Raw genomic sequence first — 112,299 nt, 5'->3', positions numbered from 1 at the left:
GCCTGCGGCGTGACGAACGAGGTGCGGGCGAGGTCGGCCGTCGTGAGGCCGTCGCGGCGCTCGAGCACGGTGAGCGCGGTGTAGGTCGACGTCGTCAGCCCGTGCGGGCGCAGCAGCTCGTCGAGGTGGGAGCGGACGGCGAGCTCCACCTGCTTGACGACGTAGAGCAGGGACGGCGGCACCGCTCGACAATAACAGGTTTCCTGTTATCGTCACCGGCGTGCACCCCCCTGACGGACTCGGCAGCTGGCCCGCGCGGCGGGCCCGGATCGACGCCTCCCGCACGGCGCTCGTGCGCCCCGACGGCACCGGCGTGGGCTACGGCGAGCTGGCCGCCCGCGTCGACCGGCTCGCCGGGGCGCTGGCCGCCGCGGGCGTCGGGCCGGGCGACCGCGTCGCGCAGCTCGGCGTCAACGCCGTCGAGGTGCTGGAGACGTTCTTCGCGGTGTGGCGCCTGGGCGCGGTCGCCGTGCCGCTCAACCACCGGCTCGCCGGGCCCGAGATCGCCTACATGCTCGACGACGTGGGCGCCTCGTTCCTCGTGTCCAGCCCCGACGCCGCGGCGCTCGCCGCCGAGTTCACCGGGCCCCGGCTGGAGGTCGGGCCCCAGTACGAGGAGGCCGTCGCGGGCGGGGAGGGGGCGGCGCACCCCGTCGGGCTCGACGACGCCGCGCTCGTCCTCTACACCTCCGGCACCACCGGGCGTCCCAAGGGCGCGGTGCTCACCCACGGCAACCTGACCTGGAACACGGTCAACCAGCTCGCGCACGTCGACGTCGCGAGCACCGACCGCGTGCTGTGCATCGCCCCGCTGTTCCACTGCGTGGGGATCGGGCAGATCACGCTGCCGACGCTGTTCAAGGGCGGGTCGGTGGAGCCGGTCGCGAAGGTCGACCCGGGGGCGATCCTGGCCCGGATCGGCGCCGCGGGGATCACCGGCTTCTCCGCCGTGCCGACGATGCTGCAGATGATGTGCGACCACCCCGGCTTCGCCGCCGCCGACCTCTCCTCGCTGCGCGTCGTGCAGTACGGCGGGTCGCCGGTGCCCGAGCGGGTGGCGCGCGCGTGGCTCGACCGCGGCGTCACGCTGCAGCAGGGCTACGGCATGACCGAGGCGTCGCCGGGGGTGCTGATGGCCACCCGCGAGGGCTCGCCCGCGCACCCGGTCGCGGTGGGCGTGCCGCACTTCTTCACCGACGTGGCGATGGTGCGCGACGGGGAGGTGGCGCCGCTGCACGCCGGTCCGGCCGAGCTCCTGGTGCGCGGGCCGCACGTGTTCGCGGGCTACCACGGCCGTCCCGCCGACACCGCCGACGCGATGCTGGACGGCTGGTTCCGCACCGGCGACGTCCTGACCGTCGCCGAGGACGGGTGGGCCACGGTCGTCGACCGGGTGAAGGACGTGATCATCTCCGGCGGCGAGAACGTGTACCCGGCCGAGGTCGAGGCCGTGCTGCTCGGCGTCGACGGGGTGGTGGGCGCGGCCGTCGTCGGGGTGCCCGACGAGCGGTGGGGCGAGACGGGCGTCGGGTTCGTGCAGGCGGCGCCGGGCGCGGTGCTCGACGTCGACGCCCTGCGCGCGCACCTCGCGGCGCACCTGGCGAGGTACAAGGTGCCCAAGCGGCTGGTCGTCGTCGACGAGCTGCCGCGCAACGCCACCGGCAAGATCCGCCGCACCGAGCTGCGGGCGCGAGCGGAGGAGATGCCATGACCCTGCCCGACTCGGTGCAGGTCGAGGACCACGGCGAGGTCGCGGTGGTGCGGCTCGCCCGCGCGGCCAAGCGCAACGCCCTCGACGACGCCACGGTGCTCGGCCTGGAGGCGGTGTTCGCCGACCCGCCCGCGGGCGTGCGCGCCGTCGTCCTCGATGCGGAGGGCGACCACTTCTCCGCGGGGCTCGACCTCGGCGAGCTCGCCGAGCGCGACGCCTTCGAGGGGCTGCAGCACTCCCGCATGTGGCACCGCGTGTTCGACCGGATCGAGCGCGGCACCGTCCCGGTCGTGGCCGTGCTCAAGGGCGCGGTCGTCGGCGGCGGGCTGGAGCTGGCGTGCGCCGCGCACATCCGCGTGGCCGAGCCGAGCGCGTTCTACGCCCTGCCGGAGGGACAGCGCGGGCTGTTCGTCGGGGGCGGGGCGTCGGTGCGGGTGCCGAAGCTGGTGGGGGTGCACCGGATGGCCGACATGATGCTCACCGGCCGCGTCCTGGACGCCGACGAGGGCCAGGCGCTGGGGCTGTCGCAGTACCGGGTCGACGCCGGGCAGGGCCTGCCGCACGCGCTGGAGCTGGCGAAGAAGATCGCGGGCAACTCGCCCGTCACGAACTTCGCGGTGCTGCAGGCCCTGCCGCGGATCGCGGAGGCCGACCCCGACCAGGGGTACCTGATGGAGTCGCTGATGGCGGCGGTGGCGTCGAGCAGCGGGGAGGCGCAGGAGCGGATGAGGGAGTTCCTGGCGGGGCGCGGGCCGAAGGTGCAGCGGTGAGCGCCTCCGACGCCCGTGAGTGGATACGAGTGCCCCAGCACTCGTATCCACTCACGGGTGGCGTCAGCCGCATCGGGGCGTTCGCCGACTGGGTCCGTGAGCACCGCGGCGTCCCCGCCGACGACTACGCCGCCCTGCACCGCTGGTCGGTCACCGACCTGGAGGGGTTCTGGAGCGCCGTCGTCGAGTTCTTCGACGTCGACCTCACCACGCCGCCGCGGGCCGTGCTCGGGCGCCGCGAGATGCCGGGCGCGGAGTGGTTCCCGGGCGCCGAGCTCAACTACGCCGCGCACGCGCTGCGCGGGGCCGGCACGGCCGACGGGGACGTCGCCGTCGTCGCGCACTCGCAGACCCGCGACGTCGTCGAGCTGACGTGGGCGCAGCTGCGCGACCAGGTCGCGCGGGCCCGCGCGGGGCTGCTCCGCCTGGGCGTCGGCCGCGGCGACACCGTCGTCGCCTACCTCCCCAACATCCCCGAGACCCTCGTCGCGTTCCTCGCCGCCGCGAGCCTCGGCGCGGTCTGGGCGAGCTGCGCGCCGGAGTTCGGGGCGCGCAGCGTGGTCGACCGGTTCGCGCAGGTCGAGCCGTCGGTGCTGCTCGCCGCGCCCGGCTACACCTACGGCGACAAGCCCGTCGACCGCCGCGACGAGGTGGCCGCACTGCGCGCCGGACTGCCGACGCTGCGCCACGTCGTCGCCGTGCCCTACGGCGCCGGGGAGCTGCCGGACGCCGTCGCCTGGGACGAGCTGCTCGCGGAGCCCGCTGAGCCCGCCTACGACCCGGTGCCCTTCGACCACCCCCTCTACGTCCTGTTCTCCTCGGGCACCACGGGGAAGCCGAAGGCGATCGTGCACGGGCACGGCGGCATCACCGTCGAGCACCTGAAGAACCACGCACTGAGCTGGGACCTCGGCCCCGGCGACCGCATCCTCTGGTTCTCCACGACCGCCTGGATGATGTGGAACGCACTGGTCTCGGGCCTGCTCTGCGGGGCGTCGGTGGTGCTGGTCGACGGCAACCCGGTGCACCCCGACGTCGGCTGGCAGTGGCGCCTGGCCCGCGACACCGGCGCCACGCTGATGGGCGCGTCGCCCGGGTTCCTCATGGCCTGCCGCGCGCAGGGCTACGCGCCGCCCCCGCTGCCGCGGCTGCGCCAGCTCGGCGCGGCCGGCAGCCCGCTGCCCCCGGAGGGGTACGCGTGGGTGGCCGAGCACCTGGGCGACGGTGTGCTGCTCAACGTGGGCAGCGGCGGCACCGACGTGTGCACCGGGATCGTGCAGGGCAGCCCCTGGCAACCGGTCGTGACGGGCGAGATCGCGGGGCCGGCTCTGGGCGTCGCGGCCGCGGCGTTCGACGCCGACGGGAAGCCCGTCGTCGGGGAGCTGGGGGAGCTGGTGATCACCGAGCCGATGCCGTCGATGCCGGTGGGGTTCTGGGGCGACCTCCCGCCGACCGAGCCGGACTCGCGCTACCGGGCGTCGTACTTCGACGTCTACCCCGGCGTCTGGCGCCACGGCGACTGGGTGCGGTTCTCCGACTCCGGGAGCTGCGTCATCGCCGGGCGCTCCGACGCCACCCTCAACCGCGGCGGCGTGCGGCTGGGCACCGCGGAGTTCTACGCCGTGGTGGAGGAGCTCCCCGAGGTCGCCGACAGCCTCGTCGTGCACCTGGAGGACCCGGCGGGCGGCAACGGGGAGCTGCTGCTGTTCGTCCAGCTCGTCGACGGAGCCGGGCTCGACGACGCCCTGCGCGCCCGGATCGCCCGCGAGCTGCGCACGGCGCTGAGCCCGCGGCACGTGCCCGACCGGGTCGCCGCCGTGCCGGTGGTGCCGCGCAACCGCACGGGCAAGAAGCTGGAGCTGCCGGTGAAGCGGATCCTGCTCGGCGCGCCCGTCGACGACACCGCGCGCGGGGTCCTCGCCGACCCGACGGCGCTCGACGGGTTCGAGGCCCTGCGATGAGGGTCGCGGTCGTCGGCACGGGCGCGATCGGCGTCAGCTGGGCGGCGCACTTCCTCGCGCACGGCCTCGACGTCGTCGCCACGGACCCGGCGCCGGGGGCGGAGGAGCGGCTGCGGGCGGGCGTGGCCGAGATCGGTGCGGACGCGGCCCGGCTGTCCTTCACGACCGACGCCGGGGAGGCCGCCGCGGCCGCCGACTTCGTGCAGGAGAACGCGCCCGAGCGCGAGGACGTCAAGCACGCGCTGTTCGCCGTCCTCGACGCCGCCGCCCGTCCGGACGTCGTGCTGGCCAGCAGCTCGTCGGGCATGCTGCCGACGGCGATCGCGACGGCCTGCACGGCGCACCCGGAGCGCGTCGTCGTCGGGCACCCGTTCCACCCGCCGCACCTCGTGCCGCTGGTGGAGGTCGTGCCGGGGGAGCGGACGTCGGAGGCCGCCGTCGACGCGGCGATGGCGTTCTACACCGGCGTCGGCAAGAAGCCGATCCGGCTGCGCCAGGAGCTGCCCGGCCACATCGCCAACCGGTTGCAGGCGGCGCTGTGGCGCGAGGCGTACTCGCTGGTCGACCGCGGCGTGGCCTCGGTCGCCGACATCGACGCCGCGATCTCGCACGGGCCGGGGCTGCGCTGGGCGGTGCTCGGGCCGTTCGCCAACCAGCACCTCTCCGGCGGTCCGGGTGGCATCGCGCACGTGCTGGAGCACCTCGGTCCGCCGACCGAGGCGTGGTGGCGCGACCTCGGCCACCCCACGATGACCCCCGAGCTCGAACGGAAGATCGTCGAGGGGGTGGACGAGGAGCTGGCCGGCGTCGACCCCGCCGCGCTCGCCCGCTACCGCGACACCGTCGTCCGCGCGGTGCTCGCGGCCAAGGAGAGGACCCCGTGATGGACCTGTCGACGATCGACGCCATCGACGTGCACGTCCACGTCGAGCAGGACGGCCACGGCTGCCTGTCGCTCGACCAGGAGCTGATCGACGCGTCGGCCGCCTACTTCCGCGCCGACGCCGACCGCACGCCGACCGTGGAGACGATCGCCGCGCACTACCGCGAGCGCCGCATGGCCGCCGTCGTGTTCACCGTCGACGCGACCTCGGCCACCGGGCACCCGGCGCTGTCGAGCGAGGAGATCGCCGACGCCGCCGCCGCGCACCCCGACGTGCTGATCCCGTTCGGCTCGGTCGACCCGCACGGCGGGAAGGCGGCGGTGCGCCGGATCCGCTCGCTGGTGGAGCAGCACGCGGTCCGCGGGTTCAAGTTCCACCCGAGCCTGCAGGGCTTCGCGCCCAACGACCCGGCGTTCTACCCGCTCTACGAGGCGATCACCGAGGCCGGCGTGCCCGCGCTGTTCCACACCGGCCAGACGGGCATCGGCGCCGGGCTGCCGGGCGGGCGCGGCATCAAGCTGCGGCTGTCGGACCCGATGCTGATCGACGACGTGGCCGCCGACTTCCCCGAGCTCACCGTCGTCCTCGCGCACCCCTCGGTGCCGTGGCAGGACTCCGCGATCTCGATGGCCACGCACAAGGCCAACGTCTTCATCGACCTCTCCGGCTGGTCGCCGAAGTACTTCCCGCCCCAGCTCGTGCGGGCGGCGAACTCGATGCTGCGGCACAAGGTGCTGTTCGGCTCCGACTTCCCCGTCCTGACCCCGGACCGCTGGATCGCCGACTTCGCCAAGCTGGAGATCAAGGAGGAGGTCCGGCCGCTGATCATGAAGGAGAACGCGGTGCGGGTGCTGGGGCTCGGGACTCCGTCGCCGCCGTAACGCAGAGCGTCCGGTCGGCGACTCCGCGGTGACGGCGCGGTCCCCACCGCTCCGCGGGCGGACGGCGGTGGACCGTGGTCGACGACGATCTCCGCGGGTTCCGGGATGCCCCGCCCCACCTGTCCGAGGCCCTGACCCTCGTCCTGGCCGTCCTCGCCACCGCGACGTTCATCGCCCTGGGGGAGATCGAGCGCCTGGTCCGGGACTGGGTGACGGTCGACGGGCGCAGCGCGGCGGTGTCCGACGTCCTCGGACCCCTGGCACTGGCCGACGCGGCGCAGGAGAGGTCGGCGTGGACGGTGTGGGCGGCCGAGCCGGCGGGGGACATCGGCATCACCCGGTTCCTGGTCGGGCACACCGCCGTCGACACCGTGTTCGTCATCGCCTCCGCGCTGCTGCTCCTCAGGCTCCTGTGCCGCGTGGGAGCGGCCGGCCGGACGTGGCGAGTGCTGCTGCTGCTCCTGGTGCTCGCCGAGGGGCTGGAAGCGGTGGGACTCCTGACGGCAGCGTTCCGGCTGGATCCGGACGTCCGGGGCACGGTGCTCCTCGCCGGGGTGTCGACGGCGAAGTGGGCACTCGCCGGTGCCCTCGCGGTCGTCGTGTGGCGACAGGCCCCGGTGCGCGAGCGGATCGTGCAGGGCGTCCGTCGCGCAGGTTCCGCCGTCTGGGTGCAGCGCCTGTCCGCGGTCTCCGTGCTGCTGATCGGCGCGCTGAGCCTGGCACCGGTGGGGGAGATCCTCGATCAGATGCCGGACGCGCAGCGCGCCTGGCTCGACCAGGACGGCCCGGCCGGTGCGGCCCGGGCGGGCGGGTGGCACCTCGGGGCCGCGGTCGTGATGGTGGCCCTCTTCGCCGTCGTCCTGTTCTTCCAGGGCCGCTGGCGCGCGCGGAAGGCGTGGACCGTCGAGATGGCGTGGACGGCGGGGCTCGGGCCGTTCGCGCCGGAGGCGGACCCGCTCCGGAAGGGCAGGTACTTCTGGTGGCTCCTCGCGCCCGTCGGGGTCGCGACCGCTGCGGCGCTGGTGTGGTGGCGCAGCGGCGCGGTGGCCCCCGTCGACGGGCAGGCCCTGGCGGTGTTCCTCGCCGTGCCCGCCTCGGTGGTGCTGGCGTCCGTCGTACTGGGGGTCCGGGACCGCGATCGGAACGGGCGGTCGGAGCGCCGCGACGCGCTCGGGTCCGGGCTCGTGGCGCTGGCGCTCCTCGGAGCCGCGTGGGCGCTCGGTCACGGCGCAGGCACGGACTCCGTGGGCTGGGCGGTCGCCGTCGGGGGAGGCGTCCTCGTCCTCGTCGCGGTGGGCATCGCCGTGCTGATGGCCCGTGGCGGGAAGGACCTCTGGTCCTGGCCCGGACGTGGACACCCCACCGAGGCGGTCGAGCGGGACGTGCGGCTGCAACGAGCCGGGGACGTACGGGTAGCGGGCGACCTCCTGTCGTTCGGGATGCTGGTGGTCGCGGGGCTGGGCCTCGTGCGGTCGTTCGTCGCGCCCCTGTTCGTGCCGGCGGGCACCCCGCCGTCGCGCTACGCGTGGCAGCTCGTGCTGGTGGCGTTCGGGCTGCTCCTGGCCCTGGGAGCGCCGTACGCGCGGCTCGTCCTGATCACCTGGATCGACCGGGACCCGCTCACCACGGGCAGCGCGACGTCCCGGGACCTGCGCCGGCTGCTGCGTCCGGACTCCGGCGACCCGCTGGTCCGGGACCCCCGCCCGGCCCGGGCGCTGGCCACGGCGCTGCCCGTCGCGTTCGGGGTCCTCTCCGTCCTGGTGCTGGTGGCGCTCGTGACCCGTACCGAGGCGGTGACCGCGCGCGTCGGTGTGGTGGGTACGGCCGTGCTCGCGCTCGGCAGCTGGGCCGTGCTGCTCGGCTTCTTCATCGTCTCGCTGCAGGACCGCCAGCCGCTCGAGGTCTTCCGCTTCCTCCGGCTGACGGCGAACCCCGTGCTCAGCCTCGTCGTCGCGGTGCTGCTCCTCGTCAGCCTCTCCGGAGGGGACCCCGATCTCCACGAGGTGCGGACCACCGCAGGCGACGCCGGGTTCGCCGGACGCCCGGCGCTGCGGGAGGTGTTCGTCGCGTGGGTGCGGGACGGGGAGGCGGCCTGCCCCGAGGCGACCGTCCGGCCGCTGGTCCTCGTGGCGGCGAGCGGCGGCGGGGTCCGGGCCGCCGTGTGGACGGCCGGGGTGATGGACGCCCTGCGGGAGCTGCCGTGCGGGCCCGGCGTCCTGTTCTCCAGCGGGGTCAGCGGCGGATCCGTCGGTCTCGCCCTCTCCCGCGCGCCGGACGCCCTGGACGCCGCGACGCGACTGTCCGGGCCCGATGCGCTGGCCTCCGGCATCGCCGGCGCGCTCGTGGGGGACGTCGCCGCGGCCGTCACGGGTGTCCGCCTCTCCAGCGGTGGTGCCGCGGAGTGGCGGGATCGGGCGGGCCTGATGGAGTCGTCCTGGGAGGGCGCGGCCGACGTGCTCGACGAGCCGTTCGGCGGCGACGTGCGCGGACCCGGCGGTGCGCTGATCCTCAACTCGACCGCGGCCGGACCGGGGTGCCGGGTCCTCGTCAGCCAGATCGACCTGACCGCCGGGCCCGACCTGCCCGGTTGTCAGGGCTCCCTCGACGGGCTTCCGGCCGCGACACTGGATCTCGGCGCCTACGAGCGCTGCCTCGGCCGGATGACGTGGGCCACGGCGGCCATGCTCTCGGCCCGGTTCCCGTTCGTCACGCCGGCCGGCCGGGTCGACTGCGAGGTGCTGAGGCCGGACGGCGCGAGGGCCCCGACCGACCTCCAGCTCGTGGACGGCGGCTACGCGGAGGGGACGGGGATCGCCACCGTCGCCGACCTCGCCCCGGCCGTGGCGGACCTGGTCCGCGAGCACAACGCGACGGTTCCGGCCGACGGCGCGATCGTCGTACCGCTCGTGCTCTACCTGGAGGACGAGACCCGCAGCGACGTCATCGCCGATCCGCCCGACCTGGCACCGGAGCTGCTCGTGCCCGTGGTGGGCGGAGACGCCGCAGGGCAGTTGGTCCGGACGGACGCGTGGCTGCAGAGGAGCGCGGACGCCCTCGCCGACCCCTGCCCGGCGGTCGCCGGGAGCCGGTGCGAGGACGCGGTTCGTGTCGTGCGCCAGGGCGTCCCGGGCGGCGTGGTGCTCGCCGCTCCCGCCACCGTTCCGGGGGTCAGCTCTCCTCTGGGCTGGACGTTGTCCGACGACAGCCGGAGGCAGCTCGCGGAGGGTCTGCGGTTCCAGATCAGCGGGTGCGCGGCCCGCACCGCGCACTACGCCTGCCTGGAGGACCTCCTCCGGGTACTCGGGAGGGCATGACCTGGTTCACCGCCGAGCGGGGTTTGGGCCGCGCACCGCCAGGTCAGATCGCCGGGTGCGATTCGTCACGGCACGTCCGGGTTGACCCGACCGGGGACCCCCCACCTAGCGTCGGCGACCGCCCGGCCCGACCGGTCGGGCGTGCTCGGAACCACCGGTGCCGCCGCGCCAGCACACCCCCCGTCCCGCGGCCCCGGTCCGTCGATCCAGAGGCGGGACGGGGGCCGGGTGACCCGGGTGGCGCGGGATTCGGAACAAGGTCAGAACCACATGTCTCGTCGAACCACGTCCCTCACCGCCCGGGCGGCCGCCGTGGGCGTCGCCGTCCTCGGCGCTCCCCTCCTGATGGCCGGCACCGCGAACGCGGCATCGGGATCCACCTGGGACGCCCTCGCCGAGTGCGAGAGCAGCGGGAACTGGAGCGCGAACACCGGCAACGGCTACTCCGGTGGCCTGCAGTTCAGTCCGTCCACGTGGCGCGCGTACGGCGGCGAGGGCCGCGCGCACAACGCCAGCCGCTCCGAGCAGATCGCCGTGGCCGAGCGGGTGCTCGACGGCCAGGGCTGGGGTGCCTGGCCCGCCTGCTCGCGCGAGCTCGGTCTGCGGTGAACCGCCCGTGAGCGGGAACCGTGGCCCTGACCACGGTTCCCGCTCACGAGTAGGTTGATCACATGGGAGACGACGGGATCCCCCAGCGCGGGATGGCGCGGTCGGCGCGGCTCGCGATGCTCCCGCTCGGTTTCGCCGGGCGGGCCGTGGCCGGCTGGGGCCGGTCGCTCGCCGGGGCCGACGCCGACGAGGTGGCCGCCGGCACCGCCGCGCGCAACGCGGAGCAGCTGTTCGCGGTGCTGGGCAAGCTCAAGGGCGGGGCGATGAAGCTCGGCCAGGCGCTCAGCGTCTACGACGCGATGGTGCCGCCGGAGTTCGCCGACGCCTACCACGAGGCGCTGGGCCGGCTGCAGACCGCGGGCCCGCCGATGCCGGCCCGCGAGGCGCACCGCGTGCTCGCCGAGCAGCTCGGCTCCGGCTGGCGCGGGCGCTTCTCCTCCTTCGACGACGAGCCGGTCGCGTCGGCGAGCCTGGGGCAGGTGCACCGGGCGGTCTGGCACGACGGGCGGGCCGTCGCCGTGAAGGTGCAGTACCCGGGCGCCGACGTCGCGCTCGACGCCGACCTGCGCCAGCTCCAGCGCTTCGCCGGGCTCTTCGGCACCCTGCTCCCCGGCCTCGACGCCCGCGCGCTGATCCACGAGCTGCGCGAGCGGATGCTGGAGGAGGTCGACTACCGCGCCGAGGCCGACCACCAGCGCGCCTTCGCCGCGGCGTTCGCCGACGGGCCCGACCTGCACGTGCCGTCGGTCGTGGCGTCGGCGCCGAAGGTGCTCGTGTCGGAGTGGCTCGACGGCGTGCCGCTGGGCCGGGTCATCGGCACCCCGGCCGTCGACGACGACGAGCAGGCCGTCCGCGACGCCCACGCCGCCACGATCGTCGACACGATGTTCGCCTCGCCCGCGGAGATCGGCCTGCTGCACGCCGACCCGCACCCCGGCAACTTCCTCGTCCTCGACGACGGACGCCTCGGGATGATCGACTTCGGGGCGGTCGCGCGGCTGCCGGACGGCATCCCGCCCGTGCTGGTGCGGATCCTGCGGCTCGCCGCGGACGGGGAGTCGCTCAACGACCTCCTCGTGGAGGAGGGCTTCCTCGCCCCGGACGCCCCCGACGCCGACGTCCTGCGCTGGGTGGGGGCGCTCGCCGACCCGTTGCGGGAGCCGGAGTTCCACTTCACGCGGGCGTGGATGTCGCGGCAGGGGGCGCGGGTGGCGAACCCGACGAACCGCGCGTTCCAGGGGACGGGGCGGGCGCTGAACCTGCCTCCGGAGCACGTGCTCGTGCTCCGCGTGCTGTCGGGGTGGATGGCGGTACTCGCGCAGTGGGACTGCACCGTGGGGGTGCGGGGGATCGTGGAGCGGCGGGTGCCCGGGTTCTGCTGATGCCGCGTCGGCGGGCTGCTCGCGGGCTACCGGCGGGGACGGTCGCCGCACTGTGCGTGGCGGCTCTCTCCTCGCGTCGGCCCCGCCCGTCCGGTGATCAAGGGGAGATGGTCGTGGTGGGTGATCCACTAGCGACCATCCGCCCTTGATCGCCGGGTCAGGGGTGGGGTGAGGGCGGGTCCGAGGCGCGTGGGGGCGGATTCGGGCGCGCGGGGCGTCATGATCGCCACGAGTGGTGCCAGGCGGTCACCGATGACCGCCTCGCACCATTCTTGGCGATCTTGAAGGCTTCAGGCCGCTGCGAGGTGGGCGATGACTTCCCGGCGCGGTGTCTGGTGCGGGTCGATCCACGTGGGGTGGAAGGAACTCGGGGGAGTTCGTCGCGCATGCGGACCTGCCGGTCGGTGTGGCCGCCCGCATCACGGAGCGAGCAGGATCAGACCCGCTGCTCACTCCGCTGCTCCGGCACCGCGGGCGCTCCGGTGAAGGAGGTGGAGAGGCTCCGCTGCACCGGCACGACGGGAATGGGGCCCGTGTCGAGGTAGCCCTGCCAGTCGTGGGTCGGGAAGCCGGCGTACTTCTCGGCCATCCAGTCGTAGCGGTTGCCCCGCCCCCCGCACCGCTCGCACATCTTCTCCCGCCCGTGCCACGTGCGCAGGCAGCGGCAGCACTGCAGGTGGGCGGCGCGCCAGCGCTCGTCGACGCGGGTCATCGCGAGCGAGCCGATCACGATCGTGGCGGTGCCGATGGCCAGCGTCACCCAGATGAGCATGGAGGGACGGTACCGATCGGGTGACGGAACGACTACGGAGAGCACGCCGACACGGCCCCGCGCGTCGCCGAACGGCACTTGCGAGGATGGCGCGGTGACCGCACCCGACCCGACGCTGACGCTGGCCGGAGCGCCCGTGCCACTGACCGTGCCCGCCCGCCTCTACGTCTGCGGCATCACCCCGTACGACGTCACGCACCTCGGGCACGCGTCCACGTTCGTCTGGGCCGACACGGTGGCGCGGGTCGTGCGGATGACCGGGACCGACACGGTCGTCGCCCGCAACGTCACCGACGTCGACGACGAGCTGACGCGCGCCGCCGCCGCGCGCGGCAAGCCCTACGACGAGTTCGGGCTCTCGCAGGAGTTCACCGTCGAGCACGACCTCGCGGCGCTGCACGTCCGGCGCCCCGACCACGAGCCGCACGCGCGCCACCACGTCCGCCACGTCGTGGCCCTGGCCGCCGCGCTGCTCGGCGCGGGCGCGGCCTACGAGCGCGGGGGCGGCGTCTGGTTCCGCGGTGCGGCGGTGCCCACTGCGGCCGGCCTCGACCGCGACACCGCGCTCGCTCTGGCCCGCGCCAACGGCGACGACCCCGACGACCCCCGCCGCGACGACCCCTTCGACGTGCCGGTCTGGTGGCCCGCCGACGGCCACGGCCCGTCGTGGCCGAGCCCGTGGGGCCCGGGGCGGCCGGGCTGGCACGCCACCTGCGCGGCGATGGCGCTGGCCACGCTCGGCGGCACCGTCGACGTCCTGGTCGGCGGCGCCGACCTCGCCTTCCCGCACCACGCCTACCAGGTGGCCCTGGCCGCGGCGGCCACCGGCGCGGCGCCGTACGCGCGGCGGCGGATGCCGGTCGGCACCGTGCACGTCGACGGCGCCAAGATGGCGAAGTCGACGGGCAACCTCGTGCTGGTCGGCGACCTCGTCGACCGGTACCCGGGCGCGGCCCTGCGCCTCCTGCTGCTGGAGCGCCCGTGGGCCGCGGACTGGGAGTACCGGCCCGGGGACCTCGACGCCGCCGCCGCCCGGCTCGACCGCCTCTACCGCGCCGCGGCCACCGGTGGCGGCTCCGACGCCGACGTCGCCGCCGTCCGCGCCGCCCTGCTCGACGACCTCGACGTTCCCGCGGCGATGGAGGTCGCCCTGCAGGCGGGCGGCGCCGCCGCGCGCCAGGTCGTGCGCACCCTGGCCCTGCAGTAAGGGGTCAGGGCTCCTGCGCCCGCCGCCGCGCGGTCATCCCGGAGCGGTACTGCACCGGCGGGGTGAAGCCGCGGTAGCCCTGGTCGATCGCCGCGTTGAGCGTCCAGTACGGGTCGACGAGGTGCGGCCGCGCGAGGCAGCAGAGGTCGGCCCGGCCCGCGGCGACGATCGTGTTGGCGTCCTCGACCGACGCGATCGCGCCGACGGTCATGGTCGGCACCCCGGTCTCCTGGCGGATCCGGTCCGCGAACGGCGTCTGGTAGAGCCGCCCGTACGCCGGCTCCGCCTCGGTGCTGGTCTGGCCGGTGGAGACGTCGACGATGTCGGCGCCGTGCTCGGCCAGCATCCGGGCCAGCTCCACCGCGTCGTCGCCGTCGAACCCGCCGTCGACCCAGTCGGTGGCGCTGATCCGCACGCTGATCGGGCGGTCCTGCGGCCACGCGGCGCGCACGGCGTCGAGCAGTTCCAGGCCGAAGCGGGCGCGGCCGCGCAGGTCGCCGCCGTAGCCGTCCGTGCGGTGGTTCGACAGCGGCGACAGGAAGCTCGACACCAGGTAGCCGTGCGCGTAGTGCAGCTCCAGCAGGTCGAAGCCGGCGTCGGCGGCCCGGCGAGCGGCCGCCACGTGGTCGTCGATCACCTGCGCGATGTCGGCGTGCGTCATCTCCCGCGGCACGGCGCTGTCGGACCGGTACGGCACCGGCGACGGCCCGACGATCTCCCAGCCGCCGTGCTCCAGGGGGTCGTCGATGCCCTCCCACATGACCTTCGTGGAGCCCTTGCGGCCCGCGTGCCCGAGCTGCATCCCGATCTTCGCGCCGCTGTGGGCGTGCACGAAGTCGACGACCCGCCCCCACGCCGCGGCCTGCTCGTCGTCCCAGATCCCGGGGCAGCCCGGGGTGATACGCGCGTCCGGGGACGTGCACGTCATCTCCGTCATGACGAGCCCGGCCCCGCCGACGGCGCGCCCGCCCAGGTGCACGAGGTGCCAGTCGGTGGGCATCCCGTCGACGGCGGAGTACTGCGCCATCGGCGAGACGACAATCCGGTTGGCCAGCTCCATCCCGCGAAGCCGGTAGGGGTGGAACATCGGCGGCGTGCCGTCGGCGACGTCGAGGCCGGTGGCGCGGGTGCGGTCGGCGAGCCAGCGGTCCAGCCGGGCGACGTAGTCGGCGTCGCGCAGCTTCAGGTTGTCGTAGGTGACGCGCTGGCTGCGGGTCAGCAGCTGGAACACGAACTGCTCCGGCGGCAGGTGCCGGTAGCGCGCCGCGCCCTCGAACCACTCCAGGCTGGTCTGCGCCGAGCGCTGCAGCGACGCGACGACGGGCTGGCGGTCCTGCTCGTACGCCTTGAGCGCGGCCTCGATGCTCGGCTCGCGGTCGACGCTGACGGCCAGGCTGATCGCGTCCTCCAGCGCCAGCTTGGTGCCCGAGCCGATCGAGAAGTGTGCGGTGTGCGCGGCGTCGCCGACGAGCGCGACGCCCTCGGCCGACCAGCTGCGGTTGCGGATCACGGCGAACGAGAGCCAGCCGGAGTTGTTGCCGATCAGCGGGTGCCCGTCGAGGTGCCCGGCGAAGATCCGCTCGCAGAACGCGATCGTCGCCTCGTCGTTCTCGCCCGGCCGGCGCGGGACGGCGGCGAAGGCGTCGAGCCCGGCGCGGCGCCAGGTCTCCTCGTCGGTCTCGACGATGAACGTCGAGCGCTCCTGGTCGAACGGGTAGACGTGCGCCCAGAACAGCCCGAACTCGGTCTCCACGAACAGGAACGTGAAGCAGTCGAACGGGCGCGTCGTGCCGAACCAGACGTACTTGGCGGAGCGGTGCTCGACGCGGGGGTCGAGGTGGTCGGCCAGCTGCGCGCGGATCGGGGAGTTGACGCCGTCGGAGGCGATGACGAGGTCGTGCCCGCCCTGCAGCGTCGCCAGGTCCGGGGCCTCGGTGCGGTAGCGGACGTCGACGCCGAGCTCCCGCGCCCGCTCGCCGAGGATCGCGAGCAGCCGCTTGCGCTCCAGCGCGGCGAACGCGTGGCCGTCGGAGCGCTCGCGGGCGCCGAGGAAGTCGGTGTCGATCGCGCTCCAGTGCCGGAACTCGGCCTCGATGCGGCCGAACGACTCCGGGTCGGCCGCAGCGATGTTGTCCAGCGTCTCCTGCGAGAACACGACGCCGAAGCCGAACGTGTCGTCGGCGGCGTTGCGCTCGTAGACGGTGATCTCGCGGGTGGGGTCGGCCTTCTTCAGCAGGATCGAGCTGAACAGGCCGCCCGGCCCGCCGCCGACGGAGGCGATCCGCACGTCAGACCCCCTCGTCCAGCAGGTGCTCGAACCGCAGCCCCAGGTCGGTGACCACGACGGCGACGCTGGCGAGCGCGGTCCGCAGCCCGGCGGCGGCGCACGGCGGCAGGTCGGCGGCGAGCAGCGCGCGGAGCTGGTCGTGGACGGCCAGCAGGGCGTCCTCGTCGGCGGTGGTCGTGCGGTGCAGCAGGTCGGTGGCCATCACACGCTCCTCGTCGTCGGGGCGGGCCGCAGGTCGGTCAGCCGCTTGGCCTTGAGCTCGAAGCGGGGCAGGGTCTCGGTGGCGGCCCGCTCGACGTGGAAGCGCAGGCCCTCGTGGGCGTCGGCGAGCTCGCGGCCGAGGTCGTCGGCCAGGCGTCCCCACGGCTCGTCGCCCATCGTCGGCACCGGCTCGACGCACAGGACGATCTCGTCGCGGTCGCCGCGGCGCTCGATGCGGACCTGGAACTCCTCGATGCCGTCGAAGCCGCGGACGACGGCCTCGATCGCGCTCGGGTAGACGTTGGTGCCGCGCACGAGCTTCATGTCGTCGACGCGGCCGAGGATGCCGCCCTCGTAGAGGTCGAACGTGCGGGCGCTGCGGCTGGGCACCTTCACCACCACGTCGGCGGTGCGGTAGCGCAGCAGCGGGGTGGTGCTGCGGCCGAAGGAGGTGCAGACGCGCTCGCCGCGCTCCCCGTAGCCGACCTCGCGGCCCGTCTCCGGGTCGATCACCTGCTCGATGAAGTGGTCCTCGATGATGTGGCTGCCGCCGGGCCGGCCGGTCGGCTCGAACATGAAGACCGTCGAGATCTCGGTCATCCCCGCGGTGTCGTGGGCCCGGGCGCCCCAGCGCTCCTCGATGATCGCCTTCGTCTCCGCGACGACGGGCTCACCGGAGAGGATCACGGTGCGCACCGGCCCGCCGCGCAGGTCGACGCCCGTCGCCTCGGCCTCGGCGGCCAGGCGCAGCGCGTAGGTGGGCGTCGAGGCGACGACGGTGGCCCCGAAGTCGACGATCTGCTTCACGCGGTTCGGCGTGGTCTGCGCCCCGCCGGGGACGGTCAGCGCGCCGATCCGCTCCAACCCGTTGTGCAGGCCCCAGAACCCGATGAACGAGCCGTAGCCGAAGGCGACGTAGCCGACGTCGTGCGCCCGCACGCCCGCCGCCCACAGCGCGTAGCACCACATCTCCGCGGCCCAGGCCCAGTCCTTGCGGCTGTCCAGCGCGCGCAGCGGCGTGCGGCCGGACGTGCCGCTGGTGGTGTGGACGCGGATCGCCGCGTCCGGGCCGACGACCGGGAGCTCGCCGTAGGGCGGGTGCTCCTCCTGGCTGCGCATCCACTCCTCGCGGGTGAGGAACGGGATGCGGTCGATGTCGGCCCACGTCCGGAGCTGCTCGGGGCGGATCCCCGCGAGCGTGCGCCGGTAGTGCGGGCTGCGCGCCTGCGCCCACTCGACGAGCAGGCGCAGCTTGGCGAGCTGCAGCGCGCGGAGGTCCTCGCGCGGCAGCAGCTCGGTCTTGGGGTTCCAGTACTCGCTCACAGGTGCACCAGCCCCTCCTGCGTCACGCTCGCCAGCAGCGCGCCGTCGCGCGAGTAGAGGCGGGCCGAGCCGAGGCCGAGGCCGCGCAGTGCCACCGGCGACTCCTGCACGAGCGCGACCCAGTCGTCCATCCGGCCGTCGTGGTGCCACCACATCGCGTGGTCGAGGCTCGCGGTGACGACGCCGTCGTCGGACCAGGCGGCCCCGTGCTGCCGCAGGATCGGCTCGAGCAGCGTGTAGTCGCAGACGTAGGCGAGCGCGCTGCGGTGCACGGCCGGGTCGTCGGGCAGGGTCTCCCAGGCGCGCAGCCACACCGTCTGGCGGCGGACGGGCTCGCCGTCGGACGTGGTGTAGATCGCGGCGGGGGAGTGGCGGATGTCGAAGCTGCGGTCGTGCGACCAGTACTCGGCGTCGCGGACGGTCGACCCGGCCAGCGCCTGCTCGGACGTCGGCAGGCCCTCGGGGTCCGGGAGGTCGGGCATCGGCTCCTGGTGCTCGACGCCCTGGCCCGGCACCTGGAACGAGGCCATCGCGTGGAACAGGACGCGGTCGCCCTGCATCCCCTGCACCGTGCGGACGGAGAAGTTGCGGCCGTCGCGCAGCCGCTGCACGGCCCAGCGGGTGGGCGTGCGGACGTCGCCGGCGCGGAGGAAGTAGCCGTGCAGCGAGTGGATGCGGCGGTCGTCGCCGACGGTGTGCGACATCGCCACCTGCGCCTGCGCCACGAGCTCGCCGCCGTAGACCCGGCCGGACGGGATGACCTGCGGGTGGCCGACGAACGCGTCGTCACCGTCGGGCGTGAGGGACAGGACGTCGAGGAGGTGCTTGCTGGTGCTCATGCCCGTCGGAACCCCTCGAGCACGGAGTCGTCGACCTCGTCGAGGTTGACGACGATGTTGTCCGGCGTGCGACAGGTCAGCCAGACGAGCTCCTCGGTGGTGCTCATGTTGGCCTCGACGTGCGGCATGTGCGGCGGGACGAACACGAAGTCGCCCTCGGTCATGTCGAGGAACTCGGCGTAGCCCTCGCCGAAGTAGATGCGCGCGGTGCCGGTCAGCACGTAGCCGCCGGTCTCGGCCTCGCCGTGGTGGTGGGGCAGCGACCGGTAGCCGGGCTCGTTGCTGACCTTGCCGAACCAGATGCGCGTGGCCGGCGTGTGCTGCGGCGAGACGCCGGAGACCCGCAGCGCGCCGCCGGACTGGCCGGTGGCGCCGTGCTCCTGGCCCTTGCGGGTGACGACCGGCACGAGCTTCAGGTCGGTGGACATGGCCCCTCGCTTCTGTATCGCGTCATCGTTACGATAGTCATGGAAGCACACCATGTGCGATGCGTCGAGGAGCAGCGATGGAATTCGTCAACCCGCCCGAGCTGGCCAGGCCGTCCGGCTTCACCTACGCGGTCCGGCACGGCGACACCGTCCACCTCGCCGGGCAGACGGCCATGGACGCGGACGGGAAGATCGTCGAGGGCGGGATCGTCGAGCAGTTCCGGCAGGCGTTCGGCAACCTGCTGACGGCGCTGCGCGCGGCGGGCGGCCAGCCGTCGGACCTGCTCAGCGTCACGATCTACCTGACCGACATCCCCGACTACCAGGCGAACGGGCGCGAGATCGGCCGGATCTGGCGGGAGATGGCGGGCAGCGACTACCCGGCGATGGCCGGCATCGGCGTCACCGCCCTCTGGCAGCCCGAGGCGCTGATCGAGATCCAGGGCGTGGCGGCGGCGCGGGCGGCCTAACCGGCGAGCAGCGTGCGGGCGTGGGCGGCGGCGGGGCCGGCGAGGCGCTCGCGCAGGGCGGCGAACAGCTCCTCCGCCGTCACCCCGACCCAGCCGACCGGCAGCACCTCCAGGGGCAGGCCGGGGTCGAGGTAGGGCAGCCGGCGCCAGGCCGTGACGACCTCGACGAAGTCGGTGAACGCCCGGGCGGCCGGCCCGTCGGGGTCGGCGGCCCAGCGGGCGCGGACGGGCTCGAAGCGCAGCACGAACTCGGCGTGGACGGCGTCGAGGGCGTCGAGGTCCCACCAGGTGCGCACGGTCTCGCGCGCCGGCCGCGACGAGACGTGGTGGCTGCGGAACAGATCGGTGAACCCGCGCAGGCCCGCGCGCTCCAGCGCCGCGGCGACCTCGGTCTCGCGGTGCGCGGGGGCGATCCACAGGCCGGGCGCGACCGTGCCGAGCCCGAGGCGGGCGAGCTGGGTGCGCAGCAGGTGGCGCTTCTCCCGCTCGGCCTCCGGCACCGAGAACGTCACGAGCAGCCACCCCTCGTCGAGGGTGCCGCGGCGGCGGGTGAAGATCCGGGAGTCGCCCTCGGCGAGGATGGCCTGGCCGACGTCGGAGAGCCGGTACCCGGCCGCGCGCCCGACCTTCTCCGCGATCAGCAGGCCGCGGCGCTTGAGCCGGAACACCGACGAGCGCACCGCCTGCCCGTCGACGCCGAACTCGGCCATCATCCGCACGACCGACGCCACCGACAGCCACCCGTCCTGCTGGCGGGCGTAGAGGCCGTACAGGGAGACGATCAGGGCCCGCGGTGCGGCGACGACCCCGACCTCTGCTGCGTCCTCGGCCACGGTCACCGACGCACCATATCCGGTGCGTCCGACGGGCTCAGTGCCCGCGGAACGCCTCCACCAGCCACCAGGACGCCTCGTCGCTGCGCACCTTCGCGTCGACGAGCACCGGCCGTTCCCGCGGCCCGTCCAGCCACTGCGCCACCGGGGCCAGGTCGTCGACCGACCGGACGGTGACGGCGTCGCAGCCGTACCCGGTCGCGATGGCGGCCAGGTCGGCGTCGGGGAAGCGGACGGTGGCGTGGTCGGCGCCGTCGAAGTGGTGGAACTCGGCGCCGTAGCCGGCGTCGTCGTAGACCACGACGAGCATCCCGATCCCGAGCCGCACCAGCGTCTCCAGCTCGGAGATCCCCATGAGGAACCCGCCGTCGCCGAGCGCGGCCACGGGCAGCCGGTCCGGGCGGGCCAGCGCGGCGCCGATCGCCGTCGCGAGGCCGAGCCCGATCGACTGGAACCCCTGCGTGAAGCAGAACCCGGCGGCGTCCGGCACGGCCAGGTAGGCGCTCGGGTAGCCCATGAAGTTCCCGGAGTCGACGGCGAGCGTGCGCTCGGCGGGGAGCAGGGCGTCGAGCGCCGTCGAGAGGGTGCGGGGGTCGATGCGGTCCGAGTCGGGCGCCTGCTCCGGCACCGGGACCTGCGTCCAGCGGCCCTCCGCGGCGATCCGGGCGCGCACGTCGTCGGTCCGGTAGCCGGGCCCGCCCCGGACGTGCGCGGCCACGTCGAGCGCGGTCGCGCGGACGTCGCCGAGCACGGCCAGGTCGACGGGTCGCTGCGCGCCGAGTGCCTCGGGGGTGTCGTCGACCTGCACGACGGTGGTGTCCTCGCCGAGCAGCGCACCGTGCCGGGTGGTCCACATCGTCAGCGACGCGCCCCAGGCCACGACCAGGTCGGCGCCGGTGATCAGCTCCGCGGCGAGGTCGGTGGCGAACCCGCCGGAGATGCCGAGGTTCCACCCCCGACCGGTGAAGAGCCCGTTCGCCACCGCGGAGGTGGCGAGCAGGGCGCCGCAGGAGTCGGCGAGCGCGGCGAGCTCGGGGCCGGCTCCGCGCGCACCGCGACCCGCGATGAACACCGGCCGCCGCGCGTCGTCGAGGAGACGGGCGAGCTCGGCAGCCACGTCGGCGTCCGGGCGGGTCGGGGGCAGCGGCGTGAAGGCGACCGCGGCGGGTGCGCAGGGCTGGTCCTGCACGTCCAGGGGCAGGCTGAGCACCACCGTGCGGCGCAGGCCGCGGCAGGTCGCGTAGGCCCGCCGGACGTCGGCGGCGGCGGACGCGGCCGAGTGCACCCGCTCCGCGACGGCGCCGACGGAGGCGACCAGTGCGTCCTGGTCGATGCGGAAGTTCGACCGCACCGCGGCCCCGGCGGTGTCGGCGGCGAGCACCAGCAGCGGGGTGCGGCTCTTCGCGGCCTCGGTGATGCCGGTCAGGGCGTTGGTGAGGCCGCAGCCCTGGTGCAGCGTGAGCACCGCGACGCCGCCCGCGGTGCGGGCGTAGGCGTCGGCCATGGTCGCGGCGCCGCCCTCGTGGCGGGCCGCGGTGAACGGCACCCCGTGCGCGCGCAGGGCGTTGGTGACGTGGAAGTTGCCGCTGCCGACGACGCCGAACGCGTGCCCGACGCCGAGCTCCGCCAGCAGCGCGCCGACGACCTGCGCGACGGTCGTCGGTGGGGCCGGTGCGGCGGAGCCGTTCACCCCTCCACCAGCGCCAGGACGCGGGCCGGGCTCCCCGACCCGCCGACGATCGGCAGCGGGCACACGATGAGCACCGCGCCGGTCGGCGGGAGCGCGTCGAGGTTGCGCAGGCTGGTCAGGCCCCACTTGTCGGCGCCCATGAGGAAGTCGTGGCACGCGAAGGGCGGGTCGAACCCGGCCGCGGCGCCCGCGTCGGTGCCGACGGTCTCCACCCCGAACCCGCTGATCGGCGACTCCTGCGCGAGCCAGCGCGCGCACTCGACCGAGACGCCCGGCGTGTGCGGGCCGTTCTCGTCGGCGTTGGCGAACGCGGCCGCGTCGTCGCCGCGCGCCGACCAGCCGGTGCGGTAGAGCAGCCAGCCGCCCTCGGGCAGCGGGCCGTGCTCGGCCTCCCACGCCCGCACGTGCTCGACCTCCAGCAGGAAGTCGGCGTCCGCCTCCACCTGCGCGGTCATGTCGATCACCGCGGCCGCCCCGACGAGCGTGCTCAGCGGCGCCTGCGACACGTCGAGGCCGTCCTTGCCCGACACCCAGTGCACCGGCGCGTCGAGGTGCGTGCCGGTGTGCTCGCCGGTGTGGATGTCGTTCCAGTACCAGGCGGGGCCGCGGTCGTCGTAGCGGGAGAGCTCCTCGAGCCGGAACCGCGAGGTGTTCGCGAACGGCGGCGGCAGCTCCAGGATCGGCGTCGTCTCCCGCAGCGGCGTGGTGAGGTCGACGATCCGGACCGCGCCGGAGCGCGCGGCGTCGAGGACGGCGGACAGGACGGACATGGCGGCTCCTCGGGACGGGTTGCCGCCACGATGCTCGGTCCGGCCCGCCCGCACCATCCGGCGTGCGGGAGACCGGGTCGGCTACAGCGCCCGGGTCGTCGAGATCCCGCCGTCCACGGCCAGCGTCACGCCGTGCACCAGCGCCGCGTCGGACGAGGCGAGCCAGGCGACGGCGTGCGCGACGTCCTCGGGGCGGACGGTCCGCCCGGCCGGGGTGCCGGCGGCGAGCCGGTCCAGGACGTCGCCGTCGGACTCGTTGATCGGCGTGCGCGTGACGCCCGGCGCCACGGTGTTGCACCGCACCCCCGACGGCCCGAACTCCGCCGCCCAGCTGCGGGTGAGCTGCTGCTCGGCGGCCTTCGTCGCCGCGTAGAGGCCGACGGCCGGGCTGCCGGTGCTCGCCATCCAGGAGCCGATGGTGACGACGGCGCCGTCGCCGCGCTCCACCATCCCGGGCACGAGCGCGGCGACGAGGACGTGCGGGGCGCGGACGTTCACGGCGAGCGACTCGTCGAGCTGGGCGTCGCTCAGGCCCGTGGTCGTGGTCGGGTGGCAGACGGCGGCGTTGTTGACGAGGACGTCGACGCGGCCGCCGAGGGCGTCACGGGCGGCGGCGGCGAACGCGCGGACCTCGTCGGGGGTGCCCGCGAGGTCGGACGGCACGAAGAACGCGGTGCCGCCGTCGCCGGTGATCTCCTTCACGACGGCCTCGCCGCGGGCGCGGTCGCGGCCGGTGACGACGACCGCGGCGCCCTCGGCGGCGAGGACGCGGGCGGTGGCGGCGCCGATGCCGCTGGTGGATCCGGTGACGATCGCGTGGCGGCCGGTGAGGCGGGTGCTGGTCATGAGCCCTGTCTACGCACGGTCGCCCGCCGGCCCCAGGGCGAGCGGGACCGGGGCACGGCGTGACCGGGCAGGATCGCCGCGCCGCGACCTACGCTCGACGGCGTGCCCCCCGACCGCACGGCCTTCGGCGACTTCCTGCGCTCCCGGCGCGACCGCCTCACTCCGGCCCAGGCGGGCATGGCGCCCTTCCCCGGCCCCCGCCGCGTGCCCGGCCTGCGCAAGGAGGAGCTCGCGGTGCTCGCCGGGCTCAGCCCCGACCACTACAGCCGGCTCGAGCAGGGGCGCCAGGCCACCGTCACCGACTCGGTCGTCGACGCCCTGGCCCGCGCGCTGCGCCTCGACGACGTCGAGCACGCGCACCTGCGTGACCTCGCCGCCCCCACCTCGCGGCGTCGGCGCGGCGGGGGAGCGGAGGCGCCGCAGCAGCCCGACCCCGGCCTGCTGCGGCTGATGACCGCGCTCGACCACGTCCCGGTCCTGCTGCTCGGCCGCCGCGCCCAGGTCCTCGCCCGCAACGCCCTCCTGCCCGCCGTGCTCGGGCGCCCGCTCGAACCCGGCTCGTCGTTCGCGCGGTACCTGTTCCTCGACCCGTCGGCCCGCGAGCGGATCGTCAACTGGGCCCACTTCGCGGCGGCGGCCGTCGGCGCGCTCCGGTTCGAGGCCGGACGCCGCCCCGACGACCGCCGGCTCGCGGCGCTGGTGGCCGAGCTGCGCGCCGCCGACCCCGACGTGGCCCGGTGGTGGGACGACCACGGAGTCCGCGACCACACCTCCGTCGCCAAGCGCATCGCCCACCCCACCGCCGGCCCGCTGGCCTTCGGGATCGAGGCGGTGTCGACCCCGCACGACCCGGAGCAGCGCCTGGTCGTCTACACCGTCGAGCCCGACTCGCCGACCGCGCACGTCCTCCCCCTGCTGGCGGGGTGGGGGGTGGAGGCAGTGGCGCTGACGCCCGGAGCGGGCAACTGAGGTTCGCTCCGCGGCGCCGACGCAGAGCCGGATCGGGTGGGCGTCGGGCTGCTGGGCGGCGACATTCGACGCTCGGAGATCCGTGCGGTGTGCGCTCCTGCCGTAGGGGAGCACTCCGGGCAGTGGTGCGAGCGGCAGTGGTGCGAGCGGCGGGCGGGCGCGGCGCACCTCTGACGCGCCTCTCGGCTGATCGACGCGGCAAAGCGCCGTCCTCGTGCTTGTTTCGGCGAGCCGAGGAAGTTCACGCCGCGCCGGGACTACTCTTCTCGCCGATACCGGAACTGTTTTCGGCGCGCAGCTCGGAATGGTAGTGCGCACCCGTCGGCGTCGTCGTCCTGACCGTTCCGGAGGTGACCTCGGCCCGCCACCCGGCTGTTTCCCGGACGTGGTTGTGGAATGCGCACAGTCCGCGGCCGTTGTCGAACTCGGTGCGGCCGAGTTCGGACCAGCGGTGGATGTGGTCGATGTGGCGGATCGGGGCGTCGCAGTAGGGCTCGCGGCAGCGGTGGCCGTCCCTGGCGCGGATGAGTGCGGCCAGTTGTCCGGTGAAGCGGCGGCTGCGGGAGTCGCCGCCGATGATGATGCCGTCGCGGGTGACCAGTCGTCGCCAGATCGTGCGGCCGGTGCTGTTGGTGAGGAGGTCGACGGGGACGGGGCCGTGGCCGGGGATCTGCGCGGGGAGCGGGCTGCGTGGGTCGACGAGCGCCTCCACGGGCACGAGGACCTGGATCTCGACGGCGACGTCGCGGGCGGTGGCTTGTCCGGTGAGTCGTTCGACGAGGGTGTCGGCCATGATCTGGCCGCGGCCGCGGGTGACCGGTTCGGGTTGGACCGCGATCTCGTTGACCGCGGCTGCGAGGGCGGCGTAGCAGGCCACGGCCTCTTCGACCGGCAGGTGGGCGGTGAGGTCGGCCATGCCGTCGGCCGAGGGACGGACCGACACCCGCCGGCCCGACCGGGCGGCCCGGCACCGGGCCGTGAACTTTTCCGGCGCCACCTGTGCGGCGAGCGTCCGGGTCAGGTCGTGGATCCGGCGGACGCCGAGGGTCTCCACCCGCTGCTCGGCCAGCTCGCGGTCGACCTGCGCGCGTTCGCCGGGGGAGAGGTGGGCGGTGGCGGCGGCGATGACGCTGGTCTTGTACTCGCTCAGCTGTCCGGCGGCGAACAGTGCACGGATGCGGGTGTGTCCGGCGTGCAGGTCCCGGGCGGTGCGGACGCGCCGGCGGCCCTCGGTGGGTGACACCCGGCAGGCGAGACCGACCTGGGCGGCGATGCTGCGTTCGAGCGCTTCGGGGTCGACGGTGCCGCCGGCGGTCTGCGATTTCGCGTGTGCTCGTGCGAATGCGAGGATCGCTTCCGATTGTTCGGCCGCGATCGCCGCTTTTCGTTGCTCGAGTCGCGCGATCCGTTCGACGAGCAGCGCCTCGGACGGCGTGCAGGAACGGTTGGCTGACATGTCCGAAGAATACCAGGAACTGCGTCCAGAGTCGAACATGTGTTCGAGTGATATGCAAGAGTGGCCCCCTGGCGGATGCGGTCCGCCGGTTATGACCGCGTGCCCCGCTCGCACACACCTCCCGGTGCTCGCACACAGGTCTGGCCCTATGTGCCAACCCCGCGGCCTGTGTGCGAGCCCCTGCCTCCGCCTCGGAGGGCGATCGAGCACGCACGACCCGCCGTCACGTCCGTCGGCCGCAGGAGAGAGGCCCGCCGCGCCGCTCGCGCCCGGCTCGCACACACCTCCCGGTGCTCGCACACAGGTCCGGCCCTGTGTGCGACCCCGCGGCCTGTGTGCGACCCCGCGGCCTGTGTGCGACCCCGCGGCCTGTGTGCGACCCCGCGGCCTGTGTGCGAGCCCCCGCCCCGCCCCCGCCTCAGCGGGCGTTCCAGCACGCACGCGCTGCCGCCCCGTCGGCCGCAGGAGAGTGGCCCGCCGCGCCACTCCCGCCCGGCTCGCACACACCTTCCGGTGCTCGCACACGGGTCCGGCCCTGTGTGCGACCCCCGCGCCCTGTGTGCCACCCCCGCACCCTGTATGCGAGCCCGGGCCGGAGCCGCCTCAGCCCCGGTGCGGCAGCAGGGTGGCCGCCGCGGCGGGGATGCCGCGGCGCAGGATCCCGCGCCAGTCCGAGTCCCCGCGGATCACCGACATCGCGGTCTTCACGGCCTGGTCGCGGGTGAACTGCGGCGGGATCATCAGCTCGGCGGGGTCGACGACGGCGTCGATGACCATCGGCCGGTCGGCGGCCAGCGCGGCGTCCCAGGCCGGCCCGACCTGCGACGGGTCGTCGACGCGGACGCCGTGCAGGCCCAGGCTGCGGGCCCACGCGGCGTAGTCGACGTCCGGCACGTCCTGGCTGGCGTCGAACTTCGGCGTGCCCTCCGCGCTGCGCTGCTCCCAGCTCACGAAGGCGAGGTCGCGGTTGTTGAGCACGAGCACCGCGAACCGCGGGTCGGCCCACTCCTTCCAGTACTTGGCCACCGTGATGAGCTCGTTGACGCCGTTCATCTGCATGGCGCCGTCGCCGAGCAGCGCGAACAGCGGGCGGTCGGGGTGGGCGAACTTCGCGGCGATCCCGTAGGGCATCGCGCCGCCCATCGACAGCAGCGTGCCCGACAGCGAGGCGAGCATCCCGGGGCGCACGTGCAGGTGCCGGGCGTACCAGGCCGTCACGGTGCCGCAGTCGACGGCGACCATCGCGTCGTCGGGCAGCCGCGCGTCGAGCTCGGTGAGCGTGAGCTGCGGGTTCACCGGCTCGGCGGCCTGCTGCGCCACCTCGAGCTGCCCGGTCCGCCACGACGCCGTGCGCCCGGCGATGTCCTCGCGCCACGCGGTCGGCGCGACGTGGTCGGCGAGCAGCGCGTCCAGCGCCCGCAGCGTCGGCCCGGCGTCTCCGGTGAGGTTGACCTGCGTCGGGTAGCGCAGCCCCATCTGCGAGCCCTGGATGTCGATCTGCACGGCCGGGCGGCCCTCCGGCGGGTAGAACTCGCTGTAGGGCGTGTTCGACCCGACGATGAGCAGCCGGTCGCAGTGCTGCATCAGGTAGGAGCTCGGGGTCGTGCCGAGCAGGCCCAGCGGCCCGGTGACCCAGGGCTCGCGCTGGTCGACGGCGGCGAGCCCGAGCAGCCCCGTCGCCACGCAGGCGCCCAGCCGCGCGGCGATCGCCGCCACCTCGGCCTCCGCGCCGAGCGCGCCCTGCCCGACGAGCATCGCCACCTTCTCCCCGCCGCGCAGCACGTCGGCGGCGGCGCGCAGGTCGTCCTCGGCGGGCACCGTCGGGCGGGTGCTCGGGGCGTTGGAGGTGGCGTAGTAGCCGTGCGCGTGCGGCGGGTCGAGGACCGCCTTCTCGTCCTGGACGTCGTTGGGCAGCACGAGCACGGCGACGGTGCGGTCCGAGAGCGCGGTGCGGCAGGCGCGGTCGACGAGGTGGCGGACCTGGCTCGGGTCGTCGAGCTGGGCGAGGAACCCGGCGACGTCCTTGTAGAGCGAGAGGAGGTCGACCTCCTGGTAGTAGCCGCCGCCCTGCGCCGTCAGCCCGGTCTGCCCGACGAGCGCGACGACGGGCTGGTGGTCGAGCTTCGCGTCGTACAGGCCGTTGAGCAGGTGCACCGCGCCCGGGCCCGATGTCACGAGCGCCGCCCCGATGGGCCCGCCGCCGTACTTGACGTGGGCCGACGCGGCGAAGCCCGCGGTCTCCTCGTGGCGCACCTGCACGAACCGGGTGTCCTCGCGGCGCTGCAGCGCCGCGGTCATGCCGTTGATGCCGTCGCCGGGGTAGCCGTAGTAGTGCCGGACGCCCCAGGACGCCAGCCGGTCGACGATGTGGTCGGCGACGGTGGGACGGCGGGGCTCGTCACCCGTGGTGGGCTGCTGCGGCTGGGCGATCGACATGTGATCGGTTTCCCGGACGCCCGGGGGCTCAACCTCCGGCGACGGTGCCCCCGGGGAGTCCCCGGTCACCGGTGCCCTCCAGCGCGGCGAGCAGGTCGGCCAGACCCCCGGGCGCCCGGCCGACGGTCCGCGCGCTGGTCCGCACCCGCCCGTCGAGCGCGGTGACGACGCGGAACCCGGCGGCGCGCAGCCGCCCGACCAGCGCGTGGTCCTCGCCGTGGACCACGGCCGGGAAGCCGCCGGCCGCGAGGTAGGCGTCGGCGCGCACGCCGAGGTTGGCGCCGTAGACGTGGCCGTGACCGTCCGGACGCAGGCCCGAGCCGACGATGCGGGTGTACTCGGGCCCCGGGTCCGGCGCACCGTCCAGCGCCGGGTCGAGGTCGACGAGCCCGGCGACGGCGTGCGCCCCCGCCGCGGCGTGGCGCAGGTGGTCGTGCGCCCAGCCCGGTCCGACGATGGAGTCGGCGTCGGTGCTGAGCAGCCACGTCGTGGCCGGGTCGGCGCGGTCGGCGAGCCGGGCCAGCAGGTGGCGCAGGCCGCGGTCGCGCAGCTCGCCGACGGTGAGCGGCGCGTCGTTGACCAGCACGTCGACGCCCGGCGGCACGCGCGACGCCGTGGCGTCGGTGCAGCGGTCCAGCACCGCCACCACGGCTGCGTCGACGCCCGGGGGCAGCGCGGCGAGCACGCTGTCCAGGCAGGCGGCGATGCGCTGCTCCTCGTCGCGCGCGGGCACGACGACCCCGACCGCGGTGATCACGCGCGCCGCAGCACGTGCAGCAGGAACTCCTCGTCGACGTGGGTCACCAGCGCCGTGAACCGGGGGTCGTCGAGCAGCACCCGGTGGGTCGCCGCGGCGTCGCGCGGGGCCTCGGCCGGCCAGCCCCGCCAGTGCGCGATCACGACGTCGCCGCCGGGCTCCACGGCCTCGGCGATCCGGTCGACGGTGGCGGCCAGGACGTCGTCGGCGAGGTAGTAGAGGACCTCGGAGACGACGGCGAGGTCGAGCCCGGCGGGCAGCGCGGCGGCGTCGGGCAGGGCGGCGCGCTCCACGGTCGCACCGGTCCCCTCGACGGCGGTGCGCGCGAGGTCGACGGCCGCCGCGGCGGCGTCGGAGGCGTCGAGCCGGTCGCAGCGCGCGGCCAGCTCCCGGGTCAGCGCGCCGGTCCCGCAGGCGGGCTCGGCGGCGTGCCGGTAGTGCTCGCGGGGCAGGCAGGCGAGCAGCACCGCGCGCTTGCGCCGCTCGTAGAAGCTCGTGCGGGTGTCCCAGGGGTCGCCGCCGTCGGTGGCGTAGAGGTCGTCGAAGCGCCCGGCCGGCGCGCCCTCCGCGACCGGATCGCGGAACACGACCTCGGTGCCGGTGTCGAAGTGCGCGAGCACCTCCGGACCGACGACCGGCGCCGCGCCGTCCGGTCCCGGCCCGGTCTGCGACGCGAAGCACGCCACGGCCCGCCGCTTGGCGTCCCGCGCGTCGGCGTCCAGGTGGTGGGCGCGGGCGAACGGCCAGGGGACGTCCGGGTCGTCCGCGCGCAGCCACGGCCACATCCAGATCGGGTAGTTCCAGCGGGTCGTGGTCACGGGGGCGGCGGCCGCGACGGCCCGCCCGGCCGCGGCGTGGTCGGGGTGCGGGTCGCCGCTCCACGGGGCGAGGACGGCCTCGGCGCCCAGGAGCAGCGGCGCCAGCGCGGCGGCGAGGACGTCGGCGTCGAGGGCGGAGTCGGGCATCCCGAGGCGGTGCACCGGCACACCGGCCATCCCGTGGGCGTCGAGCGCGGCGTCGAGCTCGTCACGCCGGGTGGCGGCGAGCGCGGCGCGGGCGGTCCCGTCGAGCGCGGGGAACGCGGCCTCGCCGTCGGTGGCCACCACGAGCTCCACGCACGCGCCCGCCCGGTGCAGCGCCCGCATCAGCCCGCCGGCGCCGAGCGTCTCGTCGTCGGGGTGCGCGGCCACGACGACCACCCGCTCCCCGGCGAGCGCGGCGACGTCGAAGGCCCCGAGCCCGGTGAGCAGCGGGCGCCAGTCCGCGGGCGGGGTCAGCGGCCGGGTCATGCGGGCTCCTCGGTGAGGCGGGCGCCGAGCGCGGCCAGGTCGCGCTCGGCGTGGTGCTGGCGGACGTAGACGCCCAGGTCGGAGAGCCGCAGGCCGGGGCCGGGCTCGCGGGTCAGCCCGGTGGTGCCCGCGATGCGCGGCGCCCGGTCCAGGACCGTGCGGACGAGCTGCTCGGCGGCCGCGCGGGCCGTCCACACCGCCGTGGTGTGGTCGGCGGCCGGGTCGGCGTCGATGTCGTGCGCGGTGCGCTCGAGCAGGGCGTCGGTCACGGCGAGGGCGGTGTGCAGGGCGCCGAGGTGGCCGAGGCGGTGCGGGTCGTCGCCGGTGAGCCCGCGCACGTCGTCGACGGCACCGGCGGCGCCGCCGAGCCACACCGCCGCGACCCCGCCGCCGCCGAACCAGAACCCCGGGCGGGCGGTGTAGAACGCGGGCGGGCCGACGCGGCGGTCCGCGGGCACACCCTGGAACTCCACGTCGACGCTGTCGCTGGCGACCATCCCCGCCGGGTTCCAGGTGCCCTTCACGGGCCGCACGCGCGGGTCGCGCACGTCGACGTCGACGAGCACGTCCCCGGCGACGACGAGCGCGCGGTCGAGCCGGTGCGCGCCGGAGCAGAAGCGGACGACGCCGTGCAGGGCGCCGTCGCGCAGGACCGCGCCGGTGCCGGCCGACCGCGCGGCCCAGACTCCGTAGAGCGCTCTCCCGACGGGGTCGCAGCCGGCCTCGGCGAGGATCGCGAGCGCGTCGGCGTGGCCCTCGGCCAGGCGGGCGAGGACGAGGTCGGTGCGGCCCCAGCGGGCGAGCGTCCGCCAGCGGCCCGCGGTGTCGCCGTGGCCGGGGCGGGGCAGCGCGCCGCGGACGGCGTCGGCGAGGGCGGGGCCCAGCGCCGCGCCCGGGTCGGGGACGGCGGCGGGGGGACGGGCGTCGAGCAGGGTCACGGGGTTCCTTCCGCAGACAGGTGCAGCGCGTCGCGCGCCGGGTCGAAGACCACGACCCCGCGCGCGTGGAGCTCGTGCAGCCAGCCGGTCATCGGCCACCACCCCCGGCGGCGGCGGAACAGCCGGGCGTTGCGGACGATCTCCGCGATCCGCTCCGGGGTCTCCCGCGCGGGCGGGTGGTGCTGGTGGAACGCGCTCGCGCCGCCCACCCAGAACAGGCCGGCACCGGCGTCGCGGGCGGCGCAGGCGAAGTCGGTGTCCTCGCCGCCGTAGCCGGTGTAGTCCTCGCAGAACCCGCCGAGCGCGTCCCACGTGGCGGGCGTGACGGCGAAGGACAGCGACCAGAACAGCTCCCACCGCGACTCCGCGACGATCTCCCCGTCGGACGGGGCGGGGCGGGCGGGGTGCGGGGGTGCGAGCGCCGCCAGCCGGTCGGCGGCCGGGTAGCCGCCGTGCGGGGCGGGCGGCAGGTGGTGCACCGGCCCGCACAGCAGCGCCGGCCCGTCGACGCGGCGCGCGGCGTCGGCGTAGCGGCGCAGCATCCCGGGTGCGGGGACGCAGTCGACGTCGAGGAACACGAGCAGGTCGGCGCCCGCGGCGGCGGCCGCGCCGGCGTTGCGGGCGGCCGAGAGCGGCAGCCCGGTGGCCGGCACCGGCACCCGGACGACCGTGACGGGCGGTGCACCGGGCACGTCGGCGAGCTCGGGCTCGGCCCCCATCGCCACGACGACGTGCACGTCCGGCGGGTCGGCCGCCAGCCCGGCGCGCTGGCGGTGCAGGTGCGCGGCGCGCCCGCGGACGGGCGTGATCACGGCGGTGCGGGTCACGCGGCCAGCCCGTCGAGCAGCGCCGCCGCGCGGGCGGCTCCCGTGCCGGTGGACCAGGCGTCCCAGCCGGTGCCGCCCCGCTGCGCCGCGCGGGCCAGCAGCGCGGGCCAGGCGGCGGGCTCGGGCCAGCTCCCGGTCGGCTCGGCGATCCCGGCGCGGGCGAGCGCCGCGGCCGTCGCGTCCTGCTCGCCGAACGGGCGACGCTGCGGCACCACGACGGCCGGCCGCCGGGCCGCGGCCACCTCGGCCAGCGCGTTCTGCCCGGCGTGGGTCACGACGACGCCGGCCGCGGACAGCTCGGCCCACACGTCGTCGACCCAGCCGAGCCAGGTCAGGTTCGCCGGCCACGCGCCGGGGCCGGGGTGCGGCCCGGCCACGACCCAGCGGTGCCCGGGGGTGGCGGCCGCCGCGGCGGCGATCCGGTCCGGGCCGACGTCGATGCCGCCGCGGCCCCACAGGACCAGCACGCGGCACGGGTCGCCCGCGGCCGGCGCCGGGTGCGCGTCGAACCGGGACAGCGCGCCGAGGTGCACGGTCTTGGCGGTCCACCCGTCGGGCCAGCCGCCGGCGGGGCGCACGGGCCAGGGCGCGAGGATGCGCTCGGCCAGGTCGTAGGCGGTGCGGTGCGGGCGGTCGGTGCGCTCACCCGGCTGCGCCACGACGACGACCGGCACGCCGTGCAGCCGCGCGAGCAGCGCCACCTCCACCGACACGTCGACGACGACGAGCGACGCCCGCGCGACGGTCTCCGACACCCGCCGCATCCGCTCGGCCAGGCCCGCGTGCCGCCGCGGCACCCAGTGCAGGGTGCCGCCCGCGGTGACGTCCCGCGAGGAAGCGTCGACGCCGTCGCTGTCGTCGGGCAGGTCGACCCAGTCACCGGTCCAGCCCGCGGGCCGGGGCCGGCCGGACAGCCCGACGACCGGCGTCCGCGCCTGCGCGGCGATGGAGGAGGCGCGGTGGACGTGCCCGCTGCCCTGGTGGTGCACGTAGTAGGCGATCACGCGACGAGCTCGTCGTAGAGGTCCTCGTAGCCGCGCACCATCGCCTCGACGGAGCACACGTCTTCCGCGCGGCGGCGCACGGCGGCTCGGTCCAGCCGCGCGGCCGCCGGGATCGCGGCGGCGAGGCCGTCGACGTCACCGGGATCGGCGAGCACGCCGCACGTCGCGTCGAGCAGCTCGGGCAGCGCGCCCCGGGCGAACCCCGCGATCGGCGTGCCGCAGGCCAGCGCCTCGGCGACGACGAGCCCGTACGGCTCGTCCCAGCACGGCGACACCACGGCCACCGATGCCGAGCCGACGAGCCGGGCGAGCGCGGTGTGGTCGAGGTGCCCGACGTACTCGATGCCGTCGCCCAGCAGCGGCGCGACCTCGGCCTCGAACCAGCGGCGGTCGGGCCGCGGCCCGGCCAGGCGCAGCCCGCTCCCGGCGGCGCGGGCCGCACGGATCGCCTCGACCGGCCCCTTCTCGGGCACGATCCGCCCCGACCAGACGGGCGTGCCGCCGCCGGGGCCGGGCGTCCACGCGGCGGTGTCGACGCCGTTGCGCACCACCCGGACGTCGGGGACGAGGCCGCGCCACTGGCCCGCGGTGGTGTGGCTGACCGCGGCGAACCGGGGCCGGCCCCCGCTGCGGGGCAGCCGGATCGCCGACTCCAGCCACGGCGTCGGCGGGGTGTGCAGCGTCGTCACGACCGGGCGCCGCACGGCCGGGCCCATCGCGACGGGCAGGTAGTGCAGCGAGTTGTTGTGCACGACGTCGTAGGGGGCGTCGGGGGACGACAGCTCGAGCATGAGGCCCAGGTACGCGTGGTGCTCGGCCAGGAACCACTCGGCGGGCATGCTCACGTCGCTGCGGGCGTGCCCGGTCAGCGGGGGGAGGGGCGCCATCTCGCGGACGCCGAGCGCGGGGTCGGAGCCGGCCCCGCCGAACACGGTGACCTCGTGGCCCCGCGCGCGCAGCCGCGACGCGAGCTGCCAGGTGTGGGCCTCCAGGCCGCCGGCGAACGGTTCGCGGATGGGGTAGCGGGCGGAGGCGACGAGCGCGATGCGGTGTCTGCTCAACGGGAACGACGGGTCGGCGACACGGCGGGCTCCTGGTTCTGGACAGCGGGGTGATGGCGACCCCGGATACCCGCGCCCATGCGTGGATCACGCTGTGACCTGCGTCATAGCGAGGATCTCCCGTCGCGGCGCGTGGCGCTCGAGCCCGGCCGCGACCCACTCGGGGTGGGCGGAGTACCAGTCCCGCTGGGCCGCCCGCACCTGCCCGTCGTCGACCGGGACGCCGTCGACGAGCCAGTGGGCGCGGGGCTCGGCGTCCAGCCCCAGCGCGTCGAGGACGTCGGGGTCCAGCGGCGCGCGCACCCCGCCGAGCAGCGCCCGGCCCGGGTCGTCGGCGTCGGGCGGGAGCCCGACCGCGGCCTGCACGCGGCGGGCCAGCGCGATGAGCACGGGGTTGCCGGGGTGGTTGAGGGTGTGCGCGGCGTCGGTGCCGAACCCGGCGAGCAGGTCGGCCACGCCGACGTCGGTGGCCTCCTCGCGCGCCGCCAGCTCGGCGACCGACAGCGCCGCGGCGGCCCGCAGCGCCGCGGCGTCGGGCCGCGGCGCGGGGGGCAGGCCTGCGGCGGCGGTGAGGGTGCGCAGGTCGTGGTAGGGCACGACGGGCGGCACCGCGGCCATGTCGAGGGGGTGCCGGACGATCACCGTCCACGGGTGCAGGCCCGCGTAGCGCACCACCGGCCAGCGCAGGACGCGCGCGCCCGCGGGCAGGCGCGCGGCCAGCTCGGCGGTGCCCAGCGGCAGGTCGCGGTAGCCGTCGCGGACGGGCTGGGACAGCAGCAGTGCGGTGCGGGCGAGCAGGGCGTGCAGGTGCGGCAGGTCGTCGGCGGTGAGCTCGTGCACCGGCGGCACGCGCACCGGCCGCGGCGCGAACGTCGGCGACCCGGCGAGCAGCACGCGCAGCGACTCCGCCTGGCAGTTGCCGTGCACCAGGGTCACCGGGCCGGGCTCGTCGACCAGGCCGTAGAACTCGCCGTAGTGGCGGCGGCGTCCGTGATCCATGTGACCGATGCTGCCCGGGGTTTCGCGAACCGGCGCGTCGGGGCACCTGGGGCGAGTGCGCATCGCGTCGGTCCCGTCCGGTCACGTCTACGTCCGGCACCTCGCCGACCCCGACGGCCGCGACCACGGCGTGCTCCGCCTGCCCGACCCGCCCGTGCCCGGCGCGCCGCCCGGGCGGTGGTGGCCGCCGCCGATGCTCGACCCGTCGTGGGTGCGCGAGCACTCCGACGGGTTCGACGTCCTGCACGTCCACTTCGGCTACGACGACCGCACGCCCGCGCAGCTCGCCGCGCTCGTCACCGCGCTGCGCGACGCCGGCCGGGCGCTCGTCGTCACCGTCCACGACCTGCGCAACCCCCACCACACCGATGCCGCCGCGCACGACGCCGCGCTCGGCGTCCTGGTCCCGGCGGCCGACGCGCTGCTGACCCTCACCGCCGGCGCGGCGGGCGAGATCGCCCGCCGCTGGGGGCGGGAGGCGACCGTGGTGCCGCACCCGCACGCCGTCCCGCCGGAGCGGATCGCCGCGCCCCGCCCGCCGCGCGCGGGGTTCCTCGTCGGGATGCACGCCAAGAGCGTGCGGGCCAACGCCGACCCGGTGCCGGTGGCCCGCGCGCTGGCCGCGGCCGTCGACGGGCTGCCCGGAGCGCGGCTGCGGATCGACGCGCACGACGACCCGCGCGGGCGCGCCGTCGCCTCGGCTCTGCCCGACCTGGACGTGCGCGTGCACGCCCCCTTCACCGACGACGAGCTGTGGGAGTACCTGTCCGCGCTCGACCTCTCGGTGCTCCCGTACCGCTTCGGCACCCACTCGGGCTGGCTGGAGGCCTGCCACGACCTCGGCACGGCGGTGCTGGCGCCCGACTGCGGCTTCTACGCCGAGCAGGCGCCGTGCCTGCTCTACGGCCACGACGAGCACCGCCTTGACGCCGCCTCGCTGCACGCGGCCGTGCGCCGGGCCCACGCCGAGCGCCCGGCGTGGCGGGCCGACCCGGCGGCGCGGCGGGTGCAGCGGGAGCGGATCGCGGCGGTGCACGCGGAGGTCTACCGGTCGGTGACGGCGCGGGCGGCCGCGTGAAGGTGCGCGTCGCCGCCCCCGGCCCGGCCGGGCACGGGGTGGTGCGCCACGCCGCGCTGGTGGCCGAGCGCGCGGCCGCCCACGGGATCGAGCGCGTCGACGGGGGAGCGGCGGACGTCACGCACGCCCAGTTCACCGACGCCCTCTGGGGCGCCGACATCGCTGCGGCCGCCGCCGCGTTCACCGCCTGGGCGGCCGGCGTCCCGCGCCCGCTGGTCGTCACCCTGCACGACGTGCCCGGCGCCGATCCCGACCCGGCCCGCGACGCCCGCCGCACCGCGGGCTACGCGCGGGTCGTGGCCGCGGCCGACGCCGTCGTCGTGTCCGCCGAGCACGAGGCGGCGAAGGTGGCGGCGTTCTCCGGGCGGGTCGCGACCGTCGTCGACCTGCCGGTGCCGGCACCCGTGCCCGGCGGCGCCGCGCCCGGCTGGGCCGACCGCCCGACGCTCGGCGTGCTCGGCTTCCTCTACCCCGGCAAGGGGCACGCCGAGGTGCTCGACGCCGCCGCGCGGCACCCGTCGCGGCCCCGGGTGGTCGCCGCGGGCGGGCCCTCGCCGGGGCACGGGGCACTGGTGGCGGCGCTGGCCAGGCGCGCGGCGGCGGCGGGCGTCGACCTCGTCGTCACCGGTGCCCTGAGCGACGCCGACCTCACCGCCGCGGCCCGCGCGGTGACCGTGCCGGTCGTGCCGGGGCGCTCGGTCAGCGCGAGCGGCACCCTGGCCACCTGGTGGGGGTGCGGCCGGCGCCCGCTGGCCGCGCGCGGCGCCTACGTGCGCGAGCAGGCCGCCCGCCGCCCGGGCGCGCTGACGCCCTACGACGACCTCGACGTCACCGCCGCCCTGGCCGACCCGGACGGCACCTGGCTGCCCGCCCCACCGCCGTGCGGCGCCGGCGTCGCGCACGCCGCGCTCTACCGGGGGCTGCGCGCGTGCTGATCGACGTCCCCGTCCCCGGCAACCGCTACAACCTGCTCGACGCGCACCCGGCCCCGCGCCCGCGCGTCGCGGTCGTCGTCGCGCACTACCGCCAGCCCGGGCAGCTCGCCCGCACCTGGCACGCGCTGTGCCACCAGACCCTGCCGCCGGTGGAGGTGGTGATCGCCGACGACGGCTCGGACCCGCCGCCCGCACCGCCCGCGGGCGGCCCGCCGGTGCGCGTGGTGACCCAGCCCGACCTCGGCTTCCGGGCGGCGGCCGCGCGCAACCTCGGCGTCGCGCACACGAGCGCCGAGGTGCTGGTCTTCCTCGACGCCGACACCGTGCCCGAGCCGGGGTTCCTCGAGCACCTGACCGCGCGCGTCGCCCGCAACCCCGACGTGCTCGCCGTGGGTCGCCGCCGCCACGCCGACCTCGACGGCCACCCCGTCGACGTCGACCCGCGCACGCTCCCCGAGCTGCCCGAGCCCGCCTGGCTGCGGGAGGCCTACGCCGGCAGCCGCGACCTGCTCGACGCCGACGGCACCAGCTTCCGCCACGTCATCAGCGCCGTGCTCGCGTGCCGGCGCAGCCTGTTCGACGACCTCGGCGGCTTCGACGAGCGGTACGTCGGCTACGGCGGCGAGGACTGGGACCTGGCCTACCGGGCGTGGAACAACGGGGCGGTGCTCGTGCACGAGCCCACCGCAGTGGCCTGGCACGACGGCCCGGACTGGGCGCTGCGCGGCGATGCCCCCGGGGTGAAGGAGCGGGAGGCGGCCCGGCTCGCTGCGCTCATCCCGGAGCCCGGGACGCGGAGGGGCGCACCGCCCGGCGACGTGCCCGACGTGCTCGTCGAGGCCGCCTCGGGGGCCGTGCCGTCGCTGGAGGCCCAGCACCACACCGACCTGGCCGTGGGCGGGATCGACCTGGCCGGGGGCGGGTTCGACCTGGCCGGGGGCGGGGGCTGGACGACCGACCAGCTCCGGCGCGCGCGCGTGCGGATGCGGGTCGAGCGGCCGCTGCCGCCGTGGGCGGTGGGTGCGGCGGTGCGGGCGCTGGTCGACGGCGACCTCGCGACGGTCGTCCTGCGCACCGGGGGCGTGGTGGCCGCCACCGCGTGCAGCACCCGTGCGCTCGGCCGGGCGCGGCGGTGGGGCGGGCGCGAGGTCGCGTCCGGGACGCTGGACCTCGACGTCGGGAGCGCCTGACCCTTCCTGGCACGACGGCGGCCCGCCCCGCGGTGAGCGGGACGGGCCGGAGCAGCCGTGCTGCAGGTGCCGTCAGACGGCGTTCTGCGGAGCGGCGTCGACGTCGCCGCGCCAGCCGCCCTCCTCCTTGCCGCGGGCCTCGATGAAGGTCTTGAAGTTCTCCATGTCGCCCTTGAGGCGGCGCTGCACGATGCCCAGCGCGTCGCCGGCCTTCTCGACCAGGCCCTCCGGGTCGTGGTCGAGCTGCAGGGTGACGCGCGTGGTGGCGTCGTCGATGCGGTGGAACGTCACGACGCCGGCCTGGTGGGTGCCGTTCTGGGTGGTCCAGGCGACGCGCTCGTCGGGGTGCTGCTCGGTGATCTCCGCGTCGAACTCGCGGGACACGCCGGCGATCTTGGTCACCCAGTGGGTCTTCGTCGGGGTGAGCTGGTCGATGCGCTCGACCCCGTCCATGAACTGCGGGAACGTCTCGAACTGCGTCCACTGGTTGTAGGCCGTACGGACCGGGACGTGGACGTCGACAGAGTGCTGAACGTTGGTGGCCATGCTGTCGGGGTGCCCGATCCGCCGCCACCGAAACATGATCAGCGGCGGCGCAGACCCACCCCCGCCGCGACGGCGAGAGCACCGGCCGCGGCCAGCCCGGCGGCCCGGCGGCGGCGCTCCCGGCCGGCGCCGTCCCAGCCGCCGTGGACCGCGCGCGGGGCCGGCGCGGGCTCGTAGAGGTTGCCGCTGGTGTCCGCGGCGGTACCCGGCGCCGCGAGCCCGACCTGGGCGAACTCGTCGGCCAGGATCCGCTAGGTCAGCCCGGGCGCGACGGAGTGCTGGGCCACGAAGACGCGGCCGAGCAGCCCGCCCGCCACGACCTCGCGGCGCGGGAACCGGATCTGCCCCAGCACGACCTTCGCCACCCGCTCGGGCGTGTACACCGGCGGGATCGCCCGCGCCCGGCGCCCGGAGCGGTTGGCCGCGTCGGCGAAGATCGGGGTGTCGATCGCGGCGGGCAGGACCGTGGTGACGTGCACGCCGCGCACCCCGTCGAGCCGCAGCTCCTGGCGCAGGCTCAGCCCCAGGCCGCGGATGGCGAACTTCGACATCGTGTACGCCGCGCCGCGCGGCTGCGCGATCACCCCGAGGATGGACGAGACGTTGACGACGACGCCGCGGCGCTGCGCGATCATCCGCGGCAGCGCGGCGCGGCAGCCGTGGACGCAGCCCATGGTGTTGACCTCCAGCACGCGCCGGACGTCGGCGAGCGGGGTGTCGAGCAGGGACCCGAACTGGGTCACCGACGCCGCGTTGACCCAGGCGTCGATCCGGCCGAACCGCTCCACCGCCTGCGCCGCGGCCGACTCCACCGCCTCGGCGTCGCCGACGTCGGCCGGGGCGACCACGGCCTGCGCGCCCGCGGCCGTGCACGCGGCGGCCACGTCCCGCAGGGCGTCGGCGTCGCGCGCCACCAGGACGAGGTGGGCGCCCCGCGCGGCCAGCGCCGCCGCGGTCGCCCGCCCGATCCCGCTCGACGCGCCGGTGACGACCACGACGCTGTTCCTGATCCGCATCCCGCGGCGGTACCCGGTGGGGCCGCGGGTCACGCGCGGTCAGCCGTGGACGTCGGTCGGGAACATGCTGAGGTGCGCCCCGGTGGCCCAGTCGACGAGCACCAGCGTGGCGTCGTCCTGCAGGTGGCCGTCCTGGTGGGCGAGCACGGCCGCGCCCAGGCGGCGCAGCGTCTCGGGCGCGGACAGGTGGTCGGCGGAGGCGTGCTCGGTGAACTCGACGAGGCGGTCCTCGCCGAAGAACTCGCCGTCGACGTCGCGGGCCTCCACGATGCCGTCGGAGTAGAGCAGCAGGCGGTCGCCGGGTTCGAGCTGCTCGCGGCCCACCGCCGGGGGCGGCCCGGGGAAGGTCAGGCCCAGCGGCAGCCGCGGCGCCACCGCGAGCTGCTTGACGACCCGCCCGTCGCGCACCAGCAGCGGCGCCGGGTGCCCGGCGAGCAGGAACTCCAGCACGCCGGTGGCCGTGTCCAGCCGGGCCAGCACGGCGGTGGCGAACTGGTGGGGCCCGGACTGGGAGAGGACGGCGTCGTCCGCCCGGGCGGCGATGGCCCCGAGGTCGGTCTCGCCGTCGCGGCGCGCGTTGCGCACGGCGGTGATGGCGAGCGCGGTGGTGAGCCCGGCGCGGATGTCGTGGCCCAGGGCGTCGAAGACGGCGAGGTCGACGACGTCGCCGTCAACGTTGTAGTCGTAGGCGTCGCCCGCGACCTGGTCGTGCGGTTCGAGCAGCGCGGCGACGACGACCCGGTCGGTCGCGAACGTCCGGGGCGGCAGCATCTGCCACAGCATCTCCGACGCCAGGGAGAGCGGCCCGTTGCTGCGCCAGCGCCGCAGCCGGTCGCTGTAGACGATCTTCGTCATCAGCAGGTGCCCGGTGAGGCCGGCGAGGATCCACACCCAGCGGCGCATAGCCGGGTCGTCGTCGAGGTCACCCAGGCCGACGCGCATCACACCGGCGCGGTCGGTGCCGTCGAGGATCGGCACCCACAGCACGCGGCCGCCCGCGTCGTCGAGGCCGGGGAAGATCTCGCCGAGCTGGTAGGCCCGGCCGGCCATCGTGCCGACGACCCGGACCTGCTGCTCCGCCGCCGCCCCCACCGGCACGAACCACCGCTGCGCCAGGTCGACGACCAGCACCTCGGCGGTGAGCCCGAGCGGGCGCACGGCGTCGTCGACCAGCGTCGTCAGGTCCTCACCGCGGGCGAGGTGGCCGCCGTCGACGACCTGCGCGAGGACGTGCGCCCACGCCTCGTCCCCGCCCGGTGCCGCCACCGGGCCGACCCTACCGGCGCGTCCGGGCACCGCCGAGGACCGCCTCGATGCGGGCGGCCAGGGAGGCGGGCCGGGTGAGCGGCACCATGTGGGCCCCGCCGGCCAGGGACGCGGCCGTTCCGCGCGGCGCCGCGGCGGCCAGCGCGGCGACCCAGTCGGCGGGGGCGATGCGGTCGTGGCGCCCGCGGACGACCAGCACCGGCGCCTCGACGCCCGCCAGCACGTCGCTGAGCCGCTGGCGGCGGGTCGCCGCGAACCCCCGGGCCATCGTCACCGGCCCGTTGCGCAGCCAGTCGGGCACCAGCACCGGCAGCTCCCACAGGTGCTCGTGCACCGCGGTCCTCAGCCAGCGGTGCACCAGCACGGGTGGCACGAGCCGCGGGTCGCCGGTCGGGCCCACGAGGACCAGCCCCGCGACCCGGCCGGGGGCGCGCCGGGCCGCCTCGGCCACCACGTGGCAGCTCGCGGAGTGCCCGAGCAGGACGGCGGGCCGGTCGAGCCGGTCGAGCAGGCGGCCGGCCAGCACGGCGGGGTCGAGCAGGACGCCGGACCGGCAGGGCTCCCCGTAGCCGGGCAGCCGGACGACCCCCGTCCGCCAGCCGGGCCCCAGCGCGCTCAGGGTCGGCGCGGTGGTCCGCGGGGTGAGGCCCAGGCCCGGCACGGCGAGCAGGGTGGGGCGGTCGGGCACGCGGGTCCTCCCGCTCAGCCGACCCCGGCGGCCGCCGCCGCGCGGCGCACCAGGTCGTCGTGCGCGCTCGGGTCGTCGGAGTCGACGACGGGGAACCCCGCGCGCTGCCAGGTGGCGACGGTCGCCCAGCCGCACGCGATGCCGGAGACGGTGACCGACGCGGGCGGGACCGGGGGAGGAGTCATGCCCGCCCGGATACCCGTCGCCGCGGCCGGGATGCGTCAGGACCGCGCGTTTGGAGGGGCGGAGCAGGGGTAGCCGCGACCGTGGACGGTCGGACGCGCAGCGCCCTGGTCGCCGCCGCCATGCTCGTGGCGGTGGCGGCGGGCGGCTGCGCGAGCGCGCAGCGGCCGGAGGTCGAGCGGGTCGCGGGGGAGTTCGCCGCGGCCGGCCCCGAGGCGCGCTGCGCCCTGCTCGCGCCCGCCGTCGTGGCGGTCCTCGACGCGCAGGACGGCTGCGAGACGGGCGTCGCGCAGGTCCCGGCCGGGTCGTCGGACGTCGTCGGGACCGAGGTGTGGGGCGACGACGCGCAGGTCCGGCTGCCTGGCGACACGCTGTTCCTGACCCGCACCGCGACCGGCTGGAAGGTGGTCGCCGCGGGCTGCCGCCCGGCCGCCGAGGGCCCCTACGTGTGCGCGGTGGAGGCGGGATGAACCGGGAGGACCCCATGCGCAGCGTGCGCCTGCTGTTCGCGACCTACCTGGCCGTGATCCTCGTCGGCCTGACCTACTTCACCGCGCTCGGACTGCTGGGCCGATGAACCGCGCCGCGCGCGTGCTGCGCGACAACGGGCTGGGCCTGGCGTTCGGGGGGCTGTTCCTGCTGGCACTGGCCGGGCAGGGCGTGGCCGGGCACGCGCAGTACAACGACCAGCAGGTCGCCGAGGGCTCCGACCCCGTCGGCCTGGGCGACTACCTGACGTCGTCGTCGTTCGCCGTCGACGTCGTGGAGAACTGGCAGTCGGAGTACCTGCAGTTCTTCCTCTACATCCTCGCGACGGTGTGGCTGGTGCAGCGCGGCTCGCCGGAGTCCAAGGAGCTCGACGAGACCGGCACCGAGTCCGACGCCGACCAGCTCGTCGGCCCGCACGCCCGCCCCGACTCCCCGCGCTGGGCCCACCCCGGCGACTGGCGCACCACCGTGTTCTCGCGCTCGCTCGGGCTGGTGATGGGCGCGGTCTTCCTGCTCTCCTGGGCCGCGCAGTCGGTGGCCGGCTGGGCCGCCTACAACGCCGAGCAGCTCGGCTCGCGGCAGGACCCGGTGACGTGGGCGGGCTACCTCGCCGAGCCCGACTTCTGGAACCGCACGCTGCAGAACTGGCAGTCCGAGCTGCTGGCGGTGGGGTCGATGGCGGTGCTGGCGGTGTTCCTGCGCCAGCGCGGGTCGCCCGAGTCCAAGCCCGTCGGCGCCGCGCACGGCGACACCGCGATGACCGGCTGAGGCGGACTATCCGCACGTCGCAGGGCGTTGGACGAGGGGCGATGCCGACCTCCACCTCGACCCGCCTCTGGGTCCCCCGCCGCGTCCTCGTCACCCGTTCCGCCGCCGAGCGGCCGCACACCGCGACCATCCTCGAGCGCTGCGCCGCCGCCGGCGTCACCGACGTCGAGTTCCTGCCCGCCGACCGGATCACCGGCCTGCGCGTGACGGGGCCCGACGGGGAGACCGACGAGCGCGCCACCTACGCCCGCGCCAAGTCGACGCTCGTCGTCGTCGTCAGTCCGCCGTCGCAGCGGCGCCTGCAGCCCATCCCGCCCAGCGCCGACTGGCGCCTGGACCTCGCGCAGGGCTGCCCGGCCCACTGCCAGTACTGCTACCTCGCGGGCTCGCTGGGCGGGCCGCCGGTCACCCGGGTCTACGCCGACCTCGACGCGGTCCTGGGCGCGATGGACGGGCACGTCGGCCGCGGCGGGGTGACCTCCACGTCGGCGGCCCGCGGCCACGAGGGCACCACGTTCGAGGCCTCCTGCTACACCGACCCGCTCGGGATCGAGCACGTCACCGGCAGCCTGTCCGCGGCCATCGCCCACGTCGGGACGCACGCGTTCGCGGGGCCGGTGCAGCTGCGGGCCACCACCAAGTTCGGCGCCGTCGAGCCGCTGCTCGACCTGCCCCACCACGGCAGGACCCGGATCCGCGCGTCGGTGAACGCGGCGGGCGTCGCCGGCCGCTTCGAGGGCGGCACCGACCCCGTTCCGGTCCGCCTGGCCGGACTGGGCGCGCTCGCCCGCGCCGGCTACCCCGTCGGTCTGACGATCGCGCCGATCATGCCGCGCGGCGACTGGCGCGCCGAGTACGGCGCCCTGCTCGACGCCGCCGCCGACGAGCTGGCCGGCGTGCCCGGGCTCGACCTCACCGTCGAGTGCATCACCCACCGCTTCACGCCGTCGAGCAAGGACGTGCTCGAGGACTGGTACCCGCGCACGCAGCTGGAGATGGACCCCGACGCCCGCAGCCGCAAGCGCGGGAAGTTCGGCTCGGTGAAGTACGTCTACCCCGCCGCGACGATGGCGGAGCTGCGGTCCTGGTTCGCCGACGCGCTGGAGGCGCGCATCCCGGCCGCGCGTCCGCTCTACTGGACCTGACACCCGGGCCGCACCGGGGCGTGGCCCGTCCGAGGCCGGGTACGACCTCGGAGCGCGCCGAGAGTCGGCGCGAATCCAGGAGGTCTCCATGTCCGAGCGCAACACCCTCGTCCGCAGCCTGCACGACGTCGGGCTCGCCGCCTGGTTCGGCGGCACCCTCGCCGGGGCGGTCGGGATCAACGGTGCGGCGGCCGACGTGCCCGACCGCACACAGCGCCTGCGGGTCGCCAACGCCGGCTGGGCGCGGTGGACGCCGGTCAACGCCGCCGCCATCGGGGCCCACCTCGTCGGCGGGGCCGGGCTGCTGCTCGCCAACCGCAGGCGCGTCGCCGGGCAGTCCGGCGTCGGCGCGGTGGCGCTGGCCAAGCTCGCCCTCACCGCGGCCGCCCTCGGCGTCACGGCCTACAGCCGGGCGCTGGGCAAGAAGGTGGAGCAGGGCGGCGGAGCGCCCGCCGAGGGCGGCACCACGCCCGCGGCCGACACCCCGCCCGACGTCGCCAAGGCCCAGCAGCAGCTGGCCGTCACCCAGTGGGTCATCCCGGCCCTGACCGGCGGGATCGCCGTGCTCAACGCCACCGCGGGCGAGCAGCAGCGCCCCGAGGAGCAGGCGTCCGGGTTCCTGCGCCGCTCCGCGCAGCTCGTCGGCGTGGCGAGCTGACGAGGAGCGCGTGATGGACGACGACGACGCGCCCGACGACCTGATCACCTGGCCGGACGGCAGCGCCGACCGCGCGGGCGACCTCGTCGGGCGCGCCGTCGTCGACCGCCACGGCACGATCCTGGGCCGCCTCGACGGGCTGCACCCCGCCACCGGGCGGCCCCGGTGGGGTGTGGTCGTGGCGGTGTTCGGCCGCCGCGCCGTGCCGCTCGCGGGGCTGCAGCGCCACGGCCGCGGGGTGCAGGTCGCGGTCGACGCGCAGCAGGTCCAGGCCGCGCCGGTGACGGACCCGGAGTCCCTGGACCTGCCCTCCTTCGGCGACGGCGAGCAGCGGTTGGTGCGCCACTACGGGGGGCGGGCGGGGGAGCCGGTGTCGTAGTTGCACCGGGCGCTGACACCTCGCACACCGGGTGGTGACCTCGCACAGGGTCGGCGTCGTGCGAGGTGCGCACCGGGTGTGCGAGGTCGGAGCGCGTCGGCCCCCTCAGGCCCCCTCCGGCGTCAGCAGGTCGCCCTCCCGCACGGCGTCCAGGGCGAGCGTCTTGTAGCCGTGCTCGGCGAACAGCACGGTCACCCGGTCGTCCTCGGCCGACATCACCACCCCCGACCCGAACTGCGGGTGCTCCACGCGCTCCTGCGCGTCCGGCGCGGCGCCGTCGGGGTCGGCGCGGGTGGAGCGCCCGGCGTCGCAGTTGTCGCAGCGCCCGCACGGTTCGGGGTGCTGCTCGCCGAAGTAGCCCAGCAGCAGCCGGCGCCGGCAGTCGGTGGTCTCGGCGTAGGCGCGCATCATGTCGATCCGCGACCGCACCGTCTCGCGCCGCCGCTGCGCCACCTCCCCGGCCCGCGCGACGGCCTCCGCGCGGTCCGTCCCGGTCGCCGCCACGCGGCCGTCCCCGTCGACGGTGAGCGCGCCCGCCTGCTCCAGCAGGTTCACCGCGGTGGTCCGGCGCCGGGCCGAGAGCCCGGAGCGCCTGCCCAGCTCCGCCGGCCGCGCCGGCCCCTCCTCCAGGGCGGTGAGGACGGCGTGCAGCGCGTCGGGCTTGAGCCGGCGCGCGGTGAGGAAGCGCTGCAGGTGCAGGTCGCCCGCGTGGTGGTGGAGCTCGATGGTTGCCGGGTCGTCGTCGCGGCCGGCGCGGCCGATCTCCTGGTAGTAGGAGTCGATCGACGCCGGCGAGGCGGCGTGCACGACGAACCGCACGTCCGGGCGGTCGATCCCCATGCCGAACGCCGACGTGGCGACGACGACGTCGGCGGCCCCGGACCGGAACTCCTCGTGCACGCGGTCGCGGTCGGCCCGGCGCATCCCCGCGTGGTAGGTCGCGGCGCGGATCCCGCGGGCGGTCAGCGCCTCGGTGTGCCGGGTGGTGGCGGTGCGCGTCGCGCAGTACAGCAGCCCCGTCCCGCCGTCGCCCACGAGCTCGGCGACCCGCTCCACGACCTCGCGGTCGCGGAGGTCCTCGTCGGCGTGCACGGCGGCGGCCAGGTGCAGGTTGGGGCGGTCGAAGCCCGCCGTCACCTCGCGGGGGTCGCGCAGGCCCAGGCGCTCGACGATGTCGGCGCGCACGGGCGGGGCCGCCGTCGCCGTCAGCGCGACGACCGGCGGGTGCCCGAGCCGCTCCACGACGTCGGCCAGGCGCAGGTAGTCGGGCCGGAAGTCGTGGCCCCACTCCGAGACGCAGTGCGCCTCGTCGACGACGAACAGCGCGGGCGCCACCGCCGCCACCCGCTCCACGACGTCGTCGCGCGCGAGCTGCTCGGGGGACAGGAACAGGTACCGGGCCCCGCCCGACTCCACCGCCTCCCACGCCCGCTTGTTGTCCGACGCCTTCTGCGTGGCGTTGACCGCCACCGCGGGCGGCGGGCCCGCCCCGTCGGCGAGGGCGTCGTCGAGGCCCTCGCGCTGGTCGCGCTGCAGCGCCACCAGCGGGGAGACGACGACCGCCGGGCCGTCGCGCAGCAGCGCGGGCACCTGGTAGATCGCCGACTTCCCCGAACCGGTCGGCAGCACCGCCAGCACGTCGCGCCCGGCCGCCGCCGCCTCCATCGCCTCCAGCTGCTCGGGGCGCAGCTCGGGCAGCCCGAACGCGTCCGCCGCCACCCGCTGCAGGTCCGATCGCATGCTCACCGGCCCCACGTACCCGCCGGGGAGCCGCTCACCCGCGCTGTTTCGCACCCCGCGCCCACGGGGAAGCCCCAGCGGTGAGGGTGCCGTTCCTGCGCCGGCTGGGCCGGTCCTTCCCGGGCAGCGACCTCGCCCTGTGGGCGGCGGGCGTCACGTTCTTCGGGATCCTCGGGATCGTCCCCGCGGTGCTGGTCGCGCTGCGGCTGGCCGCGGCGCTCGTGGGCGCCGACGCGGTCACCACCGGCGTCGCGACGGCCGTCACGGGCCTACCGGGCGGGCACGGCACGCCGCAGGCGCTCGCCACGCTGACCGCCACGGCCGTCGGGCTGTCCTGGCTCGAGGTGCTCGTCGCGCTGTTCCCGGCGAGCCTCTACGGCGAGGGCCTGCGCCGCGGGTTCGGACAGCTCGCCCCGGGCGACGGCGGGCGCTTCACGGGCTGGCGCGGCCGGCTGGGCCTGCTTCCCGCGCTGGCCGTCGGGCCGCTGCTGGTGCTGCTCCTGCTGGCCGCGGCGCCCGTCGTCGCCCCGCTCTACGCCGCGGGCGGGGAGCGGCTGGCGCTCGGCGTCGTCGTGGCGTTCCACGTCGTGTGGATCGTCGTGTCGGTCGGGCTCACGCTGGTCTACGGGCTGGTCGGCGAGGGCCGGCCCGCTGCGCTCCCGCTGCTGGTCGGGGCGTTCTCCACCGGCGCGGTGCTGGCGGGGTTCCTCCAGGGCTTCCTGCTGTTCCTGGCCATCCCGGTCGAGTGGTCGGCGCCGTTCGGCGGGCTGCCGGTGTTCGGGGCCGTCGCCGCGCTGGCGCTCTGGCTCTACCTGCTCCACCTGCTGGTGCTCGTCGGGTTCCGGCTCACGCGCGTGCTCGGGGAGATCCACGAGGCCCGCCGCAGCAGCGCCACCGCGAACGGGACGGCGACGAGCCCCATCACCAGCCCGCCGACGAGCGCGGAGCCGGGGAGCCCGAAGAACGCGCCGTGCGCGAGCACCGAGGAGCCGTAGGTCCACAGGTACAGCGCCGCGGCGGGTCCGGACGGCCCGTCGGACGGCCCGACCAGGCGGTGCAGCAGCCCGACCATGAGCACGGAGACGAGCACCCAGCCGGCGTAGTTCGTCAGCGGGACGCCCGGCACGAGCGGCAGCGCGGGGGAGGGGTCGGCCCAGGTCCAGTGCCCGGCGTCGACCATCTGGGGGTCGAGGAACACGTCCCACACCGCCAGCGCCGCGCCGCCGACCAGCGCCACGCCCGCGCCGCCGCGGGCGAGGGTCCGGCCGACGACGAGCGCGGGCCAGGCCATCATCACCCAGGCCAGCGGCACGACGACCGGCACGCCGGCCACCTCCGCGCCGAGCGTGCCGCTGTAGGCGTACTCCCCGAACGGCAGCCCGGTGGCCAGCCCGACCGACTCGGCCAGCAGCCCCCCGCCCCCGGCCACGGCGAGCAGCACCGCGGCGCCCCGCGCGCCGTGGCGGCGGGCCGCGTCGGCGACCGACGCGGCCGAGAACAGCAGCACCGACGTCACCGTCACCGGCGTGAGCGCCCCGTCCGGCACCAGCGGGTAGACGATCTGCACGAGCACCGCGGCCCCGACGAGGGACCACACGGCGGCGGCCCCCACCACGGGCAGGCCGAACGGGCGGGCGGCGGGGGAGCCCGCGGCGAGGGACGACACCCCGGGGCGGTACCCCGGATCATCGATCTCAAACGGCGGTGATCACCATGGCGTCCCCGCGCGCCGCGGTCGCGCACCGGTCCTACGCTCGCGATCGATGCCGTCCACGAACCCCTCCGACCCGCTCCGGGCCGTCGCGCGGGCCCTCGTGCGCACCGGCGCCGCGCTCGCCGTGGCCGGGACCGCGCACCTGCTCGTCAACGTCCGCGCCCTGCGCGTGCCGCCGCGGCACCCGGTGCCGGTCGTCGAGCCCGTCTCGGTGCTGCTGCCCGCCCGTGACGAGGCCGCCCGGGTCGGGCCGACGGTGGCGTCGGTGCTGGCGCAGGAGGGCGTCGCGCGGATGGAGCTCCTGGTCCTCGACGACGGCTCCACCGACGGCACGGCCGACGTCGTGCGGGCGGCGGGCGCGGGCGACCCGCGCCTCACCGTGCGCACCGGCGAACCACCCCCCGCCGGCGTGCTCGGCAAGCCGCACGCGTGCGCGCAGCTCGCCGCGGCCGCGGGCGGGAGCGTGCTCGTGTTCGTCGACGCCGACGTGGTGCTGGCCCCGCACGCGGTGGCCGCAGCCGTCGGGATGCTGCGGGGCGGGCGGCTCGACCTGCTGTGCCCGTGGCCGCGGCAGGTGGCCGACGGGCCGGGTCCGCGGCTGCTGCAGCCGCTGCTGGCCTGGTCGTGGATGGTGACGCTGCCCCTGCGCGTGGCCGAGCGCTCGCCCCGCCCGTCGATGGTGGCGGCCAACGGCCAGTTCCTCGTCGTCGACGCCGCCGCGCTCGCCGCCGCGGGCGGGTTCGCCGCCGTCGGCACCCAGGTGCTCGATGACATCGGCCTCGCCCGTGCGGTCAAGCGCTCCGGCGGGCGGGTCGGGGTCGCCGACGGCAGCGCGCTCGCCTCCTGCCGGATGTACGACGGCTGGGCCGACCTCAGCGCGGGCTACCGCAAGTCGCTGTGGGCTGCGTTCGGACCGCCGGCGGCGTCGGCGGCGATCGCCGCGCTGCTCGCGCTGGCCTACGTCGTGCCGCCGGTGGCGGCGCTGGCCGGGTCTCGAGCGGGGCGCGTCGGCTACGCGGCGGCGGTGCTGGGGCGGGTCGTCGCGGCGCGCCGCTCCCGCGTCCGGGCCTGGCCCGACCCGCTCGCGCACCCGCTGTCGGTGGCGGCCCTGCTCGTCCTGTGGGCGCGGTCGTGGGCCGGGCACCGGCGCGGGTCGCTCCGCTGGAAGGGACGCGCCCTGTGAGCCGGGTCGTCGTCATCGGGGCCGGGGTGGGCGGGCTCGCCGCGGCCGCGCGGCTCGCCGCGCAGGGGCACCGGGTGGCGCTGCACGAGCGGTCGTCCACCCACGGCGGCAAGCTCGGGTCGTTCGAGCGCGACGGCTTCCGGTTCGACACCGGCCCGTCCCTGCTCACGCTGCCCGGCGTGTTCGACGACCTGTTCGCCGAGACCGGCGGCCCGTCCGGGCTCGACGTCGTGCCGGTCGACCCGGTCTGCTCCTACCGCTTCGCCGACGGCACCGCGCTGGACATGCCGCACGACCCGGCCGCCGTCCCCGCGGCGCTGGACGCGGCGCTGGGCCCCGGCGCCGGGGCGCAGTGGTCGGCGCTGCACCGGCGCGGCGCCCGCCTGTGGGACCTCGTCGGCGAGGACGTGCTGAGCCGCCCGCTCGACGGCGTCGGCGACCTGCTCCGGTTCTCCCGCCGCGTGCGCGACCTGCGCGTCATCGCGCCGTGGCGGACGCTGCGCGGCCTCGGCCGTTCGATGCTCCCCGACCCGCGGCTGCGCGCCTGGTTCGACCGCTACGCCACCTACTCCGGCTCCGACCCGCGCCGGACCCCGTCGGTGCTCTCCGTGACGCCGTACGTCGAGCAGCGGTTCGGCGCGTGGTACGTCCGCGGCGGGCTGCGCGGCCTCGCCGACGCGCTGCTGGAGCGCTGCCGCGCGCTCGGCGTCGAGGTGCACCTGGGCTCCGAGGTGACGGGTGTGACGGTCGCGGACGGGCGCGTGAGCGGGGTGACGACCGTGGGCGGGAGCGTGCCGGCCGACGTCGTCGTGTGCGACGCCGACGCGTCCGTGCTCTACGACCACCTGCTGCCGCGCCGGCTCGGCGCGGGCGTGCGCCGCGGGCTGCGCCGGGCGCCGCGGTCGCTGTCGGGGTTCGTGCTGCTGCTGGCGCTGGAGGGTCACGAGCCCGGGCCCGCGCACCGCGTGTGGTTCCCCCGCGACTACGACGCCGAGTTCGACTCCGTCCTCGGCCGCCGCCCGGCGCCGGTGGCCGACCCGACCGTCTACGTCCACGCCCCCGACGACCCCGCCCTTCGCCCGGGCGGCGCCGAGGGCTGGTTCGTCCTGGTCAACGCGCCGCCGCACGCCCCGGGTCGCGGCGTCGACTGGGACGAGGCGGGCCTGGCGGAGCGCTACGCCGACCACGTCCTGGGCGTCCTCGCCGCCCGCGGCACCGACGTGCGCGGCCGCGTCCGGTGGCGCGAGGTGCGCACCCCGGCCGACCTCGAGCGCGAGACGGGCACCCCCGGCGGCGCCATCTACGGGACGGCGTCGCACGGGCCGCGCGCGGCGCTGCTGCGCCCGGCCAACCGCTCCCCGGTGCCGGGCCTCTACCTCGTCGGCGGCTCCGCGCACCCCGGCGGCGGGCTCCCGCTCGTCGCGCTGTCGGCGTCGATCGTGGCCGGGCTGGTCGGGCCCGCCTGACCCGGGGCCCGGCGACCCAGTCCTCTCCGCACCCCGACGCCGACGTGCACCAGCCCGGCGACGCCCACGACCACCCAGCCGCCGGCGCACACCGTCGCCCACGCCCACCCGGTCCACGGCGTCCCGGCCGGGAACAGGCCCGTCCCCAGCGCGGCGACGGCCACCACGATCACGCGCGTGGGCCGCTCCTGCACCGTCACCGCGCCGGGCCCGCGCATCCCGGCGGCCTGGGCGCGGGCGCGCACGTACTCGTGGAGGAGCACCAGCGCGGCCGCGGCGGCGCACAGCGCGGGCGGGGCGCCGAGCACCAGCAGCACGGCGGCGAACGCGAGGTCGCCCAGGCGGTCGGCCGTCGCGTCCACGACCTCCCCGAGCGGGCGCGCCTTCCCCGTGTGCAGCGCGACGGCGCCGTCGAGGCCGTCGAGCAGGCCGGTCAGGACGACCAGGAGGGCGGCGAGCAGCGGCCACGCCCCGCCGGCCGCAGCCGCCCCGACCGCCCCCGCCGCGCACAGCACCCCGGCCACCGACAGGGCGTCGGGCGGGATGCGCGCGACCGGCCGGGTCCGGGCGATCCCCTGCACGACCCCGAGCCACACCCGCACGGGCGGCGACAGCCGGACCCCGCCGTGCTGGGTCGCCCACGCCTCGCGTCCGTCCACGGCGCCAGCGTCGCAGGGGTCCGCCGGATCCGCCGCACGGATTCGTCCGCATCGTGTGTGTGGTCCGCACACGGGGGGTAACGCTCATTCCGACACCGGACGGGGACGCCCGACCGGGTCGACGGGGAGACACGGCGCCCGGCTGCTGCCGGCACCGCACGCGTGGCGACGGCGGCTGCACAGCCTGCACCGGACCCACTGGGCTCCCCACCCACATCTAACGGTCCCGAGGACGGCCCGACCGCGACGCGGTCGACCGCCCCCGTGACGAGCACGCCCTCGTCCGGGCACCCCTGCCGGGACGACGACACCGGCTCGCGAAGCGAGCGGAAGGAGACACACCGCTGTGATCACCCAGGATCAGCTCCGCAACCTCGTCGGAACCACCGCGTACGACCGCGACGGCGACAAGCTCGGCCGCATCGGCCAGGTCTACTACGACGACGAGACGACCGAGCCGAAGTGGATCACCGTGCACACCGGCCTGTTCGGGACGAAGGAGAACTTCGTGCCGGTGCAGGGTGCGGAGGCGGGTAGTGACCGCGTCACCGTCGCCTACGACAAGGCGACCATCAAGGACGCCCCGAACATCGACGAGGACGGCCACCTGTCGGTGGAGGAGGAGGAGCGCCTCTACCGGCACTACGGCCTGGACTACGGCGGCACCGGCCACCGGACGGGCACCGAGCGGACCGGCACCGACCGGACCGACCGGACCGACCGGGACCGGACCGACCGGACCGACACCGTCGGCCACGACACCTCCGGGCCCACCACGGACAACGCGATGACCCGCTCCGAGGAGCAGCTGCGGGTCGGCACAGAGAGCCAGGAGGCGGGCCGGGCCCGGCTGCGCAAGCACGTCGTGACCGAGCACCAGCAGGTGCAGGTGCCGGTCTCGCACGAGGAGCTGCGGGTGGAGCGCGAGCCCATCACCGAGGCCAACGCGGGTGCGGCGATGGACGGGCCGGCGATCTCCGAGGAGGAGCACGAGGTCACCCTGCACGCCGAGCGCCCCGTGGTGGACAAGGAGGCCGTGCCGGTCGAGCGCGTCCGGGTGGACACCGAGACCGTGCGCGACACCGAGACCGTCGGCGGCGAGGTCCGCAAGGAGGAGATCGAGGTCGACGACGCGGGCACGACCGGCCGCCGTCGCAGCTGACCCCGGACCTACCGCAGGGGGTTGACAGAACCTCCAGTGCGCGGTCCAATCTAGGTGTATCCGTACGAGAGGCATCGGTGCCGCAGGGACGGCAGAGGCGTCGACGACCCGGAGGTGATCGTCTGGTAGCCGGACAGATACGCGATCATCGATCAGCACGGTGAAACGACAGCGGGGCCCGGCCGTCAGGCCGGGCCCCGCTCGACGTGCGGGGGCGGGCAGGGCACGACGGAGGGGGTGCACGACGGACGGGCAGACGGAGCCCCGCGGCTTGTCGCGGCTCGACGACCAGGACTTCCCGGCGCTGACGATGGGGCAGGCCGCGGAGCTGCTGGGCGTGCAGCCCGCGTTCCTGCGCAGCCTCGACGCCGCCGGGGTGCTCACCCCGGGCCGCTCCGGCGGGGGCCACCGCCGGTACTCGCGCAACCAGCTGGAGCTGGTGGCGCGGATGCGGGCCCTGCTCGACGAGGGGCTGACCCTGGACGCCGCCGTCCGCGTGACGGGGCTGGAGGACGAGCTCGGCCGGGCGCGCACGCGCATCGCGGAGCTGGAGGCCGAGGTCGGGGCCGACGACGACGGGGCCGACGAGGCCGCCCGGTAGTAGTGCGCCCGCAACGCGACGAGCCCCGCCGGAGTCCGGCGGGGCTCGTCGTCGTCAGCTCGTCGTCAGCTCGTCCTCGTCAGGGGGGTCAGGCGCTGATCTCCTTGCGGTCGCCGTCGGCCTGCTCGATGGTGATCCGGCGCGGCTTCGCCCGCTCCGCGACCGGGATCCGCAGCGTCAGGACGCCGGCCTCGTAGGAGGCGCGGATGTGGTCGGCGTCGAGGGCGTCGCCCAGGAACAGCTGGCGGGAGAACGCACCCAGCGGCCGCTCGGCCACCTGCATCTCGACGTGGTCGCCCGTGGCGGCGGGGCGGCGCTCCGCCTTCACCGTGAGCACGTTGCGCTCGACGTCGAGCTCGACCGCGGAGGGGTCGACGCCCGGCAGGTCGAACGCGACGACGAACTCGTCACCCGACCGGTAGGCGTCCATCGGCATGGCGGTGGGTCGGGACCAGGTCCCCGTGGCGCCCCCGAGGACCTGCTGGGCGAGGCGGTCCATCTCCCGGAACGGGTCGGTACGCATGAGCATCGCGGCCACTCCTTCCGTGTCGACTCTGTGAGCGATGCACCCGGAGCGGACCTCCGCTCCGATACCTGCAATGGTAACTACAGCTTTCCTGGAGCGCAACACTCATCTTCGCGGCCGCGCAGCCGTCGCCCGAATTGCAGCAAGGCCACCTTGTGGACGATCCGTTGCGTGAAGGTGGCCTTGCTGCAACCGGGCAGGGCGGGCGATCAGGGACGCCGGTGCGCCACGGTGCGGCCCAGCAGCACGCCGAGCGCGATCATGCCGACGGCGAGGGCCAGGTGCAGCCAGTTGTCCGCGTCGTTGACCGGGACGAAGTTGGCGTCGCTGCCGTGGTCGATCAGCAGGCCGTAGATCCACAGCACCGCGTAGACGATGCCGCCGCCGATCAGGAAGCTGCGGGCGCCCGACGCGGTGCGGGCCAGTGCGATGCCGGCGATGCCGAAGGCCAGGTGCACGAGGTTGTGCAGGACCGACACGGCGAACACGCCGAGCAGCAGCGCGCCCGAGTTGTGGCCCGCGAACGACAGCTGGTCGTAGTTGCTCGTGATGCCGGGGATGAACCCCAGGATGCCGACCAGCAGGAACACGACGCCGACGGCGAGCGCGGCGGTCTGCACGGGATGACGGGTGGTGGTGTGACGGGTCTGTTCGTAGGAGGACATCGGTCCGCCTTTCGACGACGGGAACTGCACAGTGGACGCGAGGTACCCCTCTGCCCCTGGCCCACACGCGCCCCCCGGCGCGCGGACGTGACGCGCGCCATCGCCCCTTGCTCAGTTTCCGAACGCAACGCAGACTGGGTTGCACTGAACAACTGTGATGCGAGGAGGCACCATGCGGGACGCGGTGATCGTGGAGGCCGTCCGGACCCCGGTCGGCAAGGGACGGGCCGGCGGGGCCTACGCCGACGTCCACCCCGTCGAGCTGCACGCCCACGCGCTGCGCAGCGCGGTCGGCCGGCTGCCCGGCCTCGACCCGGCCGAGATCGACGACGTCATCGGCGGCGCGGTCGGCCAGGTCGGCGAGCAGAGCGGCAACACCACCCGCTTCGCGGCGCTCGCCGCAGGCTTCCCGGAGTCGGTGCCGGCCACGACCGTCGACCGGCAGTGCGGCAGCAGCCAGCAGGCGCTGTCCTTCGCGGCGCAGGGCGTGCTCGCGGGCGCCTACGACATCGTCGTCGCCTCGGGCGTCGAGTCGATGAGCCACGTGCCGATCGGCAGCTCCGCGGTCGTCGACGGCGTCCGCGCCGACGTCCACGGCCCGTCGATCGCGCGGCTCTACGAGGGCGGGCTGATCCCGCAGGGCGTCAGCGCCGAGCTGATCGCGCGGAAGTGGGACCTCTCCCGGGAGCAGCTCGACGAGTTCGCCGCGCAGAGCCACCGCCGCGCGGCGCGGGCGTGGGAGCAGGGCCACTTCGCCGGCCAGGTCGCGCCGCTCGACGTGACGCACGCCGACGGCTCGGTCACCCGGCTCGAGCGCGATGAGACCGTCCGCCCGTCCACGACCCCCGAGATCCTCGCCGGGCTCAAGCCGGCCTTCGCCGACGAGCGCTGGACCGAGCGGTTCGGCGACCTCGACTGGAAGGTCACCGCGGGCAACTCCAGCCCGATCAACGACGGCTCCGCGGCGCTCGTCGTCACGACCTCGGAGATCGCGGAGCGGCGGGGCTGGCGCCCGCGCGCCCGCATCCACACCACCACGGTCGTCGGCGACGACCCGGTGTTCATGCTGACCGGCATCATCCCGGCCACCGCGAAGGCCCTGGCCCGCGCGGGCCTGACGATCGACGACATCGACGCGTTCGAGGTCAACGAGGCCTTCTCCTCGGTCGTGCTGAGCTGGCTGGCCGAGACCGGCGCCGACCCGGCGAAGGTCAACGTCGACGGCGGCGCGATCGCCATCGGGCACCCGCTCGGGGCCAGCGGGGCGCGCCTGACCACCACCCTGCTCGGGGTGCTGGAGCGCACGGGCGGGCGCTACGGCCTGCAGACCATGTGCGAGGCCGGTGGCACCGCGAACGCCACGATCATCGAGCGGATCTGACGGCCCTCCTCGGACTTGCAGGAAAGCCACGTTCACGCAACCGGGTTGCAGGAACGTGGCTTTCCTGCGATGCGACGACGGGGGAGCTCGCTGCCGTCGGATTATCGTCGGACCGATGAGCGATGGCGAGGTGCCGGAGCCCGCCCCGCCGCGCCCGCGGTTCCTCGCCCGGACCCTCCGGTCGCTCGAGCACCCCAACTACCGCCGCTTCATGGCCGGGCACGCCGTGAGCATCATCGGCACCTGGATGCAGCGCATCGCGCAGGACTGGCTGGTCCTGGAGCTCACCGGCAGCCCCGTCGCCATCGGCACGGCCACCGCGCTGCAGTTCCTGCCGGTGCTGCTGCTCGGCATGTGGGGCGGCGTGCTGGCCGACCGGTTCGACCGGTGGAAGCTCATCGTCGGCACCCAGGTCGCGAGCGGGGTGCTGGCCGCGGTCCTGGCGGTCACGACGCTGCTCGGCGCCACCTCGATCACGCTCGTGTTCGTCATGGCCGCGCTGCTGGGGCTGGTCACCGTCGTCGACGGCCCGGCGCGCCAGGCGTTCATCACCGACCTCGTGCCGCCCGCGGACTACGTCAACGCGCAGGCCCTCAACTCCACGGTCCACAACTCCGGGCGCCTCATCGGCCCCGCGGTCGCCGGCCTCCTCATCGCGGCGGCGGGCGCCGGGCCGGCCTTCGCCGTCAACGCCGTCTCGTTCGTCGCCGTGCTCGTCGGGCTGCTCCGGATCGACCGCACGGCGTTGCACCGCACCACCCGCGTCGCCCGCGGCCCCGGCCAGGCGCGTGAGGGACTGCGCTACGCGTGGCGGCACCGCGAGCTGCGCGCCGCCCTGTTCCTGGTGGCCGTGGTCGGGGTCTTCGGCCAGAACTTCCGGGTGGTCCTGCCGGTGATGGCGACCGACGTGCTCGGCGGCGACGCGTCCACCTACGGCTGGCTGACGGCCGCCATGGGGCTGGGTGCCGTGCTCGGTGCGTTCGGGGCCGCGTCGAGCGAGCGGGTGACGGGCCGCGGCCTGCTCGCGTGGACGGTGGTGTTCGCCGCGGTGAACCTGGTGGCGGCCCTGGCCGGGCAGCTGACCGTCGCGCTGGCGGCGCTGTTCCTGGTCGGCGTCGCCAACATCCTGTTCAACACCCTGGCCCGCAGCCTGCTCCGGCTGCACAGCGCGCCCGAGGTGCAGGGCCGGGTCATGGCCCTGCACGGCCTGCTGTTCCTCGGCACGACCCCGATCGGCGCCCCGCTGCTGGGCTGGGTCTGCGACGTGGCGGGCGTGCCGTGGGCGTTCGTGGTGGCGGGGGGCACGGCCCTGCTCGCGGCGGGGGTGGCGGCGTGCCGCCTGCTGCGGCGGACGGTGCCGGCCTGACGGCCCTCCGCGGAGTTGCAGGAAAGCCACGTTCACGCAACCGGGTTGCAGGAACGTGGCTTTCCTGACGTCCGGGGGGCGGTACGTTCGGGCGGCGAGATACCCCCCGACCCGAGGAGCTAGCCCGAGTGGAACGCAGCGTGGCGATCACCGGCACCCGCAGCATCGGCGACGCCCCCGTCGACGGCCTGGCGGACGCCTTCGAGGCCTACCTCCGCCCCTTCGCCGACGCCTCGGCCCACTTCTACGTCGGCGGCGCATCCGGTGTGGACACCGCGGCCCTGCAGTGGCTGGCGGCGGGCACGACGGCCGCGCTGACCGTCGTGGTGCCGTGCCGGATCGTCGACCAGCCGGCGGGCTCGATCGAGGTCATCGACCGCCTGCGCGGCGAGGACCGCCTCGCCGACGTCGTCGAGATGGGGGCCACCCTGCTCGGCAAGGCGGCCTACCACGCCCGCAACCGGTGGATGGTCGACCACGCGGGGCTGGTCATCGGCTTCCCGCGCGGCGACGAGTCGAGCGGCGGCGGCACCTGGTACACGCTGGGCTACGCGGCCGAGCAGGGGAAGGCGCGCCTGGTGGTGCCGCTGTGAGCGGTCAGCCCGCCTCGTAGGGGTGGACCGCCGTGACGGTGCCGTCGAGCCCGGCCCGCACGTAGCCGGACTCGTTGAACTCGTTCGACGCGTAGACGCTGACGTACGGGCTGCCGCCGTTCTGGCCGATGATCAGGTAGCGGCTGGTGGGGTCGGCCACGGCGAGGCTCTCGCCGGCGCCCGCCACCAGCCCGAGGATCGCGTCGACCCGCACCGCAGCCAGGTCGACGAGCGGGTCGGACGCGGTGCGGGTGCCGGCGTTGGACGGCTCGTCGAAGCCGCCCCGGTACAGGAAGGACTGCGCGCGTCCCGGCGCGCCGGGGGCGGGCATCGTGATGACGGCGTACTCGGGGTAGACCACGGCCTCGGCGACCATCGCGGACCCGAACCGGCTCCCGACGGCGGCGACCAGCGCGGCGAACCCGTCGCGGCTGTGCAGGCCCTGCAGCCCGACCACCACCGGCGCCACGTCGTCGCCGGCCCCCGCGGTCGGGGAGCCCGAGGTCCCGCTCGCGTACCCGATCCCGAAGCCGGCGCCGAGGAACAGCAGGCTCGCCACCAGCCCGGTCGTGATCCGCCGCCGGCGTGAGGGCGACCCGGGCGGACGCGGGGTGCGCAGCGGCGGCAGCGCCTGCTCGACCTGCAGGTCGTCGGCCAGCGCCCGCAGCTCCCCGAGCGTCTTCGCGGCCATCGCCGCGGTCGTGCGGGCCCCGTGCTCGATCTTGTCGAGCTGACCGTCGGCGTACGCGGTGTCGAGCACCGCGCAGACGGCGCTGCGGTCGAGGTCGCGGGCACGGGTGGTCGGCGACTGCGCAGCGGGCACGGGCGGATCCTAGGGGGACCGTCGCGCCCGGGGATCCCGGTGGGGCACATCTGTGTGGGTGTCCGAGGGGGGACTTGAACCCCCACGCCCGTTGAAGGGCACTAGCACCTCAAGCTAGCGCGTCTGCCATTCCGCCACTCGGACCGTTCGCGGCCGGGGCCGCGCACTGGGGAAGACAATAACCGACGCCCCTCACGGCGTGCGGGCGGGGACCGGTGCGAGCGGCACCAGCACGCTGAACCGCGCGGGGCGGCGTCCGGCGAGCAGCAGGCGCCCGCCCTCGGCCTCGGCGAGGCTGCGGGCCAGGGCCAGCCCGATGCCGTGGCCGTCGGCCGCCTCGGAGCGCCGGGTGAACAGCTCCTGCTCCGACCCGGTGACGCCCGGGCCCCCGTCGGTGACGTCGACGGCCAGCGCGTCACCCGCGTCGCGGACGGTCACGGTGACCGCGCCGCCGCCGTGGCGCACCGCGTTGTCGAGCAGGACGCCGAGCACCTGGCGCAGCGCGGCGGTGGAGGCGGCGGCGACCGGCGGGTCGGCGGGCACGGTGACCAACAGGCTGCGGCCGGCGGCGGCGAGCGGACCGGTCCACTCGCGACGCACGCCGTCGAGCAGGGCGCCGAGGTCGAGGGCCTCGCCGGGGCGGTCGGTGTCGCGGGTGAGGGAGAGCAGGTCGTCGATGGTGCGCTCGAGGCGGTCGGCCCCGGCCATCGCGGTGACGACGACGGTGTGCAGGTTCTGCCCCGGCGTGTCCAGCGCGGCCTCGAGCCCGAGCCGCAGCCCGGCCAGGGGGGTGCGCAGCTGGTGGGAGGCGTCGGCGGAGAACGCGCGCTCGCGGGCCACGAGCCCGCCGATCCGGGCGGCGGCCCCGTTGAGGGCGGTGCCCACCTCGTCGATCTCCGGGATCCGCGAGGTCGGCGCGGAGGCGGTGAAGTCGCCCGCGCCGACGGTGCGCGCGGCGGCGGCCAGGTCCTCCAGCGGGCGCGCGAGGCGGGCGGCCAGGCGCCGCGACACCAGCCAGACCGCGCCGACGGCGACGAGCCCGCCCGCCGCCATCAGCGCGAGCGCGAGCGCGATCCGCAGGTAGGTCGGCGCCTGGGGGGCCGCGCCGCGCAGCGCGCCGACGACGCGGTCGCCGTCGTAGAGCGGCACGACGACGAGGAAGACCCCGGCGCCGTCGCCGTCGACGATGCCCTCGCCCGCCAGCACGTCCCCGACGGGCCCGTCCGCGACGGCCGGCCCGTCGCCGACGAGCCGCGCGCCGACGGCGTCGTAGAGGGTGAAGGTGACGCCGTCGACGGGGGGCAGCGCGGCGGGCGGCTCCCCGCGGGCGAACTCCGCGGTGAGGGACAGGGCGAGGGTGTCGGTGGCCTTGTCGAGCTCGGAGTGCTCGGCGTTCAGCATGTACATCGCCATCACCGCGGCCAGGGGGCCGCCGAACAGGGCGATGGTCAGGAGCGCGGCGACGACCGCCAGCCCGACGATCCGGTGTCGCATCGACCCATGATGGGTCAGCGCCGCCACGGGCGCGAGGAGCGGGCCAGCGCCTCCCGGACCAGGCGCCGGGGGCGGCGGGTGGCGAGCTCGGCCGCCCACGTGAGGCCGGGGAGCGGGTCGCGCACCGACAGCACCCCGGCGTCGCGGACGCCGCGGAACGTCGCCAGCACCTCGGGCACGGTGGTCAGGCCGTTCTGCAGGCGGAAGCGGACGGTCCGCAGGTCCTCCTCGGGCAGCCAGACCTTGCGGCCGGGCACCGGGCGCGGCTGGGCGTCCAGCGGCAGCCCGACCAGCGAGGCGTAGAGGCGCCACGGCCCGTCGGCGCCGCAGGCCTGCGACAGCCCGAAGTTGCCGGGGATCCGCACGTTGATCTCGATGAGGTGCAGCTCGCCGGTGACGGCGTGGCGCTTCATCTCGCACGAGGCGATGCCGACGAACCCGGTGTGCTCCAGCAGGCGCAGGTGGTGGGCGTGCGCCTCGGGGACGTCGAACGACTCCAGCATCGAGCCGACCCCGTAGTCGACGGGCCACTGCCGGATCTTGCGGCGGCCGTAGCGCAGCGCCACCTCGCCGGACGCCGTCCGCACCAGCACCGAGCCCTCCAGCGCCGTCTCCGGGCCGGGGACGAGCTCGGTCAGCACGACGTCGAGCCCCAGGCCGAGCAGGATGCCCACCTTCTCCTCCAGCTCCGCCTCCGAGTCGAGCCGGGTCGTGCCGAAGCCGGCCTTCTCCCGCGCGAGGTGGCCGAGCGTGGCCTTGAGGATGCAGGGGTAGGTGAGCGCGCCGCGCACGGCGTCGAGCTCGTCGCGGGTGGACACGAGGTGCATCCACGGTGTCCGCACGCCCGCCTCGGCGGCGAGCTCGTAGAGGCGGTGCTTGTCCATCAACCCGAGGTGCGCGCCGTCGGCGGACTCGAACGAGCGCAGCGCCGCGGGGATCGCGGCGCGGTGCTCGGACAGGTACGTCGTGGCCGCGTCGGAGGCCGAGAGCAGGACGCCGCCGCCGTCGTCGGCGAGGCGGCGCAGCTCGCTCGTCCACCGCTCGGGCGCGACGGCGGGGTCGGGCAGCACCGTCCCCGTGACGCACCGCGACCGCAGCGCGTGCGCGAACGCCGGGCTCGTCAGCAGGTGCACCGCGACCCCGCGGCGGGCGAGGACGCGCGCGATCGTCAGCGACCCGTCGTTGGGGTGCAGCACGATCAGGCGGGGCAGCGCGGCGCCACGGGTCGCCGGGCGGGGCGCGAGCCGGGTGACCGTCATGGGTCCAGGTTCGCTCACGCACGGTCAACGGACGGGCAACCGACGCCCACCGCGGCCCCAACTCTCGCCCGCCCGGCGCAGCCCCGTGCCCGGCTCCGGCTACCGTCCGCTGCCGGGCTGCTCCACCCGGAGGATCCCGAGCCGCCGGGTGGCGCGGGTGATCGACACGTAGAGGTCGGCCGGGTGGTGCGCCCGGATCCGCTCGGGTCGACGAGCACGACGACGTCGAACTCGAGGCCCTTCGCCGACACGGGCGAGTGCACCGGCACGGGCAGCGGGGGGAGCGCAGCCGGGTCGGGGGCGATCACGGCCAGCGTCCCGCGCCCCAGCCGAGCAGCCTCCTCGTCGACGGCCGTCCGGACGGCCGTACCCAGGTCGGCGACGGGCACCGTCCGCTCCCAGGGATTCTCCCCGGTCTCCCGCACCGACGCGGGCGGCCGGTGCTCCGGCGCGTACTCCGCCAGCACCCCGGCGGCCAGCGCCATGATCTCCGCGGGCGTCCGGTAGTTGACGGTGAGCGTCCGACGGGCCCAGCGGTCGCCGAGCACCGGGGCGAGCACGTCGGCCCAGGTGCGCGCCCCGGCGGGGGCGCTGCGCTGGGCGAGGTCGCCCACCGCGGTGACCGATCGCGTCGGGCAGCGGCGCAGCAGGACGTGCCAGTCCATCGCCGAGAGCTCCTGCGCCTCGTCGACGACGAGGTGCCCGTAGCGCCACTCGCGGTCGCCCGCGGCGCGCTCGGCGACGCCCGCGAGCCGCCCGGGCACCTGCCGCGCCGCGAGGACGTCGGCCGTGACGAAGTCGGTGGGGCGCAGCTCGTCGGGGTCCTCGCCGGCGAGGTTGCGGTCGGCCGACTCCAGGATGGCGAGCACCTCGGCGGCGTAGGCGCGCTCGTCGTCCTCGGTGCTCGCCGCGGGCGGCGCCGGTGGCGGGCCGAGCAGCTCGGCCAGCTCGTCGAGCAGGGGTGCGTCGGCGACCGTCCACGCCGCGCCCGCGGGCCGCAGCAGCCCGCGGCCGGCCCCCGCGGAGGCCAGCCGGTCGGGCGAGGAGAGCAGGTCGTCGAGCACCCGCTCCGGGGTCAGCACCGGCCAGAGCCGCTCGACGGCGTCGTGGAAGCCGGGGTCGCGGCGCAGGTCGTCGCGCAGCTCCCGGCGCAGCTCCTCGGTCACCTGCGCGGCCCCCGACGGCCCGACCTCCTCGCCCAGCTCCCGCAGGATCGCCGCGATCTCCGGCGGGTCCTCCAGGTCCGCCCCCAGCCGCTCGACGCCCTGCGCGACGAGCAGGGCGCCGAGCGCGTCGCGGAACGCCGCGCGGGCGGCGTGGTGGGTCGCCCCGGTGTCGCGGGCCCGGCGGCGGGCCTGCGCCGCGGTCGCGCGGTCGACCTCGACGGTGACGTCGTCCAGATCGATCGTGATCGGCGACGCCGGCAGCTCCTGGCGGTCGGCGACGGCGCGGCGCAGGACCTCCAGCACCGCGAGCGACCCCTTGGCGCGGGCCACGTCGTCGGGGTCGAGCGCGGTGGCGACGACGCCGTGCGCGAGCCGCCCGGGCGTCGTGAACACCACCGCCGACTCGCCCAGCGCGGGCAGCACGCCCCCGACGTAGGAGACGAAACCCGCGCTCGGGCCGACGACGAGCACGCCGCTGCGGGCGAGCCGCTCGCGGTAGGTGTAGAGCAGGTAGGCGACGCGGTGCAGCGCGACCGCGGTCTTGCCCGTGCCCGGGCCGCCCTCGATCACCACGACGCCCGGCAGCGGCAGCCGGATGATCTCGTCCTGCTCGGCCTGGATCGTGGTGACGATGTCGCGCATGGTCGACCCGCGCGGCGCCCGGAGCGCGGCGAGCAGTGCCGGGTCGGAGGCGGAACCGGTGTCGGCGCCGCTGTCGAGGACGTCGTCGTGGAAGTCGGCGACCCGTTCGGCGGGTGCGGTCCCGGCGATCTCGAAGTGGCGGCGCCGGACCACCCCGAGCGGCGTCGCCAGGGTCGCGCAGTAGAACGGGCGGGCCGCGGGCGCGCGCCAGTCGACCTGCGCGCTGCCGGTGCCGTCGACGCCGTCCGCGTCGGTGCCGTCCGGGTCGGTGAGCCCGGTGCGCCCGACGTAGCTCGTCGCCCCGTCGGTGTGGTCGAGCCGCCCGAAGCACAGCCCCGAGCGGGCCGCGCGCAGCGCCGACACCCGCTCCGACCAGCGGTGCGCCGACACGTCGCGCTCCCAGCGGGCGCTCAGCTCGCCGCCCGCGCGCTCGGCCAGGACGCCGCGGGCGCGGTCGGAGGCGGCCGCCGTCTCCGCGGCGAGCAGCGCGTGGAGCCGGTGGAGCACGGCCGTCTCGGCGTCGCGCTCCTGCTCGTAGGACGGCCCGGCGGCGGTGTTATCCTGGAGGTGTAGAACGGTGGAATCGTTTTCTGCCTGCATTCACAAGAATAGCGCCGGGAATGCATTCCGGCTAGGTCGGCGGGTCCAACCGGTAGCCGTGGCCGCGCAGCGTGACGATCTCCGGCAGGCCCCGCGCCCCCGTCGCGCCCAGGTGCCGGCGCAGTGCCGCGATGTGCATGTCGAGCGTCTTCGTCGAGCCGAACCAGTTGACGTCCCACACGTCGCTCATCAGGGTCTCCCGGCTGACGGCGTGCCCGGCGTCGGCGGCGAGCCGGGCGAGCAGGTCGAACTCCCTGGCGCGCAGCGACACCTCCGCGCCCGCCACCGTGACGCGGCGGCCCGCGAGGTCGAGGAACAGCGCGCCGAGCTCGACGGTGCCCCGCGACGACGACGCCGGTCCGCCGCGGCGCAGGTGCGCGCGGATGCGGGCGCGGAGCTCGTCGAGGCGCAGGGGCTTGGTGAGGTAGTCGTCGGCGCCCGCCTCCAGCCCGACGACGACGTCCATCTCGTCGGTGCGCGCGGTCAGCACCACGAGCACGGCGCCGGGCAGCTGCACGCGCAGGCGGCGGCAGACCTCGACGCCGTCGAGGTCGGGGAGGCCGAGGTCGAGCAGCACCAGGTCGGGGTCGTGCCCGGCGGCCGCGGCCAGCGCGCCGCGGCCGGTGCGCGTCCAGGACACCTCGTGGCCGTGGGCCCGCAGGCTGGAGTCCAGCACCGTGCCGATGGTCTCGTCGTCCTCCACCACGAGCAGCCGGGCCATGCCGCGAGCGTACGGCCGTGATGCGGGTGCGGTGGGCGGTCGGGGTGCGGTGGTAGGAAGTCCGCGTGACCAACTCCGCCGTCGACGAGGTCGTCGAGCTCTGTTCCGACCTCATCCGGATCGACACCACCAACACCGGCGACCCCGACACCGTCACCGGCGAGCGCGAGGCCGCCGAGTACGTGGCCGCCAAGCTCGCCGAGGTGGGCTTCGAGACCGAGGTGGTCGAGTCCGGGGCGCCGCGGCGCGACAACGTGTTCTGCCGCCTGCCCGGGGCCGACCCCTCCCGCGGCGCGCTGCTGGTCCACGGCCACCTCGACGTCGTGCCCGCCGAGCCGTCGGAGTGGTCGGTGCACCCGTTCTCCGGGGCGGTGCAGGACGGCTACGTGTGGGGGCGCGGCGCCGTCGACATGAAGGACATGGTGGCGATGACGATCGCCGTCGCCCGCCGCTTCAAGCGGGAGGGCGTGGTGCCCCCGCGCGACATCGTGTTCGCCTTCCTCGCCGACGAGGAGGCCGGCGGCGCGTACGGGTCGCACTGGCTCACCGAGCACCGGCCCGACCTGTTCGAGGGCTGCACCGAGGCCGTCGGCGAGGTGGGCGGGTTCTCCCTCACCCTCGCCGAGGACCGCCGCGTCTACCTCATCGAGGCGGCCGAGAAGGGCATCGCCTGGATGCGGCTGCAGGCGAAGGGGAAGCCGGGGCACGGGTCGTTCCTGCACGACGACAACGCCGTCACGAAGGTGGCCGAGGCGGTCGCGCGGCTGGGCAACCACACGTTCCCGCTGACGATCACCGACACGGTCCGGGCGTTCCTCGAGCAGATGTCCGAGCTCACCGGGCTGGAGTTCCCCGAGGACGACCTGGAGGGCTCGCTCGCCAAGCTCGGGCCGCTCTCGCGGATCGTGGGCGCCACCATCCGCGACACGGCCAACCCCACGATGCTCAAGGCCGGCTACAAGGCCAACGTCATCCCCTCCACGGCCGAGGCGGTCGTCGACTGCCGGGTGCTGCCGGGGCGCCAGGAGGCGTTCCTGCGCGAGGTCGACGAGCTGCTGGGCCCGGACGTCACGCGCAGCTGGGTCACCGACCTGCCGCCCGTCGAGACCCCGTTCGGCGGCCCGCTCACCGACGCGATGGCCGCCGCGCTGCGCACCGAGGACCCGACGGCGGCCACCGTGCCGTACATGCTCTCCGGCGGCACCGACGCCAAGGCCTTCGCCGAGCTGGGCATGGCCTGCTTCGGCTTCGCCCCGCTGCGGCTGCCCCCGGACCTCGACTTCGCGTCGCTGTTCCACGGCATCGACGAGCGCGTCCCGGTCGACGCGCTCGAGTTCGGCACCCGCGTACTCGACACCTTCCTGAGGAACTCGTGATGGATCTCAACGGCAAGAGCGCGCTGGTCACCGGCGGGGCGTCGGGCATCGGGGCGGCGGTGGCGCGGCGGCTCACCGCGGCCGGCGTCGGGGTGGCGGTGGTCGACCGCGACGAGGCGCGCGCCCGCGAGCTCGTCGCGGAGATCGGCGGGCTCGCCGTGCCCGCCGACGTCACCGACCCCGAGGTGATCGGCCGCGTCGTGGAGGAGGTGGAGGACCACTTCGGCGGCCTCGACATCGCCTTCCTCAACGCGGGCACCACCGCGGGCCAGTCCGGCATCGAGCACCTCGACGTCGAGGCCTACCGCAAGATCATGGGCGTCAACGTCGACCACGTGGTGTTCGGCCTGGCCGCCGCGGTGCCGGCACTGCGCCGCAGCGGCGGCGGCACGATCATCGCGACGTCGTCGCTGGCCGGCCTGGTGCCGATGCCCGGCGACCCGATCTACACGCTCACCAAGCACGCCGTCGTCGGCTACGTCCGGTCGGTCGCGCCCACGCTGGCCGGCGAGGGCATCCGCGTCGCCGCGCTGTGCCCCGGGTTCGCCGACACCCCGCTGATCGCGCACGCGAAGGACCAGTTCGGCGACTTCCCGCTGCTCACGGCCGACGACGTCGCCGACGCCGTGGAGGCGATCCTCGACCGCGCGGAGGCCGGCGAGTGCTGGTTCGTCCAGCCCGGCCGCGAGCCCGCGCCCTACGGCTTCCGCGGGGTGCCCGGTCCGAAGGGCGCCGGCGCGCCGCCCGCCGTCACGTGGGAGGACCACCGGTGAAGGGCTGGCAGGTCTCACGCCTGGGCAACCCGTCGGACGTCCTGGAGTTCGGCGAGCTGCCCGACCCGGAGCCCGGGCCGGGGCAGGTGCTCGTGCGCGTGCACGCCGTGGCCTGCAACTTCCCCGACATCCTCGTGTGCCAGGGGAAGTACCAGGAGCGCCCGGAGCTGCCGTTCACGCCCGGGCTGGAGATCGCGGGCGAGGTCGTCGCGGCGGGGGAGGGGGCGCGTGCCGCGGTCGGCGACCGCGTCCTCGGCACCCCACCGGTCGGCCGCGGCGGGTACGCCGAGCTGGCCGTCCTCGACGCGGCGTCGACGATGGCGTGGCCCGAGGGGATGACGGCCGGGCAGGCCGCCGGGCTGTTCGTCACCTACCAGACGGGCGTCTGCGCGCTGGTGCAGCGCGGGCGGCTGCGGGCGGGGGAGACCCTGCTGGTGCACGCGGCGGCCGGCGGCGTCGGCAGTGCGGCGGTGCAGATCGGGAAGGCGCTGGGCGCCCGCGTCATCGGCACCGCGGGCGGCCCGGCGAAGTGCGACGTGGTGCGCGGTCTGGGGGCCGACGACGTCGTCGACTACGCGTCCGAGGACGTCGTCGCGCGCGTCAAGGAGCTGACGGGGGGCCGCGGGGCCGACGTGGTCTTCGACCCGGTCGGCGGCGACATCTTCGACCTCTCGCGCCGGGTCGTCGCGTTCGAGGGCCGGATCCTGGTCATCGGGTTCGCGGGCGGGCGCATCGCCGACGCCCCCACCAACCACGTCCTGGTCAAGAACTACGAGGTCGTGGGCGTGCACTGGGGCTTCTACCGCACGATGGCCCCGGAGCGGATCGACGAGTGGCAGGGCGTCATCGAGGACCTCTGGGCGCGCCGCGCGATCGACCCGCTGGTCAGCGCGGAGCTGCCGCTGGACCAGGCGCCCGAGGCGCTGCGGCTGCTGGGCTCGCGGGGGACCACGGGGAAGGTCGTGCTAGTACCGGCCTAGAAGGAGATCTCGGGGAGCATCCGGTTGCTGCGCTTGCGGCGCAGGGTCACCTTGCGCACGCCGCCGGGGTAGAGCCGGACGCGGGACAGCTCCCAGCCCCCGAACTCCGCCTGGATAGCGAGCCGCACCGCCGCCGTCACCCGGGAGACGTCCCCGGGGATGTCGATCGGGCGGTACTCCCACTCCCCGTCGACCGCGTCCCCCTCGACGTCGGTGGTGGTCGTGCTCCGGGCCACCGGCACCTCCGCAGTTCGCCGCGCCGCACCGAGCGGCGACTGGCCCCACACGATAGGCGCGGCGCGGACGCGGTGCCAGGTCCCTCGGCGACCCCTGCGGCCGGACCAGTTCAGCCGGGCGTGCTCACGTCGTCGAGGGCGGCGCGGATCTCCGCGGGCAGCGTCACCGACTCCGTGGCCATCGACGCGGCGAGCTGCGCGGCGTCGCGGGCCCCGACCACCGCCGAGGCGACGCCCGGCAGGTCGCGCACCCACGCCAGCGCGACGGCGAGCGGCGAGGTCCCCAGCCCGTCGGCGGCGGTGAGCACGGCCTGCACGATCCGCGCGGAGCGCTCGTTGCGCCGCGCCTCGACGTAGGGGGCGAGCGTCGCCGAGGCGCCGCGCGAGTCGGCGGGAGTGCCGTCGGCGTACTTGCCGGTGAGCACCCCGCGCCCGAGCGGCGCCCAGGCCAGCAGCCCGACGCCGTGGTGCACCGCGGCCGGCACGAGCTCGGCCTCGACGTCGCGGGCCAGCAGCGAGTACTCGACCTGCGCCGACACCGGCACCGTGATCGCGCCCAGCGCGCGCCCCCGCTCGGCGACCGTGGCGAGCTGCCAGCCGCGCGGCGCGACGAGCCCGGCGTAGCGGGCCTTGCCCGACAGGACGGCGACCTGCACCGCCGAGAGCGTCTCGTCGAGCGGCACGGTGGCGTCCCAGGCCGGGAGCTGCCAGAGGTCCAGGTGGTCGGTGCCCAGGCGCTTGAGGGTGGCGTCCAGGCCGGTGAGCAGGGCGCCGCGGGCGGCGCTGTCGCCGAGCGGGCCGCCGGGCAGCGTCGCGCGCCCGGCGATCACGAGGTACTCGCGCGGCACCGACGCCGCGAGCACGGCGCCGAGCGTCTCCTGCGCGAGGCCGTCGCCGTAGCCGTCGGCGGTCTCGACCAGCGAGCCGCCGGCGTCGACGAACGCGGTGAGCTGCGCGGTCGCGGCCTCGAGGTCGGTGTCGGCGCCCCAGGTCAGGGTGCCCAGGCCGATGCGCGAGACCTCCAGCCCGCTGCTGCCCACCCGTCGCCTCTGCACGGCGGGGAGCCTACGGCGGGGTCGATCACCGGCCCCAGTACGGTCGCTCGACGTGACGTGGCTCGAAGTTCTCGTACTCGGACTGGTGCAGGGGTTGACGGAGTTCCTCCCGATCTCCTCGTCCGCCCACCTGCGGATCACGTCCGAGGTGTTCTTCGGCCGCGACGCGGGCGCCGCGTTCACCGCGGTGACGCAGCTCGGCACGGAGCTCGCCGTGGTCGTCTACTTCGCCAAGGACATCGGGCACCTGGTCGCGGTGTGGTGGCGGGGCTTCTCGACGCCGATGGTGCGGATCACCGACGACTACAAGATCGCCTGGCTGGTGATCATCGGCACCATCCCGATCGCCGTGCTGGGGCTGCTGTTCGAGGACCAGATCCAGACCGTGGGCCGCAACCTCTGGCTGGTGGCGACGACGCTGATCGTCTTCGGCCTGCTGCTGGGGCTCGCCGAGCGCGTCGGCCGCCAGCAGATCGAGCTGCGCAAGATCACCCCGAAGGACGGGATCCTGCTCGGGTTCGCGCAGGCCATGGCGCTGATCCCGGGCGTCTCGCGCTCCGGCGGCACGATCACCGCCGGCCTGTTCCTGGGCATGACACGTCCCGCGATCGTCCGCTACTCGTTCCTGCTGGCCATCCCGTCGGTGTTCGCGGCGGGCCTGTTCCAGCTGCCCGACGTGTTCGCCGGCGACGGGCCGAGCGTGCTGCAGATGATCGTCGCGACCGTCATCGCGTTCGGCGTCGGCTACGCGACGATCGCCTGGCTGCTGCGCTACGTCGAGGGCCACAGCGTCTACGTCTTCGTCTGGTACCGCGTGGGCCTGGGGCTGCTGCTGCTCGCGGCGCTGAGCACCGGCCGCCTCGCGGCGACCTGAGCGCCCGGGCACCTGAGCGCCCGGCCCCCTGATCGCGCTGCCACGTAGGGTCGAGCCGTGACCACCCTGATCCTGCTGCGCCACGGACGCTCCTCGGCGAACACCGCCGGCGTGCTGGCCGGCCGCACCCCCGGTGTCGAGCTCGACGAGACCGGGCGCGGGCAGGCGGAGAAGGTCGTCGGCCGGCTCGACGGCGTGCCGATCGCCGAGATCGTCTGCTCGCCCATGCTGCGCTGCGAGCAGACCGTGGCGCCGCTCGCGGCCGCCCGGGGGCTCACCCCGCTCACCGAGCCCGACCTGGCCGAGGTCGACTACGGCACCTGGACCGGCGCGGAGCTGAAGAAGCTCGGCAAGGAACCGCTCTGGAAGGTCGTGCAGGGCCACCCGTCGGCCGCGGTGTTCCCCGACGGCGAGGGCCTCGCGGCGATGCAGGCGCGGGCGGTGGCCGCGGTGCGCCGGCACGGGGCGCGGATCGCGGCCGAGCACGGGCCGCAGGCGGTCTGGCTCGCGTGCAGCCACGGGGACGTCATCAAGTCGGTCCTGGCCGACGCGCTGGCCACGCACCTCGACAACTTCCAGCGCATCATGGTCGACACCTGCTCGATCAGCGTCGTGCACTACACGGAGACGCGGCCGTTCGTGGCGCGCGTCAACGACCTCGGTGGCGACGTCGCCGGGCTGGTCCCGCCGGCCCCCAAGCGCCGCCGCCGCACCGCCGCCCGCAGCTCCGACGCCGTGGTGGGCGGGACCACCTGACGCGCGGCGTGCCGACCGTGACGCGCGGGGCTACTCTGGAGGGGCCATGTCACGCGTCATCCACGTCTTCCGCCAGCCCGAGCGCTTCGTCGCCGGGACCGTCGGCGAGCCCGGCGACCGCTCCTTCTACCTGCAGGCCATCGAGGACTCGCGCACGATCAGCGTGCTCCTCGAGAAGCAGCAGGTGTCGGTGCTCGCCGAGCGCATCGCCGCCCTCCTGGAGGAGGTGAACCGCCGCTTCGGCGACGACGGACCCGCCGGCCCGGCCGACGGCACCGACCTCGACCCGCTCGCCGTGCCGCTCGAGGAGGAGTTCCGCGTCGGCACGATGGGCCTGGGCTGGGACGCCGACTCGAAGTCGGTCGTCGTCGAGCTCCTCGCGGTGAGCGAGGAGGAGGTCGACGAGTCGGTCGTGCTCGACGACACCGACGAGGGCCCCGACGCGCTGCGCGTGTTCCTCTCCCCGACCCAGGCGCAGGCGTTCGCCGACCGCGCCGAGAAGGTCGTCTCCGCCGGGCGCCCGCCGTGCCCGCTGTGCGCCGAGGCCCTCGACCCCGAAGGTCACGTCTGCGTGCGGCTCAACGGCTACCGCCAGCGCACACCCGCCGGCGACTGAGGCCGCACCTCGGTGACCGGAACCTCCTCCTCGGCCCGCGACCCGGCGGTGCCGGAGCTGCTCCGCCACGGCCGCATCGAGATCACCGGTCGCCTCGTCGACGCCTCCAACGCCACGCTGTTCGGCACGGTCAGCGCCGACGGGGTCGAGGCGAAGTGCGTCTACAAGCCGGTCCGCGGCGAGCGCCCGCTCTGGGACTTCCCCGACGGCACGCTCGCCGGTCGTGAGGTCGGCTCCTACCTGGTCTCCGAGGCGGCCGGGTTCGACGTCGTGCCGCCGACGCTGCTGCGCGAGGGCCCGTTCGGCCCCGGGATGGTGCAGGCCTGGGTCGACACCGACGACGAGCGCGCGCTCGTCGACGTCTGCTCGCCGAAGAAGGTCCCCGACGGCTGGATCGGCGTGCTGCGCGCCCGCGGCGACCGCGGCGAGCCCGCCGTCCTCGTGCACGCCGACACCCCGGCGCTGCGGCGGATGGCGGCGTTCGACGTCGTCGTCAACAACGCCGACCGCAAGGGCGGGCATGTGCTGGCCGGCACCGACGGGTACCTCTACGGCGTTGACCACGGCCTGACGCTGCACGTCGAGGACAAGCTGCGCACGGTCCTGTGGGGCTGGGTCGGCGAGCCGCTGCCCGGCGACGTCGTCGAGTCGCTGGAGAAGCTGCGCGCCGAGCTCGACGGGAGCTTCGCCGACGTCCTGGGCGAGCACGTCACGCGCCGCGAGGTGCGCACCCTGTCCTCCCGCGTCGACGCCCTGCTCGCCGAGCCGCGCTTCCCGGAGCCCACCGGGTACGGCCCGGCCATCCCCTGGCCGGCGTTCTGAGCCCGCCCGACGCGAGCAGCAGGCCCGACGCGAGCAGCCGGCCCCACGCGAGCAGCTAGCCCGACGCGAGCAGCACGATCCCGGCCAGCGCCAGCGCGGCACCCGCCCGCTGCAGCCCGGACGGCCGCTCGCGCAGCAGCACGAACGCGAGCACGACCGTGACGACCGGGTTGAGCGTGGCGATCACCGAGACCACGCTGAGCAGCCCGGTGCGGGTGGCCTCGCCGAACGCGAACGTGCCCAGGGCCAGCAGCAGGCCGGGGACGAGGACGAGCGCGCCGTCGCGCGCCCCCACCCGGACCGGGGCGCGCAGCAGCACGACCCCCACCCCGGTCGTCACGACGAGCGCGACGCGCGACCACACCAGCGCTCCGGGCGAGGAGTCGGCGGCCGCACCGGCGTAGGTGGCGAGGAACGTGCCGAACAGGACGGCCGCGGCCAGGGCCCAGCCGAGGCCCTCGGTGCGGCCGCCCGAGCTCGACCCGCCGCGGCGGGCGGCCAGCACGATCCCGACCAGGACCACCGGGATGCCGACGAGCTGCCACGGGCCGGGCCGGTCGCCCGCCACCAGCCCCACGACGACGGGCACGACGGCGCCGCTCGCCGTGATGGGGGACAGCACGCTGAGGTTGCCGGTGCGGCCCGCGCGGTAGAAGCAGGCGAGCGCGCCGGAGTTGGCCGCGCCGGCGACCACCGCGTAGGCCAGGCCGGGGCCGGTCATCGTCAGATCGGCGCCGAGCGTCAGCAGCACCGAGACGGCGAGCCCGGCGACCTGGCTGCCCAGCGCGACGGCCGCGAGCGGCATCCGGCGGCCCAGCACCGGCGCGAGGTAGTTCGCGACGCCGTAGGCGAGGGCGGTGCCGAGCGCCAGCAGGATCGCGACCACGTGATCATCATGCGCCACCGGTCACGGAACGGCCTCAGTGCTTCAATGTTCAAGTTGTTTGCGCTACGTTGCTTGAGAACTCAAGTCCGTCCGAGCGCTGGGAGCGCACCGTGACCGTCGTCGCCTGGATCCTGCAGATCGTCCTCGCCCTCGCCTTCCTCGGCGCCGGCGGCATGAAGCTCGCCCGCCCGCGGCCCGCCCTCGTGGCGTCGGGCATGGGCTTCGCCGAGGACTTCTCCGACTCCGCCGTGAAGGGCATCGGCGTCCTCGAGGTGCTCGGGGCGATCGGGCTCATCCTGCCGGCGGTCACCGGCATCGCGACCTGGCTGGTGCCGGTCGCCGCGATCGGCCTGGCGCTGGTCATGGCCGGTGCGGTCGTCGTGCACGTCCGGCGCAAGGAGCCGTTCGTGCCGCCGCTGGTGCTGGGCGTCCTCTCGCTGGTCCTCGCGGTGCTCCGCTTCGCCTACCCTGCCTGAGCATGACCACCATGCCGGCGGCGTTCGTCGGGCACGGCAGCCCGATGAACGCTCTCGAGTCCAACCGCTACACCGAGTCCTGGCGCGCGCTCGGGGCGGCCCTGCCCCGGCCGCGCGCGGTGCTCGTCGTGTCGGCGCACTGGTACATCGGTGCCACCGCCGTCACGGCGATGCCGCGACCGCGCACGATCCACGACTTCTTCGGCTTCGCCGGCGACCTGTTCGCCTTCGACTACCCCGCGCCCGGCGCTCCCGAGGTGGCGGCGGAGGTCGAGGAGATCGCCAAGCCGACGTGGGTCGGCCAGGACGTCGACAGCTGGGGCATCGACCACGGCACGTGGTCGGTGCTGGCGCACATGTTCCCCGAGGCCGACGTGCCCGTGGTGCAGCTGTCGATCGACGCCGGCAAGTCCTTCGACCAGCACCTCGAGCTCGGCGCGCGGCTCGCCCCGCTGCGCGAGAGCGGCGTGCTGGTCGTCGGCAGCGGCAACGTCGTGCACAACCTCGGCGGCATGGACCCGCGCCGCCGCGACGAGGGCTTCGACTGGGCGCAGCGCTTCGACGACGCCGCCCGCGCCACGATGACGGGCTCGCCCGACGCCCTGCCCGGGATCACCGGCTCGCGCGACTTCGACCTCGCCGTGCCCACCCCGGACCACTTCATCCCGCTGCTCTACCTGGCCGGGCTCGGCGCGGCGTCCGGGAGCGGCACCGACGTGCTCGTCGACGGGTACGCCTACGGGTCGCTGTCGATGACGGCCTACACCCTCGGCCTCGACGCCCCGGTGGCGACGAGCGACGCCCCCGGCGCGGGCAGCGTCCCGCCCGGGCGCCCGCCGGAGGCCATGAACATCTGAGCTAGCGCCCGAACGACTCGAACCAGGCGCGGTCGATCCACGGGGGCAGGTGCGGCGGCACGACCATCGCGGTGGTCGTGCCGCGGAAGACGACCTCGGTGGTGTCGTCGGGGCGCACGCGCACGCGGATGTCCTCGAGGTTGTGCGGCTCGCCCGGATCGTGGCCCAGCGTGGTGGCCATGAACGCGCGCATCGGCGCCGAGTGCGTGGCGACGACGACGAGCAGGTCGTCGACGGTGTCGTCGCGGGCCTCGGCGATGCCGCGCCAGAACCGGTGCGCGGCGACGTGCGGCGGCTCGAAGTACAGCGTCGGGTTGTGCAGCCAGTACTCGATCGGGCCGCCCGCCGCGGCGACGGAGCGGTAGTCGGAGTCGAAGCGGTCGTACTCGCGCGCCCAGTCGGGCAGGTCGCCGGTCAGCGCCAGCCGCTCGGCGACGGCCGTGGACGCGTCGACGCCCCGGCCGTGCAGCGAGTGGCGCAGGTTGTCGAACCACGGGTCGGGGTGCAGCGGCTCGGGCTCGACCCCGCCCTCGACCAGCGCCTCCCGCAGCCCGACGGCTGTCGCGATGGCCCGCGCGGTGCGCGCGTGCGGCATGCGGACGGTCGTGCCCGGATCGATCTCCTTGGCGAGCGCGGCGCCGCGCTGGCGGGCCTGCTGCTCGCCGAGCGGGGTGAGCCCGAGGTCGCCGTCGTAGCCGAGCGTCTCACCGTGCCGCAGGAGCACCACTTCGTAGTCCGCCACGTCGCGCACGCTACGGCGCGCCCGCCGCAGGAGGGGAGTGCGCCGTACCGGATGGCGGAACGCTGCGCCGTCGCGAGGGTGGGATCGACGCTCCCAGGCACCGCCTCGCGGTCGGGTCTAGCGTCGGTGACGGGCGGTCGTGCGTGGCGGCCGCGGAAGAGAGAGCACCGTGGAGATCGGTCTGCACGTCGCGGACTTCACCTACCCGAGCGGGCCCGCCGGGCTCGCCGACGACCTGACGCGCGTCGTCGTGGCGGCCGAGGAGGCCGGTTTCGCCCGCGTGAGCGTCATGGACCACGTCTGGCAGATCCGGCCCGTCGGCCCGATCGAGAACGACATGCTGGAGGCTTACACGACGCTGGGCTACATCGCGGCGCGCACCGAGCGCGTCCAGCTGCTGGCCTGGGTCACCGCCGTCACCTACCGCGAGCCGGGCATGCTGGCCAAGCTCGTGACGACCCTCGACGTCCTGTCGAAGGGCCGCGCGTGGCTCGGCATCGGCGCCGCGTGGAACGACGAGGAGGCCATCGGGCTGGGGCTGCCGTTCCCCGGCACGGCCGAGCGGTTCGAGCGCCTCGAGGAGACCCTGCAGATCTGCCTGCAGATGTGGGCCGAGGGCGACGCGCCCTACGAGGGCAAGCACTACCGGCTCGGCCGGACGCTGAACACGCCGGCGCCGCTGCGGCGCCCGCCGATCCTCATCGGCGGCGGCGGGGAGAAGAAGACCCTGCGCCTGGTCGCGCAGTACGCCGACGCCTGCAACCTGTTCGCCGGACCGGACCTGGAGCGCAAGCTCGAGATCCTGCGCGGGCACTGCGCCGACGTCGGGCGCGACTACGACTCCATCGAGAAGACGGTGATGTTCCCGCTGGACGCGGGGGAGAAGGGCGAGAAGGTCGACGCCCTGCTCACGCAGCTCCAGGGCCTGGCCGCGCTCGGCATCAACGAGGCCCACGGTTGGGTCCCCGAGGTGTGGAAGCCCGAGCGCCTGGAGCTGATCGGCAAGGAGATCATCCCCGCGGTGGCGTCGCTCTAGGGTGTTCATCGGCACTTCGGAGCCGGCCTGCTGTTTTCGGGCTCCCGAGACAGCAGTATGGCTCCGGAGTGCCGATCGTCCGTCGTCGTGAGGAGAGTTGTGAGCAGTCGCATCGGGGTCACCGGCCTGGCCGTCATGGGGGCGAACCTGGCCCGCAACATCGCCCGGCGCGGGGTGCCGATCGCCGTGCACAACCGCACGACGGCGAAGACCCGCGAGTTCATGGAGGCCTACGGCAGCGAGGGCGAGTTCACCGCCGCCGAGACGACGGAGGAGTTCGTCGCCGCGCTGGAGAAGCCGCGCCGGATCATCGTCATGGTGAAGGCGGGCAAGCCCGTCGACGCCGTGATCTCCGAGCTCACGCCGCTGCTCGACGAGGGCGACATCATCATCGACGCCGGCAACTCGCACTTCCCGGACACCAAGCGCCGCACCGAGGAGTGCGCCGCCAACGGGCTGCGCTTCATGGGCATCGGCGTGTCCGGCGGCGAGGAGGGCGCGCTGCTCGGGCCGAGCATCATGCCCGGCGGCGACCCCTCGGCCTACGCGGAGGTCGAGGAGGTCCTGACGTCGATCGCCGCGGTCGTCGACGGCACGCCGTGCTGCGTCCACGTCGGACCCGACGGCGCCGGGCACTACGTCAAGATGGTCCACAACGGCATCGAGTACGCCGACATCCAGCTCATCGCCGAGGCCTACGACCTGCTCACGCACGTCGGCGGGCTCGACGCCCCGGCCATCGCGAAGATCTTCGAGGAGTGGAACACCGGCGACCTCGAGTCGTTCCTCATCGAGATCACCGCGAAGGTGCTCGGCAAGACCGACGAGCGGACGGGCGGCCCGCTCGTCGACGTGATCGTCGACCAGGCCGAGCAGAAGGGCACCGGCACCTGGACCGCCGTCGACGCCCTGGGCCTGGGCGTGCCGCTCACCGGCATCACCGAGGCGGTGTTCGCCCGCGGGCTCTCGGCGCTGCGCGACGAGCGCAGGGCGGCGGCGGCCACGCTGGCCGGCCCCGTCCCCGGCGAGGGCCCCGACGGCCTCGTCGACGACATCCGCCAGGCGCTCTACGCCTCGAAGGTCGTGGCCTACGCGCAGGGCTTCGCGCAGATGCGGGCGGCCTCGCTGGCCAACGGCTGGGACCTCGACCTCGGCGCCATGGCCACGATCTGGCGCGGCGGCTGCATCATCCGCGCGCAGTTCCTCAACCGGATCCGCGACGCCTACGCCGAGCACCCCGACATCGACAACCTGCTGATGGTGCCCTACTTCACCGAGGCCGTCGCGAACGCGCAGGACGCGTGGCGGCGGGTGGTGGTGACGGCGACGCAGCAGGGCGTGGCGATCCCGGCGTTCGCGAGCTCGCTGAGCTACTACGACGGCTACCGCCGCGAGCGCGGCCCGGCCAACCTCATCCAGGGCCTGCGCGACTACTTCGGCGCGCACACCTACCTGCGCACCGACGCCGAGGGCAAGTTCCACACCCGGTGGGGTCAGGACGGCAGTGAGGTGCGGACGGACGGCTAGTCCTTCCGGCGCTCCGCCCCCCGAAGAGTTGCAGCAAGGCCACCTTGTGGACGGTTCATGGCGTGAAGGTGGCCTTGCTGCAACCGGGCGAGCCGCAGCCGGGCGTCTCAGGGCGCCGGTGCGCGGCGGAACAGCTGCGACGACCCGATCGGCACGAACCCCGCCGCCAGCAGCGCCCGCAGGCTGGCCGCGTTGCCCGGCGCCACCGCCGCGACCACGACCTCGCCGTCCGGCACGCACGTGAGGGCGTCGCGCACCAGTGCCCGGCCGGCGCCGCCGCGACGCCCGGCCGGCACCTCCATGCTCAGCTCGGCCAGCCCGGCGATCCCGCGGCCGAGCACGGCGACGTCGTCGCCGTCGGCCCGGCCCAGCACGCGGACGTCGTCGCGGACGGCCCGGGCGAAGGCGGCGCGCGGGTGGTCGGCGAGGTCGTTCCGGGCGCGCAGGGCGGGCGGGCCGCCGGTGCCGCGGGCGACGAGCAGCGCGTCGAGGCTGTCGATCCAGCCGTCCGGCCCGGCCAGCGCGGTGATCAGGCGCGGGTCGTGCGCGCCGCCGAACCCGTCGACCTGACGGGGCAGCGGGCCGTCGACCGCCAGCACCGCGAACCCGGTGAACGCCAGCACCGCCCCGACACCCGCGCGCCACGGCGGCACCCGTACCCAGCCGCCGTCCGACGGCGGGAAGCGGCCGTCGGCGGCGTCGCAGAGGAGGCCGGCGAGCGTCGTCACGCGACCGCCGCCAGCCGGGTCAGCACCTCCCGCGCCGCGGTGCGGCCGGCGCGGTTGGCACCGATCGTGCTGGCGCTGGGGCCGTAGCCGACGAGGTGGATGCGCGGGTCGGCGACCACCCGCGTGCCGTCCATGACGATCCCGCCACCCGGCCCGCGCAGGTGCAGCGGCGCGAGGTGACCTAGCGCGGCCCGCCAGCCCGTGGCCCAGAGGATGACGTCGGCGTCGTAGGTCGTGCCGTCGTCCCAGGCGACGCCCCCGGGCACGAGACGGTCGAACACCGGCCGCCGGTCGAGCACACCCGCCTCCTCGGCGGCGCGGACGGCGGACGTCCGCAGCAGCCCGGTCACCGACACGACGCTGCCCGGCGCCAGCCCCGCCCGCACCCGCTCCTCGACGCGGGCGACGGCGGCGCGGCCGTCGAAGGTGTCGTCGGAGAAGACCGGCGGGCGACGCGTCACCCACAGCGTGTCGGCGGCGACGGCCGCGATCTCGATCAGCAGCTGCACCGCCGAGGTGCCGCCGCCGACGACGACCACGCGCTTCCCGGCCATCCCGGCGGGCCCGCGGTAGTCGGCGGTGTGCAGCTGCCGGCCGTCGAAGGTGCCGGGGTAGCGGGGCACGAACGGGCGGGTCCAGGTGCCGGTGGCGTTGATCAGCGCGCGGGTGGTCCAGGTGCCGCGGTCGGTCTCGACGCGCAGGTCCGGATCGGCGTCGTGGACCCCGAGGACGTGCACCGGCCGCTCGACGGCCAGCCCGAACTCGCGCTCGTAGTCGCCGAAGTACTCCGGCACGACCTCCGCCGCGGGCCGCGTGGGGTCGGCGGGGTCGAAGTGCAGGCCGGGGAGGTCGTGGATGCGGTGGGCGTCGTCGACGCGGAGGGTGGGCCAGCGGTGCCGCCACGCCCCACCGGGCCCGTCCTCGCCGTCCAGCACGACGAAATCGGCCCCGGCCCGGGCGAGCCCGGACGCGGCCGACAACCCGGCCTGCCCGGCCCCGATGACGACGACCTCGGTACGCACACCCACCCCAACACCCGCACCCGTCACGCCCATCCCGTGGTGGTTGTGGTGTGCGTCGGTGGGGGTCGGGCGTGGGGCGCTCCGCCCGGCCCGCATCGACCGGCCGGCCCCTGCCGCAGCGACGCTGCCCAGCCCGGTGCCGCGCCGCGCCGCCGGGCCGCTTGCGACCCCCTTGCGCCGGTGATCAAGGCAGATGGTCGTGGTCGGTGATCCACGAGCGACCATCCGCCCTTGATCGGCGGGCGCATCGCGTTCCGCGGAACGCGGCAGCACCGGTGCGTGCGGACGCGGGCCGGCGGCTCAGGCTTCACGCGCGCGTTCCCGACTCCCGCGCACGTTTCACGTTCCCGCACGCTCCCGGGGCCGCGCGGGAGCCGGTTCGGTGCGCGGGAGCCGTCTCGGCGCGCGGGAGCCGGTGCAGCGCGGGAGCCGGTGCAGCGCGGGAGCCGGTGCAGGCGGGAGCCGGTTCAGCGCGCGGGAGCCGTCACGGCCCGCGGGAACGAGTCCCACACCCGGGGGTGCGGCAGACCCCTCGCAGCCGCTCCTCCCGCCGTCCCCGCACACCGAGCGCATCGTCGACACACCGGCTGCAGCCTGTGTGCGGCATACGAACCCGGTGCGCGGGCCGGTGCGGCCGTGTCCGGCGCGCACCTCGTGGCCGCCGGCCCAAGGCCGGACGTGGACGTGCGCACCTCGTGGCCTCCCGCGCACGACCAGGCGTACGCGGATGGCCGACCAACCGCCCGCTGCCGTTCCGCGGGATCACGGTCACCACCACAGCGCTCCGACGCGGCCAGACCCGGCGAGGGACGCGAACCGTCAGCGCACCCCAGCCCGGTCCGGGAAGGGGGTGGCCGTGTACCGCTCCGTCCACCCCGCCAACGACTCCACCGTCACGTTCCCGCCGCACACCACCAGCCCCAGGTGTGCATCGGACCCCACCCGGTCGAGCACCGCGCCGGCGGCCGCCACCAGGCACCCCGCGGCCGGCTCCGCCCAGACCTTGGCCTGCTCGGCGAGGGTGAGGGTGCCGCGCACGGCGTCGGCGTCGGACACCACCAGCACCTCCTCCACCCGCTCGCGCACGTGGTCGAGCGTGAGCTGCGAGACGTGGGGGGCCGAGAGCGTCGAGACGATCGACGTCGGCGCGATCGGCACCGGCGCCCCCGCGGCGAGTGCGCGGGTCATGGCGTCGGCGCCCTCGGTCTCCACGCCCCACACCCGGACCCCGGGGAACGCGGTGGCGACCCCGGAGATCAGGGCGCCGCCGCCGATGCTCACCAGGACGTCGGTGACGCCCGGTGCCGCGGCTGCGAACTCCAGGCCCACCGTGCCCTGCGCGGCCACGACCTCGCGGTCGTCGAACGGGTGCAGCAGCGTCATCCCGCCCGCCACCAGCTCGTCGAGCAGGGCGAACGCGCCGGACATGTCCGGGGTGAGCCGGACGTCGGCGCCGGCGGCGCGGCACAGCTGCACCGCCCGCGCGGGCACGGACTCCGGCATGACGATCGTCGCGGCGACGCCGAGCGCGCCCGCGGTGTCGGCGACGGCGAGCCCGTGGTTGCCGCCGCTGACCGCGACGACGCCGGCCGCGCGCTCGGCGTCGGACAGCCCCAGCAGCTTGTGGAACGCACCGCGCGGCTTGAACGACCCCGTCCGCTGCAGCAGTTCCAGCTTCAGCGTGACGGGGACGCCGAGGTGCCCGGAGAGCCCGGGGGACGGGACGGTCGGGGTGCGCACGACGTGGCCGTCGATGCGGTCGGCCGCCACGGCGATGTCGTCGATCGAGATCAGGTCGCTCACCCCGCCACGCTAGGCCCCGCCCGGGCGGCCCGGCACGGTGACCGCCGGCGCGCTACGAACGCCGCAGGGTCGTGAGTGGCAACCGTGCCCCTGGGCACGGTTGCCACTCACAGGCGCGTCAGCGCAGCGGTACTACCTCCGGCGCCCCCATGCGGGCGGAGTCGGCGGTCTCGTCGTCGGGCATCTTCTGGCTCTCCCGCTCGGCGTCGACCCGCTTGCGGTAGTGCTCGACCTCCCGCGCCACCTGGTCGTCGCTCCACCCCAGCACCGGGGCGATGAGCGCGGCCACCTCGTCGACGCACCCGATGCCCCGGTCGAAGGTCTCGATCGAGATGCGGGTGCGGCGGGCGAGGACGTCCTCCAGGTGCCGGGCCCCCTCGTGCGAGGCCGCGTAGACGGCCTCGGCGCGCAGGTAGTCCGGTGCCCCGGCGAGCTCCTCGCCCAGCGACGGGTCGGCGGCCACGAGGTCGAGCACCTCGTGGATCAGCGATCCGTACCGGGTGAGCAGGTGCGCGATCCGGGCCTCGTGCAGCCCGTAGCGCGCGGCCAGGACGTACCGGGAGTTCTTCAGCGCGGTGAACCCCTCGGCGCCCAGCAGCGGCACCTTCTCCGTGACCGACGGCGGCACCTTCGCGTCCAGGGCGTGCACGGCCGCGTCGACGGCGTCCTTCGCCATGATCCGGTAGGTCGTGTACTTCCCCCCGGCGACGACGACGAGCCCCGGCGCGGTGTGCGCCACCGCGTGCTCCCGGGACAGCTTCGACGTGGCCTCCGACTCGCCCGACAGCAGCGGTCGCAGACCCGCGTACACGCCCTCCACGTCGGCGTGCGTGAGCGGCTGCTCCAGCACCTCGTTGACGTGGTCGAGCAGGTAGTCGATGTCGGCGGCGCTGGCGGCCGGGTGGGCCTTGTCGAGGTCCCAGTCGGTGTCGGTGGTGCCGATGATCCAGTGCCGGCCCCACGGGATGACGAACAGCACCGACTTCTCGGTGCGCAGGATCAGCCCGGACGAGCCCTGGATCCGGTCGCGCGGGACGACCAGGTGGATGCCCTTGCTCGCGCGGACCTTGAACTGCCCGCGCTCGCCCACCATCGACTGCGTGTCGTCGGTCCACACGCCGGTGGCGTTGATGACCTGCTTCGCGTGGACCTTGAACGTGCGCCCGGACTCGAGGTCGTGGACCTCGGCCCCGGTGACGCGCTCGCCCTCGCGCAGCAGCCCGACCACGCGCGACCGGGTGGCCACGTGCGCCCCGTAGGCCGCGGCGGTGCGGGCGATGAACATCGTGTGGCGGGCGTCGTCGACCTGCGCGTCGTAGTACTGCAGGGCGCCGACGAGGGCGTCCTTGCGCAGCGACGGCACGATCTTGCGCGCCCCGCTGCGGGTGAGGTGGCGGTGCAGCGGCAGCCCGGCGCTGTGGCCCGACACCCGCGCGAGCACGTCGTAGAGCGCCACGCCGGCACCGGCGTAGAACCGCTCCCACCCGCGGTGCTTGAGCGGGTACAGGAACGGCACCGGCCGGATGAGGTGCGGCGCCAGCTCCTCGATGAGCAGCCCGCGTTCCGAGAGGGCCTCGGCGACCAGCCGGAAGTCCAGCATCTCCAGGTAGCGCAGGCCACCGTGGATGAGCTTGCTCGACCTGCTCGACGTCCCCGACGCGAAGTCGCGGGCCTCGACGAGCCCGACGGTCAGCCCCCGGGTGGCGGCGTCGAGGGCGGCTCCCGCGCCCACGACACCGCCCCCGACGACCAGCACGTCGAGTTCGGTCGACGCCATCGCCTCCAGCGCGGCCTCGCGGGCCTGCGGGGAGAGCGCGACCGATCTCATGGTGTGTCCTTTCGTCCGTTCGTACGCGGCCGGATCCGTCAGCCCACGTCTACCCAGTCCAACGTCCGGGTGACCGCCTTCTTCCACTGCTCGTAACCCGAGTCACGCTGATCGGCCGACCACTGCGGCTCCCAGCGCTTGGACTCGTTCCAGTTCGACCGCAGCTCGTCGGTGTCCTTCCAGAACCCGACCGCGAGGCCGGCCGCGTACGCCGCGCCCAGCGCCGTGGTCTCCGCGACGACGGGCCGGCTGACCGGCACGCCGAGCACGTCGGCCTGGATCTGCATGCACAGCTCGTTGGCGGTGACGCCGCCGTCGACCTTGAGCGTCTCCAGGTGCACCCCGGAGTCCTTCTCCATGGCCTCCGCGACGTCGCGGCTCTGGTAGCAGATCGCCTCGAGCGTGGCCCGGGCCAGGTGCGCGTTGGTGTTGTAGCGCGAGAGGCCGACGATGGCGCCGCGCGCGTCGGAGCGCCAGTACGGCGCGAACAGCCCGGAGAACGCCGGCACGAAGTACACGCCGCCGTTGTCCTCCACCTGGCGCGCCAGCGTCTCGCTCTGGGAGGCGCCGGAGATGATGCCGAGCTGGTCGCGCAGCCACTGCACCGCCGACCCCGTGACGGCGATCGAGCCCTCCAGGCAGTAGACCGGCGCGTCGTCGCCGAACTTGTAGCCGACGGTCGTCAGCAGGCCCGCCTTGCTGCGCACGAGCTCGGTGCCCGTGTTGAGCAGCATGAAGTTGCCGGTGCCGTAGGTGTTCTTGGCCTCGCCGGGGGCGAAGCAGACCTGGCCGACGGTGGCGGCCTGCTGGTCGCCGAGGTCGCCGGTGATGAGCACCTCGCCGCCGAGCGGGCCGCCCGCGAGCGTCGACCCGTACCCGCCGGGGCACGAGCTCGGCTCGATCTTCGGCAGCATCGAGCGCGGGATGTCGAAGAAGCCGAGGAGCTCGTCGTCCCAGTCGAGCGTCTCGAGGTTCATCAGCATCGTGCGGCTGGCGTTGGTCGGGTCGGTGACGTGCACCCCGCCGTTGACGCCGCCGGTGAGGTGCCAGATCAGCCACGTGTCGGTGTTGCCGAAGATGGCGTCACCGCTCTCGGCGAGCGCCCGGGCCCCGTCGACGTTCTCCAGGATCCACTGGATCTTGCCGCCGGAGAAGTAGGTGGCCGGCGGGAGGCCCGCCTTCTGCCGGATGACGTCGCCGCGCCCGTCCTTGTCCAGCGCGGTGGCGATGCGGTCGGTGCGGGTGTCCTGCCAGACGATCGCGTTGTAGAGCGGGCGCCCGGTGCGCCGGTTCCACACGACGGCCGTCTCGCGCTGGTTGGTGATGCCCAGCGCCGCCAGGTCCGAGGACGACAGGCCGGTCTTGTTCAGCCCGGTCTGGATGACCGCCGAGGTGCGCTCCCAGATCTCCACGGGGTTGTGCTCGACCCAGCCCGCCTGCGGGAGGATCTGCTCGTGCTCGAGCTGGTGGCGGCCCACCTCGTTGCCGCTGTGATCGAAGATCATGAAGCGGCTGCTGGTGGTTCCCTGGTCGACTGCTCCGACGAACTCGGCCATCAGGCTCTCCTCTACGCGTTCTGGGTGGTGTCGGTCGTCGTCCCACGGGGCTCGGGCACCGTCGGCTCCGAGACGGTGATCTCCTCCGCCTCGGCGGGCAGGAAGCCCTCGATCGCGAACTTGAACAGTGCGCCACCGATCAGGCCGCCGATGATCGGCGCGACGATCGGCAACCACCAGTAGGGCGTGCCGTTCTGGTCCACCCACGCCGTCTCGTAGCCGGTGATGAACGAGGCGAGCCGGGGGCCGAAGTCGCGCGCCGGGTTGATCGCGTAGCCGGCGTTGGCGCCCCACGCCATGCCGATGGCGACGACGAGCAGGCCCACGACCACCGGGCCGAGGTTGGCCATCGGCGGGTTGTTGGCCGCCGTGGTGAGCGCGAAGATCACGAACACGAGGATCGCGGTGCCGACGATCTGGTCGAAGAACGCCGTGCCGATGCTGACGCCCTCCACGCCGTTGCCCGGCAGCGTCGAGTAGATGCCCTGGGTGGCGATGGTGTGGCCGGGGTCGACCTTGGCGATCAGGTCGGAGTAGACGAAGCGCACGATCAGGGCGGCCACGAACGCGCCCGCGGTCTGCGCGAGCGAGTAGGGCAGCACCTTGCGCCAGGAGAAGCCCTTGAAGGCGGCGAGCGCGATGGTGACGGCCGGGTTCAGGTGCGCTCCCGACAGCCGGGCCGCGACGTAGACACCCAGCGTCACGCCGATGCCCCACGCCCAGGTGATGGAGTCGTGGTCGCCGAGGCTGCCGTCGGGCGCGGTGACGACCTGCGCCACGACCCCGACGCCGAACAGGATCAGGATCATCGTGCCCAGGAACTCGGCACTCAGCTCCCCGACTAACGAGTTCTTCATCAGTGAAGTCCTCTCTCGTCGGCCCACCCCCACAGCGGACCGTGACCGAAAACTAGGAACGCTCACGATCGGGGTCAACGCGAGGTGTTCGACATTGTCGAACCGCCGTCCGGCCGCAGATCACACCGCGGTCCTACAGTGGGTCGGGTGCCGGGTTCCATCCAGTCGATCGAGCGCGCCGCGGCGGTGCTGCGACTGCTCGGCAGCACCGACCGTCCGCTGGGCATCAACGAGATCGCCGCGGCGCTCGACCTGCCCCGCCCCACCGCGCACGGCATCGTGCGGACGCTGAAGGAGGTCGGGTTCGTCGAGCAGGACCCGTCGGCGCGCTACGTGCTGGGCGACGCGCTGCGCGAGCTGGGCCGCGGCGGCTGGGACCGCCACGACCTGCGCGCCCGGGCCATGAACTGGGCCGATTCCCTGGCCGGGAGCACCGGCCTCGCCGTGCAGATCGGCGTGCCCGACGCCGGGGCGGTGCGGCTGGTGCACCACGTCTTCCGCCCCGACGGCACGCCGCAGACCATCCGCACCGGCGAGGAACAACCGCTGCACGCCACGGCGCTGGGCAAGTGCCTGCTCGCCTTCGCCCCCGTCGCGACGCCGCCCCCGCGCGAGCTGGCGCTGACGCCCTACACCGGGCGCACCTGCTCGACGGTCCCCGCGCTGGAGGCCCACCTCGCCGTCGCGCGGCGCCGGGGCTGGGCGGGCGACAGCGGGGAGTTCGAGTCCGGCACCGGGGGAGCGGCGGCGGCGCTGCGCGGCAGCGGGGGGCTGGTGGCGGGCGCGATCGGCGTGGTCGGGCCGGTGGAGGAGCTGTTCGGGATCGGCGGGGAGCTGCGGGCTCCGGTCGCGGTGCACCTCGTCGCGGCGGCCCGGGAGATCTCGGCCTCGCTGGTGGTGGGGACGCCGTGAGCCACCGCGACACGCGCGCAACGACACCCCGACTCGCGGGGGGAGGCTCGCGACTCGCGGGGGCAGGCCCGCGGCTTGCGGGGGGAGGCCCGCGAGTCGGGGTCTGGTTGCGCGCGTGTCGGGGCGGGGCGGCGGCGATGAGGGGGTGGGCGTGATGCGGGAGCGCGTCGTCGCCGCGATCGACCAGGGCACTACGTCCACGCGGTGCCTGCTGTTCAACCGCTCGGGCCGGATGCTCGCGGTGGCCCAGCGCGAGCACCGCCAGCACTACCCGGCGCCCGGGCTCGTCGAGCACGACGCCGCCGAGATCTGGCGCAACGTCGGCCGGGTCGTGCCGGCGGCGCTGCGCAGCGCCGGGCTCGGCCCCGAGGACCTCGTCGCGCTCGGCATCGCCAACCAGCGCGAGACCACCGTCGTCTGGGACCGGCGCACGGGCGTCCCGATCTCCCGGGCGATCACGTGGCAGGACACGCGCACCGACGGCATCGTCGCCCGCCTCGCCGACGACGGGCACGCCCCGCTGATCACCGCCGTCTGCGGCCTCGCCCCGGCCACCTACTTCGCCGGCCCGCGGCTGCGCTGGATCCTCGACCACGTGCCCGGCGCGCGCGAGGGCGCCGAGGCCGGTGACCTGCTGTTCGGCACGATGGAGTCCTGGCTGATCTGGAACCTCACCGGCGGCCCCGACGGCGGCCGGCACGTCACCGACGTCACCAACGCCAGCCGCACGATGCTCATGGACCTGCGCACGCTGGAGTGGTCCGACGCCCTGCTCGACGTCCTCGACGTGCCGCGCCGGATGCTGCCGGAGGTCCGGTCCAACGCCGAGGTCTACGGGACGTGCACCTCGGTGCTGCCCGGCGTGCCGGTGGCGGGGGCGCTGGGCGACCAGCAGGCCGCGCTCGTCGGGCAGGCCTGCTTCGCCCCCGGCGAGGCGAAGTGCACCTACGGCACCGGCGCGTTCCTGCTGATGAACACCGGCGGACGGATCGCGGAGTCGACGCACGGGCTGATCCCGACGGTCGGGTACCTGCTGGAGCCCATGGCGACGGGCGGGGAGCCGGTCTACGCCCTGGAGGGCGCCATCGCGATGACGGGCTCGCTCGTGCAGTGGTTCCGCGACTCGCTCGGCATGATCGGCACCGCGGCGCAGATCGAGACGCTCGCCGAGACCGTCGAGGACAACGGCGGCTGCTACATCGTCCCCGCGTTCTCCGGGCTGTACTCGCCGCGCTGGCACCCCGACGCGCGCGGCGTGATGGTCGGGCTGACGTCGTTCATCAACCGGGGCCACCTCGCCCGCGCGGTCCTGGAGGCCACCGGGTGGCAGACGCGCGAGGTCGTCGACGCCATGAACCTCGACTCCGGCGTGCCCGTCACCCGCCTGAAGGTCGACGGCGGCATGACGGCCAACCACCTGCTCATGCAGTTCGTCGCCGACGTCCTCGACGTGCCGGTGGAGCGCCCGCTGGGCTCCGAGGCGGTGTCGCTGGGGGCGGCCTACGCGGCGGGGCTCGCCGTCGGGCACTGGGCGGGCGTCGAGGTGCTGCGCTCCAACTGGCACCGCGCGGCGGCCTGGGAGCCCGCGATGGACCCCGGCCTGCGCCGGCGCGAGCACGAGAACTGGGGCCGCGCGGTCAACCGGAGCTACGGCTGGGTGCAGACGCCCGCCGGGTGACCGCCTACCGGGACCAGGTCGCGTCCCCGGTGAGGGTGTCGGCGAGCTCGTCGGCGTCGGCCACGACCTTCTGCGCGCCCACCAGCTCGCCCGGCTCGGCGTAGCCCCAGGACACCCCGATCGTCGGGATGCCGAAGGCGGCGGCCCCGTCGACGTCGTGGTGGCGGTCGCCGACCATGACGACGGGCTCGCGGGCCGGGTCGAGGTCGAGCCGGTCGAGGACCGAGGCGATGACGGCGGCCTTGCCCAGGCGCCCGTTCGGCTGGTCGGCGCCGCCGACGAGGGCGAAGAACGCCGCGATGCCGACGCCGTCGACGATCCGGCGGGCGACGTGCTCGGGCTTCGAGGTGGCGACGGCGAGCCGCAGCCCGCCGAGGCGCTCCAGCAGGCCGACCGTGCCGGGGTAGAGCGGCGTCTCGGTGGCCGCGACGGCGTCGTAGGTGGAGCGGTACACGGTGATCACGGCGGCGGTCTGCTCGGCGGTGAGGCCGAGGGCGGGCAGCGCGGTCTCGAACGGCGGGCCGACGAGGGGGAGCAGCTCGGCCGGCGTGCGGGCCACGCCGATCGTGGCCAGCGCGGCGGACAGGTGCGTGGTGATCAGGGCGGCGGAGTCGACGAGGGTGCCGTCGAGGTCGAGCAGGACGGTGCGCACTGCGTCGAGCCTACGGCCCGGACTCCTGTGACATGAATCACGTCGGGGTGGGCCCTCGGGAGTGCCGGGAGAGCCGCTCCGGACCCGTCCGCGGGATCGCCGAATACCGGCCCGGCGCCCGGCCGTCGGACCGCACGCGACCTGCCTACAACAGTAGGTACTCCGCCCGCCACTCGCGCGTCGACCGGACGGCGACACCGCGATTCCCCAGGTGGAGGACGGGTACCAGTCCTCTCGCAGTGACACGAGAGGTCGATGAGAGGGACACCATGGCAGAGGTAACCGGCCCCCGGACCGGGGTCGCGATCATCGGTCTGGGCGGGGCGGTCGCGACGACCGCCATCGCCGGGATCGAGCAGCTCCGGCTCGGCACCATCGGCACCGACGGCCTCCCGCTGGCGCACCGCACGGAGCTCGCGCCCTACGAGTCGCTGGTGTTCGCGGGCTGGGACCTCGACGGCAGCGACCTGGCGAAGGCGGCCGCGGTGCACCGCGTCATCGAGCCGGCGCAGCTCGACGCCGTCGCCGAACCCCTCGCGTCGATCTCGCCGTGGCCCGCGGTGGTCGACCCGGCCTACTGCCGCAACGCGGTCGGCGCGAACGTCGTGCCCGTCGGGCCGCTGCGCGAGCGCGTCGCCCACCTGCGCGACGACCTGCGTCGCTTCCGCGAGGAGCAGTCGCTCGACACGGTCGTCGTCGTCAACCTCGCCTCGACCGAGGCGTGGCCGGACCGCACGTCGGCGATCCTCGGCGACCTCGACACGTTCGAGAAGGGCCTCGACCTCGACGACCCGGTGATCACGCCGGGCATGGTCTACGCCTACGCCGCGATCACCGAGGGCTGCCCGTTCGTCAACTTCACGCCGAGCCTCGGCCCGGACGTGCCCGCCCTGCTGGAGCTGGCCGCGCGCGAGAACGTGCCGGTGGCGGGCAAGGACGGCAAGACCGGGCAGACGATGGTCAAGACGGTGCTGGCGCCCGCGTTCCGCTCGCGCGCGCTCACCGTCGAGGGCTGGTACTCGACCAACATCCTCGGCAACCGCGACGGCCAGATCCTCGACGACCCGTCGTCGCTGGCCAGCAAGCTGGACACGAAGGGGTCGGTGCTCGACTCCATCCTCGGCTACGACGTCGACGACCACGTGGTGCGGATCGACTACTACCGCCCCCGCGGCGACGCCAAGGAGGCCTGGGACAACATCGACCTCGTCGGCTTCATGGGCCAGCGGATGCAGATGAAGATCGACTTCCTGTGCCGCGACTCGATCCTCGCGGCGCCGCTGGTGCTGGAGCTGGTGCGCTTGGTCGCCGAGGCCGCGCGGCGCGGCGAGGGCGGCGCGCAGGAGCAGCTGGGGTACTTCTTCAAGCAGCCGATGACGTCCGACGGCGGCGTGCCCGAGCACGCGCTGCACCTGCAGGAGCAGGTGCTGCTGGACTGGCTGGACCGAGGGTGACGACGGTCCCCACCGCGCGGCTGGCGGCGGTGGTGCCGCTGTTCCGGGAGGTCACCGACCTCAAGCGGGTGCGGGTCGCGCACGCGGAGGGTTCCGTCGCGAACCGGTCCTTCGCACGGGCGTGGGCCGCGGTCCTGGGCGGCGCCGACGAGGGCGCGGTGGCCGCCGCGGAGTGCGCGGCGGCGCTGGCCGGCGCGCGCCTGGCCGGGATCGACGCCGACGTGCTGGCCGCCACGGGGGTCGCCGACCCGGACGCCGTGCTGCGCCGGGCGATCGACGAGGTGGCCGGGCCGCTGCACCCCGCGACGGTGGCCCGGGTCCGGGTCGCCCCGCCGGTGGCGGTGGAGCCCGTCGCGCCGCCCGCGTTCGTCGACGCCCTGCGCCGGCAGCCCCGGGCCGGGGCGACGGCGCCGGGGCGCCCGCGCCTCGTCGTCGAGCCGCCGGAGGACCACGCCGAGCACTGCTGGGCCGTCGCCGTCCTCGGGGCGCTGCTGGCCGACGACCTCGACGCCGACCCGGGCGCGGTGTTCCTGCTCGGGCTCGCCCACCACCTGCACAACGCGGCCCTGCCCGACGCCGGGTTCGCGGGGGAGACGCTGCTGGGCGCGGAGCTCGACCCGCTGCTGGAGCGGCTCACCGAGCGCGAGCTCGCCGCGCTGCCCGACCCGCTGGCCGGGCGCGTGCGGGACCTGCTCGCGCTTCGCGCCGACGCGGACACCCCGGTCGGGCGGGCGTTCCACGCCGCGGACGTCCTCGACCGCGTGCTGCAGGTCCACCACCACGCCCGCGCGGCCGCGTTCACCCCGGCGCAGGCGCTCGACGACCTCGACCTCGTGCACGCCGGACCCGTCACCGGCTACCACGACGCGGTCCTCGCGGCGGCCGGGCTGTGACCGCTCCCGCCTGGGTCGCGGCCGACGGCACCCCGCTGCGCGCCGACACCCCCGCCACGCTCACCGACGGGGAGCGGCGCTGGCCGGTCGTCTCGGGGATCGCGTGGCTGCGGGCCGGGCGCGACGACGTGCGGGAGCGGGCCGTCGCCGCGCTCGACGACGGTGACCCCGACGGCGCCGCCGTGGCCCTGCTCGCCGACGCCGACGACTGGTGGGACGAGCCCCCGCCGCCGCCGGAACGGCTGCGGGCGGCGCTGCACGCGCGGACGCTGCGCGACGCCGTGACGCTGCTCGGCCTCGGCCGCGTCGGCGTCTACTTCCTGCACCGCTGGTCGGACCCCAGCTGGCTGGCCGCCCTCGCGCTGACCGCCGCGCACCCGCCCGCCGGGCGTCCGGTCGTCGACCTCGCCTGCGGGGCCGGTCACCTGCTGCGCCACCTCGCCTCGCACGGGCACCGCGACCTGGTCGGCGTCGACGTGGTGTTCGCCAAGCTGTGGCTGGCGCACCGGTTCGTGCTGCCGCCCGGGGCGGCGTCGCTGGTGTGCGCGGACCTCACCGCGCCCTGGCCGCTGCCCGCGCCCGGGCGTCCGCGCCACGTCGCGTGCCACGACGCGCTGTACTTCCTGCCCGACAAGGAGCGGGTCGTCGAGCGGGCGCGGGCCGCGGCGGGCGAGGGCGGGGCGGTGCTGCTCGGGCACTGCCACAACGCCACGCACCCCGCCGGGCGCTCGGGCCTGCCGCTCGACGCGCCCGGCTGGACGGCGCTGCTGCCCGGCTCGGCGACCTACGCGGAGGAGGAGCTGACGGCGGCGGCCGTCGAGGACCGCGTCGCGCTCCCGGCGACGCCCGCCGAGCTGATGGGTACCGAGGCGATCGGGCTGGCCGACGACGACGCCGCGGCCCCGCCCGACCGCACGCTGCTGCGGCCCGCACCGGGTGCCGCCCTGCGCCCCAACCCCCTCTACGGCGACCCCGGCGGCCCGCGCGGCCGGATCTGGCCGCACGTGCGGTGGGCGGAGGAGTACGGGCCGCGGGCCGAGCGCTACCTCCCGGAGCGGTGGACGCCCCTGCCCGTCGCCGACGCCGTGCGCCGGCGGCTGCTGCTCGACCTGCCGGACCGGTGGTGAGGGTGCACGGAGTCGTGAACTGGGGCGTCGTCGGCTGCGGCTGGGTGGCGCGCGACCACGTCCTGCCCGGGATGCGGGCCGTGGCGGGGGCGCGGGTGGTGGGGGTGCACGACCGGGATCCCGCGGCGGCGCGGGCGGCGGTGGCGGCGTACCGCGGGGCCGGCGCCGGGGGTCAGGAAAGCCACGTTCCCGCCACCCCGTTGCGGGAACGTGGCTTTCCTGCAACTCCGGACGCCCTCGACGGCCTCCTGCACCTCCCCGACCTCCACGCCCTCTACCTCGCCACCCCCCACCCACACCCACCCCGCCGTGGTGGCCGCCGTCGCCGGCTCCGGCCTCCCGCTCCTGTGCGAGAAGCCCCTCGCCCCGGACGTCGCGGGCGCGCAGGCACTCGTCGACGCCGCCCCCGCCCTCGCCGGCACCGCCTTCGACCAGCGCTTCCACCCCGCCCACCGGCGGATCGCGGACATCGTGGCGGCCGGCGAGCTGGGCACGGTCACCGCGGTGCGGATCGTCTACGGCTGCTGGCTGCCGCCGGAGTGGTCGCCCGACGGGACTCCGCAGCACAACTGGCGCGTCGACCCGGGCGGCGGCGCGGTGATCGACCTCGCCCCGCACGGCGTCGACCTCGTCGGCACCCTGCTCGGCGGCGACGACCTCGTCGCGCTCTCGGTCCTCACCCGCACGCGGGTCCACGACTACCCCGTCGACGACGGCGGCGTCCTCGCCGGGCACACCGCGGGCGGCGTCCTGTACTCCGCGCACGTCTCCTTCGCCACGCCCGACGCCCTCCCGCGGCGCCGCCTGGAGGTCGTCGGGACGCGCGCGCAGCTCGTCGCCGTCGACACCCTCGGCCAGACGCCCGGCGGCACGCTGACGCGCGTCGACGCCACCACGGGCACGGCCACCGAGGTCCCGTTCGACACCGCCACCAGCCCCTTCACCGCGCAGCTCGCCGCGTTCTCCGCCGCCGTCGCGGGCGCCGCGGACTGGCCCTACCCGCTGCACCGCGACCTCGCCCTGCACACCCTGCTGCTCACCGCGCTCGAGAGGACCTGACATGCCCCTGCGCCCCTACTCGTGCGACAACTGCGGGCACTGGCAGCGCTGGTTCGCCGAACCACCGTCCTGCCCCGTGTGCACCGACGTCCGCAACGCGCTGCCCGAGGACGGCTGGGCCTGGACGACGCCCGACGACCTCGCCGGCCGCGCCGCGCGCTGGGCCGAGGTCGCGCCGGGCGTCACCGGGTTCTGGTGCGAGCCGCAGATCGGGCTCGGCACCACCGGCTGGGTCCTGGAGACCGACGCCGGGCTCGTCGGCTGGGAGGGCGCCGGCTTCTACCCGCCCGACGCGCTGGCCGAGCTGCGCCGCCGGGGCGGGCTGGTCGCGCTGGGGGCGAGCCACGTCCACGGCTACGGCGCGCTGTGGCAGCTCCAGGACGAGCTGGCGCCGCCCGTCCTCGCGATCGACGTCCGCGACCTCGCCTGGACCAAGGCGTTCGTCGTCACCTGGCCCACCGACGCCCGCCACGAGCTGGCGCCGGGCCTGGTGATGCACCGGTCCGGCGGGCACTTCCCGGGCCACGCCGTCCTGCACGACGAGCGCCGCGGGATCCTGTTCGTCGGCGACCTGCTCAAGGTCGACCTCGACGGCGACCGGCCGGTCGGGCTGAGCTGCCACAAGGCCTACCACGCCCAGATCCCGCTCTCCCACGACGAGATCCGCGAGGCCCGCGCGCTGGTGGAGCGCCTGGACTTCGAGGCCGTCGCCACGCCGTTCGAGTTCGCCGCCCCGGTGACGCAGAAGCAGGTGCTCGCCCTGTTCGACCACCACCTCGGGCGGCAGCCGCTGGCGGGGCCGGTGCCGCTGGAGGAGCTGACGTGAGCGCACCCGCCAGGACGGGCACCGCCGACCTCCTGCGCGCCGCACTGGGCGACGCCGACGCCGGCGACTTCCCGATCTCCGGCGCCGACCGCGTCGGGGTGCCGGTGGTGGCCGCGGACGTCACCGGGCCCCCGCGGTTCGGCTCCTTCGGCTACGGCCACACCGTCGAGCAGGCCCGCACCGGCGCCTACGGCGAGCTGGTCGAGGCCGCGCTGCTGCACCACCACCTGCGCGCGCTCACCCCGCGCCGGGCCTCCTACGCGGAGCTGCGCCGCGAGCTCGGGGAGCGCGGCGTCGTCGACCCCCGGGAGCTGGTGCTGCCCGCCGGCACCGTCGTCGACGACGACCGGCCCCGCACCTGGCTCCCCGCGACGCGCTGGCGCACCGGGGAGGCCGTCCGGCTGCCGGCGGAGTTCTGCGCGTCCTGGGCGCCCGACGTCGCCGACCAGGACCCGGCCGAGCGGCTGATCACGGTGATCACCAACGGCTCGGGCGCCGGCGACACCGCGGCGCGCGCCGTCGCCCACGGCCTCCTGGAGCTGCTGCAGCGCGACGGCAACGGCACCGCGTTCCGCGCGCTCGACGAGGGCACCGTCCTCGACCTGGACGGCGTCACCGACCCCGTCACGCACCGCGTGCTCGGGCAGCTGCGCGGCGCCGGGATCACGGTGCTGGCCAAGCTCGCGTCGACGCAGTTCGGGCTGGCCGACGTGCACGTCGTCGGCGTCGACGCCGACCCGGACGCCGAGCCGCTGGCCGTCACCGCGTGCGGGGAGGCGTGCCACCCGGACCGGGAGGTCGCGCTGCGCAAGGCCCTGCTGGAGTACGCGGCCGCGCGCTCGCGCAAGGTGTTCGCGCACGGCCCGCTGGACCGCGTCCGCCCGCTCGCCCCGCCCGCGTACTGGGAGCGCGAGCTGGCGTCCCCGGTGCCGGACCAGGAGCCGCGGGCGCTGGCGGCGATGCGCGACTGGTCGCGCCGCAGCGCCGCCGAGCTGCAGGACCTGCTCGCGCCGACGGTGCTCAGCGTCCACCGGACCGTCCCGTTCACCGACCTCCCGACGGTGCCCCCGGGCTCCCTCGACGACCCGGCGGCGCTGCTCGCCGACCTCCTGGAGCGCCTCGCCGACCTGGACGTCCTCGTGGTGCTCGCCCGCGGCGGGGGCGCGGTGAGCGCGAAGGTCGTCGTCCCGGGGCTGGAGGTCGAGACCATGTCCTACGGCCGGATCGGGGCGCGCGGGGTGGAGAAGCTGCGGGCCCGAAGCAACCGGTCCGGGCGGGATCTCGCGGGCCTCGGGTCGCCCCCGCACCCCGGCGCGGCCCCCGTCGTGCTCACCGCGCAGGGACGCGAGCGCCTCGGCGACGACGCGTGGCTCGACCTCGACGCCGTCGCCGCGGCCGTCGGCCCGCTCTACCCCCTTTACCGCGAACCCACCCGGCACGCACTGGCGAGGAGCACCGCATGACCCTCCGGTACGCCTACAACACCAACGGCCTGACCAGCCACCGCCTCGACGACGCGCTCACGCTGCTCGCCGACTCCGGCTACGACGGCGTCGCGCTCACCCTCGACGTGCACCACCACGACCCGTTCGCCCCCGCGCTGCCCGCCCGCACGCGCGCGCTGCGCCGGCAGCTGGAGACCCTCGGGCTCGGCAGCGTCGTGGAGACCGGCGCGCGGTTCCTGCTCGACCCGCGCCGCAAGCACCGGCCCACGCTCGTCACGGAGGACCCGCACGCGCGCGCCGTCCGCGTCGCCTTCCTGCGCACCTGCGTGGACGTCGCCGCCGAGCTGGGCAGCGAGGCCGTGTCGTTCTGGGCGGGCGTCCCGGCGCCGGAGGTGGATCGCGCGCACGCGTGGGAGTGGCTGGTGGAGGGCGTCGGCGAGGTCGTGGAGCACGCCCGCAACGCGGGGGTGACCTGCGCGTTCGAGCCCGAGCCGGGGATGCTCGTCGACGACTGCGACGACTGGGCGCGCCTGCACGAGGCCGTCCCGGACCTCACGCTCGCGCTCGACACCGGCCACTGCATCGTCTCCGGCTCCTACGAGCCCGCCGACGCCGTGCGCACCTTCGCCGGGCACCTCGGGGCGTGCGCCGTCGAGGACATGCCCCGCGGGCGCCACGAGCACCGCGCCCCCGGCGAGGGCGACATGGACCTGCCCGCCGTGCTGGGCGCGCTCGCCGACGTCGGCTACCGGCGGCTGGTGTCGCTCGAGCTCTCGCGCGACTCCCACCGCGCCGACGTCCTCGTGCCCGCCGCGCTCGCCGCGCTGCGCGAGGCGGAGAGCCGGGTGGCGGCATGAGGGTCTGCTTCGTCTCCCGCCGCTACTGGCCCGCCGTCTCGGGCATGAGCGCCTACGCGGAGAACCTGCTGCGCCACCTCGTGCGCGTCGGGCACGAGGTGACGATGGTGTCGCAGTACCGCGGCGACGAGGCCGGGCGCGCCGTCTACGGCGGCGGCCCGCCGCCCGCCGACCGGGTGCCCGACGGCGTGCAGGTCGTCGCGCTGGAGGCGCTGGGCGAGCAGGCCGTCGGGCGCGGGGAGCGCGCCGACTTCGAGGGCGACGTCGACGCGATGACCCGCACCGTCCTCGACCTGCACGAGAAGGAGCCCTTCGACGTCCTGCACGCCCAGTACGCCTACCCCAACGGCCTCGCCGTGCTGCGCGCCGCGCGGGAGGCCGGGCTGCCCGCGGTGGTGTCGGTGCAGGGTGGCGACGGGCACTGGGTCGGCACCTGCTGCGCCACGCACCGCGACCTGGTCCGCGCGGTGTTCGCGCACGCGCCCGCGCTGCTGATCGGCTCGCCGTCCTTCGCTGCGGAGGTCGCGCAGCGCCACGGCATCGACGTCGGGCGGTTCACGCTCGTGCCCGGCGCCACCGACGCGGAGCGGTTCACACCCGTCGACGGGGAGTCGGTCGCGCCGGTCGGCGACCCCGCCGTGCTGCTCTACCACGGTCGCGTCGACGCCCGGAAGGGCGTGCTCGACCTGCTGCAGGCCGTCCGCCTGCTGCGCGACGACGACGTGCCCGTGCGGCTGCTCGTCTCCGGGATCGGGCCCGACACCGACCTCGTCGCCCGCACCGTCGACGAGCTCGGTCTGCGCGCCGACGTCGAACTGCTGGGCGCCGTGCCCTACGAGCGGGCGCACGAGGTCTACCGGCGCGGTGAGGTGTTCGTCAGCCCGACCTACGCCGAGGGGTTCTCGAACACGATCCTGGAGGCGATGGCGTCGGGGCTGCCGGTGGTGTCGACCGACGTGGTGGGCGTGCGGGACTGCGTCCGGCCGGACGACAACGGCGTCCTCGTGCCGCCCGCCGACCCGCCCGCGCTGGCCGCCGGCATCCGCCGCGTGCTCGACGACGACGCGCTGCGCCGGCGGATCGTCGCGCAGGCGCACTCCGACGTGCACCGGCTCTGGTCGTGGCCGGTGGTCGCGGGGCGGATCACCGACGTCTACGACGCCGTGCTCGCCGACCGCGCGGAGATCCCGGAGATCCCCGACCCGCCCGTCGACCCGGACTGCCGGTTCCGCGCGGCGCCGCACCTGCTGTGAGGGCGGCGCTGTGAGGGCCGTGGCGGTCTCCCCGCACCTGGACGACGCCGTGTTCTCCGCGGGCGCGACCCTGGCCGCGCTCGCCGGGGCGGGATGGGAGGTCGTGGTCGTCACCTGCTTCACCGCGAGCGTGCCGGACCCGCCGCCGTTCGCGCTGTCGACGCAGCTGGACAAGGGCCTCGACGCGTCCGTCGACTACCTGGCCCTGCGCCGCGCCGAGGACGCCGCCGCCTGCGCGGTGCTCGGCGCGACGCCGGTGCACCTGCCGCTGCCCGAGGCGCCGCACCGCGGCTACGTGAGTGCCCCGGACCTGTTCGCGGGCGTCCACGACGACGACGGGGTGCGCGGCCCGCTCGCCGACGCCCTCAACGCGCACCTCGCCGGCGTCGACCTGGTGCTGGCGCCGCAGGGGATCGGCGACCACGCCGACCACCGGGTCGTCGTCGACGTGGTGGCCCGGCTCGCGCCCGGGGCGGCGTGGTGGCGCGACGCGCCGTACGTGCTGCGGCGCCCGGACGCGCGGCCGTGGTCGCCGCCGGGGGAGCGGCGCGCCGTCGACGTCACCCGGCACCTGGACCTCAAGATCGCCGCCGCCCGCTGCTACACGACCCAGCTGGGGTTCCAGTTCGGCGGTCCGGAGCAGGTGGGGCCGGTGCTGCGCGAGCTGGCGGCGGCCGAGGCGGGCCCCGGATCCGGCGGGTGCGCGGAGGTGTTCACGGTGCCCCGGTGTAGCGCCGCGGTACCCGGTGCGGTAGCCCTACTCCCGTGACGGCACGCAGTTGGCGCAGACAGCTCACGTACGCCCTCCTCCGGTTGGAGGACGTCGTGGAGACCGGGATCGCCGCGGGCGCCCGCCTCGGGGGGCACCGGTACCCGCTCATCATCCCGTTCATCGGGCACGGCACCACCGAGCGCGCGCGGGTCGGTGCGCGGCTGGTGCTGGGGCGGCGCGCGGCCGTCGAGCCGTCGGCGCCCGCGGTGCGCATCGGCGACGCCCCGTCCTCGCCGCGGTCGCGCCGGGCGACCCTGCGGGTCAGCCTCGCGCGGTTCCTCACCGTCGAGGTGCCGCGGGCGTCGGTGACGATCCACGCGCCCGGCGGCGACGTCGTCGTGCAGACCAACCGCGACGGCTACATCGACCACGAGCTGGAGCTCTCCGGCGTCGCGCCCGGGTGGCTGGAGCTCCGGCTGAGCGGCCCCGACGGCGCGCACGCCACGGCGCGCGTGCTGCTGGTCGACCCGGCCGTCGACGTGGGCGTCATCAGCGACGTCGACGACACGATCCTCAACACCGGCCTCACCCGCGGCCTCGACTTCCTCAAGGCCACCCTGCTCACCGACGTCGAGGAGCGCACCCCGCTCCCCGGTGCCGCCGCCCTGTACCGCGCGCTGGTGACGAAGCCGGGCAAGCCCGAGCGGCCCGTGTTCTACGTGTCGACGAGCCCGTGGAACCTGCACGAGATGCTGCTGCAGTTCGTGTCGATGCGCGGCTTCCCGCTCGGCCCGCTGCTGCTGACCGACTGGGGCCCCTCGCACACGGGCCTGTTCCGGATCGGCGCGCAGGCCCACAAGCCCGGCCTGGTCCGCCGCCTGCTCGACGAGCACCCCCAGCTCCGGCTGGTGCTGATCGGCGACAGCGGCCAGGAGGACCCCGAGATCTACGGCGACATCGCCCGCGAGCACCCCGACCGCGTCGCCGCCGTCTACATCCGCCGCACCACCGGCATCGACCTGGGCCGCAACGACGAGATCGACGCACTGGCGGCCGAGATCACCGCCCTGGGCGTGCCGATGCGGGCGGTGGACGACAGCGTGCAGATCGCCGAGCACGCGTCGGAGCACGGGTTGATGGACGCCGATGCGGTGGCGGCGGTGCGGGCGGAGTTGAGCTGAGCCGAGCCGCCGGCACGCGGCTGTGGTGGTGGGGTCTCGGTGATCAAGGGGAGATGGTGCGGGCGGGCCTCGGCCGGCTCGCCTACTGCCCTTGATCGTCGGGAGTGCGCCGTCAGGGTCGCCACGAGGGCCGTGGTGGTGCGGTCTTGCGTGATCCGGCTCGGTGATCGTCGGGAAGGTGACGCCACGGTCCTCGTGGCGGCCGTGGTGGTGCGGTCTCGGTGATCAAGGGCGGATGGTGCGCCGCCTCCGCGGCGGGGCGCGCCACCTGCCCTTGATCGTCGGAAGTGCGCCGTCAGGGTCGCCACGAGGGCCGTGGTGGTGCGGTCTTGCGTGATCCGGCTCGGTGATCGTCGGGAAGGTGACACCACGGTCCCCGCGGCGACCGTGGTGGTGCGGTCCCGGTGATCAAGGGGAGACGGTGCGGGCCGCGCGGCGGGCGAGCTCGGCCCGCACCTCCGCCACGACGAACCCCGGGTGCTGCAGGACCGTGACGGCGTCGAAGCGGAGGATCCGCCAGCCCTGCCGGGCCAGGTCGGCCTCGCGGCGCAGGTCGGCGTGGGCCCGCTGCTGGCCGCGGTGCTCGCGTCCGTCGTACTCGATGGCGAGCATCAGGTCCGGGTAGGCGAGGTCGAGCCGGTAGCGGCGGCCGTCGACCTCGACCACGTGCTGGACCACGGGCGCCGGCAGGCCGTCGAGCACCACCGCCACCCGGATCCGCGACTCCATCGGCGACTCCGCCCGGCCGTCCGTCAGGTCCAGCACCCGGTCGAGCCCGCGCGTGTGGTGCGCCCCGAGGTGAAGCCGGGCCAGCGCCCGCACCGCCTCGACCGTCACCCCGCAGTGGAACGCCAGCGCGTCGAACGCGGTGACCTTCTCGACGAGGTCGGGCGCCCAGCGGATCAGGTCGAAGGCGGTGCGGACCGCGTCGGTCATGAGGACACCGCCACGGCAGACGGTCTCGCCGGGCCCGAGCACGTCGCGGTGGACGACGAGCCCGGGCACCGGCCGCCGCGGCCGCCCGTCGAGCATCAGCACCTCCGCCGGCGCACCCGGGCGGGCGCTGGAGGCGCCGAGCAGTTCCGCCGCGGAGTAGCCCGCGACGACGCCCTGCCCGTCGACGAGCACGAACGCGGCCCGCGACAGCACCGACAACGTGAGCAGCACCCGTTCACCGACGTAGACGTCGGGGAAGAGGCGCCGATAGCGGGGGCCTCGGAGGACCCGCGGCGTGACGAGGCCCGCGGCGATGGCGCGCGACCCGCGGAACGGGGACAGCAGGGGGATCGACATGGCGCTACTGACGGACCCGCCACCCTCGCGGTTCCGTGATCACCGAGACCGTGACGTCACGGTCGTCGGGAGGGCCGTCAGGTCACGATCTCGACGATCACCCCCGCACCACCTGCCCTTGATCGCCGAGACCGAGACACCACGGCCGTGCGAAGGACCGTGACGGTGCATTCCCGGCGATCAGGCGCTCTCACGTGGTCGGCCCGCACCATCCGCCCTTGATCGTCGAGACCGTGACACCACGGTCGTCGGGAGGGCCGCCAGGTCGCGGTCCCGACGATCACCCGCTCGCGGCGACACTGATCAGGTCGAACTCCCGCATCCACCCCGGCGCCGTGGCGGAGCAGGTGAGCGGGCGGCCGGCCTCCACCCGCCTCTCCCGCACCTCCACCACGACGTCGGGATCACCGAGCACCACCCGCCACGTCCCCGAGGAGAGTGCGGTGACCGAGCGCAGCGCCAGCGCGTCGACCCCCCGCACCCCCGTGAAGAGGCGGGCGTGGTGCTGCGCCGCCTGCACGGCGGGCGGGTGGACCGAGCGGCCGCGCAGGAACTCCGCGTCCACCGTCCCGTCGACGTAGGCGGCGGCGATCCCCACCCCCTCCTGCGGCGACATCCCGCCGAACGCGAAGCCGTGCGGCAGCGCCACGAGCGAGGGGGCGAAGCGGCAGCCGCCGACGTGCGAGCACTCCCACGCCTCCGCGGGCCGGGCGGCGGCCAGCGCGGCGGCGAGCGGGCGGCCGCGGACCGCGCAACAGGTGTCGTGGCGGCCGTGCGCGCAGGTGAGGAACAGCGGTCCGGTGTGGACGGTGCCGGGGGCGCGCAGGGCGTCGACGAGGCCGTCGTCGTCGGTCCACGTGCCCGTCCGGACCTCCTCGTGGCCGGGCCGCGAGTCCACCCGGAACCAGCGGCGGAGGCCGCCGGTCGCGCGTCCCGCCCGCCGGATCAGCAGCACCCGACCGCCGACCTCGCGGGCCCACGCGTCCATCGCGGTGACCGCGGCGGGCCCGAAGCCGGACTGCGCGAACGCGACGCGCCCCCACGGCCCGGGGTGCTCGACGAGGAACCAGCGGTCGCCGGGCGGGGCGGTGCCCGCGCGGGCGTCGTCGACGGCCAGGTCCGAGCAGCGGGGGGCGGCGGTCATGCGGGCGTGCGGGGGGTCATGCCGGAGCGGCCGGCACCAGCACGCCCTCCCGCAGCAGCCGGCGCACGAGCACGACCTGGTCGGCCTCGTCCATGTCCGGCAGGCTACCCACAGCACGGGTGGTCCCGTCCAGCACCGCACGCAGCGCCGGGGCGGTGCTGCCCGGCAGGTCGACGTTCCGGTCGGCGAGCTCCAGCACCACCCGGTCGCCGCGCTCGACGATCCGGTGCCCGAGGCCGGTCCGCAGGCGGACGGCGTCACCGGGCGCGAGGCCGTCGGCGAACGCGGCGCCGGCGACGGGTCGCACGGGCTCGGGGCGGTTGCCGGTCCAGACGCGCGAGCGCACCCGCCGGGCGACGTCGGCCGCGGGCACCCGGCCCAGCGCGGTCACCAGCGCGTCGCGCACGTCGTCGACGTGCGGGGCGAGCACGTCGGGGTCGGCGACGTCGAGCCCCGGCGGCAGCGACGCCCGGAGCGCGGGGTCGCCGGCCACGAGCGCGGTCAGCGCCTCGACCAGCGCGTACCGCGTGAGGACGTGCACGCCGACGGTCAGGTGCGCCGACACCTCGCCCTGCGCGGTCGCCGCGTGCAGCCAGCCGCGCGGCAGGTACAGCGCGTCGCCCGGCTCGAGGACGGTGTCGATCACCGGCTCGTCGTCGCGGGCGCGGGCGGCGACGGCACCGGCGTGGTCGTTCCACGGCTGGTCGCGCAGCGGGTCGGCGTGCACGGGGGCGTGCACCGTCCAGTGCTTGGTCCCGGCGAGCTGGAGCACGAACACGTCGTGCACGTCGTAGTGCGCGGAGAAGCCGCGCGAGGAGGCCGGGGTGACGTAGGCGTTGGCCTGGACGGGGTGGCCGAGCTCGGCGCCCAGGCGCGTCGCGAAGTCGATGACGGGGGGCCACAGGCGGTGCAGCGCCTGCAGGACGACGGTCGTGCCGTCGGCGAACAGGGCGGCGACGCGGTCGTCGTGCACCTGGTCGGCGATCTCCGCGCCGACGCCGGCGGGGCCGGTGAACGAGGACGAGCCGACGACGGACCCGTTGCGCGCGAGGCGCAGGAACGGCGTGCGCAGGCCGCGGGCGGAGAGCAGCTCGTCGACGCCGTCGAGGTCGAGCAGGTCGCGGAACGACTCGGCGTCCGCGCCCCGGACCAGCAGCGGCGCGCGGCCCCAGTGGGCGTCGGCGAACGCGTCGAGGTCCAGGCCGGTGGCCCGGCGGACAGCCGAGGCCGGACGGTCCGAGGTGGACCGTCCGGCCTCGAGGGCAGGCTCACGCACCGCTGTCGGCACCGCCGTCGGCGCCGCCGTCGGAGACGCCGGGGGTGCCGCCGCCGGCACCGGAGTCGGCCGGGCCCTCGGCGCCGGAGTCGGCGCCGCCGTCGGCACCGCCGTCGGACTGGCCGGGCGTGCCCTGGCCCGCGCCGGAGTCGGCCGGGCCCTCGGCGCCGGAGTCGGCGCCGCCGTCGGCACCGCCGTCGGACTGGCCGGGCGTGCCCTGGCCCGCGCCGGAGTCGGCCGGGCCCTCGGCGCCGGAGTCGGCGCCGCCGTCGGCGCCGCCGTCGGACTGCCCGGGCGTGCCCTGACCCGCGCCGGAGTCGGCCGGGCCCTCCGTGCCGGAGTCTCCGCTGGTCGTGATGTCGTCGTCGCTGAGTGCCATCTGGTGCCTCCTGGGGAGTCGGAACGGTCGACGCCCGACTACCCGATACGGACGCGGGTCACTCACGACGATCTTGCGGGTACGGTCCGCCCGTGGACATCCGCGACACCGGCCGCCTCGCCCGCTCCCTCGAGGCCCTGCACTCGATGACCTACTTCGCGCCCGAGACGGAGGAGTCGCTGACGGCCGCCGGCCTGCAGCCGGGGCGGATGAGCTACTTCGCCGGGCGGTCCGCCCCGATGGGCGCGGTCGGCGCGGGCGTCGTCACCGCCACCTTCTACAACTTCAGCCCCACGCTCGTCGCCCGCAGCATCCCCGCCGCGTGGGAGCTCGCGAGCCCGTCCGCGCTGGTGCAGGCCCGGTTCGCCGCCGTCGACGCGGCGCTGCGGCGGATGCTCGGCGACACCGTCGTCGCGTCGCCGGAGGTGGCCGAGGCCGCCGGGCTGGCGCGGCGCGCGGCCGAGGCGTGCTCCGTCGACGGCCGCCCGCTCGCCGCCGCGCACCTCGACGTCGCCTGGCCCGCCGAGCCGCACCTCGTGCTCTGGCACGGGCTCAGCGTGCTGCGCGAGCACCGCGGCGACGGGCACGTCGCGATGCTGCTGGACGCCGGGCTGTCCGGGCTGGAGGCGCTGGTCTGCCACACCGCCTCCGGCCGCGGGTTCGTGCCGGAGTTCGCGCGGCGCAGCCGCGGCTGGTCCACCGAGCAGTGGGACGCCGCCACGGCCGGCCTGGTCGAGCGCGGCGTGCTGGACGCCGACGGCGGGCTCACCGACGACGGCACGGCGCTGCGCCGGGGGATCGAGGACGACACCACCCGCCTGGGCGCGGGCCCGTGGCTGCACCTGGGCGACGAGGGCGCGGCGCGGCTCGGCGACCTGGGCGGCGTGCTCGTCCGGGCTCTCGTCGCCGCCGGCTGCTTCCCGGATGGCGTGTTCGCCGGGGCCCGGTAGATTCCTCCTCAGGTAAAGACTCGGTAATGGAGGATGCCGTGCTGGAGATCTCCGGGGCGACGTGGGCCCTGACGATCGCGCTGATCGTCGGGCTGCTCGCCCTCGACCTCGTCCTCGCCGCCGTCCGGCCGCACAAGGTGGGCTTCCGCGAGGCCACGGCCTGGTCGGTCTTCTACATCCTCGTCGCGGTCGGGTTCGGGATCTGGTTCCTCGCCGCCTACGGCGGTGACTTCGGCACGCAGTACTTCGCGGGCTACATCGTCGAGAAGAGCCTCTCGGTCGACAACCTGTTCGTCTTCGTGATCATCATGACGACGTTCGCGGTGCCCGAGGAGCACCAGCACAAGGTCCTGACGTTCGGGATCGTGCTGGCGCTGGTCATGCGGGCGATCTTCATCGCGCTCGGGGCGACGCTGCTGTCGCTGTTCTCGTTCATGTTCCTGCTGTTCGGGCTGCTGCTCATCTTCACGGCGGTGCAGCTGTTCCGGCACCGCGACGAGGACCCCGACATCGAGGACAACGGCGTCGTCAAGGCCGCGCGGCGGCTGCTGCCCGTCACGGAGGAGTACGTCGAGGGCAAGCTGGTCACGCGGGTCGACGGCAGGCGCATGGTCACGCCGCTGTTCATCGTGCTGATCGCGATCGGCAGCATCGACCTGCTCTTCGCGCTCGACTCGATCCCCGCCGTCTTCGGCGTGACCGAGGAGGCCTACATCGTCTTCGCGGCCAACGCGTTCGCGCTGCTCGGCCTGCGCGCGCTGTTCTTCCTGGTCAAGGGGCTGCTCGACCGGCTGGTCTACCTGTCGACCGGCCTCGCGATCATCCTCGCGTTCATCGGCGTGAAGCTGATCCTGCACTGGGCCCACGTCGACATCGATCCGGCCGTCCCCGAGATCTCGACGCCGGTCAGCCTCACCGTGATCCTCGTGGTGCTCGTCGTCGTCACCGTCGCGAGCCTGGTCAAGACGAAGGGCGACCCGAGCGCGAAGGCCCACCCGGGCTCGCTGAAGGCGTCGAGGCGCGAGCGCGAGGAGGCCTAGGAGGGCAGGCCGGCGCCGCCGAGCGGGGTGAGGTCCACCAGCTCCGGCGGCCCGGCCAGCAGCTCCAGGACGTCGCCGATGCCGACCTCGCCGAGCTCCCCGGACAGCGCCCGGTCGGAGGCCTCCTCGTCGGCCCACACCTCGGTGACCCACACGACGTCGGGCTCGTCGGCCGAGGCGTTGATCAGGTACAGCTCGCAGCCGGCCGCCCCGCGCAGGCCGTCGGCCACGCGGAGCAGGGTGGTCGCGAGCGCCTCGCCCTGCCCGGGCTGCGCCTCCATCCGGACGTACCGGCCGACGCGGCCGCTGCGTGCAGTCATGGCGCGACGGTAGCCGCGGCGTGCGGCGGCGCTGCCGCCCGCCCGCCGCTCGCCCGGACGGCCGCGATCAGGCCGTCGAGGTGAAGAGCCGGTTCCGGACGCATCCGCGCAGGTAGGGCACGCCTGCGGTGTACCCGGACCCGTGGGCGTCGCCGAGCAGGCGGGTCGCGAGCCCGACGTGGGTCGTCTTCCAGCGCTGGTGGCTCTCCTCGAGCGTGTGCAGCGCGGCGTCGAACCCGGCCCAGCCCGGCGCGTCCGGGTCCTCGTCCCGGGCGGCGAGCGCGGCGGCGGTGAGGTCGTCCTGGCCGCCCAGCACCTCGGCCAGCACCACCGGCACGTTGGTGAAGGCGTCCGAGTCCAGGCGCGCGGCGTCGGGCCGCCGGCAGGCCGCCTCGAAGCGCTTGTACTGGTCGGACTGGATCGCGCTCGCGCCCTCGGTGAACACCCGGAACGCGTGGAACGTGGACGGGTGCATCGTGGCCACGACCCGGAACAGGAGCGCCGCCCGGGCGAACACGGCGTCGGCGTGGCGCAGGTGCGCGGCGGCCGCGTCCGGGTCGCCGCCCCGCAGGGAGCCGGTGGCGCGGCGGACGTCGGCGAGGAGCGCGGTGAACGTGAGTTCGTGGCACTGCAGCACCCGCAGGAAGAAGTACTCGTCGTGCAGCGCCGTCACCGGCAGCGCGGTCGCCGGGAGCCACTCCGCGACGGGCCCGCGGGGCTCGGGCAGGACGGCGCCGGGGTTCGCCCCCCGGCAGAGGTCGACGAAGCGCCGCGCGTGGCGCAGCCTGGTGGCGAGCGTGCGCTCGTCGGGCCGGTCGGGCGCCCCGGCCCCGGCGGGCAGCCGCGCCGCGGTGAGCTCGAACCGCACGACGTCGGCCATCAGCAGGGCCGCCATGTCGTCCGCGTCCGTGCCGGTGGCCGCCATCAGCTCCTCGACCAGGGGCAGGGCCAGGTAGGTGCGGTTGCGGAAGCGGTCGTCGTGGCGGCCCAGGACGCTGTCGAGGAAGGCGGCCAGGAAGGGGTCGTCCACGCCGCGGTCCCGGACGGCGGCCAGATCGGCGAGGAACGCGGGCGCCAGCGCGGCAGTGCCCGAGCGCCGCACGGCGTCCAGCACCGCGCGGACGGGCGTCGGGCCGTCGGCTGCGGTCATCGCGGTCTCCCGGTCGGCGGGGCGTCGTCGAGGGGCAGGAGGCCCGTCGGAGCCCGCCGGATACGTCCGGGCGGCAGCCGGGTCCCGGGCGTCGACGGCCCGGGTGCAGTGGCGCGGGATGCGGTGCTCCCCGGTCCCGCCGACCGGCCGGCCGTGGCCTGCCACGGCGGACGGGACGACGCACCGGTCGGTGGGAGGGGTCATGGCGCGGAGTGTGCCGAGATCGCCCGGGCGGGGTCCCGGGAACGATCATGTGCACACCGGCGCCGGTGCGCCCCCGTCGGGGGCGCACCGGGCGGTCAGGCTGCGCCGTCGAGCAGGGTGTGGATGCTCGTGATCAGGCCGTCGCGGACGATCACGATGTCGGCACCGCGGACGACGGGCGGTGCGCCCTCGGGGCCGAAGCCCCAGGCGAGGTACCCGAGGTCCTGGACGACGCGGACGTCGCCCTCGGGGGTGAACACGAACCCCGGCGCCCCGTCGAGGATCTGCTGGGCCTTGGCGACGAGGGCGTCGCGGCCGGTCAGCGTGCCCTCGGCGTCGGCGAACTCGACGTCCTCCGCGCACAGCCGGGCGACGGCCGCCCGGCGGCGCTCGGGGTCCCGCTCGCCGAACACCTCCAGCAGGTCGGCCAGCACGATGTCGGCGATCCCGGTCATGCGTTCTCTCCTTCGGCGTCGTGGACGAGCGGGACGACCTTGGTGCCGAGGAGGTCGATGCTGCGCATGATCGCCTCGTGCGGCACCAGGCCGTTGGTCATCTGGAGCGTGACGCGGGAGACGCCGCCGAGGTCGTCGGACACCCGCCGGATCCCCGCCGCGACCGTCTCCGCGCTGCCGATGAGGAACGGGCCGCCCTCGCCGCGCTGCGCGTCGTAGCCGGCGCGCGTCACCGGGGCGAAGCCGCGCTCGGCCCCGATCTCGGTGAACATCTTCGCGTAGCCGGGGTAGAAGGCGTCGGCCGCCTGCTGGTCGGTGTCGCCGACGAAGCCGATGCAGTGGACGCCCACCTGCAGCTGCGACGCCGGGTGCCCGGCCCGCCGCCCGGCCTCGCGGTAGAGGTCGACCAGCGGCCGGAACCGGCTCGGGGCGCCGCCGATGATCGCGACCATCAGCGGCAGCCCGAGCACCCCGGCCCGCACGAACGACGACGGGGTCCCTCCGACGCCGAGCCAGATCGGCAGCCGCTCCTGGTGCGGCCGCGGGAACACGCCCTGACCGGTCAGCGGGGCGCGGTGCCGGCCGGACCAGTGCGGGTGCGCGTCGTCGCGGATGCGCAGGAGCAGGTCGAGCTTCTCCTCGAACAGGAGGTCGTAGTCGGCGAGGTCGAGGCCGAACAGCGGGAACGCCTCGGTGAACGACCCCCGCCCGACCACGAGCTCGGCCCGCCCCTGGGAGATGAGGTCGAGCGTCGCGTAGCTCTCGAACACGCGGACGGGGTCGTCCGCGCTGAGCACCGTGACCGCGCTGCGCAGCCGGATCCGCTCGGTCAGCGCCGCCGCGGCGGCGAGGATCGTGACCGGTGCGGAGTCGAGGAACTCCTCGCGGTGGTGCTCGCCGATGCCGAAGGTGTGCACGCCGGAGCGGTCGGCCTGGACGATCTGGGCCAGCACCCGCTGCATCTGCTCGGCCGCCGACCCCGCCTCCCCGGTGACGGGATCGATCGCCGCGGCGACGAAGTTGTCGATGCCGATCTCCATCGCGCCCATCAGGCCACCAGTCCCATCGCGGCCGCGAGCCGCAGGGGCCCGCCCGCCTCGTCGTGCCGGCTCTGGCGCTCCAGGGTGCGTCCGAGCAGGAGGTGCGCGTAGGCGTTCGCGGGGTCGGCGTCGAGCACCGCCCGCGTCTCGGCCTCCGCGCGGTGCAGCTGCGCGGAGTGGTAGTAGGCGCGGGCCAGCAGCAGGCGCACGGCGAGGTCGTCGGGGACCTCCACCGCCAGCTCGGCCAGCAGCGCGGCCGCCGGCTGGTACTCGGCGGCGTCGAAGAGCCCGTGGGCGTGGGCGAACCTGACGCCGGGCGGAGTCCGGGTGTCGGTCATGACGTCCCTCCCTGTCCAGTTGTAGAACGTTCAACTAGTACGGCAGGGGAGCGCCGGAGGGGCGCGGTCTATTCCACCGGCCCTGGACGGGCCGGTGAGCACGCGGCACGCTGGGAGCCTCGACGACACCGCCGCCCGCGGCGGGGGCCGAGGGGGACCGATGGGCGCAGCGGCGGACCGGATACCCGTGGTGCGGGGGCTGCCGGTCCTGGGCAGCGTCGCCGAGCTCGCCCGCGACCCGGGGGCGCTGTTCGTCCGCGCCTACCTCGAGCACGGGCCGGTCTTCCGGGTCCGGGCGCTGAACCGGACGCTCACCGTGCTGGCCGGCCCGGAGCTCGGGCGGTGGATGGGCTCGCGGGAGGGCCGGTCGTGCCTGCGGTCGCGGGAGGTGTGGCAGGGGCTCGTCGACGAGTACGGGGCGACGCGGACGCTCACCGGCCTCGACGGACCCGAGCACCGCAGGCTGCGCGAGGTCATGCGCCGCGGCTACTCCCGGGAGGCGCTGCACGGCAGGCTCGACGAGCTCGTCGCGATCACCGACCGGTGCCTCGAACGCGACTGGGTGCCGGGTACGGCGGTGCCGGTGGTCGCCGCGTTCCAGTACCTGGTGACCAGCCAGCTCGGTGCGCTGCTCACCGGGCGGGCGCCGGTCGAGTACGTCGCCGACATCCGCACGACGATCCTCTACATCCTCAACACCCTGGTCACGAAGCAGCGTCCGACCGTGCTGCTCCGGCGCCGGGAGTACCGGCGGGCGAAGGCGCGCGTCGCGGAGCTGGGGCGGACGATGATCCGCGACTTCCGGGCCCGGCCGCCGGCGGAGGCGGAGCGGCGCACGCTCGTCGACGACATCATGGACGCCCACGACCGCGATCCGTCGCTCGTCGCGGAGAACGACCTGGTGCTCGCCCTGACCGGGCCCTACGTCGCCGGTCTCGACACCGTGGCGAACACCCTCGGCTGCCTCGTCCACGCCGTGCTGGCGCACCCGGACGTCCTCCGCCGGGTCCGGGCCGAGGCCGACGCCCTGTTCGCGGGCGGCCCCGTCACCGAGGCGTCGATCGCCGACCTCTCCGCGATCAGCGGGGCCGTGCAGGAGGCGATGCGCCTCTACCCGATCGCCGTCGCGCAGCCGCGGGTCGCCGACCGCGACTTCGACTACGCGGGCCACCGGATCCGGGAGGGCGAGCCCGTGTACTGCGCGGTCACCGTGCCGCACTTCCTGCCCGAGTTCTTCCCCGACCCGCTCGCGTTCGACATCGACCGCTACGGCGACGACCGGCGCGAGCACGCGGCGCCCGGTGCCTACGCCCCGTTCGGCAAGGGGCCGCACACCTGCCTCGGCAAGGGCATCGCCGACGTGCAGATGACGCTGACCGCCGCCCGCCTGTTCCACCGCCTCGACCTCGCCCTCGACCCGCCCGGCTCCGTCCTGCGGCGCCGGGCCGCGCCGACCCCGGGCCCGACCGCCGGCTTCCGCCTGCGGGTCACGGGGGTGCGGCGTCCGCCGCTCGACCGGCGGCCGGGCGACCCGGGGTAGGCCGTCACCGCTCCCGGACGGCGTAGGTCAGGTGCGTCGCCCGCGGCGTCGGCTCCGACCGGACCACCTCCAGCGCCACGCGGGCCGCGTCCACGCCCTCGAACAGGCGCACCCCGGCGCCGAACAGCACGGGGGAGACCGCGACCGAGAACTCGTCGACCAGGCCGGCGTTCACGTGCTCCAGGATCGTCGCGCCGCCGCCCGCGATGCGGACGTCCCGGTCGCCGGCGGCCGCCCGGGCCTGCTCCAGCGCCGACCCGATGCCGTCGTTGACGAAGTGGAAGACGGTGCCGCCCGGGCGCTCCCAGGGGTCGCGCTCCTCGTGGGTCACGACGAAGACCGGCGTGTGGAACGGCGCCTCCTCCGGCCACATCCGCTCGCCGGCGTCGAACATGCGCTTGCCCATCACGCTCGCGCCGGTGCGGGCGAAGGTCTCCCGCAGGATCGCGTCGTCGCGCCCCTCCTCGCCGCCCTCGCCGAGCCCCAGGTTCTCCCGGAAGAACCGCGTCGGGAACACCCACTGCTGCAGCTCCATCCAGAGCGGCCCCATCAGGTCCTCGCTGGACTCCGGCGCGACGAAGCCGTCGAGCGACATCGACACGCTGAAGAACACCGTGCCGGCCATCAGGCGGTCCCGGTGACGTAGGCGGCCAGGTGGCCCAGGGTCTGCCCGCCGGCCTCGACCGCGTGGTACTTCTCGACCGCCTCGTCGCGCTGCTCCCTCGTGGGGAACACCGTGCGCATCTCGATCCGGGTCCCCGCGTCGTCGGGCGCGAAGGTGAGGACCGACTCGAACGCGTTCGGGTCGTCGCGCGACTCGCCGTGCAGCATCGCGATCCGCTCCGGCGGGACGATCTCGGTCCAGGCGATCCACTCCTGGTAGTCCGTCCCGTCGGGCCCGTGCATCACGAAGTCCCACGCCCCGCCGACGCGGAACTCGAACGCCCGCGTGGTGGTGGTGAAGCCCTCCGGCCCCCACCACCGCGACAGGTGCCGGACGGCGGTGAACGCCTCGAACACCCGCTCCCGCGGGGCGCTGATCACCCGGGCGATCACGATCTCGCGGTCGGTGTCCCGCTCTGCCACGTCCATCGGCCTACTCCTCCTGCTCCAGGTCCCGCACGTACGCGTCGAGCCGGTCGAAGCTCTCGTTCCAGAAGCGCTCGAACCCGCCGGCCCACTCGTGGACCGGCCGCAGCCCGCGGGCGTCGAGGCCGTAGAGGCGCTGCTTGCCCGCCCTGCGGTCCCGCACCAGCCCGACCTCGCGGAGGACGCGCAGGTGCTTCGACGCCCCCGGCT

General features: G+C 75.5%; 109 protein-coding genes, 1 tRNA gene and 2 pseudogenes (2 of these 112 cut by a window edge). 53 read left to right on the top strand and 59 right to left on the bottom strand.

The window, feature by feature from the left end; translation table 11 throughout:
- On the bottom strand, positions 1–182 hold the 5' portion of the coding sequence (locus tag HOP40_RS01135; RefSeq protein ID WP_172153983.1) for a MarR family winged helix-turn-helix transcriptional regulator. Its footprint begins 232 nt before the window's first position; only the first 182 of its 414 coding nucleotides appear in the window; its start codon is at positions 180–182; the stop codon falls past the left edge of the window.
- Between the two features lie 38 nt (positions 183–220).
- Between HOP40_RS01135 and HOP40_RS01130 the strand changes: the two genes are divergently transcribed.
- The 8 genes and pseudogenes from HOP40_RS01130 (at position 221) to HOP40_RS01095 (ending at position 11,512) form a co-directional block, all read left to right on the top strand.
- Positions 221–1,711 (top strand): AMP-binding protein, encoded by a 1,491-nt coding sequence (locus HOP40_RS01130; protein WP_172153982.1) that lies wholly within the window; start codon positions 221–223, stop codon positions 1,709–1,711.
- Entirely contained in the window at positions 1,708–2,481 is a 774-nt protein-coding gene (locus HOP40_RS01125) for a crotonase/enoyl-CoA hydratase family protein (RefSeq protein ID WP_172153981.1), read from the top strand. The genes HOP40_RS01130 and HOP40_RS01125 overlap by 4 nt, the downstream gene beginning before the upstream one ends.
- A gap of 29 nt (positions 2,482–2,510) precedes the next feature.
- Positions 2,511–4,442: an acetoacetate--CoA ligase gene (locus HOP40_RS01120; protein WP_172167646.1), complete on the top strand. Its 1,932-nt coding sequence runs from the start codon at positions 2,511–2,513 to the stop codon at positions 4,440–4,442.
- Positions 4,439–5,326, top strand: a complete 888-nt coding sequence (locus HOP40_RS01115) for a 3-hydroxyacyl-CoA dehydrogenase NAD-binding domain-containing protein (protein WP_172153980.1) — start codon at positions 4,439–4,441, stop codon at positions 5,324–5,326. Before HOP40_RS01120 ends, HOP40_RS01115 begins: the two co-directional genes overlap by 4 nt.
- Positions 5,326–6,207: a 4-hydroxyphenyl-beta-ketoacyl-CoA hydrolase gene (gene couO, locus HOP40_RS01110; RefSeq protein ID WP_172153979.1), complete on the top strand. Its 882-nt coding sequence runs from the start codon at positions 5,326–5,328 to the stop codon at positions 6,205–6,207. Before HOP40_RS01115 ends, couO begins: the two co-directional genes overlap by 1 nt.
- Before the next feature lie 74 nt (positions 6,208–6,281).
- The gene (locus tag HOP40_RS01105) at positions 6,282–9,521 is read left to right on the top strand and encodes a hypothetical protein (protein ID WP_172153978.1); all 3,240 of its coding nucleotides are present in this window, start codon (positions 6,282–6,284) and stop codon (positions 9,519–9,521) included.
- A gap of 270 nt (positions 9,522–9,791) precedes the next feature.
- Positions 9,792–10,121: pseudogene (locus HOP40_RS01100) on the top strand (transglycosylase family protein); the annotation flags it as partial.
- A 71-nt stretch (positions 10,122–10,192) separates the two neighbouring features.
- On the top strand, positions 10,193–11,512 hold the full coding sequence (locus tag HOP40_RS01095; protein WP_172153976.1) for an ABC1 kinase family protein: 1,320 nt from the start codon (positions 10,193–10,195) through the stop codon (positions 11,510–11,512).
- Positions 11,513–11,948: 436 nt separating this feature from the next.
- Here the strand turns inward: HOP40_RS01095 and HOP40_RS01090 are convergent, their stop codons facing one another.
- A complete protein-coding gene (locus tag HOP40_RS01090; RefSeq protein WP_172153975.1) occupies positions 11,949–12,284 on the bottom strand; it encodes a hypothetical protein in 336 nt (111 codons plus the stop codon).
- Positions 12,285–12,378: 94 nt separating this feature from the next.
- Between HOP40_RS01090 and HOP40_RS01085 the strand changes: the two genes are divergently transcribed.
- Positions 12,379–13,491, top strand: a complete 1,113-nt coding sequence (locus HOP40_RS01085) for a class I tRNA ligase family protein (protein ID WP_240157451.1) — start codon at positions 12,379–12,381, stop codon at positions 13,489–13,491.
- A 4-nt stretch (positions 13,492–13,495) separates the two neighbouring features.
- On the opposite strand, the gene HOP40_RS01080 is transcribed toward HOP40_RS01085, so the two are convergent.
- Genes HOP40_RS01080 through HOP40_RS01060 form a run of 5 tightly spaced genes read right to left on the bottom strand, consistent with a single transcriptional unit; the run spans position 13,496 to position 18,569 of the window.
- Positions 13,496–15,778, bottom strand: coding sequence for a bifunctional salicylyl-CoA 5-hydroxylase/oxidoreductase (locus HOP40_RS01080; protein WP_172153974.1), 2,283 nt, complete (start codon positions 15,776–15,778; stop codon positions 13,496–13,498).
- 1 nt (position 15,779) lies between these two features.
- Positions 15,780–15,980 carry a hypothetical protein gene (locus tag HOP40_RS01075; RefSeq protein ID WP_172153973.1) on the bottom strand — a complete coding sequence of 67 codons (201 nt, stop codon included), beginning with the start codon at positions 15,978–15,980 and terminating at the stop codon, positions 15,780–15,782.
- Positions 15,980–17,302 carry a phenylacetate--CoA ligase family protein gene (locus HOP40_RS01070; RefSeq protein ID WP_172153972.1) on the bottom strand — a complete coding sequence of 441 codons (1,323 nt, stop codon included), beginning with the start codon at positions 17,300–17,302 and terminating at the stop codon, positions 15,980–15,982. Before HOP40_RS01070 ends, HOP40_RS01075 begins: the two co-directional genes overlap by 1 nt.
- Complete coding sequence (locus HOP40_RS01065; RefSeq protein WP_172153971.1) at positions 17,299–18,141, bottom strand: acyl-CoA thioesterase; 843 nt, start codon at positions 18,139–18,141, stop codon at positions 17,299–17,301. Before HOP40_RS01065 ends, HOP40_RS01070 begins: the two co-directional genes overlap by 4 nt.
- Complete coding sequence (locus HOP40_RS01060) at positions 18,138–18,569, bottom strand: cupin domain-containing protein (RefSeq protein WP_172153970.1); 432 nt, start codon at positions 18,567–18,569, stop codon at positions 18,138–18,140. The genes HOP40_RS01065 and HOP40_RS01060 overlap by 4 nt, the downstream gene beginning before the upstream one ends.
- 77 nt (positions 18,570–18,646) lie before the next feature.
- Here HOP40_RS01060 and HOP40_RS01055 point away from each other — a divergent pair, with 77 nt between their 5' ends.
- On the top strand, positions 18,647–19,039 hold the full coding sequence (locus HOP40_RS01055; protein WP_172153969.1) for a RidA family protein: 393 nt from the start codon (positions 18,647–18,649) through the stop codon (positions 19,037–19,039).
- Here the strand turns inward: HOP40_RS01055 and HOP40_RS01050 are convergent.
- The 4 genes from HOP40_RS01050 to HOP40_RS01035 form a co-directional block, all read right to left on the bottom strand.
- Entirely contained in the window at positions 19,036–19,878 is an 843-nt protein-coding gene (locus tag HOP40_RS01050; RefSeq protein WP_205347044.1) for a PaaX family transcriptional regulator, read from the bottom strand. The two genes, HOP40_RS01055 and HOP40_RS01050, sit on opposite strands and share 4 nt — an antisense overlap.
- 31 nt (positions 19,879–19,909) lie before the next feature.
- Positions 19,910–21,562, bottom strand: a complete 1,653-nt coding sequence (locus HOP40_RS01045) for a thiamine pyrophosphate-binding protein (RefSeq protein WP_172153968.1) — start codon at positions 21,560–21,562, stop codon at positions 19,910–19,912.
- On the bottom strand, positions 21,559–22,332 hold the full coding sequence (locus HOP40_RS01040; protein ID WP_172153967.1) for a cyclase family protein: 774 nt from the start codon (positions 22,330–22,332) through the stop codon (positions 21,559–21,561). Before HOP40_RS01040 ends, HOP40_RS01045 begins: the two co-directional genes overlap by 4 nt.
- An 81-nt stretch (positions 22,333–22,413) precedes the next feature.
- Positions 22,414–23,178: an SDR family NAD(P)-dependent oxidoreductase gene (locus HOP40_RS01035; protein ID WP_172153966.1), complete on the bottom strand. Its 765-nt coding sequence runs from the start codon at positions 23,176–23,178 to the stop codon at positions 22,414–22,416.
- Between the two features lie 102 nt (positions 23,179–23,280).
- On the opposite strand from HOP40_RS01035, the gene HOP40_RS36305 reads away from it, so the two are divergent.
- A complete protein-coding gene (locus HOP40_RS36305; protein WP_172153965.1) occupies positions 23,281–24,147 on the top strand; it encodes a helix-turn-helix transcriptional regulator in 867 nt (288 codons plus the stop codon).
- A gap of 241 nt (positions 24,148–24,388) precedes the next feature.
- Here the strand turns inward: HOP40_RS36305 and HOP40_RS01025 are convergent, their stop codons facing one another.
- From HOP40_RS01025 to HOP40_RS00985, 9 genes are all read right to left on the bottom strand, one after another.
- The gene (locus HOP40_RS01025) at positions 24,389–25,603 is read right to left on the bottom strand and encodes an HNH endonuclease (protein ID WP_240157450.1); all 1,215 of its coding nucleotides are present in this window, start codon (positions 25,601–25,603) and stop codon (positions 24,389–24,391) included.
- A 603-nt stretch (positions 25,604–26,206) separates the two neighbouring features.
- Positions 26,207–28,039 carry a thiamine pyrophosphate-requiring protein gene (locus tag HOP40_RS01020; protein ID WP_172153963.1) on the bottom strand — a complete coding sequence of 611 codons (1,833 nt, stop codon included), beginning with the start codon at positions 28,037–28,039 and terminating at the stop codon, positions 26,207–26,209.
- 28 nt (positions 28,040–28,067) lie between these two features.
- Positions 28,068–28,796, bottom strand: a complete 729-nt coding sequence (locus HOP40_RS01015) for a glycosyltransferase family 2 protein (protein WP_172153962.1) — start codon at positions 28,794–28,796, stop codon at positions 28,068–28,070.
- On the bottom strand, positions 28,793–30,085 hold the full coding sequence (locus HOP40_RS01010) for a PIG-L family deacetylase (RefSeq protein ID WP_172153961.1): 1,293 nt from the start codon (positions 30,083–30,085) through the stop codon (positions 28,793–28,795). Before HOP40_RS01010 ends, HOP40_RS01015 begins: the two co-directional genes overlap by 4 nt.
- Positions 30,082–31,023 (bottom strand): acyl-CoA/acyl-ACP dehydrogenase, encoded by a 942-nt coding sequence (locus HOP40_RS01005; protein WP_172153960.1) that lies wholly within the window; start codon positions 31,021–31,023, stop codon positions 30,082–30,084. The genes HOP40_RS01010 and HOP40_RS01005 overlap by 4 nt, the downstream gene beginning before the upstream one ends.
- Positions 31,020–31,850, bottom strand: a complete 831-nt coding sequence (locus tag HOP40_RS01000) for a glycosyltransferase family 2 protein (protein WP_172153959.1) — start codon at positions 31,848–31,850, stop codon at positions 31,020–31,022. The genes HOP40_RS01005 and HOP40_RS01000 overlap by 4 nt, the downstream gene beginning before the upstream one ends.
- Positions 31,847–32,854, bottom strand: a complete 1,008-nt coding sequence (locus HOP40_RS00995; protein WP_172153958.1) for a glycosyltransferase — start codon at positions 32,852–32,854, stop codon at positions 31,847–31,849. The genes HOP40_RS01000 and HOP40_RS00995 overlap by 4 nt, the downstream gene beginning before the upstream one ends.
- The gene (locus tag HOP40_RS00990) at positions 32,851–33,915 is read right to left on the bottom strand and encodes a glycosyltransferase (RefSeq protein ID WP_172153957.1); all 1,065 of its coding nucleotides are present in this window, start codon (positions 33,913–33,915) and stop codon (positions 32,851–32,853) included. Before HOP40_RS00990 ends, HOP40_RS00995 begins: the two co-directional genes overlap by 4 nt.
- Positions 33,916–34,002: 87 nt before the next feature.
- Positions 34,003–34,914, bottom strand: a complete 912-nt coding sequence (locus tag HOP40_RS00985; RefSeq protein WP_172153956.1) for a WcbI family polysaccharide biosynthesis putative acetyltransferase — start codon at positions 34,912–34,914, stop codon at positions 34,003–34,005.
- Positions 34,915–34,969: 55 nt separating this feature from the next.
- Here HOP40_RS00985 and HOP40_RS00980 point away from each other — a divergent pair, with 55 nt between their 5' ends.
- Genes HOP40_RS00980 through HOP40_RS00970 form a run of 3 tightly spaced genes read left to right on the top strand, consistent with a single transcriptional unit; the run spans position 34,970 to position 38,117 of the window.
- Entirely contained in the window at positions 34,970–35,992 is a 1,023-nt protein-coding gene (locus HOP40_RS00980; RefSeq protein WP_240157449.1) for a glycosyltransferase family protein, read from the top strand.
- Positions 35,989–36,927, top strand: coding sequence for a glycosyltransferase family protein (locus HOP40_RS00975; protein WP_172153954.1), 939 nt, complete (start codon positions 35,989–35,991; stop codon positions 36,925–36,927). The genes HOP40_RS00980 and HOP40_RS00975 overlap by 4 nt, the downstream gene beginning before the upstream one ends.
- On the top strand, positions 36,921–38,117 hold the full coding sequence (locus tag HOP40_RS00970) for a glycosyltransferase family 2 protein (protein ID WP_172153953.1): 1,197 nt from the start codon (positions 36,921–36,923) through the stop codon (positions 38,115–38,117). Before HOP40_RS00975 ends, HOP40_RS00970 begins: the two co-directional genes overlap by 7 nt.
- Positions 38,118–38,189: 72 nt before the next feature.
- Here the strand turns inward: HOP40_RS00970 and HOP40_RS00965 are convergent, their stop codons facing one another.
- The 5 genes from HOP40_RS00965 to HOP40_RS00945 all read right to left on the bottom strand — a co-directional run bounded on the left by HOP40_RS00965 (position 38,190) and on the right by HOP40_RS00945 (position 41,818).
- On the bottom strand, positions 38,190–38,663 hold the full coding sequence (locus HOP40_RS00965) for an SRPBCC family protein (RefSeq protein WP_172153952.1): 474 nt from the start codon (positions 38,661–38,663) through the stop codon (positions 38,190–38,192).
- 251 nt (positions 38,664–38,914) lie between these two features.
- On the bottom strand, positions 38,915–39,679 hold the full coding sequence (locus HOP40_RS00960) for an SDR family NAD(P)-dependent oxidoreductase (RefSeq protein ID WP_205347043.1): 765 nt from the start codon (positions 39,677–39,679) through the stop codon (positions 38,915–38,917).
- Between the two features lie 39 nt (positions 39,680–39,718).
- Positions 39,719–40,945: a PP2C family protein-serine/threonine phosphatase gene (locus tag HOP40_RS00955; protein WP_172153951.1), complete on the bottom strand. Its 1,227-nt coding sequence runs from the start codon at positions 40,943–40,945 to the stop codon at positions 39,719–39,721.
- A 10-nt stretch (positions 40,946–40,955) separates the two neighbouring features.
- A complete protein-coding gene (locus tag HOP40_RS00950) occupies positions 40,956–41,633 on the bottom strand; it encodes an alpha/beta fold hydrolase (protein ID WP_172153950.1) in 678 nt (225 codons plus the stop codon).
- A gap of 14 nt (positions 41,634–41,647) precedes the next feature.
- Positions 41,648–41,818, bottom strand: a complete 171-nt coding sequence (locus tag HOP40_RS00945; RefSeq protein WP_172153777.1) for a hypothetical protein — start codon at positions 41,816–41,818, stop codon at positions 41,648–41,650.
- Between the two features lie 81 nt (positions 41,819–41,899).
- Here HOP40_RS00945 and HOP40_RS00940 point away from each other — a divergent pair, with 81 nt between their 5' ends.
- From HOP40_RS00940 to HOP40_RS00920, 5 genes are all read left to right on the top strand, one after another.
- On the top strand, positions 41,900–42,286 hold the full coding sequence (locus HOP40_RS00940; protein ID WP_172153949.1) for a hypothetical protein: 387 nt from the start codon (positions 41,900–41,902) through the stop codon (positions 42,284–42,286).
- A gap of 103 nt (positions 42,287–42,389) precedes the next feature.
- On the top strand, positions 42,390–43,073 hold the full coding sequence (locus HOP40_RS00935) for a DUF6766 family protein (RefSeq protein WP_172153948.1): 684 nt from the start codon (positions 42,390–42,392) through the stop codon (positions 43,071–43,073).
- A gap of 41 nt (positions 43,074–43,114) precedes the next feature.
- Positions 43,115–44,218, top strand: coding sequence for a spore photoproduct lyase family protein (locus tag HOP40_RS00930; RefSeq protein WP_172153947.1), 1,104 nt, complete (start codon positions 43,115–43,117; stop codon positions 44,216–44,218).
- Positions 44,219–44,306: 88 nt separating this feature from the next.
- Positions 44,307–44,876, top strand: a complete 570-nt coding sequence (locus tag HOP40_RS00925) for a hypothetical protein (protein ID WP_172153946.1) — start codon at positions 44,307–44,309, stop codon at positions 44,874–44,876.
- A 13-nt stretch (positions 44,877–44,889) separates the two neighbouring features.
- On the top strand, positions 44,890–45,255 hold the full coding sequence (locus HOP40_RS00920) for a hypothetical protein (RefSeq protein ID WP_172153945.1): 366 nt from the start codon (positions 44,890–44,892) through the stop codon (positions 45,253–45,255).
- Positions 45,256–45,360: 105 nt separating this feature from the next.
- Here HOP40_RS00920 and HOP40_RS00915 read toward each other — a convergent pair whose 3' ends face one another.
- On the bottom strand, positions 45,361–46,995 hold the full coding sequence (locus HOP40_RS00915) for a RecQ family ATP-dependent DNA helicase (protein WP_172167640.1): 1,635 nt from the start codon (positions 46,993–46,995) through the stop codon (positions 45,361–45,363).
- An 80-nt stretch (positions 46,996–47,075) separates the two neighbouring features.
- Between HOP40_RS00915 and HOP40_RS35730 the strand changes: the two are divergent.
- Positions 47,076–47,795, top strand: a pseudogene (locus HOP40_RS35730) (YhjD/YihY/BrkB family envelope integrity protein); the annotation flags it as partial.
- A gap of 8 nt (positions 47,796–47,803) precedes the next feature.
- Here the strand turns inward: HOP40_RS35730 and HOP40_RS00910 are convergent.
- Entirely contained in the window at positions 47,804–48,661 is an 858-nt protein-coding gene (locus HOP40_RS00910) for a carotenoid biosynthesis protein (RefSeq protein WP_240157448.1), read from the bottom strand.
- A gap of 97 nt (positions 48,662–48,758) precedes the next feature.
- Here HOP40_RS00910 and HOP40_RS00905 point away from each other — a divergent pair, with 97 nt between their 5' ends.
- The gene (locus HOP40_RS00905) at positions 48,759–49,892 is read left to right on the top strand and encodes a glycosyltransferase family 2 protein (RefSeq protein ID WP_172153944.1); all 1,134 of its coding nucleotides are present in this window, start codon (positions 48,759–48,761) and stop codon (positions 49,890–49,892) included.
- Positions 49,889–51,358 carry a phytoene desaturase family protein gene (locus HOP40_RS00900; RefSeq protein ID WP_172153943.1) on the top strand — a complete coding sequence of 490 codons (1,470 nt, stop codon included), beginning with the start codon at positions 49,889–49,891 and terminating at the stop codon, positions 51,356–51,358. The genes HOP40_RS00905 and HOP40_RS00900 overlap by 4 nt, the downstream gene beginning before the upstream one ends.
- Here HOP40_RS00900 and HOP40_RS00895 read toward each other — a convergent pair.
- Positions 51,265–52,017, bottom strand: coding sequence for a CDP-alcohol phosphatidyltransferase family protein (locus HOP40_RS00895; protein WP_240157447.1), 753 nt, complete (start codon positions 52,015–52,017; stop codon positions 51,265–51,267). The genes HOP40_RS00900 and HOP40_RS00895 overlap by 94 nt on opposite strands.
- A 346-nt stretch (positions 52,018–52,363) precedes the next feature.
- On the opposite strand from HOP40_RS00895, the gene HOP40_RS00890 reads away from it, so the two are divergent.
- A complete protein-coding gene (locus HOP40_RS00890) occupies positions 52,364–53,179 on the top strand; it encodes a DUF2382 domain-containing protein (RefSeq protein WP_172153942.1) in 816 nt (271 codons plus the stop codon).
- Between the two features lie 271 nt (positions 53,180–53,450).
- Positions 53,451–53,780 carry a helix-turn-helix domain-containing protein gene (locus tag HOP40_RS00885; protein WP_420821779.1) on the top strand — a complete coding sequence of 110 codons (330 nt, stop codon included), beginning with the start codon at positions 53,451–53,453 and terminating at the stop codon, positions 53,778–53,780.
- An 88-nt stretch (positions 53,781–53,868) separates the two neighbouring features.
- Here HOP40_RS00885 and HOP40_RS00880 read toward each other — a convergent pair whose 3' ends face one another.
- Positions 53,869–54,309, bottom strand: coding sequence for an Hsp20/alpha crystallin family protein (locus HOP40_RS00880; protein WP_172153941.1), 441 nt, complete (start codon positions 54,307–54,309; stop codon positions 53,869–53,871).
- 206 nt (positions 54,310–54,515) lie between these two features.
- The gene (locus HOP40_RS00875; protein WP_172153940.1) at positions 54,516–54,971 is read right to left on the bottom strand and encodes a DUF4383 domain-containing protein; all 456 of its coding nucleotides are present in this window, start codon (positions 54,969–54,971) and stop codon (positions 54,516–54,518) included.
- A gap of 172 nt (positions 54,972–55,143) precedes the next feature.
- On the opposite strand from HOP40_RS00875, the gene HOP40_RS00870 reads away from it, so the two are divergent.
- From HOP40_RS00870 to HOP40_RS00860, 3 genes are all read left to right on the top strand, one after another.
- Entirely contained in the window at positions 55,144–56,352 is a 1,209-nt protein-coding gene (locus HOP40_RS00870; RefSeq protein ID WP_172153939.1) for a thiolase family protein, read from the top strand.
- 115 nt (positions 56,353–56,467) lie between these two features.
- On the top strand, positions 56,468–57,718 hold the full coding sequence (locus tag HOP40_RS00865; protein ID WP_172153938.1) for an MFS transporter: 1,251 nt from the start codon (positions 56,468–56,470) through the stop codon (positions 57,716–57,718).
- A 128-nt stretch (positions 57,719–57,846) separates the two neighbouring features.
- A complete protein-coding gene (locus HOP40_RS00860; RefSeq protein ID WP_172153937.1) occupies positions 57,847–58,311 on the top strand; it encodes a hypothetical protein in 465 nt (154 codons plus the stop codon).
- Between the two features lie 4 nt (positions 58,312–58,315).
- Here the strand turns inward: HOP40_RS00860 and HOP40_RS00855 are convergent, their stop codons facing one another.
- The 6 genes from HOP40_RS00855 to HOP40_RS00830 form a co-directional block, all read right to left on the bottom strand.
- Positions 58,316–59,134 carry a DUF1707 SHOCT-like domain-containing protein gene (locus tag HOP40_RS00855; protein ID WP_172153936.1) on the bottom strand — a complete coding sequence of 273 codons (819 nt, stop codon included), beginning with the start codon at positions 59,132–59,134 and terminating at the stop codon, positions 58,316–58,318.
- Positions 59,135–59,193: 59 nt separating this feature from the next.
- A tRNA-Leu gene (locus tag HOP40_RS00850) sits at positions 59,194–59,278 on the bottom strand.
- A gap of 48 nt (positions 59,279–59,326) precedes the next feature.
- On the bottom strand, positions 59,327–60,628 hold the full coding sequence (locus HOP40_RS00845; protein WP_172153935.1) for a sensor histidine kinase: 1,302 nt from the start codon (positions 60,626–60,628) through the stop codon (positions 59,327–59,329).
- A gap of 14 nt (positions 60,629–60,642) precedes the next feature.
- Positions 60,643–61,887 (bottom strand): carboxylate--amine ligase, encoded by a 1,245-nt coding sequence (locus tag HOP40_RS00840; protein ID WP_172153934.1) that lies wholly within the window; start codon positions 61,885–61,887, stop codon positions 60,643–60,645.
- Positions 61,888–61,901: 14 nt separating this feature from the next.
- Complete coding sequence (locus HOP40_RS00835) at positions 61,902–64,295, bottom strand: helicase domain-containing protein (RefSeq protein ID WP_240157446.1); 2,394 nt, start codon at positions 64,293–64,295, stop codon at positions 61,902–61,904.
- Positions 64,296–64,326: 31 nt separating this feature from the next.
- Complete coding sequence (locus tag HOP40_RS00830; protein WP_172153933.1) at positions 64,327–65,016, bottom strand: response regulator transcription factor; 690 nt, start codon at positions 65,014–65,016, stop codon at positions 64,327–64,329.
- A gap of 65 nt (positions 65,017–65,081) precedes the next feature.
- On the opposite strand from HOP40_RS00830, the gene HOP40_RS00825 reads away from it, so the two are divergent.
- The 3 genes from HOP40_RS00825 to HOP40_RS00815 are packed head-to-tail and all read left to right on the top strand — an operon-like array spanning position 65,082 to position 68,145.
- A complete protein-coding gene (locus HOP40_RS00825; protein ID WP_172153932.1) occupies positions 65,082–66,392 on the top strand; it encodes a M20/M25/M40 family metallo-hydrolase in 1,311 nt (436 codons plus the stop codon).
- Entirely contained in the window at positions 66,392–67,165 is a 774-nt protein-coding gene (locus HOP40_RS00820; RefSeq protein ID WP_172153931.1) for an SDR family oxidoreductase, read from the top strand. Before HOP40_RS00825 ends, HOP40_RS00820 begins: the two co-directional genes overlap by 1 nt.
- Positions 67,162–68,145, top strand: coding sequence for an NADPH:quinone oxidoreductase family protein (locus HOP40_RS00815; RefSeq protein WP_172153930.1), 984 nt, complete (start codon positions 67,162–67,164; stop codon positions 68,143–68,145). Before HOP40_RS00820 ends, HOP40_RS00815 begins: the two co-directional genes overlap by 4 nt.
- Here HOP40_RS00815 and HOP40_RS00810 read toward each other — a convergent pair.
- Positions 68,142–68,381 carry a DUF5703 family protein gene (locus HOP40_RS00810; RefSeq protein WP_172153929.1) on the bottom strand — a complete coding sequence of 80 codons (240 nt, stop codon included), beginning with the start codon at positions 68,379–68,381 and terminating at the stop codon, positions 68,142–68,144. The two genes, HOP40_RS00815 and HOP40_RS00810, sit on opposite strands and share 4 nt — an antisense overlap.
- Before the next feature lie 110 nt (positions 68,382–68,491).
- The gene (locus HOP40_RS00805; protein ID WP_172153928.1) at positions 68,492–69,436 is read right to left on the bottom strand and encodes an aldo/keto reductase; all 945 of its coding nucleotides are present in this window, start codon (positions 69,434–69,436) and stop codon (positions 68,492–68,494) included.
- Between the two features lie 52 nt (positions 69,437–69,488).
- Between HOP40_RS00805 and HOP40_RS00800 the strand changes: the two genes are divergently transcribed.
- The 4 genes from HOP40_RS00800 to HOP40_RS00785 are packed head-to-tail and all read left to right on the top strand — an operon-like array spanning position 69,489 to position 72,504.
- Positions 69,489–70,310: an undecaprenyl-diphosphate phosphatase gene (locus tag HOP40_RS00800; RefSeq protein ID WP_172153927.1), complete on the top strand. Its 822-nt coding sequence runs from the start codon at positions 69,489–69,491 to the stop codon at positions 70,308–70,310.
- 57 nt (positions 70,311–70,367) lie between these two features.
- Positions 70,368–71,066 (top strand): histidine phosphatase family protein, encoded by a 699-nt coding sequence (locus tag HOP40_RS00795; protein ID WP_172153926.1) that lies wholly within the window; start codon positions 70,368–70,370, stop codon positions 71,064–71,066.
- Between the two features lie 46 nt (positions 71,067–71,112).
- Positions 71,113–71,682, top strand: a complete 570-nt coding sequence (locus tag HOP40_RS00790) for a DUF3090 domain-containing protein (protein ID WP_172153925.1) — start codon at positions 71,113–71,115, stop codon at positions 71,680–71,682.
- A 12-nt stretch (positions 71,683–71,694) separates the two neighbouring features.
- Positions 71,695–72,504: an SCO1664 family protein gene (locus HOP40_RS00785; RefSeq protein WP_172153924.1), complete on the top strand. Its 810-nt coding sequence runs from the start codon at positions 71,695–71,697 to the stop codon at positions 72,502–72,504.
- Between the two features lie 55 nt (positions 72,505–72,559).
- Here HOP40_RS00785 and HOP40_RS00780 read toward each other — a convergent pair whose 3' ends face one another.
- Complete coding sequence (locus HOP40_RS00780) at positions 72,560–73,390, bottom strand: DMT family transporter (RefSeq protein ID WP_172153923.1); 831 nt, start codon at positions 73,388–73,390, stop codon at positions 72,560–72,562.
- 110 nt (positions 73,391–73,500) lie between these two features.
- On the opposite strand from HOP40_RS00780, the gene HOP40_RS00775 reads away from it, so the two are divergent.
- Both HOP40_RS00775 and ygiD read left to right on the top strand, forming a co-directional pair.
- Positions 73,501–73,866, top strand: a complete 366-nt coding sequence (locus HOP40_RS00775; RefSeq protein WP_172153922.1) for a DoxX family protein — start codon at positions 73,501–73,503, stop codon at positions 73,864–73,866.
- A gap of 2 nt (positions 73,867–73,868) precedes the next feature.
- Positions 73,869–74,723 (top strand): 4,5-DOPA-extradiol-dioxygenase, encoded by an 855-nt coding sequence (gene ygiD, locus HOP40_RS00770; RefSeq protein ID WP_205347042.1) that lies wholly within the window; start codon positions 73,869–73,871, stop codon positions 74,721–74,723.
- A 1-nt stretch (position 74,724) separates the two neighbouring features.
- Here ygiD and HOP40_RS00765 read toward each other — a convergent pair whose 3' ends face one another.
- Positions 74,725–75,465, bottom strand: coding sequence for a histidine phosphatase family protein (locus HOP40_RS00765; RefSeq protein ID WP_172153921.1), 741 nt, complete (start codon positions 75,463–75,465; stop codon positions 74,725–74,727).
- A 169-nt stretch (positions 75,466–75,634) separates the two neighbouring features.
- Here HOP40_RS00765 and HOP40_RS00760 point away from each other — a divergent pair, with 169 nt between their 5' ends.
- Positions 75,635–76,501, top strand: a complete 867-nt coding sequence (locus HOP40_RS00760) for an LLM class F420-dependent oxidoreductase (RefSeq protein ID WP_172153920.1) — start codon at positions 75,635–75,637, stop codon at positions 76,499–76,501.
- A gap of 99 nt (positions 76,502–76,600) precedes the next feature.
- Positions 76,601–78,028 (top strand): NADP-dependent phosphogluconate dehydrogenase, encoded by a 1,428-nt coding sequence (gene gndA / locus HOP40_RS00755; protein ID WP_275691330.1) that lies wholly within the window; start codon positions 76,601–76,603, stop codon positions 78,026–78,028.
- Positions 78,029–78,135: 107 nt separating this feature from the next.
- Here gndA and HOP40_RS00750 read toward each other — a convergent pair whose 3' ends face one another.
- The 6 genes from HOP40_RS00750 to HOP40_RS00725 all read right to left on the bottom strand — a co-directional run bounded on the left by HOP40_RS00750 (position 78,136) and on the right by HOP40_RS00725 (position 85,822).
- Entirely contained in the window at positions 78,136–78,756 is a 621-nt protein-coding gene (locus HOP40_RS00750) for an N-acetyltransferase (protein WP_172153918.1), read from the bottom strand.
- On the bottom strand, positions 78,753–79,811 hold the full coding sequence (locus HOP40_RS00745) for a flavin-containing monooxygenase (protein ID WP_172153917.1): 1,059 nt from the start codon (positions 79,809–79,811) through the stop codon (positions 78,753–78,755). The genes HOP40_RS00750 and HOP40_RS00745 overlap by 4 nt, the downstream gene beginning before the upstream one ends.
- Before the next feature lie 786 nt (positions 79,812–80,597).
- Positions 80,598–81,581, bottom strand: coding sequence for a threonine ammonia-lyase (locus HOP40_RS00740; protein ID WP_240157444.1), 984 nt, complete (start codon positions 81,579–81,581; stop codon positions 80,598–80,600).
- 118 nt (positions 81,582–81,699) lie between these two features.
- Positions 81,700–83,409, bottom strand: coding sequence for a glycerol-3-phosphate dehydrogenase/oxidase (locus HOP40_RS00735; protein ID WP_172153916.1), 1,710 nt, complete (start codon positions 83,407–83,409; stop codon positions 81,700–81,702).
- A 38-nt stretch (positions 83,410–83,447) separates the two neighbouring features.
- Positions 83,448–84,965, bottom strand: coding sequence for a glycerol kinase GlpK (gene glpK, locus HOP40_RS00730; protein WP_172153915.1), 1,518 nt, complete (start codon positions 84,963–84,965; stop codon positions 83,448–83,450).
- A gap of 11 nt (positions 84,966–84,976) precedes the next feature.
- Entirely contained in the window at positions 84,977–85,822 is an 846-nt protein-coding gene (locus tag HOP40_RS00725; RefSeq protein ID WP_172153914.1) for an MIP/aquaporin family protein, read from the bottom strand.
- 147 nt (positions 85,823–85,969) lie between these two features.
- Here HOP40_RS00725 and HOP40_RS00720 point away from each other — a divergent pair, with 147 nt between their 5' ends.
- Entirely contained in the window at positions 85,970–86,734 is a 765-nt protein-coding gene (locus HOP40_RS00720) for an IclR family transcriptional regulator (protein ID WP_172153913.1), read from the top strand.
- A gap of 154 nt (positions 86,735–86,888) precedes the next feature.
- On the top strand, positions 86,889–88,412 hold the full coding sequence (gene glpK / locus HOP40_RS00715; protein ID WP_172153912.1) for a glycerol kinase GlpK: 1,524 nt from the start codon (positions 86,889–86,891) through the stop codon (positions 88,410–88,412).
- 4 nt (positions 88,413–88,416) lie between these two features.
- On the opposite strand, the gene HOP40_RS00710 is transcribed toward glpK (HOP40_RS00715), so the two are convergent.
- The gene (locus HOP40_RS00710) at positions 88,417–89,064 is read right to left on the bottom strand and encodes an HAD-IA family hydrolase (protein WP_172153911.1); all 648 of its coding nucleotides are present in this window, start codon (positions 89,062–89,064) and stop codon (positions 88,417–88,419) included.
- Between the two features lie 269 nt (positions 89,065–89,333).
- On the opposite strand from HOP40_RS00710, the gene HOP40_RS00705 reads away from it, so the two are divergent.
- The 10 genes from HOP40_RS00705 (at position 89,334) to HOP40_RS00660 (ending at position 99,871) form a co-directional block, all read left to right on the top strand.
- A complete protein-coding gene (locus HOP40_RS00705) occupies positions 89,334–90,518 on the top strand; it encodes an inositol-3-phosphate synthase (RefSeq protein ID WP_172153910.1) in 1,185 nt (394 codons plus the stop codon).
- The gene (locus tag HOP40_RS00700) at positions 90,515–91,411 is read left to right on the top strand and encodes an HD domain-containing protein (RefSeq protein WP_172153909.1); all 897 of its coding nucleotides are present in this window, start codon (positions 90,515–90,517) and stop codon (positions 91,409–91,411) included. Before HOP40_RS00705 ends, HOP40_RS00700 begins: the two co-directional genes overlap by 4 nt.
- The gene (locus HOP40_RS00695; RefSeq protein ID WP_205347041.1) at positions 91,408–92,538 is read left to right on the top strand and encodes a class I SAM-dependent methyltransferase; all 1,131 of its coding nucleotides are present in this window, start codon (positions 91,408–91,410) and stop codon (positions 92,536–92,538) included. The genes HOP40_RS00700 and HOP40_RS00695 overlap by 4 nt, the downstream gene beginning before the upstream one ends.
- Before the next feature lie 309 nt (positions 92,539–92,847).
- On the top strand, positions 92,848–93,597 hold the full coding sequence (locus HOP40_RS00690) for a Gfo/Idh/MocA family protein (protein WP_205347040.1): 750 nt from the start codon (positions 92,848–92,850) through the stop codon (positions 93,595–93,597).
- A 1-nt stretch (position 93,598) separates the two neighbouring features.
- Complete coding sequence (locus HOP40_RS00685; RefSeq protein ID WP_172153908.1) at positions 93,599–94,423, top strand: MBL fold metallo-hydrolase; 825 nt, start codon at positions 93,599–93,601, stop codon at positions 94,421–94,423.
- The gene (locus HOP40_RS00680; RefSeq protein WP_172153907.1) at positions 94,420–95,886 is read left to right on the top strand and encodes a YcaO-like family protein; all 1,467 of its coding nucleotides are present in this window, start codon (positions 94,420–94,422) and stop codon (positions 95,884–95,886) included. The genes HOP40_RS00685 and HOP40_RS00680 overlap by 4 nt, the downstream gene beginning before the upstream one ends.
- A complete protein-coding gene (locus tag HOP40_RS00675) occupies positions 95,883–96,725 on the top strand; it encodes a sugar phosphate isomerase/epimerase family protein (RefSeq protein WP_172153906.1) in 843 nt (280 codons plus the stop codon). Before HOP40_RS00680 ends, HOP40_RS00675 begins: the two co-directional genes overlap by 4 nt.
- Positions 96,722–97,978: a glycosyltransferase family 4 protein gene (locus tag HOP40_RS00670; RefSeq protein WP_172153905.1), complete on the top strand. Its 1,257-nt coding sequence runs from the start codon at positions 96,722–96,724 to the stop codon at positions 97,976–97,978. The genes HOP40_RS00675 and HOP40_RS00670 overlap by 4 nt, the downstream gene beginning before the upstream one ends.
- A gap of 10 nt (positions 97,979–97,988) precedes the next feature.
- A complete protein-coding gene (locus HOP40_RS00665; protein WP_172153904.1) occupies positions 97,989–98,747 on the top strand; it encodes a PIG-L deacetylase family protein in 759 nt (252 codons plus the stop codon).
- A complete protein-coding gene (locus HOP40_RS00660; protein WP_172153903.1) occupies positions 98,744–99,871 on the top strand; it encodes an App1 family protein in 1,128 nt (375 codons plus the stop codon). The genes HOP40_RS00665 and HOP40_RS00660 overlap by 4 nt, the downstream gene beginning before the upstream one ends.
- 408 nt (positions 99,872–100,279) lie before the next feature.
- Here HOP40_RS00660 and HOP40_RS00655 read toward each other — a convergent pair whose 3' ends face one another.
- The 4 genes from HOP40_RS00655 to HOP40_RS35720 form a co-directional block, all read right to left on the bottom strand.
- The gene (locus tag HOP40_RS00655; RefSeq protein ID WP_172153902.1) at positions 100,280–101,164 is read right to left on the bottom strand and encodes an endonuclease domain-containing protein; all 885 of its coding nucleotides are present in this window, start codon (positions 101,162–101,164) and stop codon (positions 100,280–100,282) included.
- A gap of 280 nt (positions 101,165–101,444) precedes the next feature.
- Complete coding sequence (locus HOP40_RS00650) at positions 101,445–102,308, bottom strand: sucrase ferredoxin (protein WP_172153901.1); 864 nt, start codon at positions 102,306–102,308, stop codon at positions 101,445–101,447.
- 16 nt (positions 102,309–102,324) lie between these two features.
- Positions 102,325–103,584 carry a cupin domain-containing protein gene (locus HOP40_RS00645; RefSeq protein ID WP_240157443.1) on the bottom strand — a complete coding sequence of 420 codons (1,260 nt, stop codon included), beginning with the start codon at positions 103,582–103,584 and terminating at the stop codon, positions 102,325–102,327.
- Positions 103,577–103,963 (bottom strand): BatC protein, encoded by a 387-nt coding sequence (locus HOP40_RS35720; protein ID WP_172153899.1) that lies wholly within the window; start codon positions 103,961–103,963, stop codon positions 103,577–103,579. Before HOP40_RS35720 ends, HOP40_RS00645 begins: the two co-directional genes overlap by 8 nt.
- A gap of 92 nt (positions 103,964–104,055) precedes the next feature.
- Between HOP40_RS35720 and HOP40_RS00635 the strand changes: the two genes are divergently transcribed.
- Together HOP40_RS00635 and HOP40_RS00630 are read left to right on the top strand one after the other, a co-directional pair.
- A complete protein-coding gene (locus tag HOP40_RS00635; protein WP_172153898.1) occupies positions 104,056–104,913 on the top strand; it encodes an SCO6745 family protein in 858 nt (285 codons plus the stop codon).
- A 38-nt stretch (positions 104,914–104,951) separates the two neighbouring features.
- Positions 104,952–105,953, top strand: coding sequence for a TerC/Alx family metal homeostasis membrane protein (locus tag HOP40_RS00630; RefSeq protein WP_172167622.1), 1,002 nt, complete (start codon positions 104,952–104,954; stop codon positions 105,951–105,953).
- Here HOP40_RS00630 and HOP40_RS00625 read toward each other — a convergent pair.
- The 5 genes from HOP40_RS00625 to HOP40_RS00605 all read right to left on the bottom strand — a co-directional run bounded on the left by HOP40_RS00625 (position 105,950) and on the right by HOP40_RS00605 (position 109,460).
- Complete coding sequence (locus HOP40_RS00625; RefSeq protein WP_172153897.1) at positions 105,950–106,273, bottom strand: putative quinol monooxygenase; 324 nt, start codon at positions 106,271–106,273, stop codon at positions 105,950–105,952. The genes HOP40_RS00630 and HOP40_RS00625 overlap by 4 nt on opposite strands.
- Before the next feature lie 67 nt (positions 106,274–106,340).
- Positions 106,341–107,627, bottom strand: a complete 1,287-nt coding sequence (locus tag HOP40_RS00620) for a tryptophan 2,3-dioxygenase (protein ID WP_172153896.1) — start codon at positions 107,625–107,627, stop codon at positions 106,341–106,343.
- Between the two features lie 95 nt (positions 107,628–107,722).
- On the bottom strand, positions 107,723–108,082 hold the full coding sequence (locus HOP40_RS00615) for a nuclear transport factor 2 family protein (protein WP_172153895.1): 360 nt from the start codon (positions 108,080–108,082) through the stop codon (positions 107,723–107,725).
- Positions 108,079–109,131, bottom strand: coding sequence for an Atu2307/SP_0267 family LLM class monooxygenase (locus HOP40_RS00610; protein WP_240157442.1), 1,053 nt, complete (start codon positions 109,129–109,131; stop codon positions 108,079–108,081). The genes HOP40_RS00615 and HOP40_RS00610 overlap by 4 nt, the downstream gene beginning before the upstream one ends.
- Positions 109,131–109,460 carry a tetratricopeptide repeat protein gene (locus HOP40_RS00605; RefSeq protein WP_172153894.1) on the bottom strand — a complete coding sequence of 110 codons (330 nt, stop codon included), beginning with the start codon at positions 109,458–109,460 and terminating at the stop codon, positions 109,131–109,133. The genes HOP40_RS00610 and HOP40_RS00605 overlap by 1 nt, the downstream gene beginning before the upstream one ends.
- A gap of 160 nt (positions 109,461–109,620) precedes the next feature.
- Here HOP40_RS00605 and HOP40_RS00600 point away from each other — a divergent pair, with 160 nt between their 5' ends.
- Positions 109,621–111,000 carry a cytochrome P450 gene (locus HOP40_RS00600; protein WP_172153893.1) on the top strand — a complete coding sequence of 460 codons (1,380 nt, stop codon included), beginning with the start codon at positions 109,621–109,623 and terminating at the stop codon, positions 110,998–111,000.
- Positions 111,001–111,004: 4 nt separating this feature from the next.
- On the opposite strand, the gene HOP40_RS00595 is transcribed toward HOP40_RS00600, so the two are convergent.
- The 3 genes in view from HOP40_RS00595 to HOP40_RS00585 are tightly spaced (at most 4 nt apart) and all read right to left on the bottom strand, a layout consistent with a single transcriptional unit that may run on beyond the window.
- Positions 111,005–111,625 (bottom strand): dihydrofolate reductase family protein, encoded by a 621-nt coding sequence (locus HOP40_RS00595; protein WP_172153892.1) that lies wholly within the window; start codon positions 111,623–111,625, stop codon positions 111,005–111,007.
- Complete coding sequence (locus tag HOP40_RS00590) at positions 111,625–112,092, bottom strand: SRPBCC family protein (RefSeq protein WP_172153891.1); 468 nt, start codon at positions 112,090–112,092, stop codon at positions 111,625–111,627. The genes HOP40_RS00595 and HOP40_RS00590 overlap by 1 nt, the downstream gene beginning before the upstream one ends.
- A gap of 4 nt (positions 112,093–112,096) precedes the next feature.
- A protein-coding gene (locus HOP40_RS00585; RefSeq protein WP_172153890.1) for an ArsR/SmtB family transcription factor crosses the window boundary here: on the bottom strand, positions 112,097–112,299 show its 3' portion. 130 nt of this gene lie beyond the right edge of the window; the window shows 203 of its 333 coding nt (coding positions 131–333); its start codon lies beyond the right edge, outside the window; its stop codon occupies positions 112,097–112,099.

The sequence above is a fragment of the Pseudonocardia broussonetiae genome (assembly GCF_013155125.1).
Lineage (GTDB): Bacteria > Actinomycetota > Actinomycetes > Mycobacteriales > Pseudonocardiaceae > Pseudonocardia > Pseudonocardia broussonetiae.
Note: the sequence above shows the minus strand (reverse complement) of the source record. Positions and strands in the feature narration are given on the sequence as shown.

Coding starts and splice junctions, on each gene's coding strand:
- HOP40_RS01125 (WP_172153981.1), top strand. CDS start 1,708: ATGACCCTGCCCGACTCGGTGCAGGTCGAGGACCACGGCGAGGTCGCG.
- HOP40_RS01115 (WP_172153980.1), top strand. CDS start 4,439: ATGAGGGTCGCGGTCGTCGGCACGGGCGCGATCGGCGTCAGCTGGGCG.
- couO (WP_172153979.1), top strand. CDS start 5,326: ATGGACCTGTCGACGATCGACGCCATCGACGTGCACGTCCACGTCGAG.
- HOP40_RS01095 (WP_172153976.1), top strand. CDS start 10,193: ATGGGAGACGACGGGATCCCCCAGCGCGGGATGGCGCGGTCGGCGCGG.
- HOP40_RS01090 (WP_172153975.1), bottom strand. CDS start 12,284: ATGCTCATCTGGGTGACGCTGGCCATCGGCACCGCCACGATCGTGATC.
- HOP40_RS01075 (WP_172153973.1), bottom strand. CDS start 15,980: ATGGCCACCGACCTGCTGCACCGCACGACCACCGCCGACGAGGACGCC.
- HOP40_RS01065 (WP_172153971.1), bottom strand. CDS start 18,141: ATGAGCACCAGCAAGCACCTCCTCGACGTCCTGTCCCTCACGCCCGAC.
- HOP40_RS01060 (WP_172153970.1), bottom strand. CDS start 18,569: ATGTCCACCGACCTGAAGCTCGTGCCGGTCGTCACCCGCAAGGGCCAG.
- HOP40_RS01055 (WP_172153969.1), top strand. CDS start 18,647: ATGGAATTCGTCAACCCGCCCGAGCTGGCCAGGCCGTCCGGCTTCACC.
- HOP40_RS01040 (WP_172153967.1), bottom strand. CDS start 22,332: ATGTCCGTCCTGTCCGCCGTCCTCGACGCCGCGCGCTCCGGCGCGGTC.
- HOP40_RS01035 (WP_172153966.1), bottom strand. CDS start 23,178: ATGACCAGCACCCGCCTCACCGGCCGCCACGCGATCGTCACCGGATCC.
- HOP40_RS01025 (WP_240157450.1), bottom strand. CDS start 25,603: ATGTCAGCCAACCGTTCCTGCACGCCGTCCGAGGCGCTGCTCGTCGAA.
- HOP40_RS01020 (WP_172153963.1), bottom strand. CDS start 28,039: ATGTCGATCGCCCAGCCGCAGCAGCCCACCACGGGTGACGAGCCCCGC.
- HOP40_RS01010 (WP_172153961.1), bottom strand. CDS start 30,085: ATGACCCGGCCGCTGACCCCGCCCGCGGACTGGCGCCCGCTGCTCACC.
- HOP40_RS00985 (WP_172153956.1), bottom strand. CDS start 34,914: ATGGATCACGGACGCCGCCGCCACTACGGCGAGTTCTACGGCCTGGTC.
- HOP40_RS00965 (WP_172153952.1), bottom strand. CDS start 38,663: ATGGCCACCAACGTTCAGCACTCTGTCGACGTCCACGTCCCGGTCCGT.
- HOP40_RS00960 (WP_205347043.1), bottom strand. CDS start 39,679: ATGCGGATCAGGAACAGCGTCGTGGTCGTCACCGGCGCGTCGAGCGGG.
- HOP40_RS00945 (WP_172153777.1), bottom strand. CDS start 41,818: ATGACTCCTCCCCCGGTCCCGCCCGCGTCGGTCACCGTCTCCGGCATC.
- HOP40_RS00935 (WP_172153948.1), top strand. CDS start 42,390: ATGAACCGCGCCGCGCGCGTGCTGCGCGACAACGGGCTGGGCCTGGCG.
- HOP40_RS00930 (WP_172153947.1), top strand. CDS start 43,115: ATGCCGACCTCCACCTCGACCCGCCTCTGGGTCCCCCGCCGCGTCCTC.
- HOP40_RS00925 (WP_172153946.1), top strand. CDS start 44,307: ATGTCCGAGCGCAACACCCTCGTCCGCAGCCTGCACGACGTCGGGCTC.
- HOP40_RS00920 (WP_172153945.1), top strand. CDS start 44,890: ATGGACGACGACGACGCGCCCGACGACCTGATCACCTGGCCGGACGGC.
- HOP40_RS00915 (WP_172167640.1), bottom strand. CDS start 46,995: ATGCGATCGGACCTGCAGCGGGTGGCGGCGGACGCGTTCGGGCTGCCC.
- HOP40_RS00905 (WP_172153944.1), top strand. CDS start 48,759: ATGCCGTCCACGAACCCCTCCGACCCGCTCCGGGCCGTCGCGCGGGCC.
- HOP40_RS00880 (WP_172153941.1), bottom strand. CDS start 54,309: ATGCTCATGCGTACCGACCCGTTCCGGGAGATGGACCGCCTCGCCCAG.
- HOP40_RS00875 (WP_172153940.1), bottom strand. CDS start 54,971: ATGTCCTCCTACGAACAGACCCGTCACACCACCACCCGTCATCCCGTG.
- HOP40_RS00870 (WP_172153939.1), top strand. CDS start 55,144: ATGCGGGACGCGGTGATCGTGGAGGCCGTCCGGACCCCGGTCGGCAAG.
- HOP40_RS00865 (WP_172153938.1), top strand. CDS start 56,468: ATGAGCGATGGCGAGGTGCCGGAGCCCGCCCCGCCGCGCCCGCGGTTC.
- HOP40_RS00845 (WP_172153935.1), bottom strand. CDS start 60,628: ATGCGACACCGGATCGTCGGGCTGGCGGTCGTCGCCGCGCTCCTGACC.
- HOP40_RS00840 (WP_172153934.1), bottom strand. CDS start 61,887: ATGACGGTCACCCGGCTCGCGCCCCGCCCGGCGACCCGTGGCGCCGCG.
- HOP40_RS00835 (WP_240157446.1), bottom strand. CDS start 64,295: ATGCAGGCAGAAAACGATTCCACCGTTCTACACCTCCAGGATAACACC.
- HOP40_RS00830 (WP_172153933.1), bottom strand. CDS start 65,016: ATGGCCCGGCTGCTCGTGGTGGAGGACGACGAGACCATCGGCACGGTG.
- HOP40_RS00820 (WP_172153931.1), top strand. CDS start 66,392: ATGGATCTCAACGGCAAGAGCGCGCTGGTCACCGGCGGGGCGTCGGGC.
- HOP40_RS00790 (WP_172153925.1), top strand. CDS start 71,113: ATGTCACGCGTCATCCACGTCTTCCGCCAGCCCGAGCGCTTCGTCGCC.
- ygiD (WP_205347042.1), top strand. CDS start 73,869: ATGACCACCATGCCGGCGGCGTTCGTCGGGCACGGCAGCCCGATGAAC.
- HOP40_RS00745 (WP_172153917.1), bottom strand. CDS start 79,811: ATGGGCGTGACGGGTGCGGGTGTTGGGGTGGGTGTGCGTACCGAGGTC.
- HOP40_RS00735 (WP_172153916.1), bottom strand. CDS start 83,409: ATGAGATCGGTCGCGCTCTCCCCGCAGGCCCGCGAGGCCGCGCTGGAG.
- glpK (WP_172153915.1), bottom strand. CDS start 84,965: ATGGCCGAGTTCGTCGGAGCAGTCGACCAGGGAACCACCAGCAGCCGC.
- HOP40_RS00725 (WP_172153914.1), bottom strand. CDS start 85,822: ATGAAGAACTCGTTAGTCGGGGAGCTGAGTGCCGAGTTCCTGGGCACG.
- glpK (WP_172153912.1), top strand. CDS start 86,889: ATGCGGGAGCGCGTCGTCGCCGCGATCGACCAGGGCACTACGTCCACG.
- HOP40_RS00705 (WP_172153910.1), top strand. CDS start 89,334: ATGGCAGAGGTAACCGGCCCCCGGACCGGGGTCGCGATCATCGGTCTG.
- HOP40_RS00685 (WP_172153908.1), top strand. CDS start 93,599: ATGCCCCTGCGCCCCTACTCGTGCGACAACTGCGGGCACTGGCAGCGC.
- HOP40_RS00675 (WP_172153906.1), top strand. CDS start 95,883: ATGACCCTCCGGTACGCCTACAACACCAACGGCCTGACCAGCCACCGC.
- HOP40_RS00670 (WP_172153905.1), top strand. CDS start 96,722: ATGAGGGTCTGCTTCGTCTCCCGCCGCTACTGGCCCGCCGTCTCGGGC.
- HOP40_RS00655 (WP_172153902.1), bottom strand. CDS start 101,164: ATGTCGATCCCCCTGCTGTCCCCGTTCCGCGGGTCGCGCGCCATCGCC.
- HOP40_RS00650 (WP_172153901.1), bottom strand. CDS start 102,308: ATGACCGCCGCCCCCCGCTGCTCGGACCTGGCCGTCGACGACGCCCGC.
- HOP40_RS35720 (WP_172153899.1), bottom strand. CDS start 103,963: ATGGCACTCAGCGACGACGACATCACGACCAGCGGAGACTCCGGCACG.
- HOP40_RS00625 (WP_172153897.1), bottom strand. CDS start 106,273: ATGACTGCACGCAGCGGCCGCGTCGGCCGGTACGTCCGGATGGAGGCG.
- HOP40_RS00620 (WP_172153896.1), bottom strand. CDS start 107,627: ATGACCCCTCCCACCGACCGGTGCGTCGTCCCGTCCGCCGTGGCAGGC.
- HOP40_RS00615 (WP_172153895.1), bottom strand. CDS start 108,082: ATGACCGGGATCGCCGACATCGTGCTGGCCGACCTGCTGGAGGTGTTC.
- HOP40_RS00610 (WP_240157442.1), bottom strand. CDS start 109,131: ATGGGCGCGATGGAGATCGGCATCGACAACTTCGTCGCCGCGGCGATC.
- HOP40_RS00605 (WP_172153894.1), bottom strand. CDS start 109,460: ATGACCGACACCCGGACTCCGCCCGGCGTCAGGTTCGCCCACGCCCAC.
- HOP40_RS00600 (WP_172153893.1), top strand. CDS start 109,621: ATGGGCGCAGCGGCGGACCGGATACCCGTGGTGCGGGGGCTGCCGGTC.
- HOP40_RS00595 (WP_172153892.1), bottom strand. CDS start 111,625: ATGGCCGGCACGGTGTTCTTCAGCGTGTCGATGTCGCTCGACGGCTTC.
- HOP40_RS00590 (WP_172153891.1), bottom strand. CDS start 112,092: ATGGACGTGGCAGAGCGGGACACCGACCGCGAGATCGTGATCGCCCGG.